This is a genomic window from Streptomyces sp. SUK 48 (assembly GCF_009650765.1).
Lineage (GTDB): Bacteria > Actinomycetota > Actinomycetes > Streptomycetales > Streptomycetaceae > Streptomyces.
This window is the reverse complement of record NZ_CP045740.1, coordinates 8,202,256-8,317,598: the sequence shown is the minus strand read 5'-3', so window position 1 is coordinate 8,317,598 and position 115,343 is coordinate 8,202,256. Positions and strand designations below refer to the sequence as shown.

93 protein-coding genes, 8 pseudogenes and 3 CRISPR repeat arrays (2 of these 104 only partly in view) are annotated in these 115,343 nt (G+C 69.9%); of the genes and pseudogenes, 60 read left to right on the top strand and 41 right to left on the bottom strand.

Features of this window, described 5'->3' with window-relative positions; translation table 11 throughout:
* On the top strand, nucleotides 1-55 hold the final stretch of the coding sequence (locus GHR20_RS36535; protein WP_153815734.1) for a hypothetical protein. It extends 218 nt beyond the left edge of the window; the window shows 55 of its 273 coding nt (coding positions 219-273); its start codon lies beyond the left edge, outside the window; it ends in the stop codon at nucleotides 53-55.
* A gap of 381 nt (nucleotides 56-436) precedes the next feature.
* Nucleotides 437-892: a hypothetical protein gene (locus GHR20_RS36530; protein WP_153815733.1), complete on the top strand. Its 456-nt coding sequence runs from the start codon at nucleotides 437-439 to the stop codon at nucleotides 890-892.
* A gap of 1,179 nt (nucleotides 893-2,071) precedes the next feature.
* Here GHR20_RS36530 and GHR20_RS38240 read toward each other — a convergent pair.
* From GHR20_RS38240 to GHR20_RS36515, 3 genes are all read right to left on the bottom strand, one after another.
* Entirely contained in the window at nucleotides 2,072-2,206 is a 135-nt protein-coding gene (locus tag GHR20_RS38240) for a hypothetical protein (RefSeq protein ID WP_275549804.1), read from the bottom strand.
* A gap of 1,121 nt (nucleotides 2,207-3,327) precedes the next feature.
* Nucleotides 3,328-4,224, bottom strand: coding sequence for a hypothetical protein (locus GHR20_RS36525; protein ID WP_153815732.1), 897 nt, complete (start codon nucleotides 4,222-4,224; stop codon nucleotides 3,328-3,330).
* Between the two features lie 421 nt (nucleotides 4,225-4,645).
* Entirely contained in the window at nucleotides 4,646-6,052 is a 1,407-nt protein-coding gene (locus GHR20_RS36515; protein ID WP_153815730.1) for a hypothetical protein, read from the bottom strand.
* Nucleotides 6,053-6,159: 107 nt separating this feature from the next.
* Between GHR20_RS36515 and GHR20_RS36510 the strand changes: the two genes are divergently transcribed.
* A complete protein-coding gene (locus GHR20_RS36510) occupies nucleotides 6,160-7,059 on the top strand; it encodes a hypothetical protein (protein WP_153815729.1) in 900 nt (299 codons plus the stop codon).
* A 75-nt stretch (nucleotides 7,060-7,134) separates the two neighbouring features.
* Here the strand turns inward: GHR20_RS36510 and GHR20_RS38010 are convergent, their stop codons facing one another.
* The 5 genes from GHR20_RS38010 to GHR20_RS36485 form a co-directional block, all read right to left on the bottom strand.
* Nucleotides 7,135-7,386: a hypothetical protein gene (locus GHR20_RS38010; protein ID WP_243878265.1), complete on the bottom strand. Its 252-nt coding sequence runs from the start codon at nucleotides 7,384-7,386 to the stop codon at nucleotides 7,135-7,137.
* A gap of 224 nt (nucleotides 7,387-7,610) precedes the next feature.
* The gene (locus GHR20_RS36500; RefSeq protein ID WP_153815728.1) at nucleotides 7,611-8,888 is read right to left on the bottom strand and encodes a DUF2399 domain-containing protein; all 1,278 of its coding nucleotides are present in this window, start codon (nucleotides 8,886-8,888) and stop codon (nucleotides 7,611-7,613) included.
* Nucleotides 8,885-13,123, bottom strand: a complete 4,239-nt coding sequence (locus GHR20_RS36495; RefSeq protein WP_153815727.1) for an SbcC/MukB-like Walker B domain-containing protein — start codon at nucleotides 13,121-13,123, stop codon at nucleotides 8,885-8,887. Before GHR20_RS36495 ends, GHR20_RS36500 begins: the two co-directional genes overlap by 4 nt.
* A complete protein-coding gene (locus GHR20_RS36490) occupies nucleotides 13,120-14,493 on the bottom strand; it encodes a DUF2398 family protein (RefSeq protein WP_243878264.1) in 1,374 nt (457 codons plus the stop codon). The genes GHR20_RS36495 and GHR20_RS36490 overlap by 4 nt, the downstream gene beginning before the upstream one ends.
* On the bottom strand, nucleotides 14,490-16,094 hold the full coding sequence (locus tag GHR20_RS36485) for a DUF2397 family protein (protein WP_243878263.1): 1,605 nt from the start codon (nucleotides 16,092-16,094) through the stop codon (nucleotides 14,490-14,492). The genes GHR20_RS36490 and GHR20_RS36485 overlap by 4 nt, the downstream gene beginning before the upstream one ends.
* A 628-nt stretch (nucleotides 16,095-16,722) precedes the next feature.
* Between GHR20_RS36485 and GHR20_RS36480 the strand changes: the two are divergent.
* Nucleotides 16,723-17,582, top strand: a pseudogene (locus GHR20_RS36480) (hypothetical protein).
* Here GHR20_RS36480 and GHR20_RS38005 read toward each other — a convergent pair.
* From GHR20_RS38005 to GHR20_RS36470, 3 genes and pseudogenes are all read right to left on the bottom strand, one after another.
* Nucleotides 17,557-17,700, bottom strand: a pseudogene (locus GHR20_RS38005) (aldo/keto reductase); the annotation flags it as partial. The pseudogenes GHR20_RS36480 and GHR20_RS38005 sit on opposite strands and share 26 nt — an antisense overlap.
* 139 nt (nucleotides 17,701-17,839) lie before the next feature.
* Complete coding sequence (locus GHR20_RS36475) at nucleotides 17,840-19,327, bottom strand: UvrD-helicase domain-containing protein (protein ID WP_194859087.1); 1,488 nt, start codon at nucleotides 19,325-19,327, stop codon at nucleotides 17,840-17,842.
* Entirely contained in the window at nucleotides 19,314-21,443 is a 2,130-nt protein-coding gene (locus GHR20_RS36470) for an AAA family ATPase (RefSeq protein ID WP_153815725.1), read from the bottom strand. The genes GHR20_RS36475 and GHR20_RS36470 overlap by 14 nt, the downstream gene beginning before the upstream one ends.
* 286 nt (nucleotides 21,444-21,729) lie before the next feature.
* Between GHR20_RS36470 and GHR20_RS36465 the strand changes: the two genes are divergently transcribed.
* A protein-coding gene (locus GHR20_RS36465; RefSeq protein ID WP_153815724.1) for an IS3 family transposase occupies nucleotides 21,730-22,931 on the top strand; the annotation gives its coding sequence in 2 pieces (ribosomal slippage) (nucleotides 21,730-22,021 and nucleotides 22,021-22,931; 1,203 coding nt in all).
* Between the two features lie 78 nt (nucleotides 22,932-23,009).
* On the opposite strand, the gene GHR20_RS37020 is transcribed toward GHR20_RS36465, so the two are convergent.
* The 4 genes from GHR20_RS37020 to GHR20_RS36445 all read right to left on the bottom strand — a co-directional run bounded on the left by GHR20_RS37020 (nucleotide 23,010) and on the right by GHR20_RS36445 (nucleotide 25,949).
* Nucleotides 23,010-23,315: a DEAD/DEAH box helicase family protein gene (locus GHR20_RS37020; RefSeq protein WP_194859174.1), complete on the bottom strand. Its 306-nt coding sequence runs from the start codon at nucleotides 23,313-23,315 to the stop codon at nucleotides 23,010-23,012.
* A gap of 91 nt (nucleotides 23,316-23,406) precedes the next feature.
* Nucleotides 23,407-24,609, bottom strand: coding sequence for an IS3 family transposase (locus GHR20_RS36455; RefSeq protein ID WP_153815722.1), 1,203 nt, complete (start codon nucleotides 24,607-24,609; stop codon nucleotides 23,407-23,409).
* A gap of 105 nt (nucleotides 24,610-24,714) precedes the next feature.
* The gene (locus GHR20_RS38000) at nucleotides 24,715-25,578 is read right to left on the bottom strand and encodes an ATP/GTP-binding protein (protein WP_243878262.1); all 864 of its coding nucleotides are present in this window, start codon (nucleotides 25,576-25,578) and stop codon (nucleotides 24,715-24,717) included.
* A complete protein-coding gene (locus GHR20_RS36445) occupies nucleotides 25,572-25,949 on the bottom strand; it encodes a hypothetical protein (protein WP_243878261.1) in 378 nt (125 codons plus the stop codon). Before GHR20_RS36445 ends, GHR20_RS38000 begins: the two co-directional genes overlap by 7 nt.
* A 420-nt stretch (nucleotides 25,950-26,369) precedes the next feature.
* On the opposite strand from GHR20_RS36445, the gene GHR20_RS36440 reads away from it, so the two are divergent.
* A complete protein-coding gene (locus tag GHR20_RS36440; RefSeq protein WP_153815721.1) occupies nucleotides 26,370-27,383 on the top strand; it encodes an NAD-dependent epimerase/dehydratase family protein in 1,014 nt (337 codons plus the stop codon).
* Here GHR20_RS36440 and GHR20_RS36435 read toward each other — a convergent pair whose 3' ends face one another.
* Nucleotides 27,384-28,709, bottom strand: a complete 1,326-nt coding sequence (locus tag GHR20_RS36435) for a DNA-binding protein (protein WP_153815720.1) — start codon at nucleotides 28,707-28,709, stop codon at nucleotides 27,384-27,386. It lies immediately after the preceding gene.
* 261 nt (nucleotides 28,710-28,970) lie between these two features.
* Between GHR20_RS36435 and GHR20_RS36430 the strand changes: the two genes are divergently transcribed.
* The 10 genes from GHR20_RS36430 to GHR20_RS36380 all read left to right on the top strand — a co-directional run bounded on the left by GHR20_RS36430 (nucleotide 28,971) and on the right by GHR20_RS36380 (nucleotide 37,668).
* The gene (locus GHR20_RS36430; RefSeq protein ID WP_153815719.1) at nucleotides 28,971-29,168 is read left to right on the top strand and encodes a hypothetical protein; all 198 of its coding nucleotides are present in this window, start codon (nucleotides 28,971-28,973) and stop codon (nucleotides 29,166-29,168) included.
* Between the two features lie 86 nt (nucleotides 29,169-29,254).
* A complete protein-coding gene (locus GHR20_RS37995) occupies nucleotides 29,255-30,055 on the top strand; it encodes an ATP-binding protein (protein WP_243878260.1) in 801 nt (266 codons plus the stop codon).
* Nucleotides 30,052-30,585: a hypothetical protein gene (locus GHR20_RS36415; RefSeq protein ID WP_243878259.1), complete on the top strand. Its 534-nt coding sequence runs from the start codon at nucleotides 30,052-30,054 to the stop codon at nucleotides 30,583-30,585. Before GHR20_RS37995 ends, GHR20_RS36415 begins: the two co-directional genes overlap by 4 nt.
* 110 nt (nucleotides 30,586-30,695) lie before the next feature.
* A complete protein-coding gene (locus GHR20_RS36410) occupies nucleotides 30,696-31,346 on the top strand; it encodes a hypothetical protein (RefSeq protein WP_153815718.1) in 651 nt (216 codons plus the stop codon).
* Nucleotides 31,347-31,729: 383 nt separating this feature from the next.
* Nucleotides 31,730-32,593 carry an endonuclease/exonuclease/phosphatase family protein gene (locus GHR20_RS36405; RefSeq protein WP_243878258.1) on the top strand — a complete coding sequence of 288 codons (864 nt, stop codon included), beginning with the start codon at nucleotides 31,730-31,732 and terminating at the stop codon, nucleotides 32,591-32,593.
* Nucleotides 32,590-33,879 carry a DUF6302 family protein gene (locus GHR20_RS36400; protein WP_153815717.1) on the top strand — a complete coding sequence of 430 codons (1,290 nt, stop codon included), beginning with the start codon at nucleotides 32,590-32,592 and terminating at the stop codon, nucleotides 33,877-33,879. The genes GHR20_RS36405 and GHR20_RS36400 overlap by 4 nt, the downstream gene beginning before the upstream one ends.
* Before the next feature lie 341 nt (nucleotides 33,880-34,220).
* Nucleotides 34,221-35,024 carry a hypothetical protein gene (locus GHR20_RS36395; protein ID WP_153815716.1) on the top strand — a complete coding sequence of 268 codons (804 nt, stop codon included), beginning with the start codon at nucleotides 34,221-34,223 and terminating at the stop codon, nucleotides 35,022-35,024.
* A 12-nt stretch (nucleotides 35,025-35,036) separates the two neighbouring features.
* The gene (locus GHR20_RS36390; protein WP_153815715.1) at nucleotides 35,037-36,575 is read left to right on the top strand and encodes a radical SAM protein; all 1,539 of its coding nucleotides are present in this window, start codon (nucleotides 35,037-35,039) and stop codon (nucleotides 36,573-36,575) included.
* Nucleotides 36,572-37,228 carry a dTMP kinase gene (locus tag GHR20_RS36385; RefSeq protein WP_153815714.1) on the top strand — a complete coding sequence of 219 codons (657 nt, stop codon included), beginning with the start codon at nucleotides 36,572-36,574 and terminating at the stop codon, nucleotides 37,226-37,228. The genes GHR20_RS36390 and GHR20_RS36385 overlap by 4 nt, the downstream gene beginning before the upstream one ends.
* Nucleotides 37,225-37,668: an NUDIX domain-containing protein gene (locus GHR20_RS36380; protein ID WP_153815713.1), complete on the top strand. Its 444-nt coding sequence runs from the start codon at nucleotides 37,225-37,227 to the stop codon at nucleotides 37,666-37,668. Before GHR20_RS36385 ends, GHR20_RS36380 begins: the two co-directional genes overlap by 4 nt.
* A 234-nt stretch (nucleotides 37,669-37,902) precedes the next feature.
* Nucleotides 37,903-38,602: direct repeats of the CRISPR family, unit length 29 nt; unit sequence GGGACCATCCCCGCGGGCGCGGGGAGCAG.
* 95 nt (nucleotides 38,603-38,697) lie between these two features.
* On the opposite strand, the gene cas2e is transcribed toward GHR20_RS36380, so the two are convergent.
* The 8 genes and pseudogenes from cas2e to cas3 form a co-directional block, all read right to left on the bottom strand.
* Nucleotides 38,698-39,051 carry a type I-E CRISPR-associated endoribonuclease Cas2e gene (cas2e, locus tag GHR20_RS36375; protein WP_153815712.1) on the bottom strand — a complete coding sequence of 118 codons (354 nt, stop codon included), beginning with the start codon at nucleotides 39,049-39,051 and terminating at the stop codon, nucleotides 38,698-38,700.
* Nucleotides 39,048-40,034: a type I-E CRISPR-associated endonuclease Cas1e gene (gene cas1e, locus GHR20_RS36370; protein WP_153815711.1), complete on the bottom strand. Its 987-nt coding sequence runs from the start codon at nucleotides 40,032-40,034 to the stop codon at nucleotides 39,048-39,050. The genes cas2e and cas1e overlap by 4 nt, the downstream gene beginning before the upstream one ends.
* Entirely contained in the window at nucleotides 40,031-40,822 is a 792-nt protein-coding gene (gene cas6e, locus GHR20_RS36365; protein WP_153815710.1) for a type I-E CRISPR-associated protein Cas6/Cse3/CasE, read from the bottom strand. Before cas6e ends, cas1e begins: the two co-directional genes overlap by 4 nt.
* Nucleotides 40,822-41,544, bottom strand: coding sequence for a type I-E CRISPR-associated protein Cas5/CasD (cas5e, locus tag GHR20_RS36360; RefSeq protein WP_153815709.1), 723 nt, complete (start codon nucleotides 41,542-41,544; stop codon nucleotides 40,822-40,824). The genes cas6e and cas5e overlap by 1 nt, the downstream gene beginning before the upstream one ends.
* Nucleotides 41,541-42,734, bottom strand: a complete 1,194-nt coding sequence (cas7e, locus tag GHR20_RS36355; protein WP_153815708.1) for a type I-E CRISPR-associated protein Cas7/Cse4/CasC — start codon at nucleotides 42,732-42,734, stop codon at nucleotides 41,541-41,543. Before cas7e ends, cas5e begins: the two co-directional genes overlap by 4 nt.
* Nucleotides 42,731-43,435, bottom strand: coding sequence for a type I-E CRISPR-associated protein Cse2/CasB (casB, locus tag GHR20_RS36350; protein WP_153815707.1), 705 nt, complete (start codon nucleotides 43,433-43,435; stop codon nucleotides 42,731-42,733). Before casB ends, cas7e begins: the two co-directional genes overlap by 4 nt.
* Nucleotides 43,432-45,128, bottom strand: a pseudogene (casA, locus tag GHR20_RS36345) (type I-E CRISPR-associated protein Cse1/CasA). Before casA ends, casB begins: the two are co-directional and overlap by 4 nt.
* 736 nt (nucleotides 45,129-45,864) lie before the next feature.
* Entirely contained in the window at nucleotides 45,865-48,801 is a 2,937-nt protein-coding gene (gene cas3, locus GHR20_RS36340) for a CRISPR-associated helicase Cas3' (protein ID WP_153815706.1), read from the bottom strand.
* Nucleotides 48,802-49,080: 279 nt separating this feature from the next.
* Nucleotides 49,081-50,083: a CRISPR direct-repeat array (repeat unit 29 nt; unit sequence GGGACCATCCCCGCGGGCGCGGGGAGCAG).
* Nucleotides 50,084-50,332: 249 nt separating this feature from the next.
* On the opposite strand from cas3, the gene GHR20_RS36330 reads away from it, so the two are divergent.
* Nucleotides 50,333-50,863, top strand: coding sequence for a hypothetical protein (locus GHR20_RS36330; RefSeq protein WP_153815704.1), 531 nt, complete (start codon nucleotides 50,333-50,335; stop codon nucleotides 50,861-50,863).
* A gap of 88 nt (nucleotides 50,864-50,951) precedes the next feature.
* Nucleotides 50,952-51,095 (top strand): annotated as a pseudogene (locus tag GHR20_RS36325) (IS5/IS1182 family transposase); the annotation flags it as partial.
* A gap of 329 nt (nucleotides 51,096-51,424) precedes the next feature.
* Nucleotides 51,425-52,124: direct repeats of the CRISPR family, unit length 28 nt; unit sequence GGACCATCCCCGCGGGTGCGGGGAGCAG.
* Nucleotides 52,125-52,698: 574 nt separating this feature from the next.
* Here the strand turns inward: GHR20_RS36325 and GHR20_RS36320 are convergent.
* Nucleotides 52,699-53,913, bottom strand: coding sequence for a helix-turn-helix domain-containing protein (locus GHR20_RS36320; protein WP_243878256.1), 1,215 nt, complete (start codon nucleotides 53,911-53,913; stop codon nucleotides 52,699-52,701).
* Nucleotides 53,914-55,010: 1,097 nt separating this feature from the next.
* Here GHR20_RS36320 and GHR20_RS36315 point away from each other — a divergent pair.
* From GHR20_RS36315 to GHR20_RS36210, 23 genes are all read left to right on the top strand, one after another.
* On the top strand, nucleotides 55,011-55,943 hold the full coding sequence (locus GHR20_RS36315) for a conjugal transfer protein (protein ID WP_153815703.1): 933 nt from the start codon (nucleotides 55,011-55,013) through the stop codon (nucleotides 55,941-55,943).
* Nucleotides 55,940-56,281 (top strand): hypothetical protein, encoded by a 342-nt coding sequence (locus GHR20_RS36310; protein ID WP_153815702.1) that lies wholly within the window; start codon nucleotides 55,940-55,942, stop codon nucleotides 56,279-56,281. Before GHR20_RS36315 ends, GHR20_RS36310 begins: the two co-directional genes overlap by 4 nt.
* A complete protein-coding gene (locus GHR20_RS36305) occupies nucleotides 56,278-56,838 on the top strand; it encodes a hypothetical protein (protein ID WP_153815701.1) in 561 nt (186 codons plus the stop codon). Before GHR20_RS36310 ends, GHR20_RS36305 begins: the two co-directional genes overlap by 4 nt.
* On the top strand, nucleotides 56,835-59,525 hold the full coding sequence (locus tag GHR20_RS36300; RefSeq protein WP_153815700.1) for an ATP-binding protein: 2,691 nt from the start codon (nucleotides 56,835-56,837) through the stop codon (nucleotides 59,523-59,525). The genes GHR20_RS36305 and GHR20_RS36300 overlap by 4 nt, the downstream gene beginning before the upstream one ends.
* Entirely contained in the window at nucleotides 59,522-59,869 is a 348-nt protein-coding gene (locus GHR20_RS36295) for a hypothetical protein (RefSeq protein ID WP_153815699.1), read from the top strand. Before GHR20_RS36300 ends, GHR20_RS36295 begins: the two co-directional genes overlap by 4 nt.
* Nucleotides 59,869-62,913: a hypothetical protein gene (locus GHR20_RS36290; protein WP_243878255.1), complete on the top strand. Its 3,045-nt coding sequence runs from the start codon at nucleotides 59,869-59,871 to the stop codon at nucleotides 62,911-62,913. Before GHR20_RS36295 ends, GHR20_RS36290 begins: the two co-directional genes overlap by 1 nt.
* A complete protein-coding gene (locus tag GHR20_RS36285; RefSeq protein WP_243878254.1) occupies nucleotides 62,834-63,739 on the top strand; it encodes a bifunctional lytic transglycosylase/C40 family peptidase in 906 nt (301 codons plus the stop codon). The genes GHR20_RS36290 and GHR20_RS36285 overlap by 80 nt, the downstream gene beginning before the upstream one ends.
* Nucleotides 63,740-64,005: 266 nt before the next feature.
* Entirely contained in the window at nucleotides 64,006-64,380 is a 375-nt protein-coding gene (locus GHR20_RS37990; protein WP_243878253.1) for a hypothetical protein, read from the top strand.
* Nucleotides 64,356-66,989 carry an ATP/GTP-binding protein gene (locus GHR20_RS36275; protein WP_153815698.1) on the top strand — a complete coding sequence of 878 codons (2,634 nt, stop codon included), beginning with the start codon at nucleotides 64,356-64,358 and terminating at the stop codon, nucleotides 66,987-66,989. The genes GHR20_RS37990 and GHR20_RS36275 overlap by 25 nt, the downstream gene beginning before the upstream one ends.
* Nucleotides 66,986-67,897, top strand: coding sequence for a replication-relaxation family protein (locus tag GHR20_RS36270; protein WP_153815697.1), 912 nt, complete (start codon nucleotides 66,986-66,988; stop codon nucleotides 67,895-67,897). The genes GHR20_RS36275 and GHR20_RS36270 overlap by 4 nt, the downstream gene beginning before the upstream one ends.
* Nucleotides 67,898-68,296: 399 nt before the next feature.
* The gene (locus GHR20_RS36265) at nucleotides 68,297-68,887 is read left to right on the top strand and encodes a hypothetical protein (protein WP_153815696.1); all 591 of its coding nucleotides are present in this window, start codon (nucleotides 68,297-68,299) and stop codon (nucleotides 68,885-68,887) included.
* Nucleotides 68,860-69,720, top strand: a complete 861-nt coding sequence (locus GHR20_RS36260; protein WP_243878252.1) for an ATP/GTP-binding protein — start codon at nucleotides 68,860-68,862, stop codon at nucleotides 69,718-69,720. The genes GHR20_RS36265 and GHR20_RS36260 overlap by 28 nt, the downstream gene beginning before the upstream one ends.
* 76 nt (nucleotides 69,721-69,796) lie before the next feature.
* Nucleotides 69,797-70,441 (top strand): SAF domain-containing protein, encoded by a 645-nt coding sequence (locus GHR20_RS36255; protein ID WP_153816279.1) that lies wholly within the window; start codon nucleotides 69,797-69,799, stop codon nucleotides 70,439-70,441.
* Entirely contained in the window at nucleotides 70,441-71,268 is an 828-nt protein-coding gene (locus tag GHR20_RS36250) for a hypothetical protein (protein WP_153815694.1), read from the top strand. The genes GHR20_RS36255 and GHR20_RS36250 overlap by 1 nt, the downstream gene beginning before the upstream one ends.
* Entirely contained in the window at nucleotides 71,258-72,739 is a 1,482-nt protein-coding gene (locus GHR20_RS36245) for a CpaF/VirB11 family protein (protein ID WP_153815693.1), read from the top strand. The genes GHR20_RS36250 and GHR20_RS36245 overlap by 11 nt, the downstream gene beginning before the upstream one ends.
* Nucleotides 72,736-73,689 carry a type II secretion system F family protein gene (locus GHR20_RS36240; RefSeq protein ID WP_153815692.1) on the top strand — a complete coding sequence of 318 codons (954 nt, stop codon included), beginning with the start codon at nucleotides 72,736-72,738 and terminating at the stop codon, nucleotides 73,687-73,689. Before GHR20_RS36245 ends, GHR20_RS36240 begins: the two co-directional genes overlap by 4 nt.
* On the top strand, nucleotides 73,686-74,570 hold the full coding sequence (locus GHR20_RS36235) for a type II secretion system F family protein (RefSeq protein WP_153815691.1): 885 nt from the start codon (nucleotides 73,686-73,688) through the stop codon (nucleotides 74,568-74,570). Before GHR20_RS36240 ends, GHR20_RS36235 begins: the two co-directional genes overlap by 4 nt.
* 154 nt (nucleotides 74,571-74,724) lie before the next feature.
* The gene (locus tag GHR20_RS36230; protein WP_153815690.1) at nucleotides 74,725-74,910 is read left to right on the top strand and encodes a hypothetical protein; all 186 of its coding nucleotides are present in this window, start codon (nucleotides 74,725-74,727) and stop codon (nucleotides 74,908-74,910) included.
* Nucleotides 74,910-75,335 carry a TadE/TadG family type IV pilus assembly protein gene (locus GHR20_RS36225; protein ID WP_194859084.1) on the top strand — a complete coding sequence of 142 codons (426 nt, stop codon included), beginning with the start codon at nucleotides 74,910-74,912 and terminating at the stop codon, nucleotides 75,333-75,335. The genes GHR20_RS36230 and GHR20_RS36225 overlap by 1 nt, the downstream gene beginning before the upstream one ends.
* 5 nt (nucleotides 75,336-75,340) lie before the next feature.
* Nucleotides 75,341-75,784 carry a TadE/TadG family type IV pilus assembly protein gene (locus GHR20_RS36220; protein WP_153815689.1) on the top strand — a complete coding sequence of 148 codons (444 nt, stop codon included), beginning with the start codon at nucleotides 75,341-75,343 and terminating at the stop codon, nucleotides 75,782-75,784.
* A complete protein-coding gene (locus GHR20_RS36215) occupies nucleotides 75,784-76,230 on the top strand; it encodes a pilus assembly protein TadG-related protein (protein WP_153815688.1) in 447 nt (148 codons plus the stop codon). The genes GHR20_RS36220 and GHR20_RS36215 overlap by 1 nt, the downstream gene beginning before the upstream one ends.
* Nucleotides 76,230-76,574: a hypothetical protein gene (locus GHR20_RS37985; protein ID WP_243878251.1), complete on the top strand. Its 345-nt coding sequence runs from the start codon at nucleotides 76,230-76,232 to the stop codon at nucleotides 76,572-76,574. The genes GHR20_RS36215 and GHR20_RS37985 overlap by 1 nt, the downstream gene beginning before the upstream one ends.
* Nucleotides 76,574-79,687 (top strand): LysM peptidoglycan-binding domain-containing protein, encoded by a 3,114-nt coding sequence (locus tag GHR20_RS36210; RefSeq protein WP_243878250.1) that lies wholly within the window; start codon nucleotides 76,574-76,576, stop codon nucleotides 79,685-79,687. The genes GHR20_RS37985 and GHR20_RS36210 overlap by 1 nt, the downstream gene beginning before the upstream one ends.
* A 196-nt stretch (nucleotides 79,688-79,883) precedes the next feature.
* On the opposite strand, the gene GHR20_RS36205 is transcribed toward GHR20_RS36210, so the two are convergent.
* Both GHR20_RS36205 and GHR20_RS36200 read right to left on the bottom strand, forming a co-directional pair.
* Nucleotides 79,884-80,456, bottom strand: coding sequence for a hypothetical protein (locus GHR20_RS36205; protein ID WP_153815687.1), 573 nt, complete (start codon nucleotides 80,454-80,456; stop codon nucleotides 79,884-79,886).
* Nucleotides 80,456-82,729 carry a DnaB helicase C-terminal domain-containing protein gene (locus GHR20_RS36200; RefSeq protein ID WP_243878249.1) on the bottom strand — a complete coding sequence of 758 codons (2,274 nt, stop codon included), beginning with the start codon at nucleotides 82,727-82,729 and terminating at the stop codon, nucleotides 80,456-80,458. The genes GHR20_RS36205 and GHR20_RS36200 overlap by 1 nt, the downstream gene beginning before the upstream one ends.
* Before the next feature lie 731 nt (nucleotides 82,730-83,460).
* Here GHR20_RS36200 and GHR20_RS36195 point away from each other — a divergent pair.
* A complete protein-coding gene (locus tag GHR20_RS36195) occupies nucleotides 83,461-83,844 on the top strand; it encodes a hypothetical protein (RefSeq protein WP_153815685.1) in 384 nt (127 codons plus the stop codon).
* 62 nt (nucleotides 83,845-83,906) lie between these two features.
* Here the strand turns inward: GHR20_RS36195 and GHR20_RS36190 are convergent.
* Nucleotides 83,907-84,275, bottom strand: a pseudogene (locus tag GHR20_RS36190) (Ku protein); the annotation flags it as partial.
* Between the two features lie 213 nt (nucleotides 84,276-84,488).
* Here GHR20_RS36190 and GHR20_RS36185 point away from each other — a divergent pair.
* Nucleotides 84,489-84,585 (top strand): annotated as a pseudogene (locus GHR20_RS36185).
* A 64-nt stretch (nucleotides 84,586-84,649) separates the two neighbouring features.
* On the opposite strand, the gene GHR20_RS36180 reads toward GHR20_RS36185, so the two are convergent.
* The gene (locus GHR20_RS36180; protein ID WP_153815683.1) at nucleotides 84,650-85,282 is read right to left on the bottom strand and encodes a DUF1524 domain-containing protein; all 633 of its coding nucleotides are present in this window, start codon (nucleotides 85,280-85,282) and stop codon (nucleotides 84,650-84,652) included.
* A gap of 235 nt (nucleotides 85,283-85,517) precedes the next feature.
* Here GHR20_RS36180 and GHR20_RS36175 point away from each other — a divergent pair, with 235 nt between their 5' ends.
* The 3 genes from GHR20_RS36175 (at nucleotide 85,518) to GHR20_RS36165 (ending at nucleotide 86,756) form a co-directional block, all read left to right on the top strand.
* Nucleotides 85,518-85,712, top strand: a complete 195-nt coding sequence (locus GHR20_RS36175) for a hypothetical protein (protein ID WP_111581883.1) — start codon at nucleotides 85,518-85,520, stop codon at nucleotides 85,710-85,712.
* 273 nt (nucleotides 85,713-85,985) lie between these two features.
* Nucleotides 85,986-86,210, top strand: a complete 225-nt coding sequence (locus GHR20_RS36170; protein ID WP_243878248.1) for a DUF3761 domain-containing protein — start codon at nucleotides 85,986-85,988, stop codon at nucleotides 86,208-86,210.
* A 237-nt stretch (nucleotides 86,211-86,447) separates the two neighbouring features.
* Nucleotides 86,448-86,756 (top strand): hypothetical protein, encoded by a 309-nt coding sequence (locus GHR20_RS36165; protein WP_243878247.1) that lies wholly within the window; start codon nucleotides 86,448-86,450, stop codon nucleotides 86,754-86,756.
* A gap of 751 nt (nucleotides 86,757-87,507) precedes the next feature.
* On the opposite strand, the gene GHR20_RS36160 is transcribed toward GHR20_RS36165, so the two are convergent.
* Complete coding sequence (locus GHR20_RS36160) at nucleotides 87,508-87,927, bottom strand: DUF6233 domain-containing protein (RefSeq protein ID WP_153815682.1); 420 nt, start codon at nucleotides 87,925-87,927, stop codon at nucleotides 87,508-87,510.
* A 709-nt stretch (nucleotides 87,928-88,636) separates the two neighbouring features.
* On the opposite strand from GHR20_RS36160, the gene GHR20_RS36155 reads away from it, so the two are divergent.
* From GHR20_RS36155 to GHR20_RS36145, 3 genes and pseudogenes are all read left to right on the top strand, one after another.
* Nucleotides 88,637-88,876, top strand: coding sequence for a hypothetical protein (locus GHR20_RS36155; RefSeq protein ID WP_153815681.1), 240 nt, complete (start codon nucleotides 88,637-88,639; stop codon nucleotides 88,874-88,876).
* Between the two features lie 41 nt (nucleotides 88,877-88,917).
* Entirely contained in the window at nucleotides 88,918-89,196 is a 279-nt protein-coding gene (locus GHR20_RS36150) for a metalloregulator ArsR/SmtB family transcription factor (RefSeq protein WP_153815680.1), read from the top strand.
* A 3-nt stretch (nucleotides 89,197-89,199) separates the two neighbouring features.
* Nucleotides 89,200-89,571: pseudogene (locus tag GHR20_RS36145) on the top strand (transketolase C-terminal domain-containing protein); the annotation flags it as partial.
* Nucleotides 89,572-89,703: 132 nt separating this feature from the next.
* Here the strand turns inward: GHR20_RS36145 and GHR20_RS36140 are convergent.
* The 6 genes from GHR20_RS36140 to GHR20_RS36115 form a co-directional block, all read right to left on the bottom strand.
* On the bottom strand, nucleotides 89,704-90,036 hold the full coding sequence (locus tag GHR20_RS36140; protein ID WP_153815679.1) for a hypothetical protein: 333 nt from the start codon (nucleotides 90,034-90,036) through the stop codon (nucleotides 89,704-89,706).
* Complete coding sequence (locus tag GHR20_RS36135; RefSeq protein WP_153815678.1) at nucleotides 90,012-90,527, bottom strand: hypothetical protein; 516 nt, start codon at nucleotides 90,525-90,527, stop codon at nucleotides 90,012-90,014. Before GHR20_RS36135 ends, GHR20_RS36140 begins: the two co-directional genes overlap by 25 nt.
* Nucleotides 90,524-91,279: a sigma factor-like helix-turn-helix DNA-binding protein gene (locus GHR20_RS36130; RefSeq protein WP_243878246.1), complete on the bottom strand. Its 756-nt coding sequence runs from the start codon at nucleotides 91,277-91,279 to the stop codon at nucleotides 90,524-90,526. Before GHR20_RS36130 ends, GHR20_RS36135 begins: the two co-directional genes overlap by 4 nt.
* 290 nt (nucleotides 91,280-91,569) lie before the next feature.
* Nucleotides 91,570-91,794 (bottom strand): hypothetical protein, encoded by a 225-nt coding sequence (locus GHR20_RS36125; protein ID WP_153815676.1) that lies wholly within the window; start codon nucleotides 91,792-91,794, stop codon nucleotides 91,570-91,572.
* Nucleotides 91,795-92,531: 737 nt separating this feature from the next.
* The gene (locus GHR20_RS36120) at nucleotides 92,532-94,721 is read right to left on the bottom strand and encodes a trypsin-like serine protease (protein WP_243878431.1); all 2,190 of its coding nucleotides are present in this window, start codon (nucleotides 94,719-94,721) and stop codon (nucleotides 92,532-92,534) included.
* A gap of 157 nt (nucleotides 94,722-94,878) precedes the next feature.
* Nucleotides 94,879-95,250 carry a hypothetical protein gene (locus tag GHR20_RS36115; protein ID WP_243878245.1) on the bottom strand — a complete coding sequence of 124 codons (372 nt, stop codon included), beginning with the start codon at nucleotides 95,248-95,250 and terminating at the stop codon, nucleotides 94,879-94,881.
* A 608-nt stretch (nucleotides 95,251-95,858) separates the two neighbouring features.
* On the opposite strand from GHR20_RS36115, the gene GHR20_RS36110 reads away from it, so the two are divergent.
* From GHR20_RS36110 to GHR20_RS36100, 4 genes and pseudogenes are all read left to right on the top strand, one after another.
* Entirely contained in the window at nucleotides 95,859-99,674 is a 3,816-nt protein-coding gene (locus GHR20_RS36110) for a polymorphic toxin-type HINT domain-containing protein (protein ID WP_194859083.1), read from the top strand.
* Between the two features lie 11 nt (nucleotides 99,675-99,685).
* Nucleotides 99,686-99,907, top strand: coding sequence for a hypothetical protein (locus GHR20_RS36105; protein WP_153815673.1), 222 nt, complete (start codon nucleotides 99,686-99,688; stop codon nucleotides 99,905-99,907).
* A 321-nt stretch (nucleotides 99,908-100,228) separates the two neighbouring features.
* Nucleotides 100,229-100,744: pseudogene (locus GHR20_RS37980) on the top strand (helicase associated domain-containing protein); the annotation flags it as partial.
* 264 nt (nucleotides 100,745-101,008) lie between these two features.
* A complete protein-coding gene (locus GHR20_RS36100; RefSeq protein WP_153815672.1) occupies nucleotides 101,009-102,979 on the top strand; it encodes an acyl-CoA dehydrogenase in 1,971 nt (656 codons plus the stop codon).
* Between the two features lie 56 nt (nucleotides 102,980-103,035).
* Here the strand turns inward: GHR20_RS36100 and GHR20_RS36095 are convergent, their stop codons facing one another.
* Both GHR20_RS36095 and GHR20_RS36090 read right to left on the bottom strand, forming a co-directional pair.
* A complete protein-coding gene (locus GHR20_RS36095; RefSeq protein ID WP_153815671.1) occupies nucleotides 103,036-103,554 on the bottom strand; it encodes a hypothetical protein in 519 nt (172 codons plus the stop codon).
* 130 nt (nucleotides 103,555-103,684) lie between these two features.
* Nucleotides 103,685-104,911, bottom strand: coding sequence for an alpha/beta fold hydrolase (locus GHR20_RS36090; protein WP_153815670.1), 1,227 nt, complete (start codon nucleotides 104,909-104,911; stop codon nucleotides 103,685-103,687).
* 122 nt (nucleotides 104,912-105,033) lie between these two features.
* On the opposite strand from GHR20_RS36090, the gene GHR20_RS36085 reads away from it, so the two are divergent.
* From GHR20_RS36085 to GHR20_RS36075, 3 genes are all read left to right on the top strand, one after another.
* Complete coding sequence (locus tag GHR20_RS36085; protein ID WP_153815669.1) at nucleotides 105,034-105,684, top strand: TetR-like C-terminal domain-containing protein; 651 nt, start codon at nucleotides 105,034-105,036, stop codon at nucleotides 105,682-105,684.
* 186 nt (nucleotides 105,685-105,870) lie between these two features.
* The gene (locus GHR20_RS36080) at nucleotides 105,871-106,302 is read left to right on the top strand and encodes an Rrf2 family transcriptional regulator (RefSeq protein ID WP_153815668.1); all 432 of its coding nucleotides are present in this window, start codon (nucleotides 105,871-105,873) and stop codon (nucleotides 106,300-106,302) included.
* Nucleotides 106,303-106,396: 94 nt separating this feature from the next.
* A complete protein-coding gene (locus tag GHR20_RS36075; protein ID WP_153815667.1) occupies nucleotides 106,397-107,149 on the top strand; it encodes a glucose 1-dehydrogenase in 753 nt (250 codons plus the stop codon).
* A gap of 194 nt (nucleotides 107,150-107,343) precedes the next feature.
* Here GHR20_RS36075 and GHR20_RS36070 read toward each other — a convergent pair whose 3' ends face one another.
* Nucleotides 107,344-107,871, bottom strand: a complete 528-nt coding sequence (locus GHR20_RS36070) for a GNAT family N-acetyltransferase (protein WP_161214761.1) — start codon at nucleotides 107,869-107,871, stop codon at nucleotides 107,344-107,346.
* A gap of 105 nt (nucleotides 107,872-107,976) precedes the next feature.
* Here GHR20_RS36070 and GHR20_RS36065 point away from each other — a divergent pair, with 105 nt between their 5' ends.
* A complete protein-coding gene (locus tag GHR20_RS36065) occupies nucleotides 107,977-108,852 on the top strand; it encodes a LysR family transcriptional regulator (protein ID WP_153815666.1) in 876 nt (291 codons plus the stop codon).
* 229 nt (nucleotides 108,853-109,081) lie between these two features.
* On the opposite strand, the gene GHR20_RS36060 is transcribed toward GHR20_RS36065, so the two are convergent.
* Nucleotides 109,082-110,008 (bottom strand): hypothetical protein, encoded by a 927-nt coding sequence (locus GHR20_RS36060; protein ID WP_243878244.1) that lies wholly within the window; start codon nucleotides 110,006-110,008, stop codon nucleotides 109,082-109,084.
* An 877-nt stretch (nucleotides 110,009-110,885) separates the two neighbouring features.
* On the opposite strand from GHR20_RS36060, the gene GHR20_RS36055 reads away from it, so the two are divergent.
* The 3 genes from GHR20_RS36055 to GHR20_RS36045 all read left to right on the top strand — a co-directional run bounded on the left by GHR20_RS36055 (nucleotide 110,886) and on the right by GHR20_RS36045 (nucleotide 114,466).
* Nucleotides 110,886-112,139, top strand: a complete 1,254-nt coding sequence (locus GHR20_RS36055) for a cytochrome P450 (protein WP_153815665.1) — start codon at nucleotides 110,886-110,888, stop codon at nucleotides 112,137-112,139.
* On the top strand, nucleotides 112,136-112,948 hold the full coding sequence (locus GHR20_RS36050; RefSeq protein WP_202439931.1) for an enoyl-CoA hydratase/isomerase family protein: 813 nt from the start codon (nucleotides 112,136-112,138) through the stop codon (nucleotides 112,946-112,948). The genes GHR20_RS36055 and GHR20_RS36050 overlap by 4 nt, the downstream gene beginning before the upstream one ends.
* A gap of 720 nt (nucleotides 112,949-113,668) precedes the next feature.
* Entirely contained in the window at nucleotides 113,669-114,466 is a 798-nt protein-coding gene (locus GHR20_RS36045) for an ATP-binding cassette domain-containing protein (protein ID WP_241670715.1), read from the top strand.
* Between the two features lie 112 nt (nucleotides 114,467-114,578).
* On the opposite strand, the gene GHR20_RS37975 is transcribed toward GHR20_RS36045, so the two are convergent.
* Nucleotides 114,579-115,343, bottom strand: the 3' portion of a protein-coding gene (locus GHR20_RS37975) for a polyprenyl synthetase family protein (RefSeq protein WP_153815664.1). Its footprint extends 255 nt past the window's final position; only the last 765 of its 1,020 coding nucleotides appear in the window; its start codon lies off the right edge, out of view; it ends in the stop codon at nucleotides 114,579-114,581.

Sequence of the window (115,343 nt, the reverse complement as noted above, 5' to 3'; positions counted from 1 at the left end):
CGTGCCCCTCGCACTCACTGCTGGCCAGCAGCGAGGTCCCTCTCGGCACGAGTGAGCGCGGGCCGCCCCGTGCTTACCCCCTGAGCCTGTCGTGAGCTGGGCCTTGGGACTTTCCCTCGGGAGCGGGCAAGCGCTGCTGCGGGGCGGGCGCTGGAGGGTCTGTCGCCACACCGGAACGATCAGATTGCGTCCATTTTCCGTGCGGGATGCGTACACCTAGATGAGCAGGTGGCAAGCGGGGGGAGCGGGGCCCGCGCTCGGGCGAAAGGGGGGCTCCCGTCCCGGCTCGGGGGTGACACGGAACGGGAGCCGGGTCGTCAGGCCCGCCAGCAGCGAGATGTAGGTCGCTCGGTCCTCGGGGAGCCACCCAGCCTGGTTGAGGCCGCCCATTCACTCTCGTCCCGTAAGCCCAGTCACCACCACGATCATCACCCACGTGACGGCCCGCGCCGCCGCCCGGCACCGACCGGTCGTCGACGGGGCGGCGGGGCTGCACGCGCAGCAGCTGCGCTCCGAGACGTACGTCGAGTTCGTCAGGACAGCGCGGGAGATCGGCATGGTCGCCGGCCTGTGGCCCGCGCTGCCCGGCGTGGCCTGGCAGGGGCAGGAGACCGCGCGCGCCCACCTGCGGGCCCTGGAGCTGCGGGAGGGGCTTGTCGCCCTGGGGAGCGGCTGTGAGGTGGCGTCCGCGGCGGAGCAGCTCGTCGCCCAGTGCCGGCGTCTGGTCGACGACCTGGACGTCGACGCCCCGTCCGGGCCCGCCACCCCCACGCCCATGCTGACGGTGGCGTTCCTCGTCGCGTGCCGGATGCACCTGGCAGCCGAAGAGGCGCAGCACTTCGGCATCCGCCCGGCACGGCACGGCCTGTTCGCCCGCCTGTCGACCAGGTGACGAGGTGACGTGACGCGGCCAGAGCTGTGATCGCGCGTCACGTCACCTCTCCCCGCATCCTGCCCTGGCCCCCGCCGCCGCGTACTGATCACCGCCACGATGACGGTGCCCAGGGCGCTGATGATGGCCGCCATGATGATGCTCATGTCTCCCCCTTCGTCGGGGACGCTGCGGTGCGTCCGGGCCAGACTCTGCCATGTCGCCGGAGCCCTCCGCGCTGCTCAACGTCGCAGGTCAGCCAGGGTTTTTTACTGCGAGCGGCGCCGGATCGGCCCGTTGGCGCGTCACAGAATCTGCAGCCGTTTCCGCATAGGAATCCTGCGGGAAAGGCTGCAGCCGATACCGCCGCCGAGACGGGCCACCCATGACGCGTCCGCCCCCCGGCTCGAGGGCCTACCACTTTCCGCAGCCGATCCCTGACACTTTTCACCGCCCGCCCCTGGCAGGTGCTACTGGTCCCGAGCCGCGCCGGGGTGATCAACGGAACGGCGCGAATTCGGCGCTCCGGCGCACCGCGCCGCCCGGAGACCCCACTCAGGTACTCCTCTGGTGCACCGGCCGCGGGGACAGGACCTCGTCGGCCTCCCTCGCCAAACCTCATGGAGGTGGGAAGCAGCACGATCAGGCTGATCGAGCCGGCGCCGGCGAACGTTCCCGGTCACAGCACTAGCCGAACAGCACCGACAGGCCGCAACGCAGCGAGCCGCTGCCGCCGAACAGCGCAGACTGGCCGCCGAACGGGCCCTGCGTCGGCTCGAGGATCAGCGCGCGGCGGGCTCCATCTGTTCTTCGCCGCCCGCTGTCGGCCTGCTCGCGCGGCCTGACCCTGCGCTCGGCCGGCGGGGCTTCAGATGCTCAGGTGATAGGCGGAGTCTTTGACCCGGAGCAGCGCATCGGCCGGGCCCTGGATGTACGGGCCACGCCAGCGGATCTTGTGACGGCCGAGGCTGGGGACCACTGGTTGACCTTGTGCATGCGCACGGGCCATCGGTGGGTGTAGTGGCGCGGGCCGGGTGCGATGTCGGTCCCTGAGGAGCGCTCAGCGGTTCGGCGCAGGTCGACGAGGCGGATGTCGGCGGTGTCGGGGCGGGCAGCGGTGCTGCCGTGGGATGGCTGGTGTGCTGGGCCCGAGGGCGGGGGTGTTGCGGTCGTGGTGGTGACGCCTTGCGCGGCGAGCCGTCAGAACGCGAAGAGGTACCGCTCGGCGAAGTCGTTGTAGGGGTCGGGGATCGGTTCGCCGTTCCACTGAGCCGTGTCCGGCACGAGAATGTCGTCGTCGCCGCGGATGAGGTCGGTGACATCGCTGTGCAGCATGTGCCGGGTCCTGATGCGGGCGATCGCTTCAGCGTGTGCGGCCGGGCTCCTGGTGGAGGCGTCCGCGCGCACGCCGTTGGTTCCGGCGGGGAACCACGGGGGCGTCGGGTAGCCGCCGGCCTGTGCTTCGGCCAGGAACTCTCCCCACGCCGGCGTATGGAGGGGCCGTCGGGGCGGAGCATCGCGCTGACCCTGACCGCGGCGTACTCCTCGCCGGCTGGGCCGTAGCTCGTGATGTGCCTCCAGTCGAGCACGCTGAGGTCGCAGAGAGCGACGTTGCGGCAGTTGAGAACGATCGGTTCGGGCATGACGACGACAGCGGCGTGCAGAGGGATGTCCCGGTCTAGGGTGAGCAGGTCGGTGGCGTCCACCGTGAGGGCGGCTGCGATGACTGCCACGTGAGCGGCCGGTGAGACGACGCAGATGTCACCGTCGCGGAGCAGGGCCAGCTGCTGATCTCGTTCCCAGACGGCGTAGTCGGCGATGAGCTGGGTGGTGTGCGGCCAGGGGCCGCGGTATCCGGCGTCGCCCATCCCCCAGGCAGCCGTTTCGTGCCAGGCCTGTGCGGGGTCCAGGCCCAGGCAGATGTGCTGCCACATCGCCTCCTGGAACACCCGGTCGGTGCCCCCGGCGAAGTACGCGGCCGTGTAGGGGTTGTCTTCGAGGAGCACGGCGCTGGCCGCCCGGTCGCGCAATGCGTCGCGCGCTGCGGCGGCGGGGTCCCAGATCCGGGCCTCCTTCCTCCTGCGTTCCTTCTTGCTCCTGCTCGCCTTGCCCATTGCCCGCCCTGCCCCTGAGTGTCTGCCGGTGCTGAGCGCCGAGAAGCGTGCCACCGCCGCAAGCGGCCGGGACCGGCATGCCGGTCAGCGTCCCGTGCGGCGGGACACCCGCCGGGCCAGTGCTTCGCCGCTCCCCTGCCGCGGAACGCGTCGCTTCCGGGTGGAGCAGCACGGGAGCGGCACGGTCAGGTTGTTCGGGGGTCGGGGGCCCGCTCCCGGAACCGGCCGCAGCGGTCGGTGTGATGCGAGCAGGCGCCCCTCGATCGGGTTCAGCGTTGCCAGCTCGAGCCGGCCCGCTGACGGGGCCAGGCGCGGTGCGCCGAGTGCGTCACGTGGCGAGTGTCAGTCCGTCGCCCAGGCCCGGTGTGGCTCGAACCATCCCCGATCCGGGTACCAGGCGAGGCAGCGGTCGGATGCCTGGGCGCCGATGAGCCAGAGGTGCGTGAACTCTTCGGGGAGCTTCGGCGGGAGCGGCGGCAAGGTGTCGGCGTCGAAGTGGAGGGCGTGGAAGACCGCCCAGGGGCTGGTCATCGTCACTCCGATGACGGCGTGGCGCTCGTTGCCGCCAGCCCCGGCGAGTTTCTCCTTGTTGCCCCGCATGTGCGCGGAGTCGGCGTTGAGATGGTCGTCGAGCCAGTCGTGGAACGGCTCCCATGTCACGTCGGCCGGCCCACCGATCTCCCACAGGATGAACTGGACCCGCCCGTTTTCGCCGTCGCCGGCCGGGTGGGATGCGAGGCCGCGGATGCCCATGGCGCGCGCCTCGTCGGCAGGATCTCCGGGGTGAACCGAGAGGTTGTCGGGGCGCGGGACGTACTCGTAGAACTGGCCGGCCGCCTCAAAGCGGGCCAGGAGATCAGGGAGCCACTCGGTGTACCTCTTGCCCTGCTGTTTCAAGCGGAAGCTGCCAGTGACATTGACGGTCCAGTTCCGGGTGAGGTGCGGCGCGGCCAGGTCCGGCCGTCGGCTGAGGACCCCGGCCACTTCGGCGTGGTGGCGATCCAGGGCCATCCAGATTTCGGCGTACCCGGTCCGGCCGTCGTCGTGGTCGATCCGGACGTCGGGCATCTTCTGTTTCGTGTTGTCGTCCTGGAGGTACACGCGAGCGCCGGTGAAACGCGCCAGAACTCGGCCCACCATCTGCTCGAAGTCGGGCGAGACATGGTCCTTGAAGGCCTTTTCCCGTTGCTGCGGGGTCCGCAGGTCGATCGGATAGCCCCGCTGCCAGTCGTCGGTCATCCGGCCAGTGTGTCCATCTCCGCGACGATCCCGCTGCGCATTTTCGGGGCGGGACTTGGGCCACAAGGGACTTCAACCTGCCTCCCCGGCTCGCCGCAGCATCGCCGCCGTTCATCGCGCTTCGGGATTGATCACGCTGTGCGTCCGACGTTCATGATGCGCGCCTGCTGCACGGTCAGCGTCCCTACCGCGGACCGCCGGCCGGGTCGTTGCGGGGTGCGGCGCGAGCCCCGGGCGGGGGCCGGACCGCCCTTTGGTGGAATCCGAGTTGGTGGTGGAAGTCGGCGTCGATGTCGCCCGCGACGCCTCCGGCCGCTGGCGGCACGCTGCACACTGGCACCGGACGCGCCCCGACCTCTCCCCCACCGATGCCCCCGCTGGTCGCTGGCGGCGCCCAGACCAGAACACTGGAGCCCCGCTATCAGCCTGGGGCTGATGGCAGCACTGGAGACGGACCGGCGGGTGAGCGGTCAAGGAGCGCGGCGAAGAAGTCGGCGAGCAGGGGCTGGGCACTTTCGCGGTTGCGGAGTTCGTCGTGGCCGAACCGGAAAACTTCGTAGCCGCGGAACTTCAGGTCGCGGTCGCCGGCCATGGTCGCGGCGTACTTTGTGCTGTCGGGTTCGGTTCCTCGGTTGCGGGTGTAGTGCTGTATGCCGTCGACTTCCAGTACCACGCGTCGGTTTCCCGGGAGCAGCATGAGGAAGTCCATCCGCAGGTTCTGCATGGCGTGCACGCCACGTTCGGAGAGGGTCTTGGGGTCCCAGTGCAGCCATATCTCCGGCAGGAGCGCGGGGACGTCGCTCAGGTGGTCCCGGTGAGCGTGGTGGTAGTGCCAGAAGAGGTTCTTCTGTCCTGGGGATTTTGGTGGCAGTGAAGCCTCCATGCGGGCGTAGAGGGCTCGCGCCGCCTGCTCCTGATCAGTGATGTCCCGGGTCTCCTGCCACCAGGACAGGAGGTGCCGCCAGAGCAGACCCTCTTTGCCGACGGGGCGGTCGTAGACCAGCACTTCGTCGGCGCGTTCGGCGACCTCGATGTCGTTGTCGAGGGCGCTGGTGAAGCGGATGTCGGGCTTGCCCAGAGTGGCGAAGATGAGGTTGCGCGGTCGGCGCGCTGTGCCGCGGCCGTGCGGAGCCAGGTGGAACTGGGGGTAGCCGTCTGCCTCTCCGTCCTGGCTCAGCATGGCGCCCACGGGTTGCAGATGCCGGTTGGCGAGCTCGACGAAGCGGCGCTGGGCCTGCTCATCGGGTAGAACGGATGCGGAGGCCAGCCCCTCGAGGAAGGCTCCGAAGCGTGGGTGGGGGGCTTCGAAGGCTCCGAGTTGCTCGAAGAATTCCTCGGTCGACCAGTCACCCGGGAATCTGATGACGTGACGGTTGATCTCGTCGCGGAGGCTGTTGGCGGAGGTGGCCCACCCGCTCAGTGGGTCGTTGTCCAGGTGCCACAGCCGGCCCAGCAGCGCCATGAAGCGGTCCGGATAGCCGAGGTGACCGGCGAGATCGAAGTCTCTGGCCAGCTCGCGTCTGGTCCGGCTCGGAATCTGTACGTGGTGACGGCCGAGCCACAGAACGTCCTGCAGCGCCATGCGTTCAGCCTGGTCGAGCTCCTCCTGCTCAAGAACGGCGTCGGCGACATCCGGCAGGCGGTCGTCGGGGCAGGCGTTCAGGCTGGCCACCAGGCGCTCGTGCTTGGTGTCGCCCACACTGGGCGAGGGAAGGCCGAGGCGATCGCACAGCGCCGGCAGTTCCTTCGCGGTGTAGCGCCTGTACAGCGTCAGGAGCACGCCGTCGATCAGCCTCCGCAACCGCGCCATGTCCATCGGTTCCCCCATCCCATGATGATGAGCGACGCCCGGACTTGATTCCACCCTGCCCGTTCAGCTTGCCCGACAGCCGAAGTCGCAGTGCCCTCACACACTGCCCCTCTACCTTGATTCGTATGTCGCACGAATCGATCCACGAGCACCTGCTGATATCGGCCCGGAAGTGGGCGCGCACGGCCGTCGACGCGTACCCGGAGGAGCCCATTGACCAGGACTTCGCTGTGCACCACATGGCGGTCGCGGTGGAACACGCGTCCAAGGCGTACCTGGCGTCCGTCTTCCCCGTCCTCCTCGCGTCGGAGAAGCAGCCGAGCGTGGACGACCTCCTAGTCCTGAGCGGGAACGAAGACAAGACGAAGAAGGGCCGCGACGGACTCAAGACCATCGGCGGCGAGGGGGCCATTCACAGGGCGGCCCAGCTCCTCGGCCCCGAGCACAAGACGCCTGCCAGGCTCAAGGAGCTGCGGGAGTCTCGCAACGGCATCACCCACATGGGGTGGGGCCAGCCCGTGACCGAGTGCCGCGAGCTCCTGGCGGCGGGTATCGAGCACATCAGCGCGCTGCTGAAAGCCCTGTCGGCAGAGCCCGATGGCTTCTGGGGCACGCACCTCGAAGCCTGCACCGCGCTGGTGGCCCAGGCCACGAACGAGATGGAGATCCGGTATCAGGCGAAAATCCGGCAGGCCCGCGAGCGGTTTGCCGAGACCACCCGGCGCTTGTCCGAAGCCGAGATCGCCGAACTGGTCAGCAGTCTGTCCGCGCTGCCGACCGCCGCTCCGTGGCCGCTTGCTGTGCCCGCAGAATGCCCCGCGTGCGGACACACCGGTTTCGCCAGTGGCCGGGACAGATCGGGGGACTACGGGGACGTCTGGTTCCTCCCCCGGCAGTTCGGGTGCCGCCTGTGCGGGCTCACACTCACGATGTGGGAACTCGACCTCGCGGGAATCAAGGGCCAAGTACTCAACGACGACGAAGAGCCCGACCCGGACTGGGAACCCGACTTCGAAACGTACTGAGGGCTCATGCGGACGTCCCTCCGCCGCCCCGTGTCCCATCGACCGAGGAACTCGGACAACGCGCGGCGCTGCTGTTCATCGCGGGCGATCTGCTGCGCGAGGACATCGCGCCGGGCGCTCAATGTCGAAGCCGTAGCGGCGGGCGAAGGCCGGCCACCCCGCGTCGCCGCGCTTGCCCTCGGTCGCCGGGAGCCCGTACGCGCGCATCTGCTCGTAGGTGAGCAACACCCGGGTCACCGAGCTCCAGCAGCCGGTGCGCTCCACCCAGTCCCGCTCGATGTCCTCGCCCGAGCAGTCGAAGTCGCCGAGGTTCCTCCGGGGCGCCACGAGTATGCGGAGGGAGTTTCCGCAGCTCAGGAGCGGCCGCGAGCACTGTAGCGGATGCAACAGGTGTGGTGCATGGGTCCGCATCAAGATTCACCCGCGCCACGATTGGGCCTTCTTCCGCCACCACATCCCCGCCAAGCGGCAAGCGGACCACCGGGGGCGACGGCCTGTTCGCCGCGCTGTGCGCGGCACGCTCCGAGACGAGTTTTCGGAGCTACCGGACGTCACAGAACACAAGAGCCCGGTGCACCGGCCATGATGTCGGCCAGCAGTGCGGGAAGCAGATCCTCCTCGTAGACCGGCACGGAGTGTTTGCGCATCACGGGTACCAGATGGTCGTCCCAGGGGGCATCCGAGCCCCGCAGATGCAGGACGTCAGTGCCCTCGGGGACGGCCGCGAGGTAGTCGGCTGCGCCCATCCGCCACGCAACCGCGGAAGGTGCTGCAGCCAGGAGGGCACGCATGTGTGCCAGGCCGGCCTGGTCGAAGTCAGCGCGGACGGCGATGTTCCATCCGGTGTCCGCCAGAACGCCAATGGCTTCGCATTCCCGTTGGGAGGGTGTGCCGGCGGTGCAGATCACCCGTGGTCTCACGACGCTGTCCCGGGTCAAGGCCTGGGTGCTGGCTGCGGCCAGCACGGAGGGGTTCTCGGTAACGAAGACCCACGTTCCGGTGGTCTCGGGAGGCTCCCAGTCGATATGGGCCAGCTCGCGGGGCGGCAGAGTGAATGTGGCACCGGGCGGGATCCGCCACCCCCGGGGCGTGACGCCGGTGATGATGAGCCCACCGAGCAGATCGTCGCAGTCCACCCCCAGACGTGCCCAGCCCGAACGCACGGGGGTACCGGAGGATCCGGTCAGGGCCAGCACGAGTGCGGGCAGTGCGCCCGTATCAAGTGCGTGGGGATTGCCGGATACCAGGAGGCGGCGGTCGATACGCCGCCCCGGCGGAGGCAGTCGCGCGGCAACGTGCAGCGCCTGGCTTAGCAGTTCGGCGGGGTCCGGCGCATTGAGCAGGCGGGTGACCCATCCCAGGGTGCGCAGGCGGGTGAAGACGTTTTCTGGGCCGACGAGATCGCGGACATGGGCAGGTAAATCAGCGGCCGCGCTTTCGAGTTGGGCGCGGATGCGGTCGGCCGCGACGGCTTGTTGGGTACGGCGGCGGGCGTTTGCCGCCAGCCGTCGGTTGCAGGCGTGGGCTGCGACGGCCCCGGGGGTAAGCCGGGGGCCGCGGGTGGCCAGGGCGGCGGTCAGTCGTTCCAGGCTGACGCGGCGGCTTTGGCCCGGTTCCAGGGGCCGTCCGTCGATGAGACCGGCCGCGGCGGCCCGCTGTACTGGTTCTGCGGGCACCGTCACTGTCACGGCGGGACCGCTGGTGAGGGACTCGTCTCCGCGCCGGTCGGCCACGGCTGCCAGGGCCTTCCACAGCCAGGCGAGTTCGTGGCTGAGCAGCGGGGCCAGGTCGGCGCCGTCGCATGCTCCCTCGCACAGGGCGCAGCTCATGCCACTCCCCCGGCCTGGGGTGCGGAACCCGTGTCTCCGGGCAGGGCCTGGCCTGTCCGGATGAGCATGGGGAAGGCGACGACGGTGCCGTCGGCGCCTGCTTCGAGGTCGTGGGCGTCGATGCCGTCCCAGGCTCCGGGTGCGCCGTCCCACAGGTAGGACGTGCACAGGATGTCCAGGTCGAGTTCGGCGAGGTAGCGGGCCAGTCCTTCGCGGCCGCGCTCGTCGACTTCCGCGGGAACTTCGTCGAGCGGGATCAGGCGCAGGCCGGTGCTGGTGAAGCGGTCGTAGCTGGCGGCGATGGCGGCGAGCATGGGGGCCAGGACGACCAGGCGCCGTTCGCCGCCAGACAGGCCTGTGCGCGAGCCCCACTGACCGGTGACGGGCTTCCCGTCGGGGCCGGGGCGTTCCACGAGGTAGCGAACCTCGACCCAGCTACGGATGTCGACGGCGGCGGCGAGGCGTTCTTGAATGGTGGAGCCGTCCGCGGCGGCCAGCAGGGACTGCAATGCCTGGCTGACTTCTTCCTTCTGCGCGTCGGTGCGTAGGGCGTCACCGACGGTGCAGGACAGCTCATACACGGTGCGGGTGGCGGCGTCGAGGTCGCTGCGCAGGTCGATCTGGACTTGTACGCCGACGCCGGAGGATGCCTGGGCCGCCCGCATTTTGCGGTTGACGGTCTTCTTCCAGCCGGTCAGGGCAGCCCATGCGGTGCCGATGGCGGAGGGCAGGCGGCCGATGACGAAGTCGCGCAGCGCAGCCGCTTCCGCGGCGTCGAGTGCGGCTTTGGCCCGGCCGGCGAGGGCCTTGGCGCGTTGGGCAGCGGTGAGGGGGTCGTAGTGGGTTTCTGCGTGGGTGAGGACGAAGGTGTCGAGCTCTTCGATGCCGGCGGGTGAGTCGTCGTGGGCGATGGTCCAGGTCTGGGCGAGTTCGGCACGGACGGCGTCGTAGTGCTCGCCGAGGGTCTTCTTGGAGGCGGTGGGGCGGCGAGCGAGCAGGTCGTCGACGGCGGTGAGGAGGTCGGCGGTGTCGGTGTCCTTGGCTGTGAGGCGGGCATCGGCGCCGAGGGCCTGGGTAAGGGGAGGGCAGGCGAGTAGCGCGGTCAGGTGCGCCCGAGTGGTTTTCTGCAGGGGCAGGGATTCGTTGAGGCGTTCTTGGGCGGAGGTGAGGTCACTTTCGCAGGTGCTGAGGCGCTTTTCGGCGATGAGGACCTGCGCTGCGGCTTGTTTGAGCTGCTGGTGGAGGTCCTTGGCCTGTGCGGTGGCCTGCTCGTAGCGGCGTGCCGCGTCATCGGCGTCGCCGTGGGACTGGGCTTCGGTGAGTTCTGCCTGGGTCTCGAGCACGGTGGTGTGCATGTCCTGGGCGGCGTGCTGGAGTTCGGCGAGGCGCTCGGCGAGGGCGGCTTCGTCAGGCAGAGCGTCCACGATGCGCTGGATCCGGGGCAGCAGCCGGGTGGTCAGCTGGGTTGCGTAGCCGTTCAGCTGCTGGGCGGATGCCTGGCTTGTGTCGACCAGCTGGGCCAGGCCGCCGGGGTCGGCGGGCAGGTCCAGGCTCCGGGCACGGGTCTCCCATGCGGTGCGCAGACGGGTGTGTTGGGCCGCAGCGTCATCGGCCCGCCCGCGCAGGGTCCGTGCGGTGCCGTGGCGTTCATGCGCCGTCTTCGCAGTGCGGGAGCGCTCGGCCTCGGCGGTGGTCAGCTCGTCCCGTGGGGGGAAGCCTCGTCCTTCGGCGCGGAGGGCGTCGCGTTGCTGGCAGCGCTCGCTGGCGAGCCGGCGCTCGTTGGCGGCGCTGGTCTCGAGTTCCTTTGCGGTGGCGTCGAGTTCGTCGGCTCTGGCTCGTGCCCGTGCGAGGCGGGTGCGGGCGCCGACGTGTGAGGCGGCCGGGATTTGGTTGCTGGCGGCGTGCAGGGCGGTGGCGGGGTCTGCGGCGAGGGGACCGGCGGTGAAGGTGCCGTCGCGTCCGATGACGAGCGCCGGCGTGTCCGGGCGGTCGGAGGTGGTGGCGGTGTCGGCCAGGACGATGCGCTGCAGGACGGCGCGGGCGAGGTCGGTGTGAGGGTGGCTGGGGGCGATGTCGAGGACTGCGGTCAGGTTGTGCTCTTGGACGGCGCCTGCGGGGCTGATGTGCCAGGCGTGGGTGGTGGCGCCGCCCTCGTGCAGGTGGGCGCCGAGGATTCCGGAACTGGCAAGGGCCAGCTCCAGCATGGCCTTGTGGTCGTCCGCGTCGTCGAGGGTGGGGTGCCATTCGAGCAGGCTGCCGAGTGCAGTGTCGTCCTCGCCCGGCCCGGCCCAGGCGGGGCGCGGCAGTGGTAGGAGCCGTCCCGAGCGCAGGTGGTGGGCCTCGGTGCGCTGCTGGGCGGCGGTGGCGTCGAGGCTTGCTGCGGTGGCGAGGTGCTGCTGGGCTGCGCTCTCGTGACTGGCGGCGAGGGTTTCGCCGATTCGCAGGGCTTGGTCGGCCCAGGTGTTGAGCTGGTCGCGGACCGCGGCGGGTTCTGCGTGGATGAGGGCCTCGACGTCGTCCGTGTCCCATACCGTCAGTTCATCCCCGGCCAGGGGTGCTTCGTCGTGCAGGCCCCGCAGAGCGGGGTGTTCGGGTGCCCACCGGGTCAACTCGGCGAGTGCCTGGCGGGCGGCCGAGCGAGCCGCCGCGGTGGCGCGGTCATGGGCTTGGCTGGCTTCGTCGTAGGCGCTCTCGGCGCTGGCTGCTGTGCGGTGTGCGGTCGCGGCTGTCTTTTCGGCCGCCGCGACGGGGTCGTGGTCGCGTAGGACCAGTGTGGCCCGGTCGGCCGTGGATCGGTGTTCCTGGGCTCGGGTCCTCAACGTGGTGGCAAGCTGGTCGAGGCCTTCGCGGTCGTGGGTGAGGGTGATGCCCGGACCTGGATCGGCGATGCGGTCGGCGACCGGACGGGTGACGCGGGCCCGGGGGTGGTGGGCGAGCAGGGTCTCCAGGGCCACCGGCGGGGAACCGGCCGCCTCCGCGTCGGCCAGGGTGTCCTCGATGTCACCGATGGCGTCGTTGAGGGCGTCTTGGCCGGTCTTGGTCTGGGTGCGGGCCTGCTGGGCGGCGGTGTGCAGGCTGTCGTAGCTGCTGGATGCGGCGCGCTGTTCGGCGCGGAGCCGTTTACGCAGGTCCATGACGTGCCCGTGGGAGCGGTAGGCATCGCTGGTCTCGATGGCGCGGACGGCGGCCTGAGCCTTCTGGTGGGCGTTGTCGAGCCGTTGGACGTCGCCTGCGGCCTGGTCGGCTTCGGCCTTCGCGCTCTCCAGCAGGCCGGTGCACTGCTGGACGCGGCGCTTGCGGGTGCTGGCGTCGTCGTGGGCGTGGCGTGCGGCGGTGTGGGCGGTGCGGGTGACGTCGACGGCGTGCCCGGTCCATACGCGGGCGAACTCCTCGAGGAGGGTGGCGGCGTGCTCGTCGCGTTCGAACGCCTCGCGGGTCGTGTCGGATTCGGCGAGGGCCTCGGCGGTGGCGGTGAGAACGTCCTCAGCCACGCCGGGCAGGGACTGGCGCAGTGCGTCGGCGGCTGCGGCCGGGGAGACGTCGCCCAGCAGGGTGGGATTGCGCACTTCCCGCAGCCGTGAAGCGAGAAGCCTCAGTTCGCCGGAGGTGGTGGACCAGATGCGGGCGGCCAGCTCTTCGATGTAGTCCTCGGGCTCGGCAAAGATCCGTCCGCCGACGGCCTCGACGCCGTCGGAGAACTCCTCGTGCTCCAAGGCGCTGTTGTGGGGGCCGCGCAGCGCCAGGTCCTTCAGCGGCCGGCCCGGCATGGTGAAGGGGACGACCCTGACGGCGGGGGTGGAGCTGGGCGAGTACTGCAGCCGGACACCGAAGCTGACGACGTCGTCTGCCGCCCCGTCCGGCGTGTTCGGTGCCGGTTCGCCGGCCGGGGCTGCGAACGTCAGCCAAAGATAGCCGTAACGGCGGCCCTTGGCAGGGGCGCCTTCGCTCATCAGGAGTTTCAGGGTGGTGGGGCGTGCCTTGCCAGCGGCCAGTTTGGCTCCGTTCAGATCGAGCAGGTAGGGCCACAAGGCTTCCAGCGCGGTGGTCTTGCCGGTCCCGTTGGGTCCGCGCAGCAGCAGCCGGCCCGATGCGGCAGGCAATTCCAGGTCGCCGTAGCGCCACACGTTCGACAGCCCGGCGCCGACCAGCCGCCAGCGGCCGCCGAAGCGGCCGGTGTTGCCTGACGGGGCGGGCGCCGGCGGCAGGGTGAAGTCGAGGTCGAAGATGTCACTCATGCAGGGTGTCCCTCCGGGTTCTTGTCGGTCTCGGTCGCGCTGAACAGGCCCTGCTGTACGGGGATATGGGGGCGCTGCGGTGTGGGTGTGCTGCGGCGTGCGCGGGTGGGGGCGGTTTTGGGCTGGGCGGTGCCTTCCTCCGCCCAGCGGCCGGTGATGGGGGCGAACCACCACATGAGCGTCGTCTCGCCGTCGGCCTGCAAGGTGGTGGGGGTCAGCCGGGCCAGGTGGGTGCCGGTCAGCAGGTCGCGTACTTTGCCGGTCAACAGGAGGGGGTCTTGGACGTACTCGGTGCTCCAGCCGCCACGGCCGGAGGTGTTGTTGGTACCGAATGCCGTCAGTGCTTCCACCACCGCCTCCTCCACCAGGCCGCGCCAGCCCGCCCCGGGGGCGTTGTCGGCGGTGCCGTGCAGTGCCGCGTGGTCGAGGAGTAGCAGCGCGGCATGGGCGATGGTCCCGGGTGCCGGGAAGTGCATTGGGCCGAGTTCGCTGAAGTGACGGAAGGCCCCATCGGGCACCACGAATGCGGCTCCCTCCGCGCGGCGTTCCAGTACGAGCCCGAACGCGTCGGCCAGCGGGCCGCCGTCGTCGCCGCGCACACGCTGGCTCAGCCATTGCGCCTCGGCATCGTCCAGCAGCGCGGTGTGCACACAGGTGTCGTCCACGAGCGCGCGGCGCATCCGGCGGGCGGCGTCCGGTTCGCGCTGTGCCTGTTCCAGCCATGCGTGCGGGTCGGCGGCCGGGTCGAGGGTGCCGGGGTTAGCGATGGCGTAGGCCAGCCGGGTGTGGTGGACGGCCAGCAGCACAGGGGCCTGTTCGTCGTGCAGGTAGCGGTCGAGGTCACCGTCAAGGCGTTCGATCACGCCGCGGTCGTCGAGCATGTGCAGTGCGGCCAGGATCGCCCGACGTTCTGTGATGTCGTGGTTGACGGGTAGTCCGGCTTCGGCAGCGGCGGCGTGGGCCTGGGTGACCAGGTGTCCCACGGCGGTGCGCGGCGGCATCGACTCGGCGGCAGCCAGCAGCAGGAAGAACCAGGAGCAGGCGGCGGCATTCGGTCCCTGGTCGGCCCACGCCTGGGGGCGTGGTGGCGGGCTCTTGCGCAGGCGGACCAGGTCGCGTTCGACGATCAGGACCCATCCCAGCCGGGCGACGGCGGAGCGCAGCGCGTGCTCGTTGCGGCGTACCGCGGCGATAAGTTCGTCGTCGCGGCCGCCGATGAGCCAACAGGTGGCCGCCAGGCGGCGCAGGAGTGCGGCTGCCTCGGCGTCGGCCTCGGGGCGCCATGCCCTGCGCCGCTGCGGAGAAGGCGGGGATGCCGGATCCGGTGCCGACTCCGGCTCGCGTACGGGAAGGTCCGTGTCCTCGCTCATGCTGCTCCCTCCTGCCGGGAGATGATGCGGGAGGTGTCGTTGTCGGACGTGCTCGGGCCGGTGTGCGGGGTGATGCGCAGTGTTGCGTGCGCCGAGATGTCGGCCGTCGTCCTCGTTCCCACGAGGGCGGCGAGGGCCGCGGCCGAAGGACGCTGGCCGGGCCGATGGAAGAGCGGGATGCGTCCGGGCAGGAGCACCCTCCAGGTGGGGGCGTTCAGGATGCCGGTACCAGAGCCGGTGTGCACGAGAGTGCAGGCAAGACCCCCGCTTGTGCCGGTGCGGCGGGGCCCGGTTGCGGCGGCGCGCGCGGCGGCCATCAGGGCGGCGAGCGCGGCCCGGGCGGCTGCCTCGTCCAGCTGCTCGCCGGGAAGCGCGGCCAGGACCTCGGCGAGTGCCCTTTGGTGTCCGGCCTGGCGGCGTGCCCGGGCCTCGGCGACCTGGGCCTTGGCCACGGTGTCGTCGCGTGGTGCGGCTCCTCTGCCACGCGGCCCCGACCGGCCGGCGGTGCGCAGCAGTGTCGGCACTGGCACCTGCGGTCCGCCGCGCCAGGACGGGTTGCGGCCCATGTCGTCCTCGTCGGCCTGGCCGTAGAGCTTGCGCCAGGAATGGTCGCCGACCGCGGCCTGGAAGATCTGCACCCCGATCTCCGGAGTCAGCACCGCCCGGGCCAGGGCCAAGGCGCGGCTACGGGTGGAGGCGGTGCCTGCCGAGGAGTGCAGCCGACGCAGGTTGGCGTGCATGCCTGGCAGCGCCCTCACCAGGCGCAGCGAAAAACGTGCGGCCCGTCCGGATCGGGCATCGAACCACGCGCACAGTCCGTCCCAGTCCTCCGCGCGGCCGCCGCGGGAGGCGCTGAGGGCACCCGCGGCGATGAGGTCACGGGCCTGGGAGGCATCGACAACCGCCTGGGCCAACAGGCCGAACCACGGCCGCAGCACCGCGAGTGCTGCCGCGGCCCGTGCGGAGCCGGAGTCGAGTTCGACTGCCACGCGGGTGGCGTAGTCGACCAGAAGACCCTTGAGGTCGTTGGTGTGTTCCTCGTCCAGGTCGAACCGGTCGGCGAGACCGATCAGGGCATCCTCGGCACCCACCAGGGCAGCGTCGAGGTCGTCGTGGCTGGTGAACACAGAACTCACGGCATCCAGCACGGTAGCGTCGAGAAGGCTGGCATCGGGCTCGCCCACGCCCAGGGCTGCAGCGAGCTGCTCAAGGTGGGACACGGTGCGACTGAGCGACACGATCGGGATTTCCCGCACGGTGACCGTTCCCGCCAGGACCTGGCGGTAGAAACGCTGGACGTGCCTGCCCGCCGGGCTGGCGGTATAGCGCCAGTTCCGGGGCAGAATCTCGGCGTACCGGCGCGCGTGACTGGTGTCCGACCGGAACGAAACCGCACCCACGTCTTTCAGCGCGTCCAGGCGCTTCTCCACCAAGCGTGCGTCCAAGCGCACTCCAGCAGCCACAAGTGCTGCCACGACCTCGGCAACCGTCAGGTCGGTCACCGACCCCTCCAACACATCCATGATCGCGATGTAGTCGTTGGCTTCCGGCCGCACCAGGTACCCCACCACCTGACACGCATCAGCCACGTCGTCAGCCAAGCCCAACTCCTGCTCTTTTGGCGTCACCACTCCCCCATCCACGATGCCAACGGCCGCATATCCGGACCTCGTTTTGGAAAGTAGCCGTCACCACTGACAGCACCTCGGGAAATCCGCGAATTCAAGCAGTGCACCCTGCCAAATATGGCTCGAACACACCGCCCGCCTCTCAAGCAAAATAGATCAAGCACCGTTGACATCCCCAGCTCGCTTCCCCCTCGTCAATTGCCGCACCTGACCTGCATCGATGGTCGACTCGACTGCAAGAATGATCACGTAGAGCCCGACTGCCAGGCGGGTGGCGTCACAGTCACTGCCACCTTCGGGGCGCCGGATGAATTCGGCCATATCGGTCCGTGAAGCACTGCCGGCGCTAAACACAGGACCCGAAAGGCCGCACCCCCGAGAACTCGACAGCGCGTTCGAGAATTCAAGGAGTTGACTCTTACGCGTGACTGCCGGGGAGGTCGCGCCCGGCGCGCACGTCGAATCCTCCAGGCAACTGCCCTTGCCGCAACCCTTCGAGGCTTTCCACGGCGGCTGGCGGTCCCGGTGCTGCGAGTTGCCGACGCAGTGGCGGTGCCGCGCCGTAATACCTCCCTCCCGCTGCACTGCTACGGTCGCGTGTATGACGCTCTCGGTCTCCACGGGTCGGACTGTTGATCTACGGGTGCAGCCGGTTGATGAGGTTCTTGATCACGTCGAGCGGTCTCTCCAGGTGCGCTTGCTATCAGATGCGTTGATCCGCAAGCGCCGTTCTGTGGGAGCCCGGACAGACCGCGATACCTGGGTTCGGATCGAGCGACGCTTGCTCGACAAGATCACCGATCAGGGGTGGAACGGCACCGAATGTGCCGCGCGTCTGGAAGGCGTCGTCCAGCCCGCATGGCTGGGATGCGTGGTCTGGCGCGACACGAGTGAGCCAGTGATGTGGCGGGCCGATGAGACGGAGCTGCTGCCGGGCGCTCCTGTCGGTACCGCCGTGTTGAGCGAGGCCCCGGAACTGCCGGACGAGTGGTGGGAAGCGCTGAACGCCTCGTTGAACGCGCTGGCGGCTCAAAGCACGACGCGGGTTGCCACACCGGACACCGTCACCGTCACCCAGGCCCTCGTCACCGAGTCCATCCGCAGTGTCTTCCCCGACGACTTCGACACAACTGTGAAGCGGTGGGTGCCGGCCCATGCGGATCTGAACTGGGCCAACATGACCTCTCCGGCGTTCAGCCTCTTCGACTGGGAGGACTGGGGTAACGCACACCGCTGGGGCTGGACTCGGCCTCTCTGTGGGCCAGTTCCCTTGCCGTCCCGGCTCTGGCAGAACGCGTACGGCACGAGCGCCGTTCCGATTTCGAGAGCCGGGACGGCAAGTTGATGACGTTGTTCGTCTGCTCGAAGATCCTCGGACCGTACGCGCACCCGGAGGACCCTCGGCTGGAACCCGCCCGGCGCATGGCAAAGCAGGTCATCGAGGAGCTTCAGGCAGGCTGACCGCGCGAGCGGTCTGGTCTCGAAGGAGACTCCGGTACTCCTGGACGGTCCGCTCATCGACCTCGCCTACCAAGGCGCCGACCAGTTCGCCCAGATTGGCGGGTTCATCGGTGCCCACCTCCGCTCGGGGTCTGCACTCTTCCCGCCGCGTGGCGGCACAGCCGAGACAACGAAGAGCGTGCCTGGCAGCGAAAGCACGTGCACCAGTGAGGCGCGACCGCGGCAAGGCCGTCGGTCGCTGCCTGTAGAGGAGACCGTCACGGTGCGTCTCCGTAGACGGCGGTGGTCATTCGCTTGGCCCGGGTGAGGGCCACGTAGAGCTTGCGGTGGTCTTCGCTGTCGGAGCTGAGGCCTTGTCGCAGAGTTTCTCGCTCCGGGGCGGTGAGGCAGACGCCGACGGCGTCCCACTCCCGTCCCTTGGCCTGGTGGGCGGTCAGGCCGGGGATGAGGCGTGCAGAGGCGTGGAGACGGGCTCTCAGGTTCTCCAGGCGTGCCGTGTGGGTGTGGTTGCGTCGTCTGGGCAGTGGACGGTCGGTTTCGCTGGCAACGACTGTGTTGAGGGAAGTCCAGATCTCGGCGATACCCGTCGTACCCGCGAGATCAGCGATGACGGCCTGGAGGGGAGAGCGCAAGCGCTGTGCCGCCTCGTGGTCGATGCCGAGAGTGGTGAGGGCATCACTGTGGAAGGTGGCGTTTTCCCCGAACATCCGCTGAGTGACTTCGCTGAGCAGGAGAGTGCAGGCTGCTTCGTGGATGTGGCCTGTGGTCGATCCGTAGGCGAGGGGCAGGACATGGGGCCCGGCATCCCACAGGGGTTTCCATCGCAGGGCAAGGAGAACGTCCATGTTCTCGGCCTGCCCTTCGGGAAGGGACACGCCCTGACCTACGCGCAACTGATCTGCTAACAGGGCTTGTTGGGCACTCCTCCACCGGAAGGAGGTGTGCAAGTCTCGCTGGGTAAAACGGGCATCCTTGACCAGGCCGGGCACCTGTTCAGGGCGGGCGCCGCGGAAGCCGTACAGGGCCTGCCACGGATCACCAACCACGGTGACCTCCAGACCTGCGTCAGCGGCGAGGCGGACCAAGGACAAGTCCAGGGCGTTGGCGTCGAAGATCTCGTCGACAATCAGCGCCCGTGCGGTCTGAGCGAGACGGGCGAGCAGGACATCGCGAACGCCGCGAGCACCCAGGGCCGATTCGAGGAGGTGGCGCGCATCCTGGTGTGTGCAGTAACCCTCGGCCAGGGCCTCGCCGACGTCAGCGGCGCTGGGTCTGTTCGCTTTCCCGGCTTGTCGGACGACCTGGGTGGAGACCTGGTCCGTTTCCAAGACCACAGTGGGCTCTCTGTCGGTCCACTGAGTGGATAGCAGCACCCGCCAGTGGTCGATGACGGTGAGGTGGCGGTGGCCTGCGGGCCACCGCACGTGTCCGGTGTGCAGGAGGTGGGTGAGCAGGTCGCACACGATGGTGTCGAGTGTGACGATGCGGTGCGGCCAGGCGAGAGCGCTCGTGCCCCATTGGCTGAGCACGCGATCGCGGAGTTCGGCGGTCGCGGAGCGGGTGAAACTAACCGCGATGACGGCGCGCTGGTCATTGCCATTGAAGCGCTGGATACCGAAGCGTTGAGCCGCCACGGTGGTCTTGCCGGATCCCGGGGCCGCTTCGATGTAGAGGCGGCGGCGCGGTGTTCCGGCCGCGATCAGTTGTTCAGCGGTAAGAGCGCTGGCGGTGTCAGCTCGGGTCACGGTCCGCGTCCCCCCATGGGCCCGCCACCCACGGTTCAGATCCCCAGGAACCTGCTGCCCACGGGTCGGTATCGGCAGGCTGCGCCGGGGCAGTGGGCCAAGCTCCAGCGGACATGGGTACCGGCGAGGCAGCAGGGCTGCCCGAATCGACCGGGGACAGATCAAAGATGGTCGGCGGCAAGGCAGGCGGGACGTCTTCCTCCTCTGTTTCTCCCCCTTCGGCGCCGTCTCCGTCCTGGGGTTCCGCGGGATGTGGAAAGAGGAAGTCGAACAGGTTCTTGAGATGGTCGGGGACCTGGACGGGTTCGCCGCGTTCGACTGCATCGGCCAGCAGAAAAGCCAGTGCGTCGGCGAAGGCCGCCTTGTCCTTGGCGTGCGGGCCCGCCGGCACGTCTGGATCGCCCTTCTTGCCCTTACGGGCGCTCTTGAACAGGTTGTGCACCGACTGCGGGGTGATCGGCTCGATGAGTACTGCGCCGATGTCGTTCAGCGCGGACTCGATGAGCTGCTCGTTGCCCTGGGTGATGGACGGCTCCAGTGTCGGGTGGCTGATGAATGCCTGCACCACGGCCGGATCGTGGTCGGCCAGCCAGGTGGGCGGGGTGGGCTGTTCGTCGAAGGGCTTGTCGCTGTCGCGCAACACGGCCAGCCGGGTGCAGATCTCCGCACCCTTCGTCGCCAGGAGCCGCGAAGTCCACGGCCCGACTTTGGTCCCGACGTACATGATGCTGAGTGCCTCGACGAAGGCACGCTTCGCCTCGTCCGGCCCGGCCCAAGCTCGGCCGAAGTCGCGGAGGATGGCGGCTTCGGTCACGCCTTCGACCACGACGAGCCGCTCGGCGAACAGTGCGGCCGAGCGGCTGGCGTCCATGTGCAGGCGCGCCATGCGAAGCGTCTTGTCCCGCTCGGTCATCGGGATCGTGGCGATCGGTCGGCAGACGCGCTGGCCGTCCGGAGTGCGCCGCAGCACCACCAGTTGTTCGGGGTCGCAGGAAGTGATGATGTCGGTGGCGTGGCTGGAGAGCACGATCTGCAATTCCGGACGCTCGCGCACGGTCTTGCGCAGGTAGCGCACGAGGGCGTGCTGCAGCTGGGGGTGGAGGTGGGCTTCGGGCTCCTCGATGACCACGGTGGCGTGGAACGGAGTGCGGGGAAAGAAGGAGTCCGCCTCGGATTCGGCTTCCGCCCCAGCCTGCACGCGGCGCTCCCTCGCCAACTGCTCCTCGTCCGCTTGCGTCAGTTCCCCGGGTTCGTCGCTGGTCTCAGACGCCTCTCCTGCGGCTGTGGCGCGTGCGGCGGAGTCGGGTATCGCGGCCAGCGTGACGGCCATGTGGAGCAGGTTGACGTAGCCCAAGCCCGAGACCTCCAGCGGACGGGCCGAGGTACGACCTTCGACGACAGCCAGCATCAGTTCCAGGACACGCGCGAGGTAGGAGTCGTCTATCACCTGTCCCCGCACGTAAGACCACTGGCGCTGCACGCCCGAAGTGAGAGAGGCGAGATGGGTACTGATGCGTTCCTCAACGGCTTCTATGAGCCCGTCCTTGGCGAGGTTCTCCAGAAGCCGGGAGGCCTTCACCCGCAGCGGTACCAGGCTGCGGCTGCCATCGAGGCGTTCCTGCTGGGCGCGCAGCAGCTCTATGAGGATCCGGGTCTCGCGGCGAGCCAGCTCATCCAGAGGGTGGCGCCAGGCCGGCAGGTAAATGAACTTGAACGGGTCCGTCCCCAGTCCCGGTTGCTGTATTCGGTACCGGTCGACCTGAGCGCGGACCGTGCCCAAGTTGCGTTGGAATCCGCTGAACCATTGCTGCGCGACGTCGCCGGCGGATCGGTGCACAGAGGCCTGGATCTGCTGTCCCAGAGGTCCTTCGGCATCCGCGGCGTGCTCCAGGCTGTACTGCACCTCGACGCCCAAGCCATCACCTGTGCCGAGAACGGCAGCACTCTGCCTGGGCAGCAGCGGGAAGCGGCTGGTATGCGCCAGATACAGGGAGTCGGTGATCGTGGTCTTGCCAGCTCCGTTCGCCCCGATCAGAACGCTGAAGCGTCCCGGCAGCCGGCACTCGACCTCCCCCTCAGCACTCGCTCTCAGCCCAGAGACCTTGACGCGGCTCAAATACAACGGACCCCCCTAACAACCCTGACGGCACAACAGCTTCCATCATCACTGCGGGCACGGACACCCTGCACCCCAAAACACGACCCGCCCATCAAATAGCAGCTCACTCCAACTGCATGACGCCCGATCAACCTGCGCACAGCCACGTACACACAGGTCAGAAAGACACCACCCCGCCCAGCCCCACACTCCGGGCACCCCCAAGCACCACGAACATGGGCCTTGCCCCCTGATCTTGGACACACGAGACACTAGATCTTGAGGATCTGAGAACGGACATCTCGTGGTCATGAAGCACTACCCGCCGGAGTTCAAGGCGGACGCGGTCGCGCTCTACCAGTCGCGTCCCGGAGCGACGATCAGGTCTGTCGCCGCGGATCTGGGAGTCAACCCGGAGACGCTGCGCAACTGTGTACGGGCGGCCGGAGCGAACCGGCCCCGGGGCCGCCGGGCGGAGGCGCCCGCGGAGCCGCCCACGCCGCTGGAGGCGGAGAACGCGGCCCTGCGCAAGAAGGTCCGCGAACTGGAGGAAGAGCGCGAGATCCTGCGGAAGGCGGCGAAGTATTTCGCCGGGGAGACGCGCTGGTGAACCGCTTCCAGTTCGTCGCCGACCACCAGCGCCGCTTCGGCGTGAAGCGGCTGTGTACCATCCTCGGCATCGCCCGCTCGAGCTTCTACTACTGGCGCAGGACCGCAGCTGGCCGGGCGGTCCGCCAGGCGGCCGATGCCAGGCTCGCTGCCCGGATACGCAAGGTTCACCAGGACGCGGACGGCACCTACGGCGTCCCCAGGATCACCGCCGAACTGCGTGAGACGGGCGAGTTGGTCAACCACAAGAGGGTCGCCCGCATCATGCGCCAGGTCGGCCTGGCCGGGCTGCGGCTGCGCAGGAAGCACCGCACCACCATCGCGGACCCGGCCGCCGCGAAGGCAGCCGACCTCATCGGCCGCGACTTCACCGCGGTGGGGGTGAACACGAAGTACGTCGGCGACATCACCTATCTCCCGCTGACCGGCGGGAAGTTCCTGTATCTGGCCACGGTCATCGACCTCGCCTCCCGGCGCCTGGCCGGCTGGGCGATCGCTGACCATATGCGCGCTGAACTGGTCACCGCTGCCCTGGCCGCCGCCGAACGGTGCCGTGGCGGCCTTGCCGGCGCCGTCCTGCACACCGACCACGGCGCCCAGTACACGAGCCGGGCGTTCGCCGATGCCTGCCGCCAGGCGGGCGTGATCCAGAGCATGAGCGCAGTCGGCAGCTCGGCGGACAACGCGCTCGCCGAGTCCTTCAACGCGACCTGCAAGCGGGAGACGCTCAAGGGCCGCAGTGCCTGGGCCGACGAGCGGGAAGCCCGCCTCGACCTGTTCCGCTGGCTGCACCGCTACAACACCCGACGCCGCCACTCCAGCCTCGGACAACGCAGTCCCATCGCCTACGAGACAGCACTCGACACAACATCAACTACCCTGGCCCCAGCCGCATAGCCCGTGTCCAAGATTCCGGGCCAAGGCCCCATCACTCAGAAAAACTGAGAAACCCCAGCTCACAGCCACAGCAACAACTCACAAAAACTGGGCGACGACACCGTCCCACAGCCCAGCGGTGAAGACGCGGGGCGTGGCGGTCATGTAGAGACGCAGCCGGGCGGGAATGGCACGGTCGTCGTGGATGGCTCCCCAGCCCTCTTGGGTGCTCATGCACGTACGGTGGGCCTCGTCCACGACGATGAGATCCCAGGCTGGCAACTGGCCGCTGCAGTGGGCTTGCTGCAGTCCTGGCAGAGACGCATAGGTCACGAAGACCGTGATGGGCTGACCGTCGTCCTGGTCGGCGACGATGTTGGCCAGGTCTGCTGGCCGTTTGACCATGCGGGCCGTGATAGGGCGCCAGAGCAGGGCCCGACGGAGCTTGGGCAGTGCCGGCGGTGGGGGGGCCTTGACCCCGAATCCTGGACACGGGCTATGCGGCTTGCGCCAGGGTAGTTGATGTTGTTTCGGACGCTGCCTCGTAGGCGATCGGGCTGCGTTGTCCGAGGCGGGAGTGACGGCGTCGGGTGTTGTAGCGGTTGAGCCAGCGGAACGCGTCGAGACGGGCATCACACTCGCTGGACCAGGTCTTGCGGCCCTGAAGCGTCTCGCGTTTGAACGTCGCGTTGAAGGACTCGGCAAGCGCGTTGTCCGCGCTGGAGCCGATCGCGCTCATGGACTGGCGGACGCCGGCCTGGCGGCAGGCGTCGGCAAAGGCCCGGCTGGTGTATTGGGCGCCGTGGTCGGTGTGCATGACCGCCCCGGCGAGGCTGCCGCGGGTGCGTTCGGCGGCGGCCAGGGCGTCGGTGACGAGGTCGGTGCGCACGTGGTCCGCGATCGCCCAGCCGGTAAGGCGGCGTGAGGCGAGGTCGATGACGGTGGCCAAATAGAGGAACTTTCCGCCGTCCAGCGGGAGATAGGTGATGTCACCGACGTACTTCGTGTTCGGCTCACTCGCCGTGAAGTCGCGTCCGACGAGGTCCGGGGCCTTCGCCGCGGCCGGGTCCGCAACAGTGGTGCGGTGCCTGCGACGCAGCCGCACACCTGCCAGGCCGATGCTGCGCATCACCCGCGCGATCCGCTTGTGGTTGATCCGCTCGCCGTCGTCGCGGAGTTCGGCGGTGATCCTGGGGACGCCGTAGGTGCCGTCGGACTCGCGGTGCACGGCGCGTATCCGGGCGGCGAGGCGATCGTCGGCCGCCTGCCGGGCGGCCCGGTCCGCGGCCGTCCGACGCCAGTAGTAGAAGCTGGAGCGGGTGATGTCGAGAATGGTGCACAGCCGCTTCACGCCGTAGCGGCGCTGGTGGTCGGCAACGAACTGGAAGCGGTTCACCAGCGCGTCTCCCCGGCGAAATACTTCGCCGCCTTGCGCCAGGATCTCGCGTTCCTCCTCCAGCTCGCGGACCTTCTTACGCAAAGCGGCGTTCTCCGCCTCCAGCGGTGTCGGTGGCTCGGCCGGCATCTCCGCCCGGCGTCCCCGCGGCCGGCTCGCGCCGGCTGCCCGGACCCAGTTCCGCAAGGTCTCGGGGTTGATTCCCAGATCGGCAGCGACTTGCCGGATCGTCGCCTCGGGCCGCGACTGGTACAGCGCGACCGCGTCCGCCTTGAACTGCGGCGGATAGTTCTTCATGACCACGAGATGTCCGCTCTCAGATCCTCAGGATCCAGTGTCTCGTGTGTCCAGGGTCAGGGGCCAAGGCCCGGTCTTGAACGACGACACCACGCTTTGAACGTCAGGTAGTCAGTTGAGAACCTGCACCTCGCCCACTTCCGCCGTGAACCGGCTCCGCCGCACCTCGGTGAACGATCCGGTATCTGCTCGATCACCGGCCACCTGCCAATCGACGGTCCAGGTAGCCGTGGCAGTGCCGTCGAACTTACCACCTGCCTCAGCGACGGAGGCCCTGCCATAGACGTGGCCACAGTCCGGTGACTGAGCCATTCCCATTGACGGGGTGTACTTGGCGCCGGGCCCCTTACACACCACCGCCGCGGTGCCGTCGCCCATCTCCCAACTGATGGAAGAAACCTCCGCAGTTGCCGTAACAGTCACCCCGCCCGCCGACGCGGTGGCACGGTTGGGCCCATACGTGGTCGGCGTCTGATCCACCCACATCCACATGGGCATACCGACCACATACTTACCGCCCTCGCGGGGACTGGACACCTTGGGGCCCATCAGCTTCATGGCATCCACCGCGCGGCGGGCGACAGTCTCCGGATCGATCGCGGGCGCGCGCGGCACAGTGCTGTCCGGAATCCAGACCACGCCGAAACGACCGGTGTCCGGGCACCACACGCGGTAGACCGCGCCTTTGCCGCCGTGGCGTTTGCCGTCTTGCATGGCGAGGTTTTCCGGCGGAGGTTGCGGGATGACCTTCTCGTAGGTGCACTTCGGTGTGCCGGAACCGGCGGCACTCGAAGCGCTAGCTGAGCCCTTCCTGTCGTCCGAGCTCCCCGTGCCGGGCACGTTGTCGCTGGCCGTGGCGCACACCTTCACGTACATCGACGTGCCGTTGCAGATCCCGCCGGAACTTTCCCCGTGTGCGACAGTCGCGAGCACGCTCGTGGGCAGCAGCGCGATCGCCGCAGCACGTCTCAACATGTGCCGCCCCCTTGAGTGTTGATGTCTGTCACCATCCAACGGCCCTTCCAGCGTTCCGCCGTCGCTGTGGCGACGTAGCGCAGCGGCTGGTTCCTCGGGAGCGGGAGCACCTTCTTCGCCCTCGTGTCATAGGTCTGGTACTCGGAGAGGTCAATGCAGTCCGCCAGCGATGCTTTCGGCGTCTTGGCAGTCATGTCGAGGTCGGTGACCTTCGCGTCATGTCCGACCTTGCCACGCACGACCGTCCCGGCCTCCTTCATCCGATACAGGTCCAGGTCGATCTTCGACAGGGCGTCGAGGGTGGCGTACTTCTCCAGTGCCGTTCTCTTGGCCGACGCCTGGCTGTATGCCTTGGCCTGCTCTGTCGTCATGTGGTTGTACACGGCTAGCACAGCTGCCCTCTCCCCCACCTGCGGTTCGGCTGACGCCGAGTCGGCGGACGAGGAAGCACGTTCCTGCGAGGTCGCCGAAGCCGCGGCCGAGGCCTTGGCATCTGTGCCGCTCCCTCCACATCCAGCGAGCCCCCAAACGAGCATCACAACCCCGCACAGCACCCCTACACCCCGCCCGCCGCCTGCCACACTGGACGCCACATGCTCGCGTCGTGCCATCACCATTCGCCCCCATACGTCAGCAAATAAACAATCACAATCGTAACGCTCCGTACGTAGGCGGATACAACATTTCAGAATGCTGCGCAGCGGGTGCCAGCGAGTGATGCACGGCCAGGCAGGCCGGAGATCCGCGAAGTGGCGCTGTCGCTGGTGCCCCGAGCAGGGCAGGATCAGGGCATGAGGATTCTCGTCATCGGCGGAACGTGGTTCCTGGGCAAGGCCATCACGGAGAGCGCACTCTTGAGAGGCTGGGACGTCACCACCTTCAACCGCGGTCGGTCAGGGCGCGATGTGCCCGGCATTGTGCCCGTTCACGGTGACCGTACGGTCCGGGAAGACCTGCAGAAGCTCGCCCAACAGGGCCCGTGGGACGCAGTCATCGACACATCCAGCTCCGAACTGGCTCCCCGTGACGTCCTGTTGGCCACCACCACTCTGCAAAACCGCGTGCGACGCTGGGTGCACATCTCCACCGTCTCTGTCTACGACGGCTGGCCCCACGAGCCTCTGACAGAAGACTCCCCGCTCCTGCAGTGCCCAGCCGATGCCGACGAGTCGTTCGGTCACACGGGAGAGTGCGGCAGCCCCACGAAGTATGGATTTCAGAAGGCTGGCGGTGAGCGCGCGGTCGCGGAAGTCTTCGGGGACGAAGGGGTGTTTCTACGGCCTGGCGTTATCTTGGGGCCGGGTGAATACGTCGGTCGACTGCCCTGGTGGCTTGAGCGAGCGAAGCGAGGCGGTCGAATCGTCGCCCCAGCGCCTGGCGAGCAGCGGATCCAGCCGGTAGATGTCCGGGATGTTGCCCTTTTCGCCGTTCATCTGGCGGCGGGTTCGGGCCGGGGCGGTTTCAACGTGACGCACCCCGAGGGCATTTCATTCCGCGATTTCCTCGCCGAGTGCTTGCAGGTCACCGGCGGCGAGAGTGTGCCGGTCTGGGTGGACCCGACAGTCCTGGCCAGGCACGACGTGAAGCAGTGGACCGAGTTGCCGCTATGGCGGACCCATGCCGGGGTATGGGCTGTCAGCGCTGAGCGAGCAGTGGAGGCGGGGCTGCGCTGCCGGCCGATCGCCGACACGATCCGGGACACGTGGCAATGGTGGGCGCAGGACGGGCGGCCCGTGGACCACCCGCGATGGGCGGAACACGGGATCGCCGCGGAGAAGGAGGCGCGGATCCTCGCCTCTCTGTGATCAGGAGTCGATCGCCAGGAGAGCCACTGACGGACCGAGGCGGTAGGGCGGGGAGACGCGGGTAAACTCCTCGATCTGCTCGCGCAGCTCCTTGGGTAGCTGTGCCCCGTGGAAGTGCGGCCGCGCAAGGTGCCTGCCGATGCGGGCCGCCCTCATTACGATGCCCGTGCTGCGCTGGTCGGGCGGTACTTCCCAGACAGACGCGAGGGCGTCGGCTGCTCCGTCGACGTTGTCGGAGAGCAGCCGGGCGTGCGCGAGATCTGCCGCCGCTCCCGCCCGCACGTCAATGGACTGTTCCTCCTGCGCTCGTTCACCGAGGAGGGCCAAGGCGCGGCTGGCCTCCGCTTCAGCCTGTTCCGCGTCTCCCATGAGCAGCGCGGACGTGCTGTTGGACATGGCGAGTCGCTCGCCCGGGAATCCGAACTCGCCGCCTACCGCGTCGTGCAGGTCGTCCCGTCGGTCCGGGCCGGCCTCTTCCGAGGTCTGCATGGCACGCCGCGCCGAGGCGACATCACCCAAGTGAGCATAGGCGCGGGCAGCAATGGCGTGGAGGCGTCGCTGTGCGACGTTGCCGAGACCTGCGAGGGACAGCGCGCGCTGGGCCTTCGTCAGCGCCTCGTTCGGTTCGCCTGAGTGGTAGGCGATGTACGCCAAGGTGCCGTCTGCATAGGCCTGTAGAGGCGTGAACCGCGTGCTCTCGCCGTAGACGGCGGCGGTCCGCGCCAGTGTCCGGGCGCTCGGGAGGTACCCCAGGTCGAACGCAGCTACCGCGAGGAGCGCAGCCGTCTGCCCATTGAGAATCATCAAGGTCTGTTGCTGGATCGGGACCTGCGTCCGGTCCCTCTGGCGCTCGATCTCTCGGCGGAGCTGGTCGGCCGTTTCGTACGCGGTCGCCGCCGACAGGTTGTGATACCGCCGAGCAAGGCTCACCACCTGGTCGCGCAGCTCGTCGATGGTGTTGTCGGAGATGGACGCCGCGGCGGTCGCATCGGCGCCGTCGTGGGCTTCACGTGCGGTCATCTGAACTCGCTCTTCCAGGTCGAACGCGGGTGCCTTGGGATCGTCCGCAGGCGGCGGCCCGAACAGTTGCTCCGCTGTGTATCCGGGCCACATGGCCTCAAGGATCTGGCATGTCTCGGGCCCGGGTAACCCCAGGAGCTTGCCGCCGGTCCAGCGTCGGAACTGAGTCTCTCCGCAGGTCGGGGTGTTGGGACTGTGGTCGAAGAGTCGAGTCCCGGTTCGGGTGAACCTCTCGTCGAACCGGCGGTAGGTGAGGTTGTCCCGATCGCACAACATCGCCAGGAGTGTTCTCGGTTCGTTCTTCATTCCGCCCCCAGGGTCTGCGGACCGTGCTAACGGCTTGCGGTCGATCCCTTCAATCGAAGGAGAACGCAATACCTTCCGCCGCGGCAACGCTTTCTAGACAGAAGCCACTTCGAAGCTACCCCGAGGCCTGAAGTACCACCCGAAAGTGCGTCAGAGGCCATGCGACAGGACATGGCAAGGCCACGTGCGACGGGTGAACGATGATCGCCACTTCACCGAGAGTGCGCGACCGAGCACAGACTGACCGAGGGAGGGGCTGAGATGAGCGGGACGAATCTCGCCCAGAACATCAAGGGCTTATTCGACAGCATTCCCGTCGTCGAGTGGCCACGGCATGAGAGCTGCCTCAACGGCTCGTGGTGGGGCGTAGACGTGCGGCTGAGCATGGCGGCGAACGAACGGATTCGTCTTGTGCGTCTCCGCCGCTCGTCCCTCGGCCGTCCGGAGGTCTCGGTATGACATTTCGTGCGCTTGTTCAATCGGGAGGCGTTCGGACTGTCCTTGAGGTGGTGATCGAGCGGCGGCCGGATCCCGGTTCTGATCAGGTGTCTGAGGCGGATGCGGTCTGGCCGCAGCGGCTCCGCCGTCTCGTCCGGGAAGGTCTCGCCTACTGGGGCCACGGGGAGCTGGTGGAGAGCGCGGAACTTCTTCTCACGGAGCTGTCGACCAACGCCCTGCGTTACAGCAGCGGACCCCACATCAGCGTCTGTGTCTGCCTCAAGGACGGACTGTGCGTGATCGAGGTGAGCAACAGCTCATCCGGCCGCCCCGAGGTGTGCCACGCCGGTCCCGCCGACGAGGGTGGCCGCGGTCTCTTCCTCGTCGACGCACTGGCCTCTGCGTGGGGCGTCAGCCTCGACGGCACGACGACGTGGTGCACCCTCCCCCTGCCCGAAGGCCCCCCGGACATGGAACGTGCTGCGGTGACCGCGCCGGTGCTGCGCGAGATCCCCATCACTCTCCCCGCGGATTCGAGCGCTGCCACGTCAGCCCGCATCCAGGGACGATCTCTACTTACCGTGCTGGGCTGGCCCGGGGATCAGCATCTCGCGGTCGAGGTCCTGCGCGTCCTGGTCGACAACGTGGTGCAGCACGTCCTCGCCCCCGGGGTGCCGGGGCAGTATTTCGGCGCCTGTCTCAGCGTCACCGAATCCCATGAGCTGCTGATCGACGTGCGGGACCCGGACCCCGCGTTCCCCGCGTTCGACAAGGCCGTCACCGGCGAACTCGCGCGCGGCATCTGGGGCGTCGTCCGTCAGGGGGTGGCGCTCACCTGGTTCGTCAGGGCGGACTTCGCCGGCAAGACCGTCCGTGCCGCCCTGCGTCCCGGGCAGGTGGACCTGTGACGGCCGCGGCCATCTGCACCCAGGCGGAGATGGTGCAGGCCCTGGACGGGGCTGCTGGCGCGGCCCGGGAGCCTGCCGTCGGCATGGCGGATCTCGCGGTAGCGGTCCGGGCCTTCCTTGCGGTCGAGGCCCAAAGCGCCGCCCGTGTGCGGCTCGGGGGGAACCTGTTCGACGTCGTCATCACCGGCTCCGGTGTTCGGGCGTGGTCTGCCGTGGCCGTGATGGATGAGGTCCAGGGCGGGTGCGGCCCCGTGATCGAAGACCCCGTGAACGGCTGGTTGTACTGGCTGGTCCCACCTGGATCCTGCGCTCGGTGGGCGTGGCACGGCCATGCCGTGTGTCTGGGTGCACCGCACACGATCACGCTGCCGCCCCTGAGCCGGCGGGTTCCGCCGGGGCCCTACTGGCTGAGGCCGTCGGCGAGCGGCCGGCTCGTGCCTGTGGGGCCGCTTCGTGATGCCCTCGCACGGTTTGGGCCGGGGCCGGGGCCGCACGCCGCTCTCGCGGCGCGCCTGGGCATCGCTGTCTGAGGCTCCCGTGCTCGCCGGCGCATGGCACAGGGCACCGGCGGGCGCGGTACCAGGCTCCTTCTTCTGGAGCTGACTTGCACATTCCAAGCACTGATCATCGAGGTAGCACTGTGAAAGAGCCGGTAGCGCCGTATGTGACGCCGTGGACGGGCGAGATGCGGTTACCCGCCCAGGTGGTGGTCACCGCATCCGGGGTGACCTACGCCGACCGTGTGCACGATGCCCTGGGGCGTGACGTGGACGGCGTGCTGTGGGAGTTGCGTGGTGGTACGGCGACTGGCCGGCCCGACTACGCCGACCTCCACACCGGGCGCCAGCGCGAGACGATGGAGAACTTCCGCTGCGCGGCCTGCAACCGGCCTGCGGCCCGCGACGAGCGGGGCATGCTGTGGCTCCTGCCCCTCCTCGACTGCGTGACGGCGAGCTGGGAAGGCGTGCAAACGGTGATCCCGCCCGTGTGCGAGGCCTGCGCGCAGACGTCGCCGCGTCTTTGCCCCGAACTACGCACCTCTCACGTGATGCTCCGCGTGCGGGAGGCCGAGCTGATCGGTGTGCGCGGCACGCTCCACCCCCGCCCTGGCGAAGTGGGCGTTCCCGAACCAGGGACGGTCGTTCTTTACGACTCCCCCGACCTGCCGTTCGTCGTCGCTCGCCATGCCGTACGTGAACTGCACCGCATCACCATCGTCTCGCTCACCGGCGCCACCCCCTCGACGGTCCTGAGCCGTCCCCGACCGCGAGCAAGAACAGCAGGCGGATGATCCACAGCCCTGTCCGCGGCCCACGACGGCTGGCGCACGCCAGGCCGGGTTGAGGCCGCTCCGGGCCAGTGGTCGCCGGTATGCGGACCCGAGAACAGGGTTGAGCCGTGGCGGTCAGTCGGCCGACGGGCGAGCGCCAGCTCGAGCCGGGCCTGGGCCCGGGCGCCACGCGGCTCGACCGCGAGGCCGCGGGTCACCGGCCTGGCCCCGGCTGTGCCGGCCGACGCCCCCGGCCGCTGCCCGGTCCACCGCTGTGGGGCCGGCCTCGTAGCCGGCCGTGCTCCGGCTCTGACCGCGCCCCTGCCCACGATCTCCGTGGTGCCCCGTCTCCCCCAGCAGACGAACACCACGGTCAGTCCTGATCAAGCTCTGTGGAGGAACAGTTGACCGCTTCGACAACACACGTCTCCTTGCGTGCCGTCACCTACAACCTGCTGCTCGGCGGCCTGAACGGCGACGACGGCACCCGTCTTCGCGCGCAGACACAGATGCTCGCCCGCCTGGGCCCGAACATCCTGAGCCTCCAGGAGTGCACGGGGTGGACCAACCGGCACCTGCGCCGGCTGGCGGACGAACTGGCAATGGTGCCCGTCGCCATGGCGCCCTCACGCGTGCGCAGGGCCCCGGGCCCGCCCAACGGCACCACCCTGCTGATCCGACCCTCCAGCATCCGGGTGATGGACCACTGGATCGTGGGCGAGGGCGTCTTCCACCACGCACTGATCCGCGCCTGGCTGCGCCCGGTCGCGGCCGGCGACGACCCCGGCAGCGACTTCACGGCCTTCGCCACGCACTTCAGCTGGTCCTCGGGAGATGCGCGGCTCAACGAGGCCCGCATGCTCACCGACTACGGCGGCCCCTTCCCGGGCGCGCCGCGGGGCGCGCTGCTCCTGGGTGATCTCAACACACCAGACCGGGAACCGCCCGACTGGTCGCTCGTCCCGGCGAACCTGCAGTCGCGGTACCGGTTCGTCAAAAGCGACGGGGCCTTCGGCCGCGCGGACCGGCGCGCCGTCCAGGTACTGCTCAAAAGCGGCTGGCGGGACCCGCAGACGGACTTCGGCGACCCGGAGGCGGCGAGCGTCGGATACGCGTACTCCAACGAGCCGGTGCCCTGGCGCCTGGACTACGCCCTGGTCTCCGGCCTGGCGGTGTCCGACTACTTCATCCATGACACGCCCGGGGCCCGGGAGTTGTCGGACCACCTCCCGGTGGTGTGCGACGTGATGGTGGGAGCAAGCTCATGACGAACAACGCACACCAGGGCGCGACCGGCAACGGCGCCTTGTCCGGGGCCGCGCACGGACGAGCTGTCCTGGCGGAACGGCTGGCGGATCCGGAGCTGCTCGATGAGGCGGTCGAGATCCGGCTGGGTGAGGACGGTATCGGCGGCACCTGCCTGGCCGTACCCGTCGGCGGGCGAAGGGTGGCGGGCCGGGTGAGCGTGGCCGGCTGGATCCAGGGCCGGCAGGTCCTTCAGGCACTGGCCGGCAAGCCGGGCTTCCCGTACCTGCGCGACGACAGCCACGGCAACGACATCGACGACCCGTGTCACATCGCGTGGGGCCTGCACACCGGCATCAGGGACGACCACGGCAGGCGGATGGCGCAGATGCTGGGCTACCACCCGGCCGGTGTCAACGCGTATGTGACCGAGCAGACCTGGCGAGATGCACGCGTCCCCGTCACACCACTGCCGCAGCGCGAGTTGTCCGCACCCGCCGGCGGCCGCGTCTACGACCTGCTCCTCGGCGGCCGGGACAACTACCTGTCAGACCAGCGCCTGATCGCATCGCTCACCGAACACGACAGGCAGACCCTCAAGACCGCCGCAGCCATCAACCGCGCCCATCAGCCGGCCATCGTGGAAACACTCGCCGCCCGGGGCATCGACCAGTACCTCGACCTGGGATGCGGCCACCCCCTGAGCGACGCCCTGCCGATGGACGACGCCCCCTCCTACACAGCGCTCCACGAACTGGTAGCCCAGTACCGAGGGCCCGCCGCGCGCACCGTCTACGTCGACCACGACACGTTCATCTTCGGAAAGGTCCGCCACCGACTCGAGGACGACCCACGCCGACCCCAGTGGGTGAGCGCCGACATCCGGTACATGCGGCAGCTCCTCACCTCGGGCAGGATCCAGTACCTCCTCGACCTCAGCCGCCCCGTCGCCGTCCTGCTGCATGACGTGCTGCCATGGATCGACAGCGACGAGACCGTGACGCAGGCCATGGCCGTGCTGCGGGAACGGCTGGCGCCGGGCAGCGCCCTGTCCATCACCCACCCCACCGACTTCGGCGAGGACAACGCGATGTCGCGGTTCGTCAACCCGTTCCGCGCAGCCGGGCTCGCCTACACACCCCGCAACGCCCACACCATCAGCACACTGTTCGGGCCCTGGCCCCTGGAGAAACCCGGGCTCGTACCGACACACCACTGGCACCCCGAACACCCGCACGCCACGCGCGAGTTCCACGACGCGGGCGCCCTCGCCGCACTCGCATTCAAACCGGGAGCCGAGCATGCCTGACGACTAAAAACCAGCTGGCCCAAACCCGGTGCACCGGCCCGCCGGTGCATCACGCCGTGACGGTGCCGCGCACGGTCACCCCGTCGTGCGCCGCCCGCGCCGCAAAGGTCTTAGGCGACGAGCTGATGCCCCGCCGGGCAGCCGGTCGGCCGCCGCTCTCCCGGGCAACGCACCACAGTGGTCCCGGCCGTGCATGCTCGCCGGATACCGGAGCATGCGCGCCTGCCGGATTCAGCGAGACATCGTCGGCCGGCAACCCCTCATCCGGGGTTTCGGCGCGTCGTACCGCTGGGGCGCGAGAGGCTACGGCAAGCACAACCGCACACCGCGAGGAGCACCCGATGAGCGATGTCCTGACGATCGACCACCCCGCCTGGCAGGTCTACGAGGACGGTACATATGCGCGCGCGGTCCGTACCGCCTCCGGTATCTGGATCGTGTCCCACGACGGGGACGGCCTGCACATGGCGTGTGTGGAGGGCACCGAGGACGTCAAGCCCGAGGTCGTCAGCACCGACCCCGCGAACCTCCCGCCCGCCGCCCCGGGCGCCCTTCGCGACGGGCTCGCCCGGCTCGGCGTCACGCGGCGCCTGGCCAACCCCTGGCTGTGGGACGCGATCACCACGGCGATCCTGCGACAGGTCGTCCGCGCCGATCAGGCCCGCAAGCTGTACCGCACCTGGTGCAGCATCTACGGCACCACCGTGGAAGGCCCGCACGGCGCGCTCGCTGTCGCACCCACGCCGGCCGTCGTACTCGCCCTGACCGACGAGCAGTTCCACGACGCCGGGGTGAAGTTCCACCGCACCGCCCTGCTGGCGGCCGCGACGCACTACCAGCAGCACCACACCGCCTGGAAGGGACAGCGCCCCAGCGCCCTGGCCCTCGACCTCATCCGGATCCCCCGCATCGGCCCCTGGACCGCTGCGGCCGCCGCCTGCGATTACACCGGGGACTTCAGCATCTACCCGCACGACGATCTGGCCGTGCGCACGTGGGCCTCCAAGATCGCCCCCGCTTACGCCTGGCCCGGCAAAAAGGACAAGGCGTTCGGTCCGCTGTGGACCGGCTGGGCCGGGACCGACCGCACCGCTTTGCACACCCTCACCCTCGCCACCCTCACCTGGGGTGCGCACGCCCGATGACATGGAGGACCCATGCAACAGTCACCGCTGATCGCGGGCGCCGACGACCGTCACACCCTGGATGCCCTGTTCATCAACGCACCGCTGCGTGACTACCGCCTGCGGCCGCGGACCAACGACTACACGCTCCCCGTGCTGGGCATGGCCTACATCGCCACGTACGCCCGGCAGCAGGGCTTCAACGTTGGCGTCCTCGACGCCGAGGCTCATGGTCTGGGTATCGAGGCGACCGCCCGGATCGTCAATGAGGCCGCGCCCCGCTGGGCCGCCATGAACCTCCTCGCACCCACCTACGAGATGTCAGCGAAGATCGCCGCGCTGCTCGATCCCGGCATTGCGCTGATGGTCGGGGGCCACCACGCCAAGGCGATGCCGGACCGGGTCCTCGCCGACCCCCGCATGCGCCACCTACGCGCCCTCGTCCTCGGAGAAGGGGAACTCCGCGTCGCCGCCCTCCTAGAGGACGAGCACAACCGGCGCACGCTCCCCGGTGTCCTGTGGCGCGATCCCCTGCTCGGCACCCGGGCCGCCGGGATCGCCGATCCCAAGACCAGCGCAGCGCTGCTGGGCCCCGACATTGACAGCCTGCCATACGTCAACAGGGCTTTTATGCCCCAGGACCCCTACCGGGCGGCGCCGACGGCAACGGACCTTCGTCTGGCCGGTGAGCGGCCGTGGCTCAGGGGAATCGGCGTGCAGGGGCATTGGGAGGCCAACATCGTCGGCAGCCGGGGCTGCCCCTACAACTGTTCGTTCTGCGGCGCCGCCGTTTCCGCCAACCCGGACGTGGCGATCCGCGTGCGCTCCCCCGAGGACATCATTGGCGAACTCGACCAGCTGCACGACGAGTACGGCGTGAGCGCGTTTCGCTTTGTCGACGATCTCTTCCTCGGCGTGGGCCGGGTCATCAATGAGCAGATGGACGCCTTCACCCGGCACAAGATCGGCGACCGGTACGTATGGGACGCCACCGGACGCATCAACGTCCTCGACCGGCTCACCAACGTCGATCTGGAGCGTCTCGTCGCCAATGGGCTGCGGGAGGTAGCCCTCGGCATCGAATCCGGCAGCGACCGCATCCTGGCCGCAATGGACAAGAGGATCACTGCCGAGATGACCGAGCGTGTCGCTTGCCGCCTGGTCTCCCACGGCATCGGCGTGAAGGGCTACTTCATCCTCGGCTTCCCCGGCGAGACCCAAGCAGACCTCGACGCAACCATCCAGCACATCCGTAATCTATGGGCCATCTCCGACCGGTACGCCGGCGACATCCGCGCCAGCGTCTTCGAGTTCCGCCCCTATCCCGGCACACCCGTGTGGAGAACCCTCACCGAAAAGGGCGGCTACAGCCCGGACGACCTGCTCGCCTACGCCGACGTCGACCTCACCCGCGACGGTGCAGACGAATCCATGCGCCAGCGCGACGAGTTCAACTTCAGCGTCGGCATCCAGTTCAGCGACGTGCCCCTCCCCCGGCTCCGTTCCACGCTCGCGATGCTCACCCGGGAACAGCACACACGGAACCAGTCCGGCATCGGAGCAGCGGCGTGAGCGGGGACCGCAGGGGCTTCTTCATCTCGATCGACGGCCCCAGCGGGGTGGGCAAATCCACCGCGATCAGGGAACTGCGCGCGGTCCTGGCCGAGCGCGGTGTCTCCGCCCAGTGGACGGACGAGCCGCCCCGGGGGGACTTCCTCGGCGACTTCACCCGCTCGCACGGCGGCCAGCTCCACGGCCTCGCCCTGGCCTGTCTGGTCGCGGCCGCCCGCTACCGGCACATCGAGACCACCATCGCCCCCGCCCTCGCCCGCGGTGAACTGCTCATATCGGACCGGTACATGGCATCGACGCTCGTCCTCCAGCGACTCGACGGCGTGCCGCTGGACTTCCTGCTGATGCTCAACGGCTACGCCCCGCAACCCGACTTGGCGGTCATCCTCACCGCTTCGCCCGGCACGATCGCCGACCGCATCGCCCGCGCCGGCATCACCCACCGCTTTAGGGCCGACCCCACTGCGCCTGGCCGCGAGTTCGAGCTGTACCCGGCCGCCGCGGATCTCCTCGAAGCCCGCGGGTCCGCGGTGCTGATGATCGACACCACCGAGATCACCCCGTGGGAGGTCGCGCGCCGGATCGCCGACGAGATCGCCGCCCTCCCGCTACCGTCAAATGCCCCAGCCACACCGACCCCCCAGGAATCATGAGAGCACAGCCGGCACAGCCCACCATCGACACCCACGTCCTCCTGCGCGACGGCGACAAGATCCTCCTCTCCCAGCGCGGCGGCCCCTACGGTCACGGCCGATGGCACCTGCCCTCCGGCAAACTCGACCAAGGCGAACCCCTCACCACCGGGGCCGCCCGCGAGCTGTTCGAGGAAACCGGCGTCCAGACCGACCCCGGCCTCCTGAAACTCCGGCACATCGTCCACCACCGTCAGGAAGACGGCACCGAACGGATCGGATTCTTCTTCGAGGCCATCCACTGGGACGGAACACCCGTCAACAAGGAACCCGAGAAGTGCCTCGCGCTTCAGTGGTTCGCCGACCATGACCTTCCCGACGACATCATCGAGTACCCCGCCGCCGGCCTGCGTGGCTGCCTCACCCAGACCAGCACCCTGACGCTGCACGGCTGGCAGTAGCCAGGCCAGACACCCCCACCAGATCCGACAACCGCGGCGCCCAGCCCCGAACGGGACGAACGCTGCCACCGGCATGCACCACAGGGGTCACGGTCGACCTGCACCCAGGAACTGACCCATGAGAGGAGCACATCTCGCGACATGCGGAAGGACTCAAGGCCACCACGACGGGGACATCCCTACGGGCAGGCACAAGGAGCCGACGTTCGGAGACTTCCGCCCGATCGTGAACCAGGGATCATCCCCGCGGGCGCGGGGAGCAGTTCCATGCCCAAAGCGGTATCAGCCTGATACCGGGACCATCCCCGCGGGCGCGGGGAGCAGCCCCAGTGGTTACCGGGGATACGTCCTGCGGGAGGACCATCCCCGCGGGCGCGGGGAGCAGACTACGGCCGGCTCGACGAGTGGACGGCGTTCGGGACCATCCCCGCGGGCGCGGGGAGCAGGCCGGCGGCGAGTCCGCGGATGATGAGGACGAGGGACCATCCCCGCGGGCGCGGGGAGCAGGACATCGGGTGGATGCTGTTCGTGCGGTCCTGGGGACCATCCCCGCGGGCGCGGGGAGCAGCAGGTGCAGCGGGGTTCGGTCATGCGGCGGTGGGGACCATCCCCGCGGGCGCGGGGAGCAGGCATGCTCGCGGTTCTTGTACGTCTTGCCGTTGGGACCATCCCCGCGGGCGCGGGGAGCAGTACATCGTGCCGCCGGAGCCGGACGCGGGCGCGGGACCATCCCCGCGGGCGCGGGGAGCAGGTCCCGTACACGCCGTTCTCCATGTCCGCCATGGGACCATCCCCGCGGGCGCGGGGAGCAGGATGGGGACGACGGGGGTGATGACGGGGATGGGGGACCATCCCCGCGGGCGCGGGGAGCAGTCGATCGAGGTGTCGTTGTTCTGCGGCAGGGAGGGACCATCCCCGCGGGCGCGGGGAGCAGACTCCTTGACCTGCGGTTTCGTCACGAGACCAGTGGGTTCTGCATCAGTTTCACTGATTCCGACAAACCGCACATAAGGAACTTTAGGTATTTCATTACTTCCTGCCGAAACGCCGTCGTTTGGACGCGTTGCTCCAGCCTTTGGGTGGAGTGGTCGCGGGGCTCGATGGCTTCTGGGCGTGCGGGCGTCTGATCAGGGTCAGGCCCTCGTGGTCGACTGGGTGCCAGCCGTGGTCGTGGGTGCGGAAGGTGAAGCCTTGTTCGTTGTTGGTCGTGTGGGCCAGCAGGGCGCGGCCCTGGTGGGCGTATTGCTGGACCTCGTCCCAGAGTAGGTCTCGGATCCGCGCCGACGGGTTGCCGATGAAGACGCCGGCGGAGATTTCGAGGAGCCAGCGGGTGAGGAAGCCTCTCAGGCCGGGTGGGCAGTTGGTCAGGACGATGACGGTCACCAGGTGTGCTCCACGTCGGCGTAGGCGTCGTGGTCGTCGGTGCCGCCGCCGTAGTTGCGGCCTGCGGCGACGGTGTGGCCGCCATCGCTTTGCAGGCTGACGACGTCGTGGTCGTCGTTCGTCGTCCCGGCTTGGTCTGTGTCCGGCAGCAGGAGGCGCTTGATGTCGTTGACGCAACGGTTGAGGAGGGACGTCTCGTTGATGCGGTCCCGCAGGGCGCGGCGGGTTCGCGGGCCGATGTCTTCGTCGTTGTCGGCGGCGATGTCGAAGGCGAGGGGGATGCCGATCTCCGTCTTGTACAGGTCGGCGATGTCGAGGACGAAGGACAGTTCGTGGCCGGAGTGGACGAATCCGAGGGCTGGGCTGCAGCCGAGGGAGGCGACGACTGCGTGGGTGATGCCGTACATGCACTGGGCAGCGGCGGTGATGGCCTGGTTGACGGCGTCGCCGCTGGAGAAGTCGCCGGGGGTGTAGCGGCGGCCGCGCCAGGGCACACCGGTGCGGGCGGACTGGGCCCGGTAGCAGTCCTTGAGGCGGCTGCCTTCGCGGCCGAGGAGTTCCTGGCGGGTGAGTCCGGCGGGATCTTCGTCGGGGAAGCGCAGGCGGTACATGGCGCGGGCGACGGCGAGTCGGCTGCGTGTGTTGGCCCACTGCACGGCTTGGGCTTCGGCGAGCGCGGAGGAGCGGGTCAGGGCGCGGCCGCCGGCGTAGTAGCGCACGCCCTGTTCTCCCACCCAGCAGACGGCGGCGCCGGTTTCGCCCAGGACGCTCATCGCCTGGTGGGTGATGCGGGTGCCGGGTCCCAGGAGGAGGGTGCCGATGGTTGCCGACGGGATGTGGGTGGTGCCGTCGGCGTCTTCGGCGGTGATGGCGTTGGCGTCGCGATGCACGGTGCAGCGTTCGAGGTAGATGAAGGAGAGGCGTTCGCCTGTGCGGGTGAGTTGGCGCGGGGTGAGAGCGGCGCGGCGGGAGATGGTGGTCACTTCTCTGCCCCTGTGCTGCGCAGTGGTGCCAGGGTGAGCAGGCCGCAGCCGTAGGCCTTGGCCTTGCCGATGCCCTGGGTCAGGGCGTGGCGCAGTGCGTGTGGGTCGGTGACTTCGAGGCGGCCGTCGAAGGTGACGGTGAGGAGGGTGACGGGTGGCCGGCGGCCGGTTTTGGGGGGTGCGGTGTGGTGTTTGTTGAAGGCGAGGGGGCGGGGGTTGTGGACGGTGAGTTCGTATCGGTCGCCGTGGTGGGGTTGCTTGGTGTGGGTGGTGCCGTCGGGGAGCAGGCGCTTGGTGTCGGGTTTTTCCAGTACGCGGAAGCCGCAGGTCTCCTGGCGTTTGAGGAGCCAGCTCATCTGGTGCCCTGGGGTGATGTGTGCGGTGCGTTTGGTGGGTTCGTCGTCTTTGCGGCGGGCGTGGTGGACGGGGTTGGCGGTGAGGCGGAATGCCCACTGGTCTCCGGTGCTGAGCCGCTCGAGGAGGGGGGCGTAGGAGCGGCTCTGCCAGCCGGGGTCGGCCGGGTCGGCGGCGGCTGCGGCGGGCCAGCCGGCTTGTTCGACAAGGTGGGTGAGGTCGGGCCGGTCGGGGCTGACGATGTACAGCACGACTTCGGCGCGGGTGGTGTGGTCCAGCCGCCACAGCACTCGCGGGCCGCCTGAGGCAGGTGTGTCGGTGGGCAGGAGTTTCGGGAAGGACGACATGACGGCCGCGTGCATGGTCTGCGGTGAGGAGAGCAGGCGGCGTGCGCCGGGGCGTGCGGTGTTCACGCGGAAGCGGGTGAGAAACATCAGGCGCTCTCTTCGTCCAGGGCCTCGAACGGGTCGTGCCGGGGCTGGTGCCGGGCCGACGGGTTGTGGATGCGCACGCTGTAGCTGACGTGGGTGCGCAGTGAGTGGCGCCGGTGGGCGGCGGCGAAGCTGAGTGGCTGGTCGCGCCGGGTGTCCGCGTTGTCGTGCTCGTGGCCGTCGGCTTCACGCAGCACGGTCAGTTCGATCTCGTTCTTGCTGCGGTGCTGCTTGCGGTACCAGGGTGATGCCTGCCATGCCTCGTCGCGCAGCGCGTCCTTGAGTCCGCCCTCGTCGTGGAGGCTGAGTTCGACGGGCAGGGAGGGGGGGCAGGAGCGGCGGCCGAGGAATGGCGGGTAGGCCGGGGCGCGCAGTGCTGCGTGGAGTTCGCCGAGGAGTTGGTGGTCGCCTTCGAGGGCGGCGACGAACACGGCGTCGGCGAGGTAAAAGCGTTCGGACAGCGGCATGGATTTGCCGGTGACACCGTGGTGGGCGGTGTGGAAGTCCCGTACCCGGGTGCCGGGCTGGTCGATGCGGACACCGAAGCGGAGGGCGGCCAGTGGTTGCAGGGCGTTGTCGTCGCCGCGTTCGATGCCGGCTGCGGCGGCCAGCAGACCGATGACGCCGCTCTTGGTGGGGGCGGACTCGGTGGTGCGGCGGGTGAAGCGGGCGGAGGCCCCCCAGGACTGCAGGGGGCCCGCGAGCCGGAGGGTCAGCACGCTCATGCGGGCTTCTCCAGGCGTTCGGCGACGGCCCGGCCGACGGCGGTGACAAGTTCACCGAGGTTGTCCGCCTCGGTGCCAATCCCGGCGAGTTTGTGAGTGTTGGGGCCGACGCGCAGCACCCAGGTGAGGGTGGTGTCTTCGTCCCCGTAGGCGCGCTCGATGTCGGGGATGTACTCGGCCAGGCGCTCGGACGCCTCCCGGACGTAGCCGCCCTCCTCGCCGCGTACGGGGTCCTCGAAGGCGGCGACGAAGCTGACGGGCCGGGTGGTGCGCAGCTTGACGATCACTGCGTCGGGCAGGGTGTGGTGGCCGAAGGTGTTGATCTTTCCGGTGGGCAGGGAGGCGATGAACCCGTGGACGAAGGCTTCCACGGCCCGGCGGACCGGTTCGGTGCGTGGTTCCTCCTCGCGCAGGCCGTGTCCGAGGTTGGCGGCGAGCTGGTGGACGCCGAGTGCGGCGTAGCGGTAGAGGGTGGCGGAGTTGAAGTCGACGGTGCCGATCATGCCGGCGCCGGTCTCCGCGTCGGTGTTCTCGTCGTCGACGGCGGTGTAGTAGTCGGACTCGTTGTCCACGCGATGGACGCTGATGGCGTGGGCGACCTGGACGGCGGCGTCGACGTTGATGTCGGCGTCGTCAGCGACCATGCGGCCGAACAGGGCGATGTCGACGGAGTGGTGGGTGTCCGCGATCTGCTTGGCCCGGCTTTTGTTCTCCTTGTCCTTGAGGAAGGTTGTGATGTCGGCGGCGCCCTCGACGGCGAGGCGGGCCAGGCCGTCCAGTTGCCGGGTGCTGAGGAACACCAGGTACTTGGACTGGGGTACGGGTTCCGGCTCGCCTTCCTTGGCGGCGTTCGCCTTGCGCTTGGGAACCTCGGTCTTCAGCCCGGTGGCCTTCACGGTCTCGTCCGCGATCCGCAGGACGTTCTCACCGCTGAGCGCGGGATCCAGGGCGGTGATGCGGGCGGCGACCGCTTCCACGATCTTCTTGGTCCGCACGCCGAGTTCGCTCGGCTCCAGCAGGTGCTCGTCCTTGAAGTAGGTGCGGGTGGCCCGCTTCCAGGCCTGGCTGGAGACGCGGGCACGCGGCACTCCCCCGTACACCGCGCTCTTCGGCGCGCCGGTGTCGTCGCGGTTGAGGTTGCTGGGCGGGACGGTCTGCAGGGCGTGCACGTCGAGGAAGATGCGGTTCACGAGGCGTCCTTGTCGGTGTCCGTGGTGCTGGTGTCGTCGGGGCCGCCGGCCGGGCCGGCGGAGGCGGGAGCAGCGTCGCCGCTGGGGTCTTTGTCGTGCCAGGCGTGGAAGGAGCGGCCCCACTCCCGGCGGACGAGGTCCGCGCCGCCGGGGCGCTGCCAGGTGTAGAGCTGTCCGGCGAGCAGCGCGTGGTCGAGTGCGATGTCCTCGCGGCGCAGCAGGACGACGATGTCCCGCAGCCGCTGGGCCAGGACCGTCAGGTCAGGGGCGGTGCCGGCGCGGACCAGGCGCTTGTGTACGGCTTCGTCGATCTCGCCGGGCTTCATCATCCGGCGCACCGCGGCTCCCAGGCCCCGTCCGCTGCCCGGACGGTCGGCCTGGTACATGCCGGTGCGGCGGGACTGCTGGTGCAGCGCGTAGAGAGTGAGGGCGACGTGCAGGGCGTCCTCGGCCCGCACCAGTTCGCTCTCGCTCAGCGGCCGGGCACCGGCCGGCGTTGCGTGCAGGGGGCCGGTGTCGATCAGGGCCCACAGGTCCGGCAGCTGCCCGGCCTCCCGGCCGGCCCCGCGCCTCAGCCGGGCGAGAGCCGCGACCGCATGCGGCTGATCGTCGAGGTAGCCCCGCTGCAGGGTGGCGAGGTGAGCGGAGGCGAGGTCGGTGACCCGCCTGCGGGCGGTGGCCGGTGCGGTGACGGTGGTCATGCGGGTGCCTTCACAGTGGTCTCGGGTGCCGGGCGTGCGTCCGCGTCCGGCGGCAGGTCGAAGGAATCGGGGCGTCCCAGCCCGGTGCGCAGGGCGGCGTGGAACCACTTGCCGGCGAGGGCGGAGTTGAGCCACTCGGCGCCGCGGGCGAGCTGGACGGTCCGGCCCTGCCAGGCCGCGTCCCCGGCCGCGGCCATCAGCCGGTCACCGAGCCCGGCGACGATGGTGTGCACCTGCTGCTGCCAGAGGAGACGCTGCGGGTAGGGGTCGTCGGTGCCGGCAAGGCCAGCCAGCCAGGCCCGGTAGGGGGCCTCAAGGAGGCCGTAGGCCATGTCGCGGGCGCTGGAGCGGGGGCCGTCACTGCCGGTGCCGGCCGCGCGGGCCAGGTTGGCGGCCAGGTCGCCGAGCGCGTTGACCGCGAGGTCGGCGTCGCAGACGGCTGCGACGGCCTGCTCGGCGTAGCGGCGGTCCTGCTGGTGCAGCAGGACCACGGCCATCGCCACGTGGTCGTCGACGATCTCATCGATCACGGACTGCTGCGTGCCGTAGCAGGCACCGACGATCCGCGCCCGAACGAGGAATCCGCGCTCCAACACGCCCTCGGTCACCAGGCGGGCCACCCACTCCAGGATGCCCGGCCGCAGATAGTCGGCCGGCTCAGCCCCCTGCCCCACGGATGCCTCGTTGACGACCAGTGCGCCGATCCCGCGCCACGCGGAACGCTCCGGTGTGTGCTCGCGCGGCAGGTAGACCGGGACCTTCTTCAGCTTCTTCTCCTGGGCCCTGCTGCGCCGCCAGGCCGTCATCGGTTCCCGGTTGTGCCGGTCCCGGGGGCCAGCGGGTCCCCGTAGCCGAGGACGACACCGTTCACACCGGCCCGGTCGAAGTGCAGGCGCAGGCGGCGTGTCTGCCAGGTGTACAGATCACGCACGCCGGTGGGGGCGCGCTCGGTGCCGCCCGGGCCGCACGGCGGCCTGCGCCACGCTGGCGCGTCCGAGTCGTCGACCTGAAGATTGGATGTGTCGGAGGCGACCAGGTTCAGCAGCAACGTCTCGCGCAGAGTGCCGCCTTCGGCGAAGACTCCGCCGAGATTCCCGGCCCAGCCGACACCCAGGGGGTAGACCTTGCCTCCCTTCACGCGTGTGTCACCCTCCACGCCGGTCTTGATGCCGGACGTGTCGTAGGCGTGTGCGTGCACGATCCAGCGGGCCGCCTCCGCGAAGGTGAGCTGGTCGACGGTGGGCATCCGTGCGGTGAAGAACGGCTCCCCGTTGGGGACGTCGGCGACGATCCGGTTCAGGGAGAACACCTCGTCCTGCCCCGTCCGCAGCCCCGGAGTCTGGAAGAACGGCGCCTTGGCGTCCAGCAGGTCGAACCGTCCCCGGTGCGCCTGCAGATACGCCCTGACCGGAGCGAAGCAGCCGTCGTCCTCCCACAGATCCGCCCACGCGTCGATGTCCTGCGGCCCATCGAGCGCGTCATGTGCGATGGCCAGCAGCACACGCAGCAGAGCGAATTCCTGCGTGGGCAGATCACCGACGATGCGCCGCAGGTCGTGTGCCTGCTCGAACACCTCACACAGCGACAGCTCTGCCTGGCTGCCGTCCCGTCTCAGGACCGGGATCCACGGCTGGGCGGTGAGATCGAACGACAGCACACCCTCACCGCTGCTGTTGTGGTCATCTTCAGGCACGGGTCACCTCAAGTCCGTCACGGGGGCTGTAGCGGAGGCAGAAGCCTGCCAGAGGGATCTGACAATCCGGGCCGCGCGGCCGTGCCGGACGGCCCGGCTGACGGCCGATCAGGCGGTCGGCCACGTACGGCGCTGCGCGCGTGCCGGTCCGACACGACCCGGTGACCTGGAGCGACACACCGACTCGCGGCGAGACGTCCGACATGAGGGCTCATCCGTTCTAGAGTCCACCCGAACGTGGCGGAAACAGGCTGAAGGGGACGCAGCATGAGCGGATGGGTCCGCTGGATCACAGCAACAGTGGCCGTGGCGGCTGTCTTCTGGTCGGCCCTCCTGCTGGGACACTGGCTGCCACTGGCCGGCCCGGTTGACGAGAACGCCCGCTGGGGTGCCGCCACAGCTCTGGCAAGCTTGATGTCTGCCGTGTTTGCGGTGCCGTTGGGCCGATGGGCGGAAAGCGGACGCCGCCCGGGCCCAGCCTCTGCGGGTCGCACCGCGCCCAGTGCGAGCATGGAAGAGGAACCCGCACGTGCCGAGAGAGCCCTCGAGGAGCGTGCGATTGCTCCCCGCTGAGACGGGGATGGCCCCAGGCTGAAGGGCACAAGTGGCTCACCACCTCGCTGCTCCCCGCGCCCGCGGGGATGGTCCATACACGCGCACGCTGATGTCGGGGCCACAGCCGCTGCTCCTCGCGCACGCGGGTTCTCTCCCGGCCACGGCGTACCGCGCTCTCCTCTCACCGCTCCTCACGCGCAACCTCGAGACCGTCGCTGGGGCTGTAGTGAAGGACGAAGCCCGCCAGACGGGCCCGGCAGTCCTCGTCGAGCGGCAGGATCAGCTGGCCGGCGAGCCAGTGGCTGTCCTTCGCCTGCCAGGCACGGATGCACAGTTCCTCGAGTTCGTCGATCGCCCGGTCCATCACGTCGGCGTAGCCGAACTGGATCGGCAGCCGCAGCCCGCAGCTGGCGGCGGTGCGGGCCGCGAAAGAGGTCGGCACCTGATCGGTGGGCAGTGCCAGCCAGGCACGGGGGCGGCCCCGGCGGTCCGGCGCCAGCCACGGCACCGTGGCCAGAGTGCCGTCGGCGCGCCGCTGCACGACCACGACCTCCAGGCTCTCGCGGCTGTCGCGTACCTGGGCCCGCCCCTGACGGGTGTCGTCCGCATCGCCGACACCGGCTGCGACCCAGCCGAACAGCGGCCGGCCGGGCCGGGCGGCGGTGTCGAGCCGGAACGTCGCGGCCCGCTCAGCCTGGTCCGCGCGATGCTCCTCGTGCCGCGCGCGGGCGTCCTGGAGCGCCTGCGCCCAGCCGGCCGGACCGTCGGGCGTGCCCGCGTAGGCGCGCTGCACCAGGGGACTGATGTCAGCCGGCAGCCGCACCGGGCGCTGCGGGCCACCGTCCAGGTGCGGCAGCAGGGCGGCAGCGGAACGCAGCAGCGCGTACGCCCCGTACACGGCGAGCGAGCCGCGCACCGGCGCGGGCACGGGAGCGTTCCAGTCGACGCCGGTGACCAGACAGCGGGGGCGGCGCAGACGCTCAGGCCGGTCGGTCTGCTCCGGGCCTCCGCGCAGGTGCCGGTGCAGGCGCCCCATGCGCTGCAGCAGCAGGTCGACCGGCGCGAGGTCGGTGACCAGCAGGTCGAAATCGACGTCCAGGGACTGCTCGGCGACCTGGCTGGCGACGACGATGTGCGCCGTCTTCGGCCGCTCGGCCCTGCCCGGAGGCCCGAAGCGATCCAGCAGAGCGGCATCCTTGGCGGCGCGGTCCACGTCGATGAAGCAGGAGTGGGCGACGGTGACGTTCTCCTCTCCGAACCTCTCCCGCAGCACAGCCGCTGTCTCCAGGACGCGGCGCACCGTGTTGCGTACGACGAGAACGCAACCGCCGCCGGCGAGTTCCTGCTCCAGGCGGTCGGCGAGAACCTGCACGCCGTCGTCGAGGCGTTCCACTGCCACGTCTGCGGTACGTGCGGAGGCCGCAGGACGCCGCAGGAGCGGGACCCCGCCGGGCGTGACGGCGGTCAGCAGCGGATAGTCACCGGCCTGGGCCACAGTCTCGAAAGCGGCTGCGGCCTCACCGCCGGCGGGCTTTCCCGCGTACGCCTGGACCAGTTCCCTTCGCCGGCCGGCCGGCAGGGTCGCGGACAGCACCACCACCGGAACCCGGTACGCGCCGAGCCACGACAGCACCCGGTCGAGATACACGCTCATGTACGTGTCGTAGGCGTGTGCCTCGTCGATGACGACGACCTTCCCGGCGACGGCGAGGTGACGCAGTGCCAGGTGCCGGCTCTTGAGTCCGGCGAACAGCAGCTGGTCGATCGTGCCCGCGACGAACGACGACAGCATGGCCTTCTTCCGCCCCCGCAGCCATGTATGCGCGACGAGCTCGGCGCCGGCCACACGGTCCCGGCTCGAGGGCCGCCACTCACGCTCCTCGACTCCGTCCACGTCAACTGCGGCAAGGGGTCGGCTGCTGCGCATGAGGTCGGCGAACTTGTCGTTGAGAGCAGCCTTGGAGTGGGCCAGCAGCACCGAGTAGCTTGCCTGCTCGGGTGTGGGCAGGCGCTCCAGCCAGTCCAGCAGGCGGGGGAACATCGCGTTGCCGGTGGCCATCGTCGGCAACGCGAAGAACACACCGCCCGCCCCCGACCGCGCGGCCAGAACCTCGGCAGCGGCGAGCGCGGCCTCCGTCTTCCCCTCTCCCATCGGTGCCTCGATCACCATCAGGGCCGGCCCGTCCATATCCCGCGCTAGTTCGACAACCGCCTCCTGCACCGGCCTAACCTTCGCTCCCGGCGGAAGAGCGAACCTCGACGCGAACAGCTGCTGCACATCCCCCGCCGGCTCCACAGCCCGCCACGGACCCGGCAGATCCAGCCCCTGCCAGGCAGCCGCAACCCGCTCCGCACCCGAGCGCGGCACATCCTCGGGGAAATAGGGGAACAGGTCCGGGTTGCTGGCGATCCAGTCGCAGACGATGACCAGCGAGGAGAGCAGCACCTGCACCGGCTGTGGCAGCTTCACCGCCCGCCAGGCCGCCAGCCGCTCGGCCACGCCGAACTCCCCCGCACACGCATCGAGCAGTTCCTCCTGCACCCTCTTCCACACCGCCCCGCTCGGCCCGTGAGCGCGCAGCAGGTGAGGATGCCGGTCAAGCGCCTGGATCTGACCGTGCTCGGGCGGCACCCCGTGATGCCCGCCCACCACCACCGTGAACTGCCCCGTCTGCCGGCCCGGCCAGCCATACCGCTCCTCCAGCCACTCCCCCAGCAGCACCTGCCCGGCCAGCCCGTGCGGCGCCAGCCGGCGATCCGCCCCCATCGCCTGCCGCGACCGCATCTCCAGCCCGTGGCCACGCATCACCTGCGCAAGCTGCTCCACCTGACAGGCGAACGCGGGCGTCGCCTTCCCGATGTCATGCACAGCAGCCAGCCACACCACCAGCCGACGCCCATCCGCCTCCCTACCAGGCAACACCCCACCGATCAGCCGCCGCACCGACAACGGCAACCACTCATCCCACAGCCGCCCCGCCACAGCGGCACTGTCCTCCATATGCCGCCACAACGGCAGCCACCCATCCGAACAACGATCATGCTTGGCCCACACACACGACGCCGGCCCACCCAACCGGGCACGAACCCCCACCAGGCCACCCCCCTCGCCCGTCATGCCAGATACATACAGGACACAAACACACAGCGAAGCCACAACGAAGAAAACAAGACCAACGACCCCTCAGACACCAAGCAACCCGGACACACACCCACCGGCAAGCCCCAACCCCCCGGACACGAAGAACAGTTCGCATACCGCGGTATCGCCGCGAAGCCATCCCCGCACGCACGGGCAGCAGAAGGACTTCATGCCCAGCCCACCGACCACGTCGGGGCCACCCCCGCCGGCACGAGAAACAGGCCCCGGCACCGGCGTCGTCACCGACATGCCCGTAAGGCCCTCCCCGCGGGCGCGGAGAGCAGGCCCTGGGACGTGAACTACCCGCCGGGCGGCGGGGCGCCATCCCCAGGCGCGGGGAGCAGGTCTGGGCGTTGCCTCCGCCCTTGCGTCCGCCGGGACCATCCCCGCGGGCGCGGGGAGCAGTAGACGCCATCTCCCTCCGCGCTGCCGTTCGTGGGACCATCCCCGCGGGCGCGGGGAGCAGCGACGCTCCGCAGAGCGGCAGGCATCGCCACGGGGACCATCCCCGCGGGCGCGGGGAGCAGATCACCGACCCGGTTCCCGGCCAGTACGCCCTGGGACCATCCCCGCGGGCGCGGGGAGCAGCTTGTTCCCCTCCCACGCCCACACGCCGTCACGGGACCATCCCCGCGGGCGCGGGGAGCAGAGGTGAGTCGTAACGCGGACGGTAACTGGATTGGGACCATCCCCGCGGGCGCGGGGAGCAGTTCCCACGATTCCCCGACGCGGCCAGGGTTTCGGGACCATCCCCGCGGGCGCGGGGAGCAGTTGACCGTTTTCGACCCGTCGACACCCGCTTTGGGACCATCCCCGCGGGCGCGGGGAGCAGGAGTCCACCGGTTCCTGCGAGTCCTCCCAGGCGGGACCATCCCCGCGGGCGCGGGGAGCAGCGGCCTGCTCTGGCGGCGGCTGTGGGCGTGGGGGACCATCCCCGCGGGCGCGGGGAGCAGGCACGGGTGGCGTAGTAGGTCTGGAGTCCGGCGGGACCATCCCCGCGGGCGCGGGGAGCAGCCGTCCGGCCCTTCCCGGAGCGGTTCGCCGTCGGGACCATCCCCGCGGGCGCGGGGAGCAGGTGGCCGCCTGCATCAAGCCCGGCCTGAAGGAGGGACCATCCCCGCGGGCGCGGGGAGCAGGATGGGCCGTTCAACGCGATCGACACGATCACGGGACCATCCCCGCGGGCGCGGGGAGCAGTTCGGCCTTGGCCGGCATGTCGAGTCCGTTGAGGGACCATCCCCGCGGGCGCGGGGAGCAGGTGGAGAGCAACAACCGCAAGGTAGCCTGCCCCCCGTCGCGGAAGCGTCCAGCTGGCAAGTCCTGCGACGAATACCCGTTCGCGAAGACCAACCAGGGGGCCTCTCTGAGTAAGCAGCCCGACTGGGGATGGGCCTGGGTGCCGACAAGCGAGCAGAACTCGCAGGGCGGGCGCGTAGGCGCTTTTTGGAAGTCGGACCGTGTACTTGACGGTGACCCTTTCTGGGTTGCCGCCTAGGAGGAGGTGGCTGTGATCTCGGCGACCGCCCGCATCTGGGCAAGTAACAATCAGTACTGGATTAACGGCGACGTCTTCGACGTCGGCGAATGGAACTACACCGGGTTCAATGGTCTCGTGGCGCCCATGGCGGCTCCTGGGATTCTTCACGACCCGGGTGACTTCGCCGTCGTCATGACCGGAACTGAAACCGGCCCGGTCACCGTCACCGTTGAAGTGACCGAACACGAACCAGAGGCCACCGATGACGGTGCCTGGGACGAGATCGTCGAAGTGAGCCTGCTGCTCCCCGGCGCACGCCCCTGCGTCACCACTGACATAGAAGACGAGGCACCGCTCCTGCCGGCCTTCACCGCCGCAGGCCCCGGCCCGTTCCGGGTACGCGTGCACGCTCGGGGCCGTGATGCCGGACAGGAAGAACTCATTGTCGAGGACGACCCCGTAGAAGAACACCTCATCCAGGTATGGCCAGCGCCTGCGGCTCCGACACAAGTGATCAAGACGAGCGATACCTACGGCATGAGCTTCAGAACACCCAACTGAATTCCGAATACCAAGATGATCTCAGCTCGGGGCCGGGCCGGACCGGAAATGGCCGCAACAAGTCCGGCCCCTGAGGGCTACCCTGCGGAGGCTGCCGCCGGTGTTCGGCCCGAGCTGGCAGACGGTCTACCGCCGGTTCGCTCAGTGGAGCCGGAACCGGGTCTGGGCCCGGCTCCACCGCATGATCATCGACGAACTCGGAACGCGAGGCGAGCTGGACTGGTCGCGGTGCGTGAGCCCAGGCCATAAAGACTGACCCGATAGGGGCGCTGTCATGTCGGCCTCAGGAGCAGGTTCTTACAGGCAGTCGACCCCCGAAGCCCCTTTCGACAGCGCAAGGCCCGGACCCGGCGTCCGGGCCTCGTCGTGCCCGGGATCTTTCTTCCCGGCCGCTGCTGTCCGGGTCCCGGCTCCCGGCCCTACCGGGTGAAAGAGCCGTGCCGCCAGGACGAGACGCAAGCACATGAGTCCTGTCACTGTCCCGCCCACCATGCCGAACTCACGCCGGAGGCATTACCGATGAACACCCGCCAGACGCCCCGACAGCCTGCTTCCAGTCGTGGGACCACCCCCGCGGACGCGGGGAACAGGTGTCCGGCATCCTCGCCCAGATACGGGCCGCGGGACCATCCCCGCGGGCGCGGGGAGCAGTCGTGGCTGTGGTCGACCGTGCTGTCGCCCGTGGGGCCATCCCCGCAGGCGCGGGGAGCAGCTGGCCATCGTGGAGTTCATCGGCCCGTGCCGGGGGCCATCCCCGCGGGCGCGGGAAGCCGGACCCGTCGTTCTGGAGCGCGCGGGCGCTCTGGGGACCATCCCCGCGGGTGCGGGGAGCAGTTCGGGCCGTTCGACGTCAGCGACCACCAGCTGGGACCACCCCCGCGGGTGCGGGGAGCAGTCGCGGGCCAGCTGGAAGCGGCGCCCGACCGCGGGACCATCCCCGCGGGTGCGGGGAGCAGTCCTCGACCCAGCGCAGGGAGCGCTGCATCAGGGGACCATCCCCGCGGGTGCGGGGAGCAGTGATTCGCCGGCTGAGCGTCTCGGCGTCGAGGGGGACCATCCCCGCGGGTGCGGGGAGCAGTACAGGCGTCCGTCGCAGCGCACCCGGGCACCGGGACCATCCCCGCGGGTGCGGGGAGCAGTTCCGGGATCAGATGGACCGGGTGGCGGGCCTGGGACCATCCCCGCGGGTGCGGGGAGCAGGCCGGGCCGGTAGCTCCAGTACCGGTCCAGGAAGGACCATCCCCGCGGGTGCGGGGAGCAGCTTCCTGACCTGGGGCTTTATCGCTCCACAGACGCTTTTTCGTGGACTTTTGCAGTTTCCGACAAAAGCCGCATATCGCCTACCTCTTCATGTCGTGGCAGCAAGCAAGCATCGTAATTCGAAGGCCTGACATCCGCTGCATCGTCCGGCTGCCTGGGTGTTCATCCATGCACGAGCGGAGACGGCTTTGGGTCCAATGGTCTCAGGGTTCTCCTGTAGCCATGCGGCTTCTCCGGCAGGGCGCCGACTGGACGCTGGGCTGCTGTGATGGAGGCCGCGGCCTCAAGCCCTGTCCGACTGCGCGTTCATGGACAGGACCGCTTGTGCCGCTCGGCCGGGAAGGGGTGTGGACGTGGCTGTCACGGGCTGATTCCTTCCAGTTCGCCGACCGGTACGGAGGCGCACGTGGTGCAGCGGCCGTCGCTGTCGGGGCGGGCGCGCCGGGGGGTTGGGCCGGGGCATGTGCGGCAGAGCGGCCAGTGGAGGCAGGCTGGGCAGAGGTCTTCGCCGGGGGCGGTTCGGGGGACGCCGCAGCCGGTGCATTCGACGAGGGCCCGGTAGGCCAGGGCCTCGCTCACCGTGCGCGCGGCTGCGGAGGTGGTTGGCTGCGGTGGCAGGGTGGCTCTCGGGGGCGGCTGTCGCGGTCGGCGGCCCCGGCGGGTGGTGGGTATGCCTGGGCGGCGCGGAGGCGGGCGGCGATGATCGCGCCGACCGTGGTGCGGACCGGGTGTGGCAGCGGCCGGGCAGCGATGACGTGTTGTAGCTGCTCGCGGCTCCAGCCGGCTTCCAGCATGACGGTCACGGCGCGGCCTTGGTCGGTCAGCGTCTGGCCGGTCAGCAGCAGTTCGGGGCGAGCCGCACCGAGTTCGAGCAGCAGCAGGATCCCCGGATGCATCTCGTCCGCTGCGGGCACGGGCCGCGGGAACGTCGGTGTGCCTGGCTGGTTTGTCCGTCCGGGTGGGCGCCTGGTGTGGGGGCGGCGGGGACGGAGGGCTCTGGTGTTCTGCTGGTTGGTCTTCTTTCTCGTGGTGTTCTTAGTGCCGGGGTTAGCCAGCGTGGGTTCAGCCAGTCCTGGAGATGCCGACTCTGGTTGTGTGCTGGGGTTTTGCGGGTCGGGTTGGTCGGTGATGAGGTACAGCGCCCGGCCGAGCGTGCCGTCGGCGTTGCGTTCGCGGGTGCGGTGGAGGAAGCCGTGCCGCTCGAGCTGGTGGAGGCCGGTGGTGAGTGCGTCGGCGCCTTCCCGTCCGCGGCGGACCAGTTCGGCGGCGGTGACGTGCCAGCCGTCTTGGTGCGTGCTGAGATACCCGAAGATCCCTTTTGCTTTGAAGGAGAGCCGTCTGTCGCGGAAGAGGCTGTTGGCGATCTGGGTGAAGTGGCCGCCGGCCATCGGTTTGCGGCGGATGCCGGCTTTGAGGCCGTGGGGTTCGCTTGTGATCGTGAGGCGGGAGGGGGTTTGCGGCGGTGTGACGTCGCCGGTGGCGGGGTGGTCGGTGATCGAGTAGACGACCTCGCCGAGCGTCCCGTCCGGGCGGCGCAGGCGTTCGCGGACGAGGTAGCCGTAGCGTTCCAGTTCGTTCAGGCCGGTGCGGACCGCGTCCCGCCCGTCGGGCCCGGCAGCGACGAGGTGGGCGAGGGTGATCTTCCACCCGTTGCGGTGCGTGCTGACGTGTCCGAAGATCCCTTTCGCCTTGTAGGAGAGCCGGGGGTCCCGGAACAGCCCGTTGGCGATCTGGGTGAACTGTCCGCCGGCCATCACGCCCCGGCGGACACCCGGCCCGAAGTGGTTCACCGCCCGGCCCCCGGAACGGGCCACGCGTCATGGCCAGGGCAGCACACCGGATCCACCGGGGCGGGGCGATCGATGGTCTGGGGAGCGCGGATGCGTGCGTGTTCCATGGCGTCAGCCCACCCCTGGGCCCCGACCGTGCTGACGGCCAGCAGCACCGACCACGGGTCACGATGCGGCGACGAGGCCGGCCTGCTGGCGTGGTCGGGTGCGTGGTCGGGCCAATCGGCCTCCGTGGAGCCGGTCGACAGGCTGCGTACCCCGTTGGGCGACCAGTTGCGCGATCCTCTCTGCATCAACTCGAGCAAGGCGATCGCGGTGAGGCGGTCCCTGCTCGCACCGGGATCGGAACCGCGCTGTTAAGGCCATGTCAACGGAGCGCAAGTGCCTGTGGCGAGGAGATCGCCGACTCTGCCGTCGGGTAATTGAGGAGCCTGTGTATCGGCGGACGTGGGCTCGTCCCCCTCGTCACTGCTTTCACGGAGGCACATGGAGGGCAGGCGATACTGGCTTCCCTGTCCAGTGCGGCGGCGCCGCAGGCATCACCGGCGAGGCGGTGACTGGGCCGGGTGCCGCAGCGACGGTGGCACGCGTGGTCGTGCAGGCGAAGATCGGGGCTGCAGGGCCGGGGCTCGCCGGCTGGAGATCACCGAAGAGAAGAGGCGCGACCGAACGCGGTCGGAGGCCAGGCGACCAGATGCTGAAGCGACCGAGCGTGGCTGACCAGGTTCCTCGCACTGCCTTTCTCTGCGACGTCCGCCCAGGGTCCTGTTCTCCTCTGCCCTGGTGCCTCTGACTCGCTGGGCAGGTGTCTGCCCCGGCTGGGTCGGTTCCCGTCTGCGCTTCGGTCTCTGGGCTGTGCGGCTGAGCGGCTGAGCGGCTCCTTGATCGTGCAGCGCTCCCCGTGCCGGAGATGTGCGGCGCTCTGACGATCCGGCTGGCCCCTTGGTAGGGGTCATGGTTGGGCCGACCATGACCCCTACCAAGGGTTTCGTGTCTCCATCGTGATCATGGTCGGGGGTTCGTGGTCGGTGGTCGGGTCGGCGCAGGCGGGTTTTCTCAAGGTCAGCAGCCATTCGTTCTGACCGAGGAGTTCGACCATGCCCTCTGGCAAGCAGGCCGCGCGGAGCGAGGTCTCTGCTCCGATGGCGGCAGGCGCCCGCCTGGAGGCGATGCGCCGCCGCGTACGCCTCTCTCGTGTGGCGGTCTGGACCGTCATCGCAGCCGGCCCCGTGGCCCTCGCCGTCGCTGTCGCCTCCACCCCTGGCGCGGTTGCGCAGGTCCCCGCGGCCAAGCCCGCCGTCACGCGCACCGCGGCGGTCGTCACCGACCCGGGCGGCTATGCGCAGGTGTTCCTGGGGGCCTGGTTGCGCAGCAGCGCCGACGATGCGACGAGTGCGCAGGCGCGGCTTGCGCAGTCGATGGCGCCGGAGGTCGACCTGCCCGACCCGGCCCCCGATGCGCAGCCGGTGGTCCAGTCAGTGACGGCGGTGCGCAGCGTGCGGCGCGCGGGCGGTACTTGGTCGGTGACGGTGGCGGCGCAGTATGCCGACGGGTCGGTGCGCTACTACGTCGTGCCGGTGGCCGCTGATCGTTGGGGCGCCTCTTTCGCGGTGACCGGCAACCCCGGCGTGGTGGCCGGCCCGGCCCGGGCCAAGGTGGCGAAGTCGTCGTACGTCGTGACTGTCCCGGAGGGGGAGCTGTCGTCCGCGGTCGGGCAGTTCCTCGCCGCCTATCTGACGGGTGCCGCAGAGGTCGACCGCTATCTCGCACCCGGTGTGCAGCTCATGGCCGTCGCCCCCGCTGCGGGTACGACGGTCACCGTCCAGCAGGTGCTGGCCGTCGAGGAGGACGCGGCTGTGGAGGAGGTGCCGGCGGACGGCACGACGGTCCGCGTCCTGGCCAAGGTGGAGGCCCGGGACGCCACCGGCCGCTGGCCGCTGGCGTATGAACTCACGCTCAGGGCCCGCTCGGGCCGGTGGGAAGTCGCCGCCCTGGAGTCCGGGACCGCGCATGCCGGAGGTGCCCGATGAACACCGTGCACGGTCTGATGCTCGCCGGGGAGCTGGGCGACCTCGGCAACTCGTGGATCACCATGTTCACGAACTGGGGGACCAAGGGCCTCAAGGGCGGTCTGGTCTGCCTCGTCGTCGTCATCATGGTCCAGAGGTTCAGCCTCAAAGCGGGGATCGGTGCCCTGCTGCTGATGGTGATCGCGCTCGGTCTGTACAACTCGCGCAACGATCTGGCGGCCATGTTCACCGACGAGGTGAAACACCCCTCCAAGGGCGCACCCCCTGTTCCTGGCATCGTCCGGTCCCAACTACCTGTCCTTGCCGGCCAGTCACCGGGTCTCGGAGGCATGCTGTGACCGCGGCCGGCCTCCGTGTGGGCCGCTACTACACCGCTGCCCGCCGTCACCCCTGGGTGCTGGGCAAGGTCGCCGACTGGAAGATTCCCTTCGGCCCGTACACGCCCGCGCAGATCGCGGTCGCCGTCGGCGGCGGCTTCCTTCTGGTCAAGACCATCGGCTGGTGGTCGTGGATGGGGCCGGTTCCCGTCATCGGGTGGGTCCTGGTCATCTGGACGGTGCGCCGGCCGAAGATCGCCGGCCGCTCGCCGGTGCAGGCCGCTGTGGGCTGGGTGCTGCTTCTCTGCCAGCCCTGCGGCGGCCGGATCGGCGGGCGGGCCGCCCGCGATCGCGCTCCCCGCCCGCTGTTCGGCGCCTTCTCAATCGAAGACGCGCCCGCGCCCGGTCTTGCCGAACAGAGCGCGCTGTCGCCTGCGGTTCAGCGGCGCCCGGGCCCAACCCGAGACGACTCGTCGGCGCCCCCCTGTACGCCGTCCACGGCTGTCGGGGTGGCGGCGGGACCGGCGTCTGGTGTCCAGCAGTTGCTCGCGCTCGCCCGGCAGGGGGGTGGGCGGTGAGGATTCCGGTCCGTCACGTCGCCGGGCATCTGGTGTGGTCGACGCAGGGCAGTGTGTGGGCCGTCTACCGCCTTCACCCCGGCCCGGACGCGCGAGGGCACCGCGAGGAGACGGTGCAGGGCACCTACGTGCCTGCCGCGGTACGCGACGAAGAGCTGGCGAAGATCACCCGCTTGGTGCGCTCGCTGTCCGGGGCCCCGCGTCTGTACGGCATGTGCGCCCAGGTCGACCCGGGCGAGATCGCCTTGCGCATGATCGAAGGCATCGAGCCGGCCGATCAGGCACCCGGTGCGGGCCGGCATCCGTGGGTGGAGAACATCGAGGCCACTCTGGATCTGCTGGATGACCAGGAGATGCACCGCCGCACCCTGTGGCTGGCCGTGCCCCTTAAAACCGAGACCGCGGGCCTTCAGATGTCGGCGTCTGTCGGTGCGGCGTGGGCCGAGGTCGCGCCGATGCTGGGCATGCGGCCCACACCGGTGGCCCGGCGCGAGGTGAATGCCTACCGCGAGCAGGCCTCCCGAGTGGAGGCCGCGCTCGCCGGCGGCATCGCCTTCCGCCCCGCCCGCCCGGCGGAGATCGTGTGGATGATCCAGCACGCCCTGCACCGCGGCATGGCCGAGCCCCTGCTGGCGGAGGCCGAGACCAGCGAGCTGTACAGCGGACAGATCCGGGACGGTGTGCTGCGCTCCCCCAGCTACGCCGACCTCGGTCAGGTCCGCCTTCAAGAAGGCGGCATCGCCCCCGACCTCGACGAGCCCGACGAGCTCAAGGGCGCGGACCGGATCAGTCGGTCGGGCCGCAATGCCTGGTGGCGGCTGAACAGCGGCTCGCCGCTCGGGCGGCGCTGGCTGCTGGTCGAGTCCGCCACCGGGGTGGGCTACCAGGCGCACTTGGCGCTGGCCGAGTGCCCGCCCGCGGTCAGCCAGGACGCCGCCGATCTGTTCGCCCAGCTGGAGACCCTCGGCTTCCCCGTCGACTACACCGTCGACCTCACCCTCGTACCCGCGGAGAAAGCCCGCGACCAGGTGCGGCGAAAGAAGAACGAACTCATCGACCAGGCCGACCAGTACGACGCCCGCCCGACCGGCATGCCCTCTTCCGTGCCCGAAGCGGCCCGCGATCTGGGCGAGATGGACAGCCGGCTGCGCACCAGCGTCGAGGTCGAGGTGCAGTCCGTCACCGTGCTGAGCGTGTGGGGGCCGACCGCCGCCGTCTGCGACGCCCGGGCCCGCGCCCTGACCGCGCTGCTCGGCGGAGCCGACTACCGGGCTGTGCGTCCGGCCGGCCTGCAAGAGGCCCTGTTCACCCTGGGGCTGCCCGGCACCGTACGGCCGGGTGTCGTTCGGGAGTTCACCCAGCACCAGATCTCCGAGGACTGGGCGCTGGGCGGCGCCTTCACCTCTACGGAGGTCGGTGACCCCAACGGCATGTTCCTCGGAATCGACCTGGACTGCGGCACCAGCCGCCCCGTCATGATCAACGTCGCGGACGCTCCCAAGGTCGATGCCTCCGCCTCGATGGGGATCGTCGGGGATCTCGGCGCGGGCAAGAGTGTCCTGCAGAAACTGATCGCCGAGGCGGTATGGGCGCGCGGCGGCTGCGCGATCTGCATCGACCGCACTCCGGTGCGGGAGTGGGCTGCCTTTGCCCGCACGGCGGCCAAGGGCCGCGTTCAGATCATCGATGCCGCCCAGGCCGAGGTGTCCATCGACCCGTTGCGCATGTTCCACGGCCCCGAAGGCCGTCACTACGCCCTGTCCTACCTCACCCTGCAGCTCGGCATCGGCCCGATGAGCACCAGCGGTGAGGTCCTCCACCATGCCGTCGAACAGGCCGCTCTCAGCGACGCCCCGTCCATGCACCGGGTCCTTGAGGTCCTTGAGGAGATGTCCAAGAGCGAGGCGAGCAAGCGGCAGGACGCGGCCGCCGCCCTCGCCGGCCTCATCCGCGTCGTCGCCACCAACTCGCTGGCCCGGATGATTTTCGATCCGGCGCTGCCGCCGGTCAGGCTGGACGCCTCCAGCGCCTGCGACATGATCGTGATCACCACGGCAGGGCTGAAGCTGCCGCCGAAGGCCGCGTTCGACAAGCCCGAGATCCTGCATCAGCAGCCGTTGGAGGCGCTGATCGGTCGCGCGGCGCTCTACCTGATCGCCGCGATCGCCCGGCAGGCCGCGTTCGAGGATCCCGAGCGGTTCGCCGCGGTCGTGGCGGACGAGCTGTACTGGCTCACCTCGTCCGCCGAAGGCACTGCCCTCGTCCACGAAATCCTCCACGACGGCCGCAAGCACGGTGCCGGCCTGCTGGGCGCCTCCCACGACGCACGAGAACTCGGCCCGGACCGCGGGCTGATGGCCTACCGCGCGCTCGCCCGCACCGCTGATCGTGAGCGGGCCCGCCGCGGTCTGGAGTTCGTCGGCCTCGACGGGGACGACGAGGAACTGCTGCGGCTGGTGACCACTGGTCTGTCCCCGGTCGGCCAGAAAGGCCGGGAGGGCGAGTTCCTGCTGGCCTGCCCGCGGCAGAACACCGGCCGCGTCAAGGTCGTCATCCCCCGGATCCCGCGCATCGCCTCGTCCATCACCACCACACCGGGAGGACGTACGGGCGCCGGCTCCCAGACCACATGTGCCCCGTCAGCCGGTGAGGTCGTTCCCGTCCGTCCGGAGGAATACAGCCGATGATTTCCACCTCCTGGGATCGCTCCCGCCGTATCGCCGCAGCTTCCAGCGTCCTGGCCGTGATCGCCTTGGTCGCCGGCGTGCTGGCTGTGGCCCTGTCGGTCGGCGTGCCCGAATCCTGGTGGCCCCACACCGGGCAGACGATCCCCGCCAAGGCCCACGGTCACCGCAACCGGTGCGCGCCCATCGTGAGCCGGGCCAAGGCGTACTGCGAGCGCGGCTCTGCTGCTTTAGCCCTGGGACACCATCCTTCGGGGACGGCCTGGCGGCTGGTGCCCGCCGGGGCCGGCGCGGCCGCGCTCGCGGTGCGGCGCGGGCGGCGCGCGTCCGGGCGGAGGCGGGGCTGATGGTGCGTCCAGACCGCGGCACCCTGCGCGCAGCCGGATTCGTGGTGCTGCTCACCGGGGTGTTCTTGCTGGTCAACACCCAGGTGGTGTACGCCGCGAGCGGTAGCGGAGAGACAGGGGATCTGCTCGCGCCGCTGAACATCACCTCCTCCGAGGGGGTGCCGATCAATTCCTACGAGTTGGACGCGGAGGGCGGCTCCATCGTCGCTTTCAAGTCGCAGGCCTTGGCGTTCGCTCTGTCGGGGTTGTTCACGCTGATCCGGCTGCTGGTCGGGCTGGCCGGGTGGTCCGTCGAGATGGCGTTCCGGTTCCCGTTGCTGAAGATCCTGACCCGTCCGGCCCAGCATGTCGCCGACGCCTACAACCACGTGGTCGTCGACACGCTGGGTCTGAAAGGCCTGCTGCTGGCGTGGGCTTTCGTGTTCGCCGGGTTCATGATCGTGCGGGGTCGCATCGGCCGCGGGCTGGGCGAGATCTTCCTGACGCTGCTGATCGGGGCGTTCGCCGCCTCCGCGTTCGTCCGTCCCGACTTCCTGCTGGCGAAGGACGGGCCGATCGTCCAGAGCCAGGAAGTGGCCGCCAGCGTCGCCCAGCAGAGCGTCAACTCGTATGACTGGGGCGGCAAGATCGCCGGCAAGGACCCCTGCGCCGGCTTGGCCGGGAATCCCGAACTGAAATGCCTTCAACGGGAGGACGAGGCGCCGGTCACCGCCGAAGACGTGGCCCGCCCTCTGCAGGACTCGATCACCAATGCGCTGGTCGTCAAGCCATACATGCTGCTGGAGTACGGGCGCATCCTCGATCCGTCCAAGCCTTCGGACCGCAAGGCCTACGCCGTACACCTCAAATGGATCACCGGCGGGTACCGCGCCGGCAGCGACACGGCAAGCGGCGACTGCGGTTCGCTCGCGTCACCGATGCGCGACACCTGTGAGAAGCGGCAGAAGGCCGACTACACCTGCAGCCTGGTCAAGGGAGAGGCCAAGCAGTACTGCCTCGCCAGCCAGGGCATCCCCCGCAAGACCACGCTGCCGTCCCTGACCGCGGACGGGGACCTGCTGGGCTCGCCGAACGTGATCGTCACCGACGAGGACCAGCAGTTCGCCGCGTTCCTCGACGACATGAAGAAAGCCGGCCCGGTCGGAAAGGCCTGCGCCGAGTACGCCGGGAAGCCGACCTGGTGGCGGGTGTGCGGCGCCGCCCTGCTGCTCGTCGCCGCGCTGTTCATCTGCGGCATGCTGCTCTCCAGCGCTGTCGTGCTGCTCGGGACACAGGCTGTCTGCGCGGGAGCCGCGGCCGCGGGCGGGGTCACCTTCGTCGCCGGCATGCTGCCCGGCCCCGCACGGCAGAGCGTGTGGAAGTGGCTGTCCCTGTGGGGCGTCGCGGTCCTGGCCGTGGTCGGGATCTGCGCGTTCATCCCGTTCTTCGGGATCGCGGTCGACGCCACCGTCACCAACGGACCGGACCTGATGGTCGAGCGGATCCTGCTCATCGACGTCCTCGCCATCGCGGGCGCGGCCGGGCACCGCAGGCTCCTGGCGTCCATCACGTCCTTCGGGCGGCGGATGACCATGCGCATGCGCTACGCCAAGGTCGGTGGCACCCACCTGCCCGGCGACACCGAGCTCGGCGCCGCGCTCGCCCTGAACTCTCCCTCCGGGCTTACCGGATACGGTGCGGGACTACGCACACTCACCGGCGGGGGCGGAGGACGGTTCGGGGTGCTCGGCACCCGGCAGCGGCTGATGGGCGCGCTGTCCTCGCTCCTCGACGGCGCGGGCATGCCGGTGGACCCCGGCCAGATCCTCGCCGAGGCCTCCGCCGAAGCGGGCCGCGGGCTTGCCCCGCTGACCGCGGGCACGGCGGTAGGGGGGCTGGGGGCACGGCTCGGAGGGAAGGCCGCGTACTGGCTGCTGATCGGACGGCGGCCCGACGGCGAGCAGTTGGCCAAGTGGCGCAAGCTCACCATCGGCGAGGACCCGGCCACGGGCGATCTGGCGGGCGCTGGTTCGGGCGGCACAGGACCGCAGCGGCCTTCAGGGCCGGCCGACCGGTACCGCAATGCGCAGGGGCAGATCATCGACCGCGACACCGGCGAGGTGCTGCACGACCACGACAGCGACCGCGCGCTGCTCTCGACCCGGGCGCACAACCGGCTGGTCCGCTTCCGCGGCTACCGCATCTGGCACCGGGGCGGCCGGATCGCGTACGGGGCGACGGCCGGACTGCCGGCGAACATCCGCCGGGCACGGTCGGACGGCTCGCGATCGAGCTTCTCCCGGGACGCCCGCCAGCAGGTGCGTGTGTGGGCCAACACCGTCCGCGAAGACGGCCGGGCATGGTCGGACACGGGACGTCACGTCGCCCGGGTCCTGCGGGAGAACTCCGACAGCAGCGGAGTCGCTCCGTTCACCGGCCGCCGCCTGGGGGCCACTTCGGGGGCCGCGCCCGACGGTCGTCCGGCACCTGGCCCCGCACGTCCCGCGGGCGGTGGTGCGACAACTACTCCTCGGCCGTCTGCCTCGCACCGGGACGGACCTGCGCCCGGGGGCCGACCTGACCGGGACGGGCCCGTTCTCCCCGGGGCGGGCGGGCACGCAGCCGGGCGCGGGAGGAGGCGCGGGCCCGGATGCGGGACTTGCTGCGGCGTACGGCGGCCGACGCGGAGCGCCGGAGCCGGGAAGGCGCTGAGCGGCCGGACGGGGACGGGGAGGACGAGTGAGGATTCCTGGACGCCGCGTCAGGCGGTGGGGGTGCGTGGTGGGGGTGCTGATGTTCGCCGCCGTGTGCTGTGCCGCGCCGGTAGGGAACGCGATCAGCTCGTACATCGCGCTGAGGACGGGTGCGCAAGGCGGCGGGGGCATCACCGAGGGCGGCAGCGCCGCGGACATTCCTCCCCGGATGCTGGCCGCCTACAAGAAGGCAGTCCAGAACGTCGGCCTGTACGTGCCCCGGTGTCAGGGCATGCGCTGGCCCATCCTCGCCGCGATCGCCAAGGTCGAGTCCAACCATGCCATCGGCCGCACCATCGCCGGCAACGGTGACATCCGTCCCAAGCTGTACGGGGTCCTCCTCAACGGCTCCGGCCAGGGCGGCAACATCACCGCGGTCCCGGACAGCGACCGCGGCAAATGGGACGGCACCGCTACCGGGGAGCGGGCCGTGGGGCCTTTCCAGTTCCTGCCCTCGGTCTGGGAGCACGTCGGCAGGGACGGCAACGCAGACAAGATCGCCGACCCGCACAACGCGGACGACGCCGCGCTGGGGGCGACCCTCTACCTGTGCGGCCGGGGCCGCGACTTGGCCAAGAGCACGCAGCTCAGGGCTGCGATCTTCCAGTACAACCACTCAGACGAGTACGTGGCCAACGTGCTGGGCTGGATCGCCCAGTACACGGCACCCGCCACGGGCCCGGATCTGAAGCACCTGCCGGGCAAGGTCCGGATCGTGATCGAGTCTGCCCTCTCCCAGCGGGGGGTGCCCTACTCCTGGGGCGGCGGCAACGCCGGCGGCCCCTCGTACGGGTTCTGCTGTTCACGCAGCGGCAAGAGCGGTGCGGGCATCAAGGGCTTCGACTGCTCGGGGCTGACCAGCTACGCGTACGCCAGGATCGGTGTGCGGCTGCCGCGCACCGCGGACGCACAGGCCGGTGCGGGCCGGCGCCTGCCCGCCGGCCTCGGCACCAGCGCGCTCAGACCGGGCGACCTCGTCTTCTTTGCCTACGTCCCGGGGCGCGACTCAACGATCCACCACGTCGGGATCTATGTCGGCGGCGGACAGATGATCAACGCCGCCCGCCCGGGCACCGTCGTCCGCCTCGACTCGGTCAACACCATGTCCGGATTCGCGGGAGGAGCACGGCTGCTGTGACCACCACCCCGCGCTCACCGCGGCTGCTGCTGGTGAGCACTGTCCTGCTCGCCGTCACCGGGGGCGCCCTGCTCGGCATGCCACAGGCCCGGCAGCCACCGGCCCCCGCAGCGTCGTTTCGGGACCCGCGCCCGACTACAACCAGGACGGCCCGATCGGCGCGGCCCGCGCCTTCTGCGCCGGCCGACGGCACGCCTTCTTTCGCGGCACCTCCCCCACGGGCGGCACTTGTCCCCGCGCCGGCTCTGCCGCCGCACGGTGAGGGCGTGGCCGGCGACCAGGCGATCCAGCGCTCGCTGGAGACGGCCTGGCCCGCCGACCTGCCCGCCTCGGATGAACGCGAACTGCTCGCCGCGGGCCGCGCATTGCTGCGCGCGGACGCCACCGGAGCCGGCCGTGCGCAGTGGCCGGACCTCTTCCCCGGCGCAGACCAGATGGCCCCGGCGTTCGCCACCGCCCGCTTCCGCATCCAGGCCGCACTCGCCCGCCGCGACGGCAGCCCGGCCGGGGCGGTGGTCCATCTGGTGTGGGCCGGCACGGACCGCGGCGGCACCTTCACCGACCTCCGCATCAGCGAATGGCACTTCACCCGCACGTCCGAGAAGGGAGCAGCGACGTGGACGCCGCAGCCCCGCATCTGACCGGCCTGGCCGCGCACACGACTGCCCGTCATGTATGCGCTCTGCTCACCGCTATCGCCGGGTGGGCGCACTGGCTCTGCGCCCACTGGTATGTGCTCGCGATGATCATCGCCGTCTGCTGGGGCGCGGGCGAACTGGTGGTGCGCAGGCTCGCAGCCAAGGCTTCGGCCCAGCGGATGGCTCTGGAACTCCTCTCCACCCGGCACTTCGAGCCGACTCCGGAGGAGATCTTCAGGCGCGGTGTCCAGCTCGCCCGCGCGTCCACGTCCATGCCCTGGTGGGCACCGCGCCGGTCGAAGGCCGTACAGATCCGGCTGCGCGCCGACGGCAGCGCGCCGCTGCGCTACCGCATCGAAGGACCGGCCGGCGCGGAACGGCTCCTGTCGATCACCCCGTTCGGGCCGGACGTCACCGTGGCCCCGGGGCGGCCGATCACCGACAAGCCCCGGGAGCACACCGTGCGAGCCGAGTTCATCCTGCGCGGCAAGCCCACAGCGCCCCTGCGCGAGGTGCCGCTCGCCCCCGATCCGCTGCAGCCGCTCATCGACGCCGTGGCGGACCTGCGCGCCGAGCTCGGTGACCTTGCCGAGCTCCGGCTCGACATGCAGCGGGCACCGAAGTGGGTACTGCGGGCCCGCCGCCGGCAGTTGATGGGCGCCGCCCGGCGCTGTGAGCGCCGCGAGGCCCAGCGAGCCGCGCGCTGGCTGCGGCAGGACGCCAGCGGCATCGAGGACTCCCTGGGCTGGCAGGTGCAGCAGCTGCTCAGTGACAGGCCGGCAGCCGGTGGCGGGCGGCGGCTGGTGATGCCGCCGGTCCCGCGCCGGGTGGAGCCGACGGAGGCGCTGGGCAAGCTCGCCGAGGACGACCAGTTGGTCCGGGTCCAGCTGCTCGTGATGTGCGCTTCGAACACCGCGGGCCGCGCGGAGGCCCGTATGGCACAGCTTCAGGCCGCGCTCGACGTTTTCGGCGGCCGCTCCCGGTGGGCCATGCGCGGCTGGCAGCTGGGGCCGTGGCGGATCGGCGCCGACCGCTGGCCCACCAGGCGTGCTTTCGAGCGCCGCTGGAACCTGGGGCACTGCCAGCCGCCCCGCGCGAACTGGGTGAGGCTGGAGGAACTTTACGGACTGCTCAAGCCGCCCACCGTGCACTGCCGTCTGCCGGTGCTCGCCAGCGACCTGCCGACTTTCCGTTTCGGCGACCCCGAGTTGCTGCTGCAGGGCATCTACCGCGGCCCGGACGGCCGGCAGCGGCTGGTCGCCACCTATGCCGAGGAGACCCTGTTCGAAGTCGGGGTCGGCAAGGCAGGCGGCGGCAAGACGGAGCGGGCTCTGGCCCAGGCGATCGGATGGGCACACGCGGGCGGGGGCCTGGTCTTCGTCGACCCGCACCGCGACTCGTGGCCGCGCGCCCGGCCGTTTCTGGCGCACGACGACCTGATGCAGCGGATCGCACTGATCGACCTCAACGGTCTCGGTCCCAGCCCGCGGATCAGTTCGTGGAATCCGCTCGGCATGCACCAGGGACAGGCGGCACACGAGGTCGTCGAGGCGATCGCCGACGCCTACGCCTCCGCGCTGGCATGGGACGACGCGAGCGCACCGCGCGCGCTCACCATCCTCACCGCCGCGCTCACCGTCCTGGCCGCCGTGAACGAGGCGGCCTGCCAGGCCGGCCAACCCGAGGACCAGGCCACGATCTTCCACATCCGCGCTCTGCTCACCGACGCCGCATTCCGCACGGCAGCGCTCGCCGCGGTGGCGGACCGGCTCGACGGGGACACCCGCGCCTGGTGGCAGTCGGTGTTCCCGACCTTGCCGGCCGACGCGTTCGCCGTCGTCCTCAACCCCATCGCCCGGCTCGCCGCCAACCCCCTCACCCGCGCCTTCCTCGGCCGGCCCGCCGGCGTCTACGACATCCGCGCGGCCATGGACTCCAGGATGATCGTGTGGGTGTGCCCGGGCGGCAACGGGCCCACTGACCGCCTCCTGACCGCGCTGCTCGCCCGGGACCTGCTGCGGGCCGCGCGCTCGCGGCGCGACACCCCGGAGGGGAAACGGGTGCCGTTCCGCCCGTACTTCGACGAACTGATCACCCTGACCGGAGCAGCGCCCGAGACCATCGCGGCGATGTTCGAGGACCTGCGCAAGTACAGGTGCCACGTCCACGGCATGACCCAGCTGCTGTCCCGGCTGCCCACACCAGTGCGGCAGTCCCTCGTGCAGAATGCCTCCACGCTGGCCACCACCGCCGGTTCGAAGTCCGCTATCGCGCCGATCACCGCCGAATGGGGCGATGACCCCAGCCCCGACCGGGTCGCCACCATGGACCGGTTCGAGCACTACATCTCCATGAACGTACGCGGCAGCCGCATCGGGCCCGTCCGGCTGCGCGGGCCTCACCTCGACGCCGTCTTCGCCGCTCTCGCCCGCCCGAAGCAGGCCCTGGCACTGGAGCGAGCCGCCCAGGCGAACGCACAAGCCGTCCCGCTGAACCAGGCCACGGACCGCGCCGCCGGCCAGCTCGGCCGCGTCACCGCTTTCCTCGGCGCGCACTCCCCCGCTGGCGCCGCCGCCCACCTGTCGAAGGAAATGGACCAGGAGTTCGGATGACCATCACCGGCCCCAGGAAAGGCACCGCGGGCAGCTTCACGCCCAGTCCCGTCGAGCCCCTCAAGCACCAGCTCCTGGCCACGCTCGCCCAGCACCGCATGGCCTCCACCCACCAGCTGCACCTCCTGCTGCGGCCCGACCGCTCCCGCCAGTCGGTCTCGGAGCGGTTGAACGAGCTGCTCGGCGAGCGCCTGGTCGACTTCGTCGTCCTGCCGCAGTCCCACCGCACCCGGGTCTGGTACCTCACTCCGAAAGGCGCACGGCTCACCCGGGACTGGCCCGCGCTGCGGGGCCGCCCGCCCTACCCCGTCACCTCCGCCACGGCCGCCTCGCTCAAGACCCCGCACACCCTCACCGTCCTGCGGACCCACCTGGCATTCGTCGTGGATGCCCGCCGCCGCGGCGACGAGCACGGTCACCTGGACTGGACTCCCGAGGTGTTCCACTCGATCGGCGACGGAGAGAGGATCATCGCCGACGCGCTCATGCACTACACCCTCATCGAGGGCGAACAGCGGCGCAAACTGCGGGCGTTCGTCGAGATCGACCGCGCCACCATGAGCAGCGAGCGGCTGGCCGCGAAGCTGATCGAATACGCGAGGCTGTGGGCCTACGAACCGCAGCCTCTCGGCCGGCGCCGGCAGACAAACGACGGCCCCGGCTGGCTGCGCTGGTACCCGGTCTTCCCCCGCATCCTGTTCGTGCTGACCGGCGCGTCACGCCAGACGATGGACAACCGGATCAACGACCTCAAGGCCATGGCCACCCATCATCCCCTCGTGGCCGGCCTGGCCCGCGAGGTGCCGCTGGGAGCGGCCGTCCTGGACGACCTCGACGAGCTCGGCCCCACCTCTCACATCTGGGTTCCGCTGGCGGGCGGCAAATACCGCCCGTGGACGCAGCTGTGACGCCACGGCCGAGAGGCACAGGATCGCCGTCCTGGGCGTGCCGGCCGAGGAAACACACAGCACGACGGTCACCTCGACACGCGCGGGTTCGGCGAGACATCCGGTGGCCCGCAACACCACTGAGAACGGCCTCCCGCAGAACCCCGGGGGGCGAGATCTCTGTGCGGGCGCGACGAGCGAAGACACCGAACCCAAGCGGTCGCCCGATTCCGAAATGATCGGATACATCCCCAGACACACGAGTGAACTCGACCTATTTGCCGGGAAGTTACGTGACATATGAGTAACCTTGCGATCACACACAGGCATCACCACAGGTGGGTCAGGCCGCGATTCCGAATCGGCGCGAGCCAAAGACCTGCGGACAGGCGACCGCACCGCGTCCTACGGGGAGAGAACGTGACAGCATCACAACCGCGCCTCTCGGGGCTCCATACCGGCGCCGTCCGCATCCACCAGCACGCAGCCGTGCTGCTTCTCGCCGGCAGCGTGCTGGCTCTGGCTGGTTGCAGTGACAGCAGTCCGGACATGCAGGCCCGAGCCAACCCTGCGCCGCAGGCTGGTTCGCCGTCCCCCACAGCCACCGCCGAGGACGCGGCCCTCACGGCGTACAGCAACTCCTGGGCCGCGCAGACCGATGCCTACAGCAAGGCATCCTCGGCGGCCACCGGCCTGAACAACAACAACACCCTCAGGGCCCTGTTCGACATCGAGCACGACCTCAAGGTCATGCGGAAGGCCGGGCAGGTGATGACCGGGAAGCCGGTAATCCATCCGAAGATCATGAAGGTGACCGATGGCAAGATCCCCACGGCCGTGGTGCACGACTGCGTTGACACGACCCACTGGACGCTGATCGACAAGACCTCGAAGAAGCCGGTCCCACTGCCCACGACGCGGCTCCTCAAGTACGCCAGTACCGCAACGCTCGAAAAGTGGGGGACGAAGTGGATGGTCACGAAGTGGACCGCCCAGGAGCGATCCTGCTGATCCGGCGTCTCGCCGCATTAACCGGCGTCCTCACCCTGGCCTCGGCCGGTGCCGCGCACGCCGGTGGCGATCCCGGCGTCGGTGCGGTCAGGTGCCAGGTCGTCAAAGTCTGCGTCGCCGTCGAAACCGGCGGCAGCGGCGGGCAGGCGGACAGTCCACAAGGCGCCGGCACCAGCGCCGACAGCAAGGTCGCGTGCACGTACACCAAGGTCGATCCGGACCCTGCGGCCGCATGGCCTGGCTGGAAAGGCGCCGACCCCGAGAAGAACGACGCCTACTTCTACGGGTGCACGGACGGCGGCCTGGACAACCCGGACGGCTTCGTCGTCGTCCCGCTGGGACAGCCTCCGGTTCCGCGGGTGGACCCGAGGCAACTGGCGCAGCGTGCGGTCGACTCCATGACGCTGCTCGGTCCGGACATCGCCAGCCCGCGCGCGGCCGGGAAGTACAGCGTGGGCGTCCCGATGTGGATGTGGGTCAAGAAGAGCGCCACGTCCTTCGGGCCGAACACGGCGTCGGCCACGGCGGGCGGGGTCACCGTCACCGCGACCGCCAAGGTGTCGAGGATGGTGTGGGCGATGGGCGACGGTGCCTCGGTGACCTGCAACGGTCCCGGCACCGCCTACACGTCGTCCGCAGGTATGAGCCAGTCCCCGACCTGCGGACACGTGTACTCGAGGACCTCGGCCGCTGCCCACAACGGCAAGTTCACGGTGACCGCGACCTCGACGTGGACGATCGATTGGCTAGGCGGCGGGCAGACCGGTCGGCTCACCGAGGTACGGCGGGCCGACGTGCAGGTGGCGGTCGGCGAAGTACAGGTCGTCGGGTAATGCCGCCGGAAGGAACACAACGATGAGCAGGACCCACGTAGATGCAGCTACGCACGGTGTCCCCCAGCAGGGACGCATGGCCGGGCCCGTGGCGCCGCCCCGGGTGTCGGCTCGCAGGCGGCGACCGGGCGTCATCGCTCTGTCGCTGGCGCTGATCGCCGCAGGAGGTGCAGGAGTTGCCGTCCTGCTCTTCCAGGTCGGCCACCGCACCGATGTGGTGACCGTGGTCCGCGACGTCCAGGCCGGCCAGGTCCTCACCGAAGAGGACCTGGGCAGGGCGTCTGTTGCCCTCGACCCGGTCGTCAAGGCGGTGCGCGCCGACGACCTGAAGTCGGTCGTGGGCCGGCGGGCCGCCGTGGAGCTCAAGCCCGGCTCCCTCCTCGCCTCCTCGCAGGTGACGAGCGACAACGTGGTGAAGACCGGCGAGCAACTGGTGCCGATCGGACTGGAGCCGAAACAGGTCCCGGCCACTGATCTGGTGCCGGGGCAGAAGGTACAGCTGGTGCACGTCCCGGCTCAGGGAACGACCGATGCTGGCAATCCTGCGGACGTCGCGGCGCAGACCATCGACGGCCGTGTCGTGAAAGCCTCCGGCGCCGCCCCGGGTACGGGAGTCGTGGTCGTCGACGTGGCCACGTCCGCCAGCGACGGGCCCACGGCCGCGGCGTGGGAGGCCGCGGGCGCCCTGCGCCTGGTCCTCGCCGCTGCGGACGGTGCCTGATGGCTGTGATCGCGCTCGCGGGCTGCAGCGGCGCGCCCGGCGTGACCACGAGCGCCCTCGCTCTGCTGCTGTCGTGGCCCCTCGAGGCGGGCCGGCGGATGATCCTCGCCGAGTGCGATCCGGACGGCGGGGCCGTGCTGCACGGACTGCTGCAGGGCACACTCGGCGACCGGTACGGGTTGCGCAACCTCTCGGTCGCCGCCCGCAAGGGCGAGTTCAGTGAGGCATTCTGGCGGCAGCTGATCGATCTGAGCGCCGAGGACGGCAACCCGGACACACCGCGCGACCGACTGCTGCTGCCCGGCATCACCGATCCTGCGCAGGCGGCGAGCCTCGACCAGGTGTGGAAGATCCTGGCGCAGATGTTCCGGGGCATCGAGGCGGAGAGCGGCCACGACGTGCTCATCGACCTCGGCCGCCGCGGGGCCTGCGGCCCCTGCGGGGTCCTGGCGGAACAGGCCGATGCGACGTTCGTCGTGGTGCGCAACACCCTGCGCGGCGTGCAGGCGGCACAGGGCCGGGTGCGCGCGCTGGAGGAGCGCGTGGGTGGCATCGGTGTGCTGGTGGTCGACCAGGGCCCGTATCCCGCCGGCGAGGTGCAGCGCGTGCTGCAGGCGCCGGTGATCGCCACTTTGCCGTACGCGCCGCAGGACGCCCGGGTGCTGTCCGACGGCGCCGAGCAGCCGCGCCACTTCATCCGCTCGCCGCTGATGAAGAGAGCCCGGACGGTCAGCGCCCTGCTTCTCCAGCGGGCCGCCCTGCACCGGGTCCGTCTCGATCCACGGGGCCTGCGCGCAGCAGGCGGGGAGGTCACTCATGCAGGCTAGGCCCCTGCATCCCGACCCCACGGTGGCGCCGGTGCCCCGGACGCCGCGCAGCAACGGCGTACCGGTATCCGCCGGTGCCGCGTCGAGCCCCCAGGTCCTCGGTGCGGAGGTCCCCCAGATCACCGTCGACCACCGGGTGGCCCGGGACATCGCGTCGCAAGTCGCCAAGCAGCGCGAGGAACTGCTCAAGTCCACGCCCGGCATGGACCGGGCCGGCGAGGAGCAGCGGTGCCTGAACTGGATCGCCGAGGCGGTCGCCCTGTGGTCGGATGCCCGGGCGATGACGCCGCAGGAGGACGAGGCGCTGCGGCGCGCCGTGTACGACCTGCTGTTCAGGGCCGGCCGGCTCCAGCCGTACCTGGACGACGACCGGGTCGAGGACATCATCATCCAGGGCCCGCACGAGGTGTGGCTCGACTACGGTGACGGTGAACGCCGCCGGGTCGGCCCGATCGCGGACTCCGAAGAAGAACTTCTGGAATTGTTCAGGGAGTTGGCCCGCAGCTCGGGGCACAGCGAGCGGACCATCTCCACTGCGAGCCCCGCTCTCGCCCTGTCCTTGCAGGACGGCTCCCGTCTGCAGGCCATCACCGGGCTCGGTCCGATGACGTACGCCGTCATCCGCCGCCACCGTATCTCCCACGCGGATCTCGACGACCTGGTCCGGCTGGGCACCATCGACCCGATCCTGCGCGCGTTCCTCGGCGCCGCCGTACGCGCCGAGAAGAACATCATGATCGCGGGCAAGCAGAAGGCCGGGAAGACCACCCTGCTGAGGGCGATGCTCAAGGAGTTCGACCCGCAGTGCCGGTTCGCGACCGTCCAGAGCGAGGACGAGCTGTTCACCCACGCCAACGGCTACCACCAGCAGGTCGTCTCCCTCGTCGGCCGCGAGTCGGGCGGGGAGAAGGACGCCATGGGGCGCGGCGCGGGCGAGGTCACGCTCCTGGACCTGATGCATCCGGCGCTGCGGATGTCGCTGGAACGGATCGTGGTCGGTGAGGTCCGCGGCCCCGAAGTGGTCGCCATGATGCAGGCGTTGACTAACGGGTCGGGCGGCAACCTGTGCACGATCCACGCGCGACGTCCGGACATCATCTTCGACCGGATCGCCGAACTGTACGCGCTCGCCCAGGACAACCTGTCCGAGCAGCTCGCCTACCGGCAGACCGCCAACGGCCTGGACTTCATCGTGTACGTCGACATGACGGACGAGACCCGGATCGGTGGCCGCCGCCACCGCTACGTCTCCCACGTCCTGGAACTCACCGGGATCGGGGAGAACGGCCGGCCCGCCACCAACGAGGTCTTCTCCCCCGGCCGCGAGTGGGGGGAGCCGCGGGCGGTTCCTCGGATGGACCCGGGCTGCATCGACGACCTGCGCCGGGTCGGCTTCGACTCGGCGCTGCTGCGGCAGTCGTACGGGGCCTGGCCGGCGCCGCTGTCGCTGAAGGTGGGGGTGAGCCGATGACGCTGCTGTTCGGGCTGCTGTCCGGCATGGCCGTGTTCGGTGGGCTGATCGGGGTCGCGGCCGGCCTGGTGGGCACCACGGCACCGCGCCGGGCGCCGCTGCTCAGGCGCTGGGAGGCGGCCTGGCGCGGTGGGAGGAACCGCGGCGAGGACGCCCGGCTGAGGCGGCAGACCCTCGTGGCCGCAGCTGTCGTGGTGTTCGTGTGCGTGTGGCTGGTGTCGGGGAACTTCGTCGGGGGGGTCCTGCTCGGCGCGGCCGTCGTCGGCGTGCCCTGGCTGATCACCCCGGCGCAGACGGCTCGTGAGCGTATCGGTCAGCTGGAGGCGCTGAGCGAGTGGACGCAACGGCTGGCCGGCCTGCTGCGGCTCGGCATGGGCCTTGAGCAGGCGATGATGACCAGCCGTCAGGGAGCGCCGGTCGAACTCGCCCCGCAGATCGGCAGCCTGTCCGAGCGGCTGCGCACGGGCTGGCGGCCAGACGGAGCGCTCCGCGCCTTCGCCGACGAACTGGACGATGTCACCGCCGACAAGGTGGTCGCCGCGCTCCTCCTGTCCGTCAACGACCGCGGCCCCGGCCTGGCCCAAGCCCTGGAGGACCTCTCGGGCACCGTCCGCGAGGAGGTCGCCCGCAAGCGCGCCATCGAGGCGGACCGGGCCAAGCCCCGCACCACCGTGCGGTGGATGACCGTCATCACCGTGGGCGTCGTCGTCGCCGGCTTCATCGTGCCGTCGTACACGAAGCCGTACTCCACTCTCCTGGGACAGCTCGTGCTCGCCTTCCTGGCTGCCGGTTTCGTCGGCGTCCTCGCCCTGATGCGGCAGCTCGGCAGCTTCCGCCGCATCCCGCGGTTCCTGATCACCGACCCGACCAGCGCCGTCCGGCTGCCCACGGCCGCGCCGGAACCAGTTGCGCCGGTCTGTGCCCAAAAACCGGAAGGAGTCGCCTCGTGAACCTCCTGCCCGCTGTTGTCACCGGCGGCACGGCCGGGGCCGGCATCGCCCTGCTGATCCGGGAACTCCTGCCGTCCCAGCCGGCACTGTCGCCGGCTCTCCAGCGCAGTGTCCCGGCACCCTTGCCGATGCCCGAGCCGGAAGCGGACCGCGAGGAGGTATGGGGCCGGTGGCTCCTCGCCCGCTTCGAACGGCTCCCGGGCATCAAGATCCCCGCCACGAACCTCGCGCTGCTCGGACAGGGACCGGCCCACTTCATGCTCAAGAAGACCGCGCTCGCCGCGCTGGGACTGCTCTGCCCGGCGATCGCGGCGATTCCCTGGATCATCGCGGGCGTCGGCCTGCCCTTCTACGCGCCCGCAGGCCCCGGGATCCTCATCGCGGCCCTGCTGTTCATCACACCCGATCTCGCCGTCCGCGACCAGGCCAAGCGGGCGCGGCAGGAGTTCACGCACGCCCTGTCCGCCTACCTCGACCTGGTCGCGCTCAAGCGGGCCGCCGACGCCGGACCCGCCGAAGCCCTGGAGAAGGCCGCCGGGATCGGCGAAGGCTGGCCCTTCCTCTATCTGCAGGGCGCGCTTCGCCGGGCCCGGCTGGAGAAGATCCCGCCGTATCAGGCGCTCACCGACCTCGCCCGCGAGTACGACCTGCCCGTGCTGGACGACGTCGCCGACATCATGCGCGGCAGCGCCACCGACGGCGCCGCGGTCTACAAGGCACTGCGGGCCCGCACCGCGGCACTCAACGCCGAACTACTGGCCGATCAGGCAGCCGAGGCGAACACCGCCAGCGAAAAGATGACCGCGCCGGGAGCCCTCCTGGCCGTCCTGGTGATGCTGCTGATGGCCTTTCCCGCCGTGATCCGCATGCTGACCGTCTGATCACCAACTCGTTCAACACCCCTGAGAGGCAAGGAACATGAAGCACACCGCAGCCCGCACGCGACGAACTGTGCTCCCTGCGGACGGGCGCCCGCACACCGCGTCGCACGGACCGGGGCGCCGAGGTGCGCGCCTGTGGCGGCGTGGCAACGGTATGGTCCTGCGACTGACCTACCAGGTGCAGGAACGCCTTGAGGAAGCGGCACGGCACCCGGACCGCGGCGACATCTCCATCACAACGGTCATCATCTGGCTGGCCGCAGTCGCCGGCGCTGTCACGATCGCCGGGACCATCGCCGTGGTGATCGGCAAGTACAACGGCAAGCTCACCGGGCTGTGATGAGCCCGCCCGAGCGCCCGAGCAACCGGTGGCAGGGGCGCGGTTGGCGGGACGACCACGGTGACACCAGCATCCAGATGGCGATCGTCTTCCCCCTCGTGCTGCTGGCCACGGTGGCCGTCATCCAGGCATCCATGTGGTACTACGCGCGGCAGATCGCGCTGACCGCGGCCCGCGAGGGCGCCACCGCGGCCCGCGCCTACCAGTCGAGCCCGGCAGACGGCGCAGCCCAAGCGAGGGCCGTGCTGCGCCGCACCGCGGGCGGCAGCCTGAACGGCTACCGCGTGTACGCCAGCAGCGACGGGCAGCGGGTCCGCGTCCGGGTGTCCGGCACGGCCCTGTCCATGATCCCGGGTCTGTCAGATTTGCGCATCACGCAGTCGGCGTCCGGCCCGGTGGAGCGCTGGACAGTCCCGAAGGGGTGAATCACATGCGATCCCTGGCTCACAGGCTCTGCGGCGACGAGGGCAGTGCCGCGATCGAGGCGGCCATCGTGCTGCCCTCACTTCTGCTGTTCTTGTGCCTGGCGATCGCCGGAGGCCGGATCGTCACGTCCGGCTCGAAGATCGACTCCGCGGCACAGGACGCGGCCCGAGAGGCATCCATTCACCGGACGGCGGCGGCCGCCCAGGGTGCCGCACGGTCCGCGGCCGCAGAGTCCCTGAACGACCAGGGCATCAAGTGCACATCGACAGCCGTCCGCGTCGACACCGGTGGCCTGAGCGTGCCGGTGGGGCAGGTCGGCACGGTCACCGTGACCGTGACCTGCACGGTGAGCCTGTCGGATCTTCTGCTGCCGGGCCTGCCGGGGGCCAAGACCCTCACCTCGACGACGACCTCGGTGGTGGACCGTTACAGACAGCGAGGCGTGTGATGATCTTGCGTCGACTGAAGCGAGTCCGAGGTAACGACGACGGCGGCATCACCGTGTTCGTTGCCGTGTGCGTGCTCGCGCTGACCGGCATCATCGGCGTCGCCGTCGACGGCGGCAGCAAAATGCGCGCCACCGAGCGCGCCGACTACATCGCCGGCGAGGCCGCCCGGGCCGGCGGCCAGGCCATCGACCCCGCCGACGCCATCAACGGCACCGCCACCAACGTCGATCCCCCAGCAGCGGCCGCCGCGGCGCAGGCGTACCTGAGCTCCGCCCACGCCACCGGCACGGTCAGCGTGTCCGGTGACGGCAAGGCCCTCGCCGTCACCGTCACCAGCTCGTACGCCACCACGTTCCTGTCGGTGGTCGGGATCAGCTCGTTGCCGGTGACCGGCCACGGCAAAGCCATCCTCCTGCACGGCGTCACCGCTCCCGAAGGAAACTGATGCGCACCACCGCCCCCTCCCCCGCCGCTGCGGGGGCCCGCCGCCTGGCCCGGGCCCTCAAAGCCGTGCTGAGCCTGCTCGTCCTGGCCGCTGCGGTCGCCGGGCTGCCGCTGCTGCTGGCCTGGGCCACCCCGGTCGTCTGGGCCGTGGCCCACGACGACCTCGCTCACCTGCTGGACCGGCAGGACACCGGCGCAGTGTTCCTGATGCTCCTCGTCGCCGTGGGATGGATCGGCTGGGCCCAGTTCAGCTTCTGCGCCGTCCGCGAGCTCATCGCACAGCTACGGGGCCGCACATGGCACGCCCCGCGGGGATGGGTGCCGCACAGCACGCCGCGGCCCTGATGATCGGCAGCATCCTGGTGCTGCTGCCCACGAGTTCGGCCCTGGCCTCCGACGCACAGGCCGCGCCGGCCCTCACGGCGGGGCTCGCGCCGAGCCCGGCGGTCCAGACCTCGCAGGCAGCCGCCGATGCCGGCCGCGCCTCACCCGCATTCTCCGCGAGCACCCCGACGTCGTCTCCGTACACCGTGCGAGAAACCCGGCCGGCGCAGACCTTGTGGGGTATCGCCGAACGGGAGCTGGGGGACGGCGAGCGCTGGCGGGAGATCGTCACCCTCAACGAGGGCCGCGTCATGACCGACGGTACGGTCTTCCGCGCGAACAGCTTCCTGCAGCCCGGCTGGCGGCTTCAGATGCCCCAGACCACCGCGGCCGCGGTAGGCGTTCGCACACAGCTGGGCGATGGCGCCCGCGTGGCCGACGTGCAGGGTGGGCACGTCGTCACAGTCCGCTCCGGGGACTGCTTGTCGAAAATCGCTGAGGAGGAGCTCGGCGACGGCGCCGACTGGCCCGAGTTGTTCGATTCCAGTCAGGGCAAGCCGCAGCCGGACGGCCTGCCCGAGATCACCGATCCCGACGTCATCTACGCGGGCCAGCAGGTCGCCGTGCCCGAAGCCCGCTCCGACCAGCCGCACCAACACCGCGCCCCGGGGAAGGGGTCAGGCAGCCCGGGAACCGCTCCCCCGCCGGACCAAAGCGATGCCACGCACACGCCGGGTAAGTACGCGGGCGGGTCGCCGGCGCCCGTGACGGGCCGGTCCACCGGGTCTGCAGCAAAATCACCAACGCCCGGCACACCGTCCACTCGCCCTGCCCAGGAGCCTGGGCACGATCACTACTCCCCCTCCGAGGAGCCGTCCACGGCTCCCGGGCCCAACGCCACGGCTCCAGCCGTCTCCCCGCCCGCGCCGGCCGGGCTGTCGGGCTCCGCCGCCCCCTCCTCCGCGCCCCGGGCCCCGGCGACTGCTCCGGCCGGCAGCCCGCTGAACCTGCGCACCGTGTCGGGCGCCGGCGCGCTGCTCGCTGCCTCTGTCACCGCAGCGCTCGCCCTGCGCAGAACGTTGCAGCGACGGCGCCGCAAGCCGGGCGAGAAGATCGCCATCGCCCCGGAAACGTCCCCCGCGGAAGCCCAGTTGGCGGCAGCAGCTGAGCCCGAGGGTGCTGACCGGCTGGACGTGGCCCTGCGGACCCTGGCTCATCACACGGCCCAGCAGGAGGACACGGCTTTGCCGCCGCTGCGGGCCGCCCGGATCGGGAACCGCACGGTGGAGGTGCTGCCCGAGGACCTCGGCCGGGAGCCGGTCACGCCCTTCACAGCCGGGCCGGGCGGCTGGTGGATTCTGCCTCCTGATGCCGCCCTGCTGGACGAGGAGACGGCCAGGGAGGTGCCCCCGCCGTATCCGGGGCTGGTCACGATCGGCAGCACCGAGGCGGGCGACCTGCTGCTGCTCAACCTCGCCGGGCTGCCCGCGCTGCTGCTGGACGGCGACCCGGTCCACATCACCGAGATGTGCACCTCGCTCGCGCTGGAACTCGGGATGAGTCCCTGGGCGTCCGGAGTCGAGATCGTCACCGTGGGATTCGGCGAAGACCTGCCGCAGCTGCTGCCCACCACGCGGATCGCCCACATGCGCCAGGCCGCGCATGCCCTGCGCGATCTGGCTGAGCGCCTGCTGGAAGCGCACCAGCTGCCCGGGACCCGGCATCACCCGTATGTGCTGCTGTGCGCGTCCTGCCTGGACGAGGATCTGGCCTGGCAGTTCGCCGATGTCATCGGCAAGGCCGCAACGGTGCCCGTCACGCTCATCGCCCCCGCGCGGTCCGCGGCAGCTTGTTTCCCCGAGGCAGAGATCCTCAACGCCTCGCTCAGCGAGCCGCAGCATCTCGCCCTGGCCGACGCGGACATCACGGTGCAGCGCCTGGAACGCGATGCCTACCTGCAGATCACCACCGCGCTGAAGATGTCCGGGCAGCCGTCCTACCCGGCCGAGGGGCCCTGGCAGGACGTCCCGGACGAGCTCGTCAGCGTGCAGCAGCCCGATGAGGCGGCGGAGGAGGAGGAGTCCGCGCCTGCGGCCGTCACCGTCTCGATCCCGTCGCCGTCGGGGGCAACGGACCTGAGCGCCGAGGTCTTCCCGGCCTTGCTCGCCGCCAGTTCCGATCCGTCCGGGCTCCATCTGCTCTCCCCCACCGGTTCACCGCCTCGGCGCAATGTCAAAGCCGGACCGGACGCGAAGGCGACGGGGCCTTCGGTCCCGGCGTGCCCGGCGGCTGGAGGCGACACGGCAGATGCCGCCGACGATCCGGGAATTGCCGCCGAGAAAGCCGCGGTGCCGCAGGCACAAGAGGGCGAGGCCCAGGACCTGCACGCCCCGGAGATCCGGGTTCTGGGGCCGGTCGAGGTGTCAGGCGTCGGCCACACCGGCCACGGTCCCAAAATGGCGCAGCTGGCCGCCCTGCTGTACTTCCGGCCCGGCCGGAGAGCGGATGTCCTGTGTGTCGACATGGACCCCGTCAGCCCGTGGTCGGCAAGTACCCTCAACGCCCGGATGCAGGGCCTGCGCAGCTCCTTGGGCAGCGACCCCTCCGGCACCCTTTATGTGCCACGCCGAAAGACGGGCGACGACCCCTACCGGCTCAGCCCCGGCGTCCGCTGCGACTGGACCCGCTTCCTCCAAATCGTCGAACACGCACTGCCACTGGGGCCGGCCGGACTGACTGACCTCGAAAAAGCGCTGACACTCGTACGCGGCCGCCCCTTCGGCGGCCGGCCCCTGCCCTGGGCAGAGCCCTACCAGCAGGAGATGATCACGCGGATCATCGACGTCGCGCATACCGTGGCCACCTACCGGACCACCGCCGGACCCCATCACAACCTCAGCGCCGCCCTCAAGGCCGTCGTCACCGGCCTCGAGGTGGACGACACCGCAGAGCTCCTCTACCGGGCATGGATGCGCCTCGAGGCAGCGCGCGGCAACCGCTGCGGGCTGCATACCGCGATCACGCGCGTGCAGCAGGTCAACCAGGCACTGGACTGCTCGCTGGAGATGGAGACCACTCAGCTCATCCACGAGCTCCTCAACCGATCGCCCGCAGCGGCACGCAGAGCCGAGTAGCCGCTGGCCAGGTCACCGGTGTCGCGAGAAGACGGTGCGCGCAGGGCGGCTTCAACTCCGGTGTCCGGCCGGGCGAGAGGGCCACACAGGACGTAGACAGCGGGCTTCGGCGAGCCGGCGCCGCCGCTTGAAGGCACCGCTCCTCGTGTACACCACGGCAACGGCATCGGCGGCGGCCTTGTCCTTCGTGCGTGCGTCACCTGACTTCGACGCAGTACGCGGCGCCGGGGAACTCCCATCCGTCGGAGCCTGCGCCGATGTCCTCCACGATGGCGTCGTCGATGAAGTGGTCCTCGAACTCGTCGTCGGTGAGGCCGCCAGCCCTCCAGAGCGCCTCGATCGCGTCCCAGTTGCCTCGGCTGCCGTCGATACGCAGAGGCGCAGCGTAGGCGGTGCCGCGTGTGCGCTCGTCGTTCCCGGTCTTGACGACGCCGCTGATCTCGTACTGGCCCCGCTTGACGTGGTCAGGAATCGGGTCGGCGGGGATGACGGCGACGTTCTCGTACGCGGTGTGGATGATGTCCAGGTAGTTGCGGCGGACGTTGTACTCGGAGTCGGACAGCCAGTTGACCAAAGTCTTGGTCGTGACGTGGAGACCGGCGTCCGCCAGGGCCTGCTGACCGCGGTGGGTCGCGGTCAGCTGGCTGAGCTGGGCGTGCCAGTGCTTGGCCGTGTACGACGACAGCCGGTGGCGGGGGGTGACCTGGGAGCGCAGGAGGTCGTTGAGGGCGGTGCCGAGGGAGCCGCCGCGGCCTGTGGGGCCGGCCATCAGTCGTCGCCTTCGGGGATGATCTCGCCGGCCTGGGCGAAGTCGCGCTTTACTTCGCCGAAGCCGGTGCCGATCCGGTAGGTGGACGGTGGCGTGGCGGGCGGGGTCCAGAAGATGGCCTGGTCGACGTTGCGCAGCGCGAGGAGCGTGTGGCCTTCCTGGACGGCCTTGAACGCGGCGGTCCAGTGCCGGACCGATGCCTCGGCGACCATGCTCATCCGCCAGTCCGGCCGCCAGAACGGGGACCGTTGGTTGGGCTTCTTGGGCCACAGCAGGCGCAGCGCGATGGACAGCCGGGTCTTGTACGCCTTGTAGGGGTCGCCGCCGGCCTGGACGAGCTCGGTCCGTGCCTTGCGGGTGGCTTCGTAGAAAGGCTTGAAGAGGGACTCGTTGGCTTTCCCGGTCCAGGAGTCGTGAATGGCCGGCATGGCGTGGAGGTGGCCGTCCCGGACGAGCTTGAGCAGCAGCTTGATGTGGGGGGTGGTGACCCACGCCCGGTCGTTCTCGTCAAGGCGGTCGGTGATCCGTCCCAGGGGGTGCGGCATGTCGGTGCGGTTCCACTGCGGGATGTCGATGAGGTAGATGCCGGCTCCGGCCTTGTCGTAGGCGTCGAGCGGGCCGGTGTGCAGGAGCTTGTTCGGGGCGAGGGGAACGGCCGAACAAGCTGAGGGGAAGCTGCCGTTGCGGTCGATGAGGCAGAGTACGCCCGCGTCGAAGGAGTCGGGCACGTCGAACTGGTCGCGGCGCACCCGCTTGCCGTTCGCCCGGACGTGGGGGGCGCGGGTGACGGTGATGTCAGGGTGGATCCAGCGGGGCTCGCCGTCCATCTGCTCGGTGATCAGCGGCCACGGCCCGCTGTCGCGCTCCTCACGCTTGACGACCGGGATCGGGTGCATCTTCGAGCGGCGGACCGAGTCCTTGAGGATCTTCAGCGCAGGGAAGACGTGGCCCTCGGGCTCGTCCTCCTCATCTCCAGGTGCCAGATCGTCCTCGTCGTTTTCCTCGTCCTCCTGGACGTGTCCGCTGTCGGCCAGGGCCTGGACAGGGATACCGGCTGCGGTCGGATGGCCGGCGGCTTGGGTGGTGCCGGCCGCGGCGGCAGAGTGAAGGGGGCGGTGGAGTTGCAGCGCAGCGAAGAGGCGGTGCCCCTCATGTGTGTCCGGCAGCTTCGTTACCGCTGCGGCGGCCTTAAGCAGTTCCGGCAAAATCTCCTGGAGGGCTTCCTGGTCTCCGCCTGCGACCGCGGTCCGCCATGCCGCCAGTTCGCGGGTGAGGGCGGCGGGGATCCCCTGGTGTCCGCCGGATGTGTAGGGAAGGGCGGCTTCGGCGAGTTCCAGCGCCGCCGTCGCGGTGGCGGGCGCCGAAGGGCCCTGGGCCGTCGGGCTGTCGGCGCGCTCGAGGGGGGTGGCTTCAGCGTCGAGGAAGCGGGCGTGGAGGAGATCGGGTCGCAGGTATGCCGAGCCGATCGTGCCGAGGTCACGTTCCGTGACGGTGACGTGGACCTGGTGCGGGTCGGCGGTCGCGGCGAGCTTCACCACGACGTCGGCATCCAGGAGTTCCAGGAGGGCGGGGTCGTCGCTGTCCACGACGGCCAGCACCGGCACGTTCACGTCGCGGGCAAGGCCGGCCAGGACCTGGGAGGCATTTGGGAGACGGTCTCCGGACAACGGCAGCCGGGGGCTGTGCGCGGCTTGGAGGCGGTCCACGACCACAAGGGCCAGGTTTTCCATGTGCGGTGCGGTCTCCGCGATGTCCTCGGCCCTGAGATCGGCGCCGTCATCGATGAGCAGCACGTCGCCCGCCTGCACTAGCTGCCGGGCGGCCTGCTGCTCGTGCTCGGTGAGACGGCCCTGCTTCAGACGCGGGTAATCGCCTCCGGTCTCGGCAGAGATGATCCGGCGGAAGATGTCGTCCCTGTTCGGTCCCGACGCGGCATACAGCACTGTGTGGCGGTCGCGGAGCGCGGTCTTCCGCGCGGCGGCGAGAGCCAGCAGGCTTCCACCGACGTTCGGCGGGGCAGCCACGAGCGTCAGCCGACCGGACTGCAGAGCGCCCGTCGCGGCGTCGAGGCCGGGCAACCCGAACGCGGGGCCACCGACCGGGGCGCCGGTGAGAGTGGTCATGGCGTCGCCGAGCGTGGCGAGCCTGCGGGGCGTGCTGCTGCGGCCCTGGTGACCTTGGCCGTTCACCGCGCCGCCTGCGCTCGTCATGTCGGGGCGTGCGGCCGGGTCGGTCGGGAGGGCACTGGACGCGGGGTCGGCGGGGAGCAGCACCGCGACCGGAGTGGTGTTGCGGAGGAAGACCTGCGGTTCGCCCTGTGCCGCCAGAGTGACGAGGTCACCGAAGTCCTTCTGTGCCGCGCTCAGTACATGGGCCGGGAAGGCGCCGGTCTTCCGGGCGGCCGGGAAGCGATCCAGCGGAGCGAGCAGAGCACGCACCTTGTGCTTGGTGATCACCGTGGTGTGCCCGTCTTCGGCTCGCTTCACCAGCGTGTACAACTGGCTCCGCGCCGTGGTCGCGTTGAACGCATTCTCATCCTGTGCTGACTGACTCATTCACGCTCCTGGGACACTGAACTACCCGCCACCCTAACCAAGATCACTCATTCAGATAGTCAAACCCGCAATTTTTTCATCAAAAGTCACTCACTACTGAGGCTTCACTGTGTGGGGTGGCAGCTTCAGATATAGCCGCTTCCGGCCAGTGACAGAAGGCGCGGAAGGGGGCCCCGGCTTTCCGCTTCCGCGCTGTCCGCAGACGAAGGCGCCCACCGAAGCGGCGGAGTTCAGTTCCTTGTCGCGGATTCCCGGTCTTCGCGCTCCTCGTGCCCACCTGTCCGATGATGCGGGACGAGGCGATCGGGACCGATGGGCCCACGGAGCCACACGGTCAGCCAGCTGGGCTCGTTGAGGCAGGACAGCTCTTGCCGGGTTCCAGATCACCTGTGGGGGTGATCCTGCAGCGCTGCCCGTCGCATCGGCGAGGACCCGGAGTTAAGCCCGATATGAAGAGACTTCTTTCTGCGGCGGCGATGCTGGCAGCCGCTCTGGTGGTGCCGAATGCAGCGCCAGCGGCCGCAGACACGAGCGCGTGCACACATCACTGGAGCGGTCCGCAGGTGTGCATCCGTATGCAGGGCCGCAACGGCTGGAACAACATCACGGCAATCTGGGTGAACCCGCCGACGTCGGTGAAGAGGCGCAGCGTACGGCTGTTTCTGGACGGTGCTCAGCTTGGCCCAGCGCACACGGCACGGCGGGTGGGGCATACGGTCAGCTACGCCTGGCCGGCATTCGAGCAGGACACGGACGTGAAAGTGTGCGTGCGCTTCGCGGGGATCAACCGGGTGGCGTGCGATCGCACGAAGTACATCGGCAACCGTCCTTAGACGGACCTTTCGGATCAATCCGCGAACAACGTAGCAGTCTCACCGCAGGCGGCGGCTGCTGTGTACGGTTTGGCCGCGACCTGGCCGGCGGGCTGGAGGTAGTAGCCGTTGGAGATCCTCAGCGGGTCGACGGACTCCAGCGGCACGAAACCGTCGATCTCGATCGCCTTCGCGGTCGGCAGCGGCAGGCTGCTCAGGTCCTCGTTGGTGACCGGGATGACCTGCGTCTTGGTCAGCTTGTAGCCCTTGCCGATCTCGTCCTCGGGGACCTCGCGGTCCTCCAGCTCGCACACCTTGCGGTAGCGGATCCGCCCCTGGTCGGCCAGGTGGAAGTGGATCGAGTGGTCCTCGGTGGCGCTCACGACGTAGATCGGCACCGTCACCAGGCCGAAGCTGATCGCGCCGCTCCAGACCGCTCTCGCCCCGAGCACCACCAGCCTACGACCATTCCACCAGGCACGTGCCGCTGCGCTGCCTGACGGTGATGTCGGCACTTCGTCACGCATACGTGCTCTCTGGCCGAGCCCGGAGCGCTCAGGCCGCGACCGGCGTACGGGCTGCAGCGGACACGTCAGCTCCCCGTCAGGGGCTCGTGTCACTCTCCTTCACGTGAACGGCCCAGGACACCACGGGCAGGGAACAAGGGAGAGGTGCCCGGAGTGGTTGATCGGGGACCAGCGAGCACGCCTCAAGGTCGGATCCCTCCGGGGGTCCACGCAGGTTCGAATCCTGCCCTCTCCGCATCACGCAGCACGCCGCTCACCGAAGAGACCCGGTGAGCGGCGTGCTGGTGCCGTGCGGTTCTTCAGTTGGTGCAGGTGTCCAGCATGGACGACAGGGCCGACTTCTCCTTGTCGGTGGTGGTCAGCTTCCAGATGGACTTGATGTGCGTGTAGTCCTCGGCGTACGTGCACCAGAACGTCTTGTTCGTGGGCTTCCAATCGGCCGGCCCACTGTCGGACTTCGAGCTGTTGGACGACTCCGACGCGATCAGCAGCTGCGGGTCCTTCAGATCGTTGCCGAACGCCTTGCGCTGGTCCGCGGTCCAGGCGTCGGCGCCGGAGCGCCACGCCTCGGCGAGGGGAACCATGTGGTCGATGGTGGCCTTCGCGACATCGGTGACGGTGGTGTCGTCGTACACGGAGTACCAGCTGCCGGAGGAGGGCTGGCAGCTACCCGGCTTGTCCTGGACGTTCTTGCCGTCACGGGCGAGGACGTCCTGGCGTGTGGTGCAGCCATCGGCTTGTTCAGCCCAGATGTCGAACTTGTCGCGGGCGTAGCCGTTCATCGAGTGCGGCACGCCCACGGTGAGGGCGGCAAGCTCGGTGCGGGCGGTCGCCGCGGACGGCGGTGCGGGAGGGTCGGCGAGCGCGGGGGCGGCGCTGACCGCGGTCAGAAGCAGGGCGGCGGCGGGCAGACCGACGAGGATACGGCGCATGAAGTCTCCATCAGAGGTGGGGGGTTGGAGATCCTGCTTGAGGAAACCCCAGTCGGCACTATGTGCGCTACGCGCGTGGACAAGGTGCGACAACTCCCCCACGCCGCCTTCACAGCCGCAGCACGCCGGTAGCAGCAGGACGTGCGGGTCACTCCGAGGGGACGAGGCGGGCAACGACCGCGCCAGCTGCCGGCAACACCCGTAACCCGGACCGGGGATGGCCGTTGCGCCCGGCATGAACGAACTGGTCGGCCCCGCACTGGACATGCCCGAGCTGTACGAGCCGCGACTGCCGCTGCTCACCCTCACCGAGGCACACGGCTTGATGGAAGTCCTGCAGTACTTGGGCACGACGGATGACGACTGGGGTGCCCAGGCCCGCCACTTCGCAGCCGAGCTCGCCGCCCGCGTCCCCTCACGCGACGCATAGCGCTCGGAGACCGGACCCGAAGGGTGCGTGCGGTGACACCGCGCGCACCGGACTGGCGGATGCATGACCCCCATGCCCGACCCTCTGGTGGTGCCGGCCTCAACGGCGACTCCGCCTGACGTCCGCCTGAGGCCGCCTCAGCAACACCGGCGTATACGCCACACAGGTGGTTGAACCCCGTATAGAGTCCCCCTGCTCTTGTTCGACTACAAAGGGGGGGTCCCTTTGCGCTCTCGTCTTGCCATCTCAGCCCTGACAGTCGCGTTGACCGGCGTGCTCTTCAGCGCTCAGACCGCGTCCGCTTCGACGTCACTGCCGTCCAAGAACACCGCCCACCACTGCGTCCGGCACACCACCGGTGTGTGCGGCTGGACGCACCACCAAAAGCCCCGGGACACGTACGAGACCGCCAAGTGCAAGGACGCCGCCCTGTCCTACTCCCGGCACTCCCAGGGCACCTGCTCCCACCACCACGGCGTCCGCTACTGGTTCAAGTAACCACACACGCCGCAGGTCGCTGCGTCCGGATGCGGAAGCAGCGACCTGCCCAACTGCCGGCCCAGCCCAACGAACGGGTCTGCTGACCCGGGCACAGTTCCGGCGCGTTCCCGCTCCGGCGGCGCCGGGCGCTGTTAGGTGAAACCCGCCGCACACGCCGACTCAACTTGTTCGGGGCGAATGTGCGGTGGCTGGCCAGCTACCGCCATCCGCGCCACCGCGATGCGGGTGCCGCACGTGTTCGCCCGCTACGCCGACGGGAGCGCCCTGCTCGCCGACTGCCCCGCCACGGCGGGGCCCGCCGGACAGCGGGCCAGGCAGGCCGCCGCAGTCGGTCTTGAGCAGGCGGTGCCAAAGGCGTTCGCCGAGCCGAGGCCGCTGATGGCGGGAGCCACGGCGGCCGGTGAAGTCCTCACGGCGTTGCCGGTGCTTTATCACACGCAGCGGGGCGGGCGGCTGGCTGCGGACCTCGCCCGGCCGCTGGGCGAGCACACCTGGCCTGGCGCGGTGACGGCAGGCGTTGAGCGGGAGCAGCAGGAGAGTTGAGCAGGCAGGCGATGGCCGTCCCTGGCGGGCAGCGTGTTGAGGTGGGTGCGCGGGTCAAGTGCGTACTACCGGTGACCGACACCGCGACGGCAAACTGAGAACGGTGAAGGGCCCGTGCCGAGCTCGGGCGAGGGCCGGCTCGCTTCGGCACCAGCCGGGCCGGGGCCGACGATCTCGCGCTCTACACCACAGCCTCCGCCGATACGGCCGTCCCCCCATTCCGAGGTCCACTGGGAGCAGCTGCGCGCCGTGGAGAATGGCTGGCGCTCCCCGCTCGCGGCGCTGCGCCCAAAACCGGCACCCGCGTAAGACTTCTGCGGGTGCAGCCCTCCGCACCCGTGCCTCGCCACGAGCCTGCGGCCGACCGCCGGCCCGCGGCGGACATCGGGTCGCGCCGCCGAGAGCCGGCGACAGAAAGGCCTGCGCCAACCGTGAAGCAGCCTGCGAGGGCAGCGGGCGGGGCCGTCGGCCAGTCGGGGGCTCCGGTCTCGCGGTCGAGTAGGGCAACGGCGCGCAGTCCGGCGGCGCGGGCCCGTCTCGGCCGCCGGCAGACACGGCGGATGACCTCGGTCCCGGGCCCGTAACGGCGGCTCAGACCCTGACAGCGCGGGCAGTGACCGACCTGCGCAGGCGAGCAGCCCAGCAACTGCGCGGCAGCAGCCCGACCCATGCCCAGGTCGACGCGCCGCGGCGTGCCGCCCACGTCTTCGACTGCAAGCCCCCCACCCCGCTGCGGCCGGCCGCGGGACGCTCACTCAAGATCGACCCCCAACCCCAGCCTGCTCTCCGGCCGGCAAACCGGACAGGGCTCGGCTCCGATCGCCGGATCCGTGAGCACCATGCGTGCCTGCTTCGCACTGATCGCGGACGGCGCCCGGCGCCCCTGCCGGATCTTGCAGCCACCGACGTGGACGACGACGGGCAGGGAATCATCCGGGCGGAGCTTCGTCTCCATCATGTACTCGGCCGACGACGGCGGCCGCCGCTGGGGCCCGGACCGCTGCGCCGGGCGCTCCCGGCTGGGGACCGAGGATGCCCGCGCGAGGGCCTCGCGCACCTCGTCGCGCTGGAGCCGCAGGTAAATGCCGACGGCCTCGCTCTCAGTGATCTGCCGCTCCAGATGCCCGAGGATTGCTCGGAGCCGGGGCGGATCAGGCGGCAGACCGGACATGACGAGCACCGTGCAGAGCGGCCCACGCGTGCGAGGACCGGCCGTGCCAGTGCCGGTGGGACAGCACCTGTCCCGACAGCCTTAGGAGGCGACGCCGCAGGTGGGTACGCGGCTGCACGGCGAGCTGCCGGTAGACGGAGTGCCACTCCTCGTGTACTCGGGCGAGGTCATCAGGAATCGGCCGCATGACCTAATTCAATCACTTGTTCGAATTTCTGGTCCAGCCGACCGCCCCTAACCCTGCACCTGACCCCACGCCGCGCGACCTGGAGTGGGCAGCCGGGCACAAGCCGAGCAGCCGAGGCCCGCGTGACCGTCCAAACGAGCCGCGGCCCCTTTCTCGCGACCAGGGCGGCCTCGAGCAGGCACCGCCGGCTATGTCAGCGTCACCATCGAGTACCCGCCGGGCCCGGTCGACCTGGTCGACGCCGACGGCCACCCATGGCCGAGGGCGGACTTTGTGGCACGGCAAGCTCTCCGCGCTGCCCGGTGTGACCATGCGCCGGGCCCATGACGTCCCTCCATGCGGCCTCTTCGACGCTCTGCGACGGGAAGCACGGTCTGCTTGTCGCAGACCACCAGCATCGCGGCGGGGAACTCGGTACAGCGGTCTGCAAGCGGCCTCATCCGTTCGCGTCACCTGAGTTGTCCTGCCGAGTCGGCTCGCGAACAGTGCAGTGGAACAGATCACTACAAAAAAGGAGCGGTCATGAAGCGTGCGGCTATCGTCGCGGGTGCCCTCGGAGTCGTCCTGCTGACGGCAGGCCCGGCTGCTGCGGCCGAGCCTGTTCCATCGGTAGGGGAGGTGGGAGGGCTCATCGGAACGAATGTCGGGAGCATCAACGCGTTGAATAACGTCCTGGCCAACTCCAACTTCCTCAACCACGTCAGCGCGCTGAATAACCTGCTCGGGGACACAGACACCGTTGCCGCCATCCTTGGCAACTGACCCCGCAGCCAGCACCCGGCGGGGCAGTAAGTGATGCGGTTATTGCCGCCAGTAGCGCCACCACCCGCGAGTGCATCGACGCCGTCGGCACCGCCGACGTCGCCGCCACCCTCCAGGCTCTGGCCACCCCCTCACGGCTAGACATCCTGACCCGGTTCCAGGAAGGGCCGTGCTCGGGCAGTTACCTGGCCGAGGCCGCCGGCATGGAAGCTTCAGCTTGTTCCCGCCAGCTGCGGCTGTTGCGCAATCTGGGGCTGGTCACCGGCGAACGTCATGGCCGCTCGATCGTCTACGCGCTCTACGACAGCCATGTCGCCTAACTTCTCGACGCCCGCGAGTTGCTGGCGTCCGACGGGATCGCGGCGCGCGTGGTGTCGATGCCGTGCCGGGAGTGGTTCGCCGCACAACCCGCCGCGTACCAGGACGAGGTCCTGCCGCCGGACGTACGGGCCCGGGTCAGCGTCGAGGCCGCCGTCGGGCAGGGCTGGCGCGACATGGTCGGCGACGCCGGACGCATCGTCAGCCTGGAACACTACGGCGCTTCCGCCAACTACCAGCGCCTCTACACCGAGTTTGGCATCACCCCCGAAGCGGTCGCCGCGGCCGCCCGCAACAGCATCCACGACACCCAGCGGGCGCCCCGACCCGGCGGCCACCAGCAGACCTCCACCCCCACCAGCAGCGGCACCGGCGACCGGCGACCGGCGACCGGCGACCGGCGACCGGCGACCGGCGACCGGCGACCGGCGACCGGCGACCGGCCATGATCCCCCGGTCGGCCGGTCACGGGGCGGCATCCGGGCGGACGGCTGCGTGGTAGGCCGGCCTCAGCGGCTGGCTGCCTGTTGAAGGCGGTCGTCGAGGTCTTGTTCTGCTTGGGAGGTGCGGGCGGGGAGGGTGTCTGCGACGTCGGGACGGCAGGCGGCCGCGGCGAGGAGGTCCCGGACACGCCGGGCGAAGTCGCCGCCAGGCAGGGGAAGTTCCATGTCGGGTTGGCGGAGGTATCCGACGGTGACGGCGGTGGGGATGTAGGCCATGAGACGGGTCACCGCGGTGGTGCGGTCCCGGACGGTCTCTTTGGCGAGGTGGCGCAGGATGCGCAGGACCGTGGTGGTGGAGGTGCTGGTGACGGGGTTCAGAGCGGGTGCCCACTCCCCCACGGCGCCGGGCCTGGGTGCGGAGGCGGGGGCGGGGGTGGCGGTTGGACGTCATCGGTCTGCTGGTGCCACCAACTCGCCGGGGTGTCCTCGCCGGCGGCGAGATGGTGAAGGTAGAGGCAGTAGGCGGCGGCTGGCTGTCCGGCGCCGGCTGCGTACTGCCACCAGAAGCGGGCGCCGTCGTCGGTGTCGGTCAGCTGCAGCACGCAGGCCAGGACGAGCGCGCTGCGGGGTTCAGGCACCTGCTCGGTGACGAAATCGGCGACCTCGTGGGCAGGCGTGTGGGAGACGAGGGTCTCGCACAGGGCCCGCAGGTCCTCGGCCGCTTCCTCGGCATCGAGCCGCCGGTCCGACACCGCCGACCGGTCGAGGGCGGCGGCTGGGGGCTGCGGAGAGCGGGTGACCGGGCAGGCAAGGGTGTCGACGATGTCGCGGGGAGCGGTGCGTTCCGTGGCGAGGCGTGCCCGGGCGAGAATGCCATCGATGCGGGTCATGGCTGGTCTCCATCTTCGGGAGGAGGCGGCGGGGACAGGATGTCCTCGAGGAAGCGGATCGCGTGGCGTTCGTCGGAACGGACCGTCGGCAGCGGCAGGCCCAGGAAGTGGGAGACCTCCTCGTCGGTCATGCCGTGCAGGACGCGCAGCACCATGACGTCGAGTTGGTTGTCGGGCAGCCGGCTCATCGCCTTGAACAAGGCAATGGATTCGGCGATCTGCTCGGCGGCCTCGTCGTCGGTGACGGTCTGGAGGGCGATCGTGTCGAAGGCGGCCTCGCTGAATTCGGGGCGGCCGTCGATGTGCGGGGTGCGGGCCATGACCGCGGTGCGCAACACGGTGAAGGCGTATCGGCGGGTGTCGTGGCTGGCAAGGGCGTGGCCCCAGGAGAGCCAGAGTTGGTCGTAGGTCTCCTCGAGGGCGGCGTCGCAGTACCCGGTGAGGAGGAAGACGCCAGCGTAGAGGCGGTAGCCTCCCTCGGTGATCTCGCGAAACGCGGAGAGATCCATGGGCGGGGTGGCGCGGGTGGCCGTCATCGTCCCGCGGGCGGCGGAGGATTTCTCGACCCAGGCGCGGGATTTGTTCTCTGTCTGCAGCGCGGCTTGTCGCCACAGCCGGTACAGCGGCCAGACCGAGATGCCCAGGGCGACAGCGATGTCGTAGAGGAGTTCCCAGCGGGGGTAGAGCTTGCCGCTGAGCAGCTCGGAGATCTTCGGCTTGGAGATGTAGAGCGCCTCGCCGAGTCGGCTCATCGTCAGCCCGGAGTGCAGCGTGGCGGCCAGGTACGCCTCACGGACCGGGACCAGCCAAGCACGGTGCGCGCTGGAGATGTGTGCTGCGATCGGGCCGAGGGGCCGGCCTGGGCGTCCAGGACGCCGTGCCAGAGCGGCTCCGACACCGGCCTGGCTCCGCAGGCCGGGTCCGGCAGGTTCCTTCGAGTGGTCCCTCTCGGGGGTGGCCGGCGTGCTCGACCTGTCAGCCGGCCCGGGTTCGCCGGAAGGGGGCGGCTGGTCGGGAACCGCAGCCGGGTCGTCGAACAGGTTCATGGCGCCTCCTCCCCACTGTCCGGCACGGCCACCGCGGGATCGCCGACCTCGGGGGCGGGATGCGAGCGGATGGCCCGCACGATCTGCTGGACCGTCAGTCCCAGCACCGGGGCGAGGACGGCGATCGCTGCGACCTGCCCGAGCACGACCATCACGACGCTCCACGCGAATACGATCGCCGTGGCGAACGCGATGAGGAGCTTTATGCCTTTGCGTTCCATCAAGTTCCCTTGGTTCTCGGTCTTCCTGCGCCCGCTGGTCTCCGGGGGCCTGCGGGCCCCGGAGACACGCGGGTGCCACGCCGCCGCCGCCGGGGAGGTCAACCAGCATGTAGGCAGGAGGAGTTGTTACGCCAAGTGATCAAGAATTTACGGAACAATGCCGGTCGCCAAGCAGTCCGCCCCATACCCGGACGAAGCACCGACCGGAAGAAAACGCGCAGGCCCTTTCGCTCTGGGGTGGAAGTTCCCGATTTTCCTTGCAATCGGGCGCTCAACCGACGTCAATGGACACCGGGCACCCTTCGGTGTCGGTCTTCCATCCGGAAGAGCCTGCCCCCGTGCCAGAAGAACCCGGGGGCGAGCACACCGTTCCCGCCCGGCCCGCAGCAATCAGGCCGGGCGGGAACACCCGTCCACTCGGGACTTCCCGAAGGTAGCCGACCGCACTGACAGTTGCTCCCCTCTGTACTGGACGCGCTCCCAGCGTTATCGGGGATCGGATCCGACGCTTGCACGGAACTCGTGTCCCACGATGAGGGCTCGTTGCGAAACTGGATCGTCTGCCACGCCTATCTGGGATGTTCCGGGCATGGAGATGACAGCGCACCTGACGATCGAGGGCTCCGGCCCAACGGGAGGGGGGCAGCCTTGTGGGCTGCCCCCCCTCTGGTTTCACACCGGCAGATCGCAGCCGGCTTCTCGGCAGGCGTGACTGCGCAGCGAGTGCGACTGTCTGCCTATCGTGCGGCGTATCCGAACCGGCCGCCTGAGGCGGGAAGTCCGCCCTGGCCCGGCTGATATGTGGTGATCGCGGCGTTGGTACCGCCGGCGGTCACGTTGGAGAGGGGCAGGGCGTGCAGTGAGCCGTAGCTGGCCGGGCCATAGGGCATTCCGACGTACAGTTTGGTACCGGTGTAGCGGATGCTGAAGCCCAGCTGCTGGTCAGCTCCTGCAGGGCCGGGGATGCCGGACGTTCCCGCCTCGATCCAGCGGTCGTTTGCGCTGGGAGCGCCGAGCAGCGAGAAGGTGGTGATGGCGCCGGATTTGGTGGCGGTTCCCACGGCCTCTCCGGTGATTCCGACGGCGAGCTTCATCGTTGCTGTGGTGCTGACCGCGCCGGGCATGGTGTTCACGGCGGCGAGGGTCTGGCCGAAGCGGTCGCCAGCCTCGGAGGTGCCGGTGACGTCGTCGGTGGCAGTGCCGGAAAAGTAGTTGTTCAGCTGAGTGAAGGTACCGGCTGCGGTGACACGGAAGGTGAGGACGTTGCCGGTGTCGGTCTTGTTAACGCCGTCGATATCGAGATCTTCGCCGGGGGAGCCGACCGCGAGGATAGAGTCGGTGGCGGTAGCCGCTGCCGAGGGGCGGTAGGGCACCATCGCGAGGGACTTGCCGAACTGGTCGCCCGCTTCGGAGCTGCCGGCGACGGTATCCAGGTCCTGGTCGAGGCCGAACAGCGGGGTGGGACGGCCCTCGGAGTTCAGTGTGTGGCTGAAGACCGCGACGTTGCCGGCGTTCGTGTCGGTGCCGATGGCTTCGCCGGGGGCGCCGATGGCGATGTGGTTGGCGTCGGCGGCGATGGTTTCGGCGAACTGGTCGTTGGCCTCCACGGCGCCGGGGACGCCTGTGCTGTCCTGGGTGATGCCGATGTTGGCGGTGGTGATGCCGATGCTGGTGCTGTCGCGCACATAGAACGCCATGCCTGCCTTGGGCACGGTTCCGATGGCCTCGCCAGGAGCGCCGATCACGAGGAATGGGTCGCCGGAGGCAGTGATGCCGGCTGCCACAGCCTGGCCCAGACGGTCACCCGACTCGGGGGTGGAGGCGGCGAGGGACCCGGTCCCGGCGTCCTGTTCGAAGTGGGTGTCCTTCACCGAACCGGTACCGATGCCGGCCTGGGCGCCGTACAGGACGTCGACCATGCCGGCGTCCTTCACCGTGCCCAGGTCCTCGGAGGGGGTGCCGACGATCAGGTCGGTGCAGCCGTCCTGGTTGTAGTCGGCGGTGTCGATGCTCTCGCCGAACCAGTCGTCCGTCTCGGAGTCGCCGGGGACCCAGTCCAGGTCCTGGGTGACGGACGTGGTGCCCTTGCCTCCGCCGTAGACGATCCGGACCGCGCCCGCACTGCTGTTACCACCGACGCTGGCTTTCGGGTCGGCGATCGCGATGTCTTCGACGCCGTCGCAGTTGAAGTCGGTGATCCGCGCGGCCTGGACGGTGGAGTCGATCCAGGTGCCGAGGTTGTCCAAGCGCACATTGCGTGCGTCAGTGCGGGTCTCGGTGGGGTCCTGGCCGAAGCAACGGCCCTGCCAGGAGCGGGTGGTGACCGACGTGAGCTCGTAGGAGCCGCCCGCGGTGCGCAGCACCGGGGCACCGGTGTCGCCGGCGCAGACGGCTGCGCCGTTCTGGCCGGCCATGTCGATGGTGTCGGACTGGATCGCGCCGATCTTGAAACTGCCCGTGTGCAGCTTCAGAGGGGCCCACTCGGTGGCAGTGCGGCCGTATGCGGGCACGGTGAGGGCCTCGTCCACGGCGGGGGCGCTAGTGCTGACCTTGACCGGGGTGATGCCGGCGGCGGGACGGCCGAGTCGGGCGAGCACGACGTCACGGTCGCTGCGAGGCACCAGCTCGACGACCTGGCGGACCTGCCCTGTGGTGGAGGTCAGGTCGGTGCGGCCGATGGTCGCGGTGGTGGCCATGGCCGGCTTGCCCGCGCGGATGCTGTAGCCCTGCTCGGGGTCGTCGGCGAAGCAGCTGGCCGCGGTGACGATCCACTCCGGATCGATCAGCGCGCCGGTGCAGGCGCGGTCGCCGGAGCCGATGGCAAGGCGGGCGGTGTAGGCGAAGGAACCGCTGGCGGCTACGCCACCTGTGACGGCGGACACACTGGGGGCGGTCAGGACGCCGGACACGACGGCGGCCGCGAGCAGCGTGCTCGTCAGCGCCGCGCGGGGGTGGAAGTTGGACACGTGGGAGCTTTCCTGATGGTTCACGAAGGCGCGGGCCTCGTGCGGCCTGTGCCGCAGGGCGCATCGCGCATGGGGTTCGGTAGCCGGCTGGAATGTGTGGCCGGGAGCCGGGCTGGACTCAGCCGGTGACGCGGAGTTCCACAAGGACGGAGCGCAGTCCGGTGCCGCCGGCCTCGCCGACGGGCTGGTAGTCATCGGTCGGCACGCTGACGACGGTTTCCTTGCCGTCGGCGGTCAGCGTCGCCTTGACCGGGTGGTCCTCGGTCCACACCCCGTAAGCGTCAGGCAGTTCCAGGGTAAGAAAGCCCGTCTTGGTGGTGGCGCGGAAGCAGTAGCCACCGTTGTCCAGACGGGACTCGATCTTGATGTTCCACGCCTCGCTGCAGGAGACCAGGGTGATGTGGCCGTCGCCCCGCTTGAGGGTGACGTTGCGCTCCTGGCGGATGCGGTCGGCGCCCGGATAGTTGAAGTCTTCCACCGCAGAGGGCATGTCGGCACTGCTCCCCGCTGCCACCGGCTGCGCGGGCGCCGCGGACGCCGGAGAGCCGATCGTCAAAGCCGCCGCCACAAGGGCTGCCGCGAAGGCACCGGAGGCTCCGAGCATGAGTCCCTTGCGGGCACGCGTTATCGCCATGTGTTTCCTTCCCCAGAGGTCACGAGAGAGCGGATCCCCCTCCGCTTGCTGAAAGTAAAGCACATGTAAGAATTTGGTGAGCATGCCGTCGAACGCCCCTCACCTCAAAGGATTTGAGGGGTCGTTCAGTGCTGCCGCGGGCCATGGCGCGCAATGCGCAGGGCTCATCGATTCCGTTTGGCGGCTGCAACCACTCATCACGATCTGCACGAAACGGGCCGATGCGCGCGTGCCATGCAGCGGTGTGGGCTGCCGGGACCGGACCGACATGGAGGAAATCAGTGAAACAACCAGTACCTGCGCCCCGGTGGGGCAGACGCCGCAGACCCGGTGGCAGGAGAGGCATTACCGCGCGTCTGACCGCAGCGCTTCTGTCCGGTACGGTTGTCGCCGGCCTCCTCGGCGCTGGCCACGCCGTGGCCGAGGATGCTACGGATCTCCCCTGGCGTACCGGCCGTCAAGGTGTGCTCGACTACTGGGCGACCGGCGGCGCTGGCATCAAAGAAGCCGCTGAGAAGGCCCTCCTCGGCTCGGACCAGGACATCGAAGACTTCCTTGCTGACGCGGACGGCATCCAGCTGGCCGACGACAAGGTCGATGCCAGCCGCATCCTTAACGTCGGCGGCACCGCCGTCCGGGAGGCAGCCAAGAAGGCACTCGCCGGTACCCCGGACGACCTACACGCTTTTTTGAAGGACGGCTGGAAGACCCCGCACGAGCAGGACCAGCGGGTCGATGCCTCGCGCGCCATCAACCTGGGAGGTGCCGGCGTCCGGGATGCCGGGACCCGGGCTCTCCAGGGCACCCCCGCGGATGTCGCCGCGTTCCTGGAACACGGCCAGTACACGGCCCGTGTCTCGGACAACCGTGTGGCGGTCTCCAAGATCTACAACACCGGCGGCCCCAATGTGAAGGCGGCCGCGAAGCTGGCGCTCCAGGGCACCCCGGACGACATCGAAGAGTTTCTGGAGGTCGGCCAGTTCGTCGCGCGCAATCGCGACCAGGAGCACGCTACGATCGCCCAGCTGACCGACCAGGCCAAGCAGGCCGGCAAGCAGGCCGACGATGCCACGAAGGCCGCGCAGGATGCCTCCGACAAGGCCGTCGCCGCGTCCGAACTGGCTAAGCAGGCGGCGGAAAAGGCGGCGAAGGAGACCAACGCCGCCAGGAACGACGCCACGCGTGCTGCGGTCAAGTCCAAGCAGGCCGCCGACGCCGCGCGCGCCGCTGCGGATGCCGCACAGACGGCGATCGGTGCGGCCAACGCCGCGAACCGTTCAGCCCGGATCGCAGCGCTTGCGGCGGCACAGACCGCCAACGCCGCTGCTGCCGCCGCAGACGCGGCAACCCGCGCCTACAACGCGGCGATAGCGGCAGGCAAGGACAAGTCGCAGGCCCAGAACGCCAGCGACATGGCCAAGGCGGCCTACGCCGCCGCCAATCTCGCCACCCAGTCCGGCAAGGCCGCCGACCAGGCGAGCAAGGCATCGCTCGCCGCCGCCAGTGCGGTTGCGGCGTCCAAGAGCGCCGGCAAGAACGCCAACGCTGCCGCCGACGCCGCCGACGAGGCCGCTAACTACGCGGACGCCGCGGGGACTTCCTCGGCGCAGGCGCGGGCGGCAGCCACGGAAACCCGGCGCCATGCCGCCGAGGCCAACGCGGCCGCCGACGAGGCAGAGGTGCTCGCCCGCAAGTCTGCCGCCGCAGCAGCCGAGGCGCGCGACGCCGCCGACTCCGCCGCGACTCACGCCGAGAACGCGGGCAAGGCTGCCGAGGAGGCCGCCGCCCACGCAGGAGAGGCGGCCGACGCGGCAAGCGAGTCGCAGAAGCAGGCCGATGCGGCCAAGGTCGCCGCTGAGACAGCGACCAAGGCCGTCGCCACCGCGAAGAAGACGTTCGACATCGCTCGGGAGGCCGAGGCACAGGACCTGGCCACCCGCACCAGTGCCGGCATCGAGAAGGCCAAGTCCGACAAGGCTTCGGGCGACGAGTTCACCAAGGAACTCTCCGGAAGCCTGCTGGAGGGCAAGGCGATCACCGACGACACGGCGGCACTGTCCGCCGAGGCCGCCGAACCCGGCGCCAACACCGCCGCGCTCGCTCGCAAGGGCCGGAGCGTGGCCCTGCGAGCCATGAAGTATTTCGGTTCCTGGCGCCAAGAGGCCGCGGAGAAGGCACTGGCCGGCTCCGACGCGGACGTCGTGGAGTACCTGCGGAGCGGCTGGAAGCACGCCGAGCAGGAGGAGATCGTCCAGCAGGTAGCCGACCTCGCGTCGGACAGTCCCTACCCGTCGGTGCGTTCGGCCGCGGCCGAGGCCCTCAAGGGCACCGACGAGCAGATTCGTGACTTCTACACCACTGGTCAATTCAGCGCTGGCCTTGCCGACTACCGCGTGAAGGTCTCCCAGATCGACAACACGGGCGGCCCCGGGGTGAAGGAAGCCGCGGAGAAGGCACTCACCGACGGCAGCGCTAAGACACTGCTCGCCTTCCTCAACAACGGTCAATACACCGCCCGCAACGGTGACGAGAGGGTGATCGCCAGCCAACTCGTCAACACCGGCGGTCCCGAGGCGCAGGCGGCGGCCAAGATAGCCCTGACCGGGGCGCCGAACCAGCTCGATGAGTACGTCGCGGTCGGCCGGTACATGGCCGAGCGCAAGGATCAACTGGCCGCCACCCATGTCGCACAGGTCCAACGGCTGATAGCCGAGGGCGGCATCATCGCCGCCAAGGCGCAACAGAACCGCTGGCTCGCAGCCAAGGCCGCAGCGGACGCCAAGCACGCCTCGGACAAGGCCGCCGACGCCGCGGCGGAAGCGAACAAGAGCGCCGAGCAGGCGAACGGGTACGCCAAGGAGGCCGACAAGGCAGCGGACAGCGCAGAGACCAGCGCCGCCAAGGCGAAGCAATCCGCCAGCACAGCCCGCTCGGCTGCCAACCGCGCGCAGCAGGACGCGACAGCCGCCGAGGAGTCCGCCGCCCAGGCCGAGTTCTCCGCGAGCTACGCCCGCAGTTCCGCCGCGCAAGCGGCGGATGCGGCGACCGAGGCACGCAGTGACGCCATCGACGCCGGCAAGAGCGCGGCGGAGGCCGAAACCGCTGCCTCACAGGCCTGGAACCGGGTGAAGGACCTGCGCCAGACCGAAGAGGCTGAGGCACGACGGCAGGCTGCGGAACGACGCAAGGCCCAACGTGCGGCGCAAAGTCAGACGAAGCCGCCCTGCTATCTCTACCCCACCAGGGACAATCTGCCGCCCTGCGCGCTGGCCGGGCAGCCCGTCACCCCGCCACCGATCGATCCGACGCTCTCGGCCATCGCCATGACCGTCTTCGGTGTCAACGACATCGTCGACTGCTATGAGAACCCGACGCTTGGCAAATGCCTCATGGCCGCCATGTCGGTCCTCCCTGTCGGCAAGCTCAAGGCGCTCAAGGAACTCGAGCACTTCGAGGACATCGCCGAGGGAACCCGGGTCGCCAAGGCCCTGAAGTGCTTCCAGTGCTTCCTCGCCGGCACCCGGGTGCTCATGGCCGGCGGTACGACGAAGGACATTGAGTCGGTCGAGCCTGGAGACAAGGTCGTTGCAACCGACCCCCTCACTGGCGAGACAGGCCTGCGTGAGGTGACGAACCTCGTCGTGACAGAGCACGACAAGGCGTTCACGCGGCTGTCCATCGAGACCCGGACCGGTATCGCACGGCTCACCGCGACCAGCGAGCACCGCTTCTGGTCGCCGTCCGCTCGGAGCTGGGTCGAGGCCCGCGCTCTGCGGCCGGGTATGACGCTCCGGGACGCGGACGGCGGCACTCATGCCGTACGCGGCAGCGCGTCCTACGAGCAGAACGCAAGGACGTACACCCTCACGGTCGATGACCTGCACACGTTCTACGTGCTGGCCGGAAGCACCCCGGTGCTCGTGCACAACGCGAGCTGCCCGGTGGGCTTCGCGAACCTCGGCAACGACCGGTTCCAATCCCCGGCGGGACTCATCTACGGCCCCGGCTCCGCACAGGGCCACCGTCTGGCCCACGTAATGGAGCACGCACACCCCGACCCGTCGAAGACCGTCCACGGTGTCTACAGCAACGCCGACCAGGGGTCCATCCTCGGGCTGATCGACGAGGGCTGGAGCAAGCGAGGCGCTCACGTACCCAACGACCCCGCCGCCTTCATCGTGGACATGCAGCGGACCGTCGGTACGTTGGGGGAGAAAAAACTGAGGATCGTGGTCGTACCGGGCACCACGAGGATCATCACCGCCTACCCGGTTCTGTGAGGGAGACAACTATGATCTGGTGCCCGCGATGCAACCAGGGATGGGTCACTCGGGCCCGCGTCCCGGGAGAGTCCGAGACGTTCCTGCTCTGCTACGAGTGCGACACCGTCTGGGTAGACCGCGAACCGGACGCGCATCCGCCGTTCCTCATCCTTGAGGAGTACCTGGCCCGCTTCGGGCTCGACGGCCTGTGGTCGAACATCGAGATCCTCGAAAAGAAGCCAGGCGTCTAGATCCGTCGGCGTCGGCCTCCTGGCCAGCGCCGAAAGGTCATCCCGCCAAGGAGCACGGCCGCTGCCCGGCATCGGTGCCCGCGGAGTACGCCCCAGCACAGGGCGGCTCCGTAGGTGCCCCATTGTCCGGCAGCGGCCAGACCCGGCACGACGACCGGCCCCCGTCCCCTCACAGTCCCCGGTCCGCCCGAACACGGGCGCCAGCACGGACGGCGCGGCCCCCTCGAGGCCGAACCGCTCCCCGCCATCGGCCACACCAGCACAACGCGCCCGGCCGCCCCCTGGCCCCGGCACCCGAGCCGTCAAGAGCTCCGCGAACCAGAGCAGTTGGAGGAGCTCGACACACCCTGGTGCCCGAGCTGGCCGGTGACGTGGCAGCGGTGCTTCCACCTGGCGCGGATGCACCTGGATGCAGGCGAGGCGGTGCCCACCGAGGCGGGTGAAGTCCGGCGCCAGGGCACGGACCTCGGGCGGTGCGCTCGGTCCGGCTCGGTTGGGACAACCTGACGATCGCGCTGCAGTGGATGTTGCGAACAGGTCCTCGGAATCACGCCCGCGGCCGAGGACGAGAAGCCGCCCGCGCCGCACCCAGGCCGACAAGTGGGCGCTGAACTGCCAAGGCCGCCAAGCAGTTCTACGAGCGCGAGGGGCACCTTCGGGTACCTCGGAAACACATCGAACGGAGTCGTCGGCGACGACGAGAACGGCGACAGTGAGGACCAGAAGGTGCGGGAACTCCGACTTGGGGCGTGGATCGGGAACCAGCGCAGCCGGGCCGCGACGCTGTCTCCGGAGCGGATGGAGCTGATGTCCGCGATCGGGACGCGGTGGTCGTAGTGCGCAGGCGCAGGGTAGTGGGCCGGGCAGAACTTCTGCACGGCCCAGCACTGTTTGGTGTCAGCGGCGGGCGGTGTACATCTGCAGGATGTCGCCCATCGGCTGTTCGGTACCGTCCGGGTTCTTTCGGATGCCGGGGACGCCTCCGGTGACAGTGCCAGCCGGCCCTCCGGAACCGCGAACCGGCCCCGAGCCGCCACGCCGACCGCTCCGGGCGCCGTGGCCGTGCCGGTTGATCGTCGGGGCTCGGGGTAGCGGAGCGGCATGGCCATCGAGAACACCTCCGCTTCCGTCATCGGCCGGCGTCGGCCCGAGATCGACGTGCCGTCGCTCGCCGCGGTCCTCGACGGCGAGTACGCCGGGATCCGGGACCTCGTCCGGACGAATCTGGTCACCCATGCCGGTGTTCTCGACGAGGCAGACGCGCTCGGCATCGACGCGTTCCGCGAGAGGGTCCGCGATGTCGTCGTCCAGATGGCGGCGACCGGTCAGACCGGTATGGGCTTTCCGGCGGCGTACGGGGGCGGGGGCGATGTCGGTGCGTCGATCGCCGCCTTCGAGACCCTGGCGTTCGGTGATCTCTCCGTCCTCGTGAAGGTCGGCGTCCAGTTCGGGCTCTTCGGCGGGGCCATCCTGCATCTCGGCACCGAGCACCACCACAAGACCTATCTGCCCCGCCTTGTCACCGGGGAGTTGATGGGCTGCTTCGCCATGACCGAGGCGGGTCACGGTTCCAACGTCCAGGCGCTCGGCACCGTCGCCCGCTACGACCCGGGGAGCCGGGAGTTCGTCCTCACCACCCCCGACGAGCAGGCGCGCAAGGACTACATCGGCAACGCCGCCCGCCATGCCGAGCTCGGCGTCGTCTTCGCGCAGCTGGAGGTGGGCGGCCGGTCCGAGGGTGTCCACGCCTTCGTCGTCCCCCTGCGGTCCGGCGGCCGGGTGCTGCCCGGTGTCGCCATCGAGGACGACGGGCGGAAGATGGGCCTCAACGGCGTCGACAACGGCCGTATCCGGTTCGACGGTGTGCGCGTCCCCCGCGAGGCGCTCCTCGACCGTTTCGCCCGGGTCACTCCCGAGGGTGTCTATGAGAGCGCCATCGAGAACCCCGACCGGCGCTTCTTCACCATGCTCGGCACCCTCGTGCAGGGGCGGGTCAGCGTCGCCGGAGCGGGCGTCGGCGTCGCCAAGGTCGCGCTGGCGGTCGCCACCAAGTACGCCGACCGGCGGCGCCAGTTCAAGGCGTCCCCGGACTCCGCGGAGCAGGTGCTCCTCGACTACGGCCTCCACCAGCGCCGGCTGCTCCCCCTCCTCGCCCGCACCTACGCGCTGCATTTCGCCCAGGACGTCGTACGGGCTCAGTTGCACGAGGTCTTCTCCGGTGTCGAGAACGATCCGCAGGCGCGGCGCCGTCTCGAGTCGCGGGCCGCCGGTATCAAGGCGCTCGCCACCTGGCACGCCACCCGCGTCGTCCAGGAGTGCCGCGAGGCGTGCGGTGGCGCCGGCTACCTCGCCGTGAACCGCTTCGCCGCCCTCAAACGCGACAGTGACGTCTTCACCACCTTCGAGGGCGACAATCACGTGCTCCTCCAGCTCGTGGCCAAGGGCCTGCTCACCGATCACGCGAGCGAGTTCGAGGATCTCGATCAGCTTGGCATGGTCCGCTATGTCACCGGTCTCGCCGTGGAGACCGTCATCGAGCGGACCTCGGCGCACAAGCTCCTCGAACGCGTCCGCGACCTGCTGCCCGGCGGTGACGCGTGGGACCGGGAGGCCGGACTCCTGGATCCGGAGTACCAGCTCGCCATGGTCCGCTTTCGCGAGGAGCACATGCTCGCCGGCCTCGCCCGTCGCATCAAGCGCGGCACGGACCGGCAGGACGCACCCGGCGTGGTCTTCTCGCAGGTCCAGGACCACGTCATCGCCCTCGCCCGGGCCCATGTCGAACGGCTGGTCACGGAAGCCTTCGTCGACAAGGTGCGCGCTCTTCCCGAGGGTGCGGAGAAGGATGCGCTGGGCCTGCTGTGCGATCTGTTCGCGCTCTCGGCCATCGAAGCCGATCGCGCCTGGTTCATGGAACACGGCCGGCTGACCGTGCAGAGGTCCAAGGCGATCAGCCGCGAGGTGAACGACCTCTGCCGCACGGTGCGCCCTCTCGCCGTCGGCCTCGTCGACGCCTGGGGCATCCCGGCGCCCGTCCTTGGGGCACCGGACCTCGTCGGCCCCGCCGGCTGAGGCGGCCGCCGCCCGGCCCGGGAAGGCACCCGGCGCCGTCGCTCCCGGCGCCCGCCTCACCGCAGGACCTCGACGAGGAGCACCCAGGCGTTGACGGCGGCGACGGTGACCGCGAAGAGGAACGCGGCGGGGAGCCAGTAGAGGCCGCCGCCGTGGCCGGCCGCCAGGGAGGTGCCGGCCGTGAGCAGGGACAGGGTCAGTGCGGCGGCGGTGGACAGCCTCAGTACCGTCGCGGCGTGCGGTATGCCCTTGCCGCGGCCGGTGCGGGCGGCCCTGAAGGGCGAGACGGCGCTCGCGGCGGCGTTGAGGAGGAGGAAGGCGGCCAGCACGCCGCGGTGGAGGCCCGGGGTCAGCGCGACGATGCTGACGAGCAGGACGATGAGGAGCGCGGCCAGGGCTTCGAGGGCGCGCCCTGTCATCGAGTTGTGGCCCTCGCGCTTCTCCGCCTCCAGGACGGTGCGGATGTTGACGCTGAGGCCGACGAAGATGAGGCCGCTGAGTGCTGCCGCGGCGCCGCCCGCGCACAGGAACATGTCGGTCCAGCCTTCGGTGGTGTAGCCGCTCGTCCCGGTCATCCTCGGAATCCTTCGCCGGTCTTGTCCCATCGGCGGTGTGCCGGTGGTGTGGTCATCGGGTCTTCTCGTCGCGCGGCCGGCCCGGCATCGGGCCGGCCGCGGGGTCCGGTGGGCGGCGAGCGCCGCGCGTTCAGCTCCCGGCGGGAGCGGTCGGAGCGGTCGGATTGAGGGTGGTGTCCAGCCAGTCGAAGGTGATCTGCTGGAAGCGGGACATGGCTCCCATGTGGCAGTGCTCGCCCGCGCCTTCGGCCTCGGGAAGGGTGATCAGGGTGTGGGGGCAGGTCAGGGCGGCCTGGACGCGCTGGGGCTGGCCGCGGAAGAACTGGTCGTTCTCGGCGTCCAGGATGAGGGTCGGGCAGGCGATGAGTTCGGCGACGCCGTCGAGGGTGTAGTCGACGGTGCGGCGGATGTAGTCCGCGGCGGATGTGGCGCCGAAGGCCCATACGCCGTTGCGCAGGGCCCAGCGGAGCTGGGTGTTGCCCTTCATCAGGAGGTCGGCGACGGGGTTGGCGAGGTCGTCCCGTCCGGCCTCGACCCACTCCTGCAGGAACGGCGGCATCATGCGGGTGTGGGCGTCGTAGTAGTCGTAGAGGCCGTCGTCCAGGACGAGGGCGGCCAGGCGGTGCTCGTGGGCGGCGGCGCGGGCGGTGAGGTAGCCGCCGAGGCTGTAGCCCATCAGGACGAGCTGGTCGGGGGCTGTCTCCGGGCGGGTCAGCGCGTAGTCGACCACCGGGGTGACCACGGCCTCCCAGTCCGGGCGGAAGACCAGGTGCTGCTCGCGCAGCGCGGCTCCCTGGCCGGGGCCGTCGTAGGCGAGCACGTTGTAGCCGCGGCGTAGCGCGGCCGCGGCGACGACGAAGTACGCCTCCTCCAGGGTGGAGTCGAAGCCGCTGGTGAAGATGAGGGTGGGGCGGGGGGTGCCGGAGTCGTCGACGAGGAAGAGGTAGCCGGGCAGGCTGCCGCCCTCGTAGGGGATGCGGACGGCTTCGACGGGGGTGTCCAGCAGCGCGGCGGCGGCGGCGAACGTCTCGCGGGAGAGGGCGGACAGGTGCTTGACCTCGGGGTCGTCGGCGGGGTCGTCGCGGCGGTAGAACTCGGCGGTGCGGTAGTAGCTCGAGGCGCGCAGCAGAGCCTCGCGGGCGCTGACCCGGTGTCCCTGCGCCAGGGCGTGGGTGCCTATCGCGTGGACACGCTCCGCGGTGCTCTTCCACTCGCGCAGCCACGCCTCTTCGTCGCCCTCGGCGATGTTGTGGGCGGTGGCCACGACCTCGCCGAGGTCCGCGCCGCCTTCGTTGGCGAAGCCGGCCGCCCGCAGCGTCTCGAAGGAGAAGGACTCGTCCTCGAACAGGAATCGCATGATGCACCTCAAACCGTGGTGGCCGACATTTACCGAGACGGAACGGATCCGTCTCGTCTGAGGGGAACGTTAGCCCCGTCTTAGTCGAGACGCAAGCGTTCCGTCTGGTGTACGTTCAAGGCATGCCCAGCTCACCCACGCCACCCGCGCCCCAGCCCGACGCCCCCGCGCCCGCCTCCGCGCCCGCGCCCGATCGGCGACCCCCCGGAGGCCCCGTCCTCCAGGACTCCGTGACCGAGGCCATCACGGCCGCCTTCTTCGAGGAGCTGGCGTCGACGGGCTACGCCCGCCTCTCCCTGGAGGCCGTCGCCAAACGGGCCGGAGCCGGCAAGGCGGCGATCTACCGCCGCTGGCCGTCCAAGCTGGAGATGACCGTCGCCCTGGTGTCCGAGGCCGCCGTGGCCACCCCCGAGACCACCGACACCGGAACCCTGCGCGGCGACGTCCTCGCCTACCTCACCGAACTCGCCACCGCGCTGCGCCACCCGCTCCCGTCGAAGATCATCCCCGACCTGCTCGCCGAGAGCGCCCGCAACACCGAACTCGAGCAGGCGCTCTTCAGCGCCGTCCGCGACACCCGCCGCCGCCGAGCCACCCACCTGCTCGAACGCGCCGTCGAGCGAGGCGACCTCTCCCCCGGCACCGACCGCGACCTCGCGCTCGACCTGCTCGCGGGCCCCCTCTACTGGCGACTCGTCGTCGTCCACACCCCGACCGGCCCCGACTACCTCGACAGGCTCACCGACAAGCTCGTCGCCGCCATCACCGCCTGACGAGGGCGCACACCCACGGCAGGCGGAGAGCGGCCGGGGCGACGCCGCCCACGCCTCCCGCGTGGACCGTCCGGGCGGCAACCGGACCGAGTGCGCCCCGGTCCCCGGCCGCGGCCGTACCGCCCGCACCGCCCGGCATAAAGACGGTGATGTAACTGTTACGGTTACTACTGGGAGGTGGTGCGGGTGAGCGCCAACAGCCGGCTGACCGTCGCGGCCCATGTGCTCGTATGGATGGAGCTGTACCGGCGCCAGGGCGGCACGGTGGCCACGTCCGAGCAGATCGCCGAGAGCGTGAACACCAATCCGGTCGTGATCCGGCGCCTGCTCGGCGACCTGCGCAAGGCCGGTCTCGTCTCCTCCCGGCGAGGCGCGGGCGCGGGCTGGGTCCTGGCCCGCGACCCGGCACGGATCAGCCTCCTCGAGGTGTACGACGCCGTCGAGCCGGGGGCCCTCTTCGCCCTGCACCGCGCCCTGCCCAACCAGGAGTGTCCGGTCGGCCGGGGCATCCAGCCGGTCATGCAGGAGGTGTACGACCAGGCGGAGGCCGCGGTGCGGCAGGAACTCGGCAAGTCGACCCTGGCCGACGTCCTGCGCGGCGTTCTCGCCGCCCACTGACCGCAGACCGCGGGCCGGGGCCGTCCGATCCACGGAGCACCCGGCCCCGGCCGCACCCATAGACGTAACAATCATGGTTACAAGGAGCGAGATCATGGGACAGCTCGACAACAAGATCGCCCTCGTCACCGGCGCCTCGACCGGTATCGGACTCGGCATAGCCGAGCGCTTCGTGAAGGAGGGTGCGACCGTCTACATCACCGGCCGCCGCGAGAACGAGCTCAAGGCCGCGGCCGAGCGTCTCGGCGACAGGGCCGTCCCGGTCCGCAGCGACGTGTCCGACCTCGACGACATCGACCGTCTCGTCGCCGAGATCCGTGACCGCGCGGGCCGCCTGGACATCCTCGTCGCCAACGCGGGCGGCGGTGAGCTGGCACGCCTGGGGGACATCACCGAAGAGGACTACGACCGTACCTTCGCGATCAACGTCAAGGGCATCGTCTTCACCACCCAGAAGGCGCTGCCGCTGCTGGACCGAGGAGGGTCGGTCATCCTGCTGGCCTCCACCAACGCCTCCAAGGGCGTGCCCGCGATGAGCGTCTACAGCGCGACCAAGGCGGCCATCCGCAGTCTGGCCCGCTCCTGGGCCGGGGAACTGGCCGAGCGCGGTATCCGCGTCAACGCCGTGAGCCCCGGCCCGGTCGAGACCCCCGGGATCCTCTCTCTCGCGGGTGACAACCCTGCGGCCCGCCGGCGGCTGACGGAAAGTCTCATCGCACAGGTCCCGCTCGGACGGATGGGGCGTCCGGACGAGGTCGCCGCCCTCGCCCTCTTCCTGGCCAGTGACGAGAGTTCCTTCAGCACGGGAGGGGAGTTCTTCGTGGACGGCGGTCTGGCCCAGATCTGACCGCGCGACGAGCCCCCGCCGGAAACCCGGTACCGGGCATGGTGATTCACCCCGGTACCGGCTCGGCGCTCGACGCCGTTCCCGTGCGCGGGCCGGCAGAACCTGCCGCCCCGCAGGCCGCCTGCGGCTCCTCGCCGGCTTGTGGGGCCGGGGGGCGGGCCACGCTCCAGGCCATGCGCGAGGAGATCACCGACTCAGCGCGCGGCGGACTGCAGCCGTTGCATCCACAACGAGCTGATGTACCGGCCGTTCTTCACGGCGTACTCGCGGAAGATCCCGATGTCGGAAAAGCCGAACCTGCGGTGCAAGGCCACCGAGGCGTCGTTCGGCAGGGCGATGCCTGCGAGTACGACGTGTACCGGTTCGTCGGCCACGAGACCGAAGAGCGCTTGGTACAGGGAGGTTCCCAGTCCCTGTCCTCTGCTGCCCTCAGCAAGTCCGACGCTCACCTCGACCGTTTCCCGGAAAGCTTCATGATCGCGGTAAATCTGGCTGCACGCATAACCGAGAACCTGGCTGCCTCGGCGGGCGACGAGCATCCGGTACGGGCCCGACTCCGAGAACTGCGCGAACCAGTCGCGCCGCTCCTCCATACCCAGCAGCCTGGTGGCGAATCGGGCGTGCGAGGTCGCGGCTGTGTGATTCTGGATGGCGACGATCCCGGGCAGATCATGCGCGGTCGCCGGGGCGAGATCGACAGCCGTCAGCTGAAACTCGTACACGGAGAGGCTCCTCAGACCAAGCGGGGACGTCATACCGGCACGCTATGGGCACCGCCGGCCACACAGAACCCCGTGATTCAAAGCGGCTGGCCATAGGGTGCGCCTATGGCTCTGGAACTCGTGGACCTGCGTGTCTTCGTCACCGCCGCCTCCGCCGGCTCGCTTTCCGCCGCAGCACGCGAGCTGCGAGTCGCGCAGCCGTCCGTCAGCGAACGCCTGCGCCGGCTGGAACGGCTCATCGGTCAGCCGCTGCTCGACCGGTCGAGCCGAGGAGTGTCACTGACCCCCGCGGGAGAACGGCTGCTGCCCCACGCGCAACGGTGCCTGGACATGGCGGCCCGGGCCCTGGACATCGCCCGAGAGGACGACACCCGGGGCACCCTGCACCTGACCACCCACGCCACCTACGCGCCGCTGGCCGTTCCCTTCGTCATCGGCGCCCTCCAACCACTCAGGTACGCCGTCGTGGTCGATGACCAGCACAGCCCGAGCGCCCTGCAACGAGTGGCCGCGGGCACGACCGACATCGCCATCACGCTGCCGCTGCCGCACGCCCCCGAGGTACGGCTGCACAAGTTCCGCAGTGAGCCGGTCATCGCGGTCTGCCACCCGGACCACCCGCTCGCGGCACGCCGCTGCGACACCGCCCGGCTGAGCGCTCACCCCCTCGCCGTGAACCTCTGGGGCAGCGGCGCGGACCTCTTCCACGAACAGCTTCTAGACGCGCCCACCCGCGCACACCAGGTCTACCGCATCAGCTCCGCCGAGACCGCAGCCGATCTCGCGCGCTCAGGGCAGGCCATCGCCGTCCTCACGCGCGCCACGGTCGTACGCGACCTCGCCACCCGCAGCCTGGTCGAACTCGACGTGAGCGACATGCCCAAGTGGCACGTCGACCTCATGGCAGCCCACCACCGCGAACGCGCCGACGAGCCGGCCATCGCCGCCGTGATCAACGCCCTGCGCCACCTCCAACTCTGACCCATCGCGCCCATGGAGAGCCGGGCGTGGAAAAGCGGTCCGTCCAAACGCATCACCAGCCCCGCTCCCGCCGCCCTCACCTAGGGCCTCTCGTTTGGATCTTGCCGGGCTCGCGGGCCCTGGCACCGCACCCTGATCCGGCCTGATCCAAACGAAAGACCCTAGGCGGCCTCGCCGCGCGCGAGCTACCTGACCGGGGCCACCATCCGCGTCGACGCCGCGCCGCCATCTACCGACCGGCCCCATCCTGATCAGGCGGTCGCACCCGGGCAGGCTTCCCTCCGAGGCCGCCCTCGCCGTCTTCACCGGCGACGCGTTGATCCCGGCCGGCGTCCGCGCGGTTGCCGCACTCGGCCGGCCCGGGCGGCAGTTCGAGGGTGTCCGGTGCCGCGCACCGCTCGCGGTACCAGGCCGCCGGATCTCCTCCCTGCTGTCGTACGACGTACCGGGCGCACGCGCGCACCAGGGCGGAGGGATCGCCGAGGAACGGCTCCGCCCGCTTCGGCCGCCCTGCCCGGCGCAGCCCGGTGACGCCGGCCGAACGGGCCCGCGGGTTGCCTGCGGACAGCAGGGGCGGCAGGACGTCCTCGTACGCCTCCTCCTCGTCCAGTGCTGCGAGCGCCGCGGTGGCGCACAGGTCCTGGACCACGGTGTCCTCGCCCCGGGAGGCCGCGCGGGCCAGAGCGGCGGGAGGGAGCAGCCGATCCTCGACGGCCTGCCGGTAGGCGAACCGGCGGACGACGCGGTCGGGGACGGTGTGGAGAGTGGCGAGTTGTCCGTGGGGGGTCCGGCGCAGGACCTGTGCGAGCAGATCGACGGCGAAGGCGCCTTGGTCGCGGCGGCCGACGCGGAGGATGACCGGCGCGACGCCGGGGACGGTGTCCATGTCCAGGGCCTCGCGCAGTAGTCGGCGGGCGGCTTCGCGCACCGGGGCGGCCCAGTCGGCGCAGCGGATCACGAGCAACGGCAGCAGGGCGGGGCGGCGGGCCGACGGGCGCAGCGCCTTCTGGCGGACGCGCCCGACGCGGTGGCAGAGGGCAAGGGCGAGTTGAGGCTCTCCGAGGCGGGTCAGGACGGCGGGCAGCGTGGTGGTGGGCTGCCGCTGTACCAACCGCTGTGCCAGGAGGCGCGGGTGGCGGCGGGCCGCCTCGCGCACTCCCGCGTCCAGTCACCGGCGCCCGCGGTGTCAAGGGTGCTGCGCAGCGGCGCGCCTTCCGCGAGCCGTAGCGCCGCGCGTGCGCCGTCCCCGATGCCGTCCAGCCTTCCCGCCCCATGTGACAGTCGTATCGGGTGATCGTAGGGGCAGGCTTCGCGCGGGGTACGTGAATGTGCGGCCGACGGGACTTTCGGCCCCGGGGCACCCGCGTCCGGGTTTGAGGGCGTCGTCGGCGGCGGGGTGGCGTTCCTGGCGGTTCGTCAGGCGGGGCTGTCCCGGTCCGGGTTCTGCGGGTCCGGTGCGGGTTGTTCAGCGTGCCGTCGGCGTCGAACGGGACTTCACGCGGGCCCGGCCGCCCGGGTCCGCGTGTTTTGCGCCGGCCGTGCCAGGTGGCGGGCGGGTCGTCGCGGCGCGGCTCTCGGCCGTCGGCACCGGGAAAATTTCGTAAGGGCAGGTCCCTATAGGTCACATGCTTTAGGGACCAACTCCTGGTTTATCCGTCGTCGGAGAGAAGAAGTCATACACCGACGTCGCCAGCAGGAGGATCGATGCGTTGGAATCTATGGCATGCGCAAGCACTTCGCCCCCATAGACCAGCACTAATACCCCGACGGGGAAATCTTCCCCGTATAGGGGACTTGTCCGATCTGCGAAGCGCGCTTCTCTCCGGCGACTTAATCACCCAGGGTGAGCGCTAGGATACGTCGAGTTGCGTGAAGAGTTTTTGAAGGGCACTCCCCCGCAGGTCCGCGCCGGATTGAAAATCACACAGAGCACATCTCTGCCGGAAGGCGCTCATCCTGCATTCCGCCGGTGCTGACGGCATCTCACAGAACTGACAGACCATGAATCCATTCTCACGAGAGAGTTTCGCATAGTGAAGTCAACGCTTTCCCCCGCCCACGTCGGCCGGCACACGATCGTCCCGCTCTTCTCTCGTCTGCGTACCAACCGGGGGCAGGCAAACCCCCTGGCTTCCTACCAGGAACTCAGGAAACTGGGTGAAGTGATTCCGGCGCCCTGGGGCGGGTATCTGGTGACGTCCCACCGGCTCTGCCATCAAGTCCTGCGTGACAGATCGTGGCGGGTTCCCGATCTTCACTGGCGTCTCGGTCAGGACGACTCCGCGCGCTGGAATTCACCCGCTTCACGGCAGATGGCCGCCTCCCTGCCCATGCTGAACCCTCCCGATCACACGATGACGCGGAAGTCGCTCGGGAACATTTTCGACCGTCACTCGCTGGCCAGACTGAGGCCGTTCATAGAAAGAACAGCGGATCGGCTGACGGAGCGGTTCTTCGAGGAGGCACGTGAGGGATCGGCGGAATTCTGCTCGCTCGTCGCCGACGAGCTGCCGATCATCACCATAGGGCAATGGATGGGGCTTCCCGAAGCGGACCACGAGTTTCTGCGCACGCTGACCCACGATCAGGTCCACACGCAGGAACTGTTTCCCTCCCGAAGCCAACTGGCGCTTTCCGATGCCGCCACGGCCCAGCTGCGCCAGTATTTCACCGACGTCATCCGGGAGCGCCGGAACGATCCGGGGGAAGACCCGATCTCTTCCTGGCTCCGGGCCTGGGACGGTATCGAGCCCGATCGTGCCCGCGCCGACGCCGCCGTTCATTCCCTCGCGCTGTTCATGATCCTCGCGGCTCTGGAGACGACCTCGCACGTCCTGTCCGCGAGCGTACGCCTGCTGGTTGAGCGTCCCCACACATGGGAGTGGCTGCGCCGGCACCCGGAGGACGTGCCCGGAGCGGTCGAGGAGACGCTCCGATACGATGCCCCGATACACATGATCAGCCGGGTGGCACCGGAGGACTGTGAGGTCGGCGGCGTACTCGTGCGCGAAGGGGAAATGGTCCAGCTCATGACGGGCGCGGCTCATCATGATCCGGAGCAGTACGCCGACCCCCATGTTTTTGATATTCACCGGGCGCAGGCCCATCTCAGTTTCGGCGGAGGTATCCACTACTGCCTGGGAAACGCCCTCGCCCGCCTGGAGGCGACGGCTCTTCTCAACTCGCTGCTGAAACGGGATGCGCGGCTGCACATCAGCGCGCCCCCTCGGTGGGAGCCGCGCATCGCCTTTCGCCGGATGACGTCACTTCAGTTGGCCGTCGGCTGAGGGACGGTCCTTTTCGATGCGCAGAGCCTGAAGAAAGAAGTAGACCCATCAACAGCTACAAGACACTCCTCGTCACGCTCGAATCTTCCGTTCTCACCGTTCAGTTGAATATTCCCGAGTCCGACAACGCCATATCGGGGCAGGTTCTCGACGATCTCCTCGACGTCCTGTTCTCCGCAGAGGCCGATCCCGGTATTCGTGTGCTGGTGCTCACCGGCGCCGGGGACGACTTCAGCGTGGGAGGGGACCGCACCGAGTTCTCGACGCTTCTCTCGGAGGATCCGACGGGCGAGGCGCTCAGCGCGCTCCTGTCCAAGGCGGAGCGACTGTGCGATGCCCTCAGGGCGACCGAGCTGGTGACCATCGCGCGGCTGCACGGGCAGGTGATCGGTGCGGGTCTGGGACTGGCGGTGCTCTGCGATCTCAGGGTGGGGGCGGACAACTGCCGTTTCCGTATGCCCGAACTGGGGCTGGGTGTTCCGCCGGCGTGGGGCGGAATCCTCCCCCGGCTGCTGCGGGAAGGGGGACAGCCCGAAGTCCGTGAACTGCTGCTGACCTGCGCCGCCTTCGACGCCGCGAAGGCGAAGGAGCTGTCCCTGCTGAACAAGGTCGTTCCGGTGGACCAGCTCGACTCGGCCGTCAGGCAATGGAGCAAGCCGCTGACCAGGCGTTCGCCGCTGGCGCTGCGTATGACCAAGAAGGCGCTGAACTCCTACGCCAACACGGCCCAGCTGGCCGTCGGGTCGTCCTTCGACACGGCGCTTCTGACGGCGGTGCTGTCCAGCCGGGAGCTGACGCGCCGGCCCTGAGAACGCGGTCCGGTCCGCCGCGTCCCGAATGCGGCGGTCCCGCGCCGAGTGCCTGACCGTGTCTTCAAGTCGCCGTGCGAGCCGGCCGATCGGCGGCCCGGCGAGGTCCTCCGCCCGCCGTGGGCCCCGCCCTCGGGGGCCGGTCCCACGGCGAACGCCGACCCGGGCGGGGCAGCCGTACGCTGGCCCGGGTGCCCCGGCTTCCGTATCCGGTTCAGGGTGTGAGCCGGGGTGCGCCGCACACGGCCCATGGAGTCGATCGACGATGGGGAGCCGCTCCCGAAGAACTCGTGACACGATCTCGCTGGGGCACGTGGTGTGACCGAGCGCTTCAGTTGGCGCCTGACCGGTTCAGTCGGCGCTTTGAGCGGTGGTCCCGCACGCAGGTGTTCTACGACGCGGACGAGCTGGCGTGCATCGCCCTGGACGCCGGTGGCGCGCGGATGTCCCGGCCGGTTCTCGTGCGGGAGGACTGGCTGGAGTCGGAGTACTACCGCTTATGAAGCGACCTGGCGGCCGCAGTTGCGTGTGCTGCTGCCGCGGCAGGTGTCCGGCACGGCAAGAAGATCCGCGAGCCCGGTGCGCGCCGGAGGGCTCTGCGGTGTCGTGGGCGAGAGGGCGTCCCGTGCTGTGAGCGGCACGGGTTCGCCGGGTTGTCCGGTCCGTGAGCGCGTGCGGTGCGGTTGCCGTCCGCGGCGCTACGCTGCCGGCGTGAGCGAGATCCAGGAACCCCGCGCCGTCGTCGCCCTGAACGATGTCGCCGTCCACCGGCGTACCACCGGGCAGGAGATCGTCCTCGACGGGATCGACTGGACCGTCCGGGCCGGTGAGCACTGGGCGCTGCTGGGGGCCAACGGGGCCGGGAAGACCACCCTGCTGCGGCTCGTCGGGGCGGCCATGCATCCCACCCTCGGGACCGTCGAGGTCCTCGGTGACCGGCTCGGCCGCGTCGACATGCGCGAACTGCGGGCGCGCGTCGGTCTGGTGTCCGCCGCGCAGAAGGTCCCGCCGGACCTGACCGCCCACAGCGTCGTCCTCACGGGCGCGACCGGGACGGTGCAGCCGCTGTGGCGGGAGTACGGCGCCGCGACCCGCGAGCGTGCCCGCGGCCTGCTCGCCGAGCTGGGGTGCAAGGAGTTCGCCGACCGCCGCTTCGGTGACTGCTCGGGCGGCCAGCGGGCCCGGATCCTCGTCTGCCGTGCGCTGATGGCGGACCCGGCGCTGCTCCTGCTCGACGAGCCGTTCAACGCCCTCGACCTCCCCTCCCGCGAGGACCTCGTGGACGCGCTGCAGCGGCTCGCGGCCGACCAGGGCGCTCTCGCCACCATCACGGTCACCCACTACCTGGAGGAGCTCCCGCCCAGCACCACGCACGCCTTCCTGCTCAAGGAGGGCCGCGAGCTGGCCTCCGGACCCGTCGACGGCGTACTCACCCCGGACAACCTGACGCTCTGCTACGGGCGTCCCGTTCACGTCGCCCGCCACGACGGCCGGTGGTACGCCCGCTCGGGCCGCTGACGCCCCGACCCCGGCGAGCGGGCCGCGGCGCCGTGGGCCCGACGGCTTCCCGGCCGGCGCGGTGTGCCGGCCGGCGCGGTGTGCCGGCCGGGGCGGTGTGCCAGCCGGGGCTCTACAGTTCGCGGCCGACCAGGAAGTCCAGCACCGTGAGCAGGTCCTGCGCGGCCCCGGTGGCCAGGGGGGCGCGGGTCAGCAGGGTGCGGGCGGTGGCCGTGTGGGTGCGGGCCTCGGCCAGGGCCGCCGTTCGGCCGCCGGCCCGCTCGATCAGGTCGGCGGCCTGCGCCGTCCGCCCCGGCGAGTTCAGCAGGCCGGGCAGCGTGCGGCCGGCCGGGGAGGCCAGGGCGGCCAGGACCGGGTAGGTCTTCTTGCCCTCCCGCAGGTCGCCGCCCGCGGGCTTGCCGGTGACGGCGGGGTCGCCCCAGATGCCGAGGACGTCGTCGACCAGCTGGAAGGCGATGCCGAGATGGCGTCCGGCCCGGTCCAGCGCCTCGGTGGTGTCCTCGTCCGCTCCGCCGAGCAGGGCGCCCAGCGCGCAGGCGCAGCCCAGCAGGGCGCCGGTCTTCGCCTCCGCCGTCGCCCGGTACTCCTCGACCGTCACCCGGTCCCGGCCGGTGAACGGGCGGGTGGTGGACAGCAGGTCGTCGGCCTGTCCGCGCACCAGGTCGGTGAGCGCCCCCGACAGCAGGCGTACGGCGCGGGCGCCTTGCGGCACGGCGGCGAGGGTCTCCACCGCCAGGGCGAACAGGGCGTCGCCGGCCAGGACCGCGGGGCCGGTGCCGTACGCCTTCCACACGGCGGGGCGGCGGCGCCGCATCGCGTCGCCGTCCATGATGTCGTCGTGCAGGAGGGAGAAGGTGTGCACCAGTTCCACGGCGAC

Coding starts and splice junctions, on each gene's coding strand:
- GHR20_RS38240 (WP_275549804.1), bottom strand. CDS start 2,206: ATGCTGCACAGCGATGTCACCGACCTCATCCGCGGCGACGACGACATT.
- GHR20_RS36525 (WP_153815732.1), bottom strand. CDS start 4,224: ATGACCGACGACTGGCAGCGGGGCTATCCGATCGACCTGCGGACCCCG.
- GHR20_RS36515 (WP_153815730.1), bottom strand. CDS start 6,052: ATGGGGGAACCGATGGACATGGCGCGGTTGCGGAGGCTGATCGACGGC.
- GHR20_RS36510 (WP_153815729.1), top strand. CDS start 6,160: ATGTCGCACGAATCGATCCACGAGCACCTGCTGATATCGGCCCGGAAG.
- GHR20_RS36500 (WP_153815728.1), bottom strand. CDS start 8,888: ATGAGCTGCGCCCTGTGCGAGGGAGCATGCGACGGCGCCGACCTGGCC.
- GHR20_RS36495 (WP_153815727.1), bottom strand. CDS start 13,123: ATGAGTGACATCTTCGACCTCGACTTCACCCTGCCGCCGGCGCCCGCC.
- GHR20_RS36490 (WP_243878264.1), bottom strand. CDS start 14,493: ATGAGCGAGGACACGGACCTTCCCGTACGCGAGCCGGAGTCGGCACCG.
- GHR20_RS37020 (WP_194859174.1), bottom strand. CDS start 23,315: ATGGTCAAACGGCCAGCAGACCTGGCCAACATCGTCGCCGACCAGGAC.
- GHR20_RS38000 (WP_243878262.1), bottom strand. CDS start 25,578: ATGTTGAGACGTGCTGCGGCGATCGCGCTGCTGCCCACGAGCGTGCTC.
- GHR20_RS36445 (WP_243878261.1), bottom strand. CDS start 25,949: ATGACGACAGAGCAGGCCAAGGCATACAGCCAGGCGTCGGCCAAGAGA.
- GHR20_RS36440 (WP_153815721.1), top strand. CDS start 26,370: ATGAGGATTCTCGTCATCGGCGGAACGTGGTTCCTGGGCAAGGCCATC.
- GHR20_RS36435 (WP_153815720.1), bottom strand. CDS start 28,709: ATGAAGAACGAACCGAGAACACTCCTGGCGATGTTGTGCGATCGGGAC.
- GHR20_RS36430 (WP_153815719.1), top strand. CDS start 28,971: ATGAGCGGGACGAATCTCGCCCAGAACATCAAGGGCTTATTCGACAGC.
- GHR20_RS36400 (WP_153815717.1), top strand. CDS start 32,590: ATGACGAACAACGCACACCAGGGCGCGACCGGCAACGGCGCCTTGTCC.
- GHR20_RS36395 (WP_153815716.1), top strand. CDS start 34,221: ATGAGCGATGTCCTGACGATCGACCACCCCGCCTGGCAGGTCTACGAG.
- GHR20_RS36390 (WP_153815715.1), top strand. CDS start 35,037: ATGCAACAGTCACCGCTGATCGCGGGCGCCGACGACCGTCACACCCTG.
- GHR20_RS36380 (WP_153815713.1), top strand. CDS start 37,225: ATGAGAGCACAGCCGGCACAGCCCACCATCGACACCCACGTCCTCCTG.
- cas6e (WP_153815710.1), bottom strand. CDS start 40,822: ATGTTTCTCACCCGCTTCCGCGTGAACACCGCACGCCCCGGCGCACGC.
- cas5e (WP_153815709.1), bottom strand. CDS start 41,544: ATGAGCGTGCTGACCCTCCGGCTCGCGGGCCCCCTGCAGTCCTGGGGG.
- casB (WP_153815707.1), bottom strand. CDS start 43,435: ATGACCACCGTCACCGCACCGGCCACCGCCCGCAGGCGGGTCACCGAC.
- cas3 (WP_153815706.1), bottom strand. CDS start 48,801: ATGACGGGCGAGGGGGGTGGCCTGGTGGGGGTTCGTGCCCGGTTGGGT.
- GHR20_RS36315 (WP_153815703.1), top strand. CDS start 55,011: ATGCCCTCTGGCAAGCAGGCCGCGCGGAGCGAGGTCTCTGCTCCGATG.
- GHR20_RS36310 (WP_153815702.1), top strand. CDS start 55,940: ATGAACACCGTGCACGGTCTGATGCTCGCCGGGGAGCTGGGCGACCTC.
- GHR20_RS36295 (WP_153815699.1), top strand. CDS start 59,522: ATGATTTCCACCTCCTGGGATCGCTCCCGCCGTATCGCCGCAGCTTCC.
- GHR20_RS36290 (WP_243878255.1), top strand. CDS start 59,869: ATGGTGCGTCCAGACCGCGGCACCCTGCGCGCAGCCGGATTCGTGGTG.
- GHR20_RS36285 (WP_243878254.1), top strand. CDS start 62,834: ATGCGCTGGCCCATCCTCGCCGCGATCGCCAAGGTCGAGTCCAACCAT.
- GHR20_RS36270 (WP_153815697.1), top strand. CDS start 66,986: ATGACCATCACCGGCCCCAGGAAAGGCACCGCGGGCAGCTTCACGCCC.
- GHR20_RS36255 (WP_153816279.1), top strand. CDS start 69,797: ATGGCCGGGCCCGTGGCGCCGCCCCGGGTGTCGGCTCGCAGGCGGCGA.
- GHR20_RS36250 (WP_153815694.1), top strand. CDS start 70,441: ATGGCTGTGATCGCGCTCGCGGGCTGCAGCGGCGCGCCCGGCGTGACC.
- GHR20_RS36245 (WP_153815693.1), top strand. CDS start 71,258: ATGCAGGCTAGGCCCCTGCATCCCGACCCCACGGTGGCGCCGGTGCCC.
- GHR20_RS36240 (WP_153815692.1), top strand. CDS start 72,736: ATGACGCTGCTGTTCGGGCTGCTGTCCGGCATGGCCGTGTTCGGTGGG.
- GHR20_RS36230 (WP_153815690.1), top strand. CDS start 74,725: ATGGTCCTGCGACTGACCTACCAGGTGCAGGAACGCCTTGAGGAAGCG.
- GHR20_RS36225 (WP_194859084.1), top strand. CDS start 74,910: ATGAGCCCGCCCGAGCGCCCGAGCAACCGGTGGCAGGGGCGCGGTTGG.
- GHR20_RS36220 (WP_153815689.1), top strand. CDS start 75,341: ATGCGATCCCTGGCTCACAGGCTCTGCGGCGACGAGGGCAGTGCCGCG.
- GHR20_RS36215 (WP_153815688.1), top strand. CDS start 75,784: ATGATCTTGCGTCGACTGAAGCGAGTCCGAGGTAACGACGACGGCGGC.
- GHR20_RS37985 (WP_243878251.1), top strand. CDS start 76,230: ATGCGCACCACCGCCCCCTCCCCCGCCGCTGCGGGGGCCCGCCGCCTG.
- GHR20_RS36210 (WP_243878250.1), top strand. CDS start 76,574: ATGATCGGCAGCATCCTGGTGCTGCTGCCCACGAGTTCGGCCCTGGCC.
- GHR20_RS36205 (WP_153815687.1), bottom strand. CDS start 80,456: ATGGCCGGCCCCACAGGCCGCGGCGGCTCCCTCGGCACCGCCCTCAAC.
- GHR20_RS36195 (WP_153815685.1), top strand. CDS start 83,461: ATGAAGAGACTTCTTTCTGCGGCGGCGATGCTGGCAGCCGCTCTGGTG.
- GHR20_RS36180 (WP_153815683.1), bottom strand. CDS start 85,282: ATGCGCCGTATCCTCGTCGGTCTGCCCGCCGCCGCCCTGCTTCTGACC.
- GHR20_RS36175 (WP_111581883.1), top strand. CDS start 85,518: ATGAACGAACTGGTCGGCCCCGCACTGGACATGCCCGAGCTGTACGAG.
- GHR20_RS36160 (WP_153815682.1), bottom strand. CDS start 87,927: ATGTCCGGTCTGCCGCCTGATCCGCCCCGGCTCCGAGCAATCCTCGGG.
- GHR20_RS36155 (WP_153815681.1), top strand. CDS start 88,637: ATGAAGCGTGCGGCTATCGTCGCGGGTGCCCTCGGAGTCGTCCTGCTG.
- GHR20_RS36135 (WP_153815678.1), bottom strand. CDS start 90,527: ATGACCCGCATCGATGGCATTCTCGCCCGGGCACGCCTCGCCACGGAA.
- GHR20_RS36130 (WP_243878246.1), bottom strand. CDS start 91,279: ATGAGCCGACTCGGCGAGGCGCTCTACATCTCCAAGCCGAAGATCTCC.
- GHR20_RS36125 (WP_153815676.1), bottom strand. CDS start 91,794: ATGGAACGCAAAGGCATAAAGCTCCTCATCGCGTTCGCCACGGCGATC.
- GHR20_RS36115 (WP_243878245.1), bottom strand. CDS start 95,250: ATGCCCTCTGCGGTGGAAGACTTCAACTATCCGGGCGCCGACCGCATC.
- GHR20_RS36105 (WP_153815673.1), top strand. CDS start 99,686: ATGATCTGGTGCCCGCGATGCAACCAGGGATGGGTCACTCGGGCCCGC.
- GHR20_RS36100 (WP_153815672.1), top strand. CDS start 101,009: ATGGCCATCGAGAACACCTCCGCTTCCGTCATCGGCCGGCGTCGGCCC.
- GHR20_RS36095 (WP_153815671.1), bottom strand. CDS start 103,554: ATGACCGGGACGAGCGGCTACACCACCGAAGGCTGGACCGACATGTTC.
- GHR20_RS36090 (WP_153815670.1), bottom strand. CDS start 104,911: ATGCGATTCCTGTTCGAGGACGAGTCCTTCTCCTTCGAGACGCTGCGG.
- GHR20_RS36085 (WP_153815669.1), top strand. CDS start 105,034: ATGCCCAGCTCACCCACGCCACCCGCGCCCCAGCCCGACGCCCCCGCG.
- GHR20_RS36075 (WP_153815667.1), top strand. CDS start 106,397: ATGGGACAGCTCGACAACAAGATCGCCCTCGTCACCGGCGCCTCGACC.
- GHR20_RS36065 (WP_153815666.1), top strand. CDS start 107,977: ATGGCTCTGGAACTCGTGGACCTGCGTGTCTTCGTCACCGCCGCCTCC.